Origin of the sequence: Desulfovibrio sp. An276 (assembly GCF_002159665.1) — a bacterium.
Taxonomy (GTDB): domain Bacteria; phylum Desulfobacterota; class Desulfovibrionia; order Desulfovibrionales; family Desulfovibrionaceae; genus Desulfovibrio; species Desulfovibrio faecigallinarum.
On sequence record NZ_NFJC01000008.1, the window covers coordinates 1 to 82,676 of the forward strand.

69 protein-coding genes, 3 tRNA genes, 1 rRNA gene and 1 CRISPR repeat array are annotated in these 82,676 nt (G+C 56.9%); of the genes, 34 read left to right on the forward strand and 39 right to left on the reverse strand.

Features of this window, described 5'->3' with window-relative positions:
- Positions 1 to 83: ribosomal RNA gene (rrf, locus tag B5F76_RS15565) — 5S ribosomal RNA — on the forward strand; the annotation flags it as partial.
- Positions 84 to 247: 164 nt separating this feature from the next.
- Here rrf and B5F76_RS05185 read toward each other — a convergent pair.
- The 4 genes from B5F76_RS05185 to purM all read right to left on the reverse strand — a co-directional run bounded on the left by B5F76_RS05185 (position 248) and on the right by purM (position 3,817).
- Positions 248 to 880 (reverse strand): flavodoxin family protein, encoded by a 633-nt coding sequence (locus tag B5F76_RS05185; RefSeq protein WP_087351987.1) that lies wholly within the window; start codon positions 878 to 880, stop codon positions 248 to 250.
- 301 nt (positions 881 to 1,181) lie between these two features.
- Positions 1,182 to 1,919 (reverse strand): 1-(5-phosphoribosyl)-5-[(5-phosphoribosylamino)methylideneamino]imidazole-4-carboxamide isomerase, encoded by a 738-nt coding sequence (gene hisA, locus B5F76_RS05190; RefSeq protein ID WP_087351988.1) that lies wholly within the window; start codon positions 1,917 to 1,919, stop codon positions 1,182 to 1,184.
- Between the two features lie 82 nt (positions 1,920 to 2,001).
- Positions 2,002 to 2,706 carry a hypothetical protein gene (locus B5F76_RS05195; protein WP_239406967.1) on the reverse strand — a complete coding sequence of 235 codons (705 nt, stop codon included), beginning with the start codon at positions 2,704 to 2,706 and terminating at the stop codon, positions 2,002 to 2,004.
- Positions 2,707 to 2,749: 43 nt separating this feature from the next.
- Positions 2,750 to 3,817, reverse strand: coding sequence for a phosphoribosylformylglycinamidine cyclo-ligase (gene purM / locus B5F76_RS05200; RefSeq protein ID WP_087351990.1), 1,068 nt, complete (start codon positions 3,815 to 3,817; stop codon positions 2,750 to 2,752).
- A 312-nt stretch (positions 3,818 to 4,129) separates the two neighbouring features.
- On the opposite strand from purM, the gene amrS reads away from it, so the two are divergent.
- Entirely contained in the window at positions 4,130 to 5,173 is a 1,044-nt protein-coding gene (gene amrS / locus B5F76_RS05205; protein ID WP_087351992.1) for an AmmeMemoRadiSam system radical SAM enzyme, read from the forward strand.
- A gap of 67 nt (positions 5,174 to 5,240) precedes the next feature.
- Here amrS and B5F76_RS05210 read toward each other — a convergent pair whose 3' ends face one another.
- On the reverse strand, positions 5,241 to 6,023 hold the full coding sequence (locus B5F76_RS05210; RefSeq protein ID WP_087351994.1) for a BON domain-containing protein: 783 nt from the start codon (positions 6,021 to 6,023) through the stop codon (positions 5,241 to 5,243).
- A gap of 77 nt (positions 6,024 to 6,100) precedes the next feature.
- Positions 6,101 to 7,357, reverse strand: coding sequence for a UDP-N-acetylglucosamine 1-carboxyvinyltransferase (murA, locus tag B5F76_RS05215; RefSeq protein WP_087351996.1), 1,257 nt, complete (start codon positions 7,355 to 7,357; stop codon positions 6,101 to 6,103).
- A gap of 246 nt (positions 7,358 to 7,603) precedes the next feature.
- On the opposite strand from murA, the gene B5F76_RS05220 reads away from it, so the two are divergent.
- Positions 7,604 to 7,679, forward strand: a tRNA-His gene (locus tag B5F76_RS05220).
- Between the two features lie 59 nt (positions 7,680 to 7,738).
- Positions 7,739 to 7,815 (forward strand) — tRNA-Pro (locus B5F76_RS05225).
- A 70-nt stretch (positions 7,816 to 7,885) separates the two neighbouring features.
- Here B5F76_RS05225 and amrB read toward each other — a convergent pair.
- The 3 genes from amrB to B5F76_RS05240 all read right to left on the reverse strand — a co-directional run bounded on the left by amrB (position 7,886) and on the right by B5F76_RS05240 (position 11,076).
- Positions 7,886 to 8,758 carry an AmmeMemoRadiSam system protein B gene (gene amrB / locus B5F76_RS05230; protein WP_087352000.1) on the reverse strand — a complete coding sequence of 291 codons (873 nt, stop codon included), beginning with the start codon at positions 8,756 to 8,758 and terminating at the stop codon, positions 7,886 to 7,888.
- 11 nt (positions 8,759 to 8,769) lie between these two features.
- On the reverse strand, positions 8,770 to 10,026 hold the full coding sequence (locus B5F76_RS05235) for a dihydroorotase (RefSeq protein ID WP_087352002.1): 1,257 nt from the start codon (positions 10,024 to 10,026) through the stop codon (positions 8,770 to 8,772).
- Between the two features lie 105 nt (positions 10,027 to 10,131).
- Positions 10,132 to 11,076, reverse strand: a complete 945-nt coding sequence (locus B5F76_RS05240) for an aspartate carbamoyltransferase catalytic subunit (protein WP_087352126.1) — start codon at positions 11,074 to 11,076, stop codon at positions 10,132 to 10,134.
- A gap of 460 nt (positions 11,077 to 11,536) precedes the next feature.
- Between B5F76_RS05240 and B5F76_RS05245 the strand changes: the two genes are divergently transcribed.
- The 11 genes from B5F76_RS05245 (at position 11,537) to B5F76_RS05295 (ending at position 22,463) form a co-directional block, all read left to right on the forward strand.
- Positions 11,537 to 12,334: a sulfite exporter TauE/SafE family protein gene (locus tag B5F76_RS05245; RefSeq protein ID WP_087352005.1), complete on the forward strand. Its 798-nt coding sequence runs from the start codon at positions 11,537 to 11,539 to the stop codon at positions 12,332 to 12,334.
- Positions 12,335 to 12,592: 258 nt separating this feature from the next.
- Positions 12,593 to 13,558 carry a helix-turn-helix domain-containing protein gene (locus B5F76_RS05250; RefSeq protein WP_087352007.1) on the forward strand — a complete coding sequence of 322 codons (966 nt, stop codon included), beginning with the start codon at positions 12,593 to 12,595 and terminating at the stop codon, positions 13,556 to 13,558.
- Between the two features lie 185 nt (positions 13,559 to 13,743).
- Entirely contained in the window at positions 13,744 to 14,616 is an 873-nt protein-coding gene (locus B5F76_RS05255; protein WP_087352008.1) for a YitT family protein, read from the forward strand.
- Positions 14,617 to 14,769: 153 nt separating this feature from the next.
- The gene (locus tag B5F76_RS05260) at positions 14,770 to 15,894 is read left to right on the forward strand and encodes a branched-chain amino acid ABC transporter substrate-binding protein (RefSeq protein ID WP_087352010.1); all 1,125 of its coding nucleotides are present in this window, start codon (positions 14,770 to 14,772) and stop codon (positions 15,892 to 15,894) included.
- A gap of 51 nt (positions 15,895 to 15,945) precedes the next feature.
- Positions 15,946 to 16,851 (forward strand): branched-chain amino acid ABC transporter permease, encoded by a 906-nt coding sequence (locus B5F76_RS05265; RefSeq protein WP_087352012.1) that lies wholly within the window; start codon positions 15,946 to 15,948, stop codon positions 16,849 to 16,851.
- Positions 16,848 to 17,816, forward strand: a complete 969-nt coding sequence (locus B5F76_RS05270) for a branched-chain amino acid ABC transporter permease (RefSeq protein ID WP_087352014.1) — start codon at positions 16,848 to 16,850, stop codon at positions 17,814 to 17,816. The genes B5F76_RS05265 and B5F76_RS05270 overlap by 4 nt, the downstream gene beginning before the upstream one ends.
- Complete coding sequence (locus B5F76_RS05275; RefSeq protein ID WP_087352016.1) at positions 17,813 to 18,589, forward strand: ABC transporter ATP-binding protein; 777 nt, start codon at positions 17,813 to 17,815, stop codon at positions 18,587 to 18,589. Before B5F76_RS05270 ends, B5F76_RS05275 begins: the two co-directional genes overlap by 4 nt.
- Positions 18,589 to 19,299 (forward strand): ABC transporter ATP-binding protein, encoded by a 711-nt coding sequence (locus tag B5F76_RS05280; RefSeq protein WP_087352018.1) that lies wholly within the window; start codon positions 18,589 to 18,591, stop codon positions 19,297 to 19,299. The genes B5F76_RS05275 and B5F76_RS05280 overlap by 1 nt, the downstream gene beginning before the upstream one ends.
- A gap of 101 nt (positions 19,300 to 19,400) precedes the next feature.
- Positions 19,401 to 20,183, forward strand: coding sequence for a sulfite exporter TauE/SafE family protein (locus B5F76_RS05285; protein WP_087352020.1), 783 nt, complete (start codon positions 19,401 to 19,403; stop codon positions 20,181 to 20,183).
- 292 nt (positions 20,184 to 20,475) lie between these two features.
- The gene (locus tag B5F76_RS05290; RefSeq protein ID WP_087352021.1) at positions 20,476 to 21,909 is read left to right on the forward strand and encodes an MFS transporter; all 1,434 of its coding nucleotides are present in this window, start codon (positions 20,476 to 20,478) and stop codon (positions 21,907 to 21,909) included.
- 167 nt (positions 21,910 to 22,076) lie between these two features.
- On the forward strand, positions 22,077 to 22,463 hold the full coding sequence (locus B5F76_RS05295) for a hypothetical protein (RefSeq protein ID WP_087352023.1): 387 nt from the start codon (positions 22,077 to 22,079) through the stop codon (positions 22,461 to 22,463).
- 558 nt (positions 22,464 to 23,021) lie between these two features.
- Here the strand turns inward: B5F76_RS05295 and B5F76_RS05300 are convergent.
- The 3 genes from B5F76_RS05300 to B5F76_RS05310 form a co-directional block, all read right to left on the reverse strand.
- A complete protein-coding gene (locus B5F76_RS05300) occupies positions 23,022 to 24,356 on the reverse strand; it encodes an MFS transporter (RefSeq protein WP_087352025.1) in 1,335 nt (444 codons plus the stop codon).
- A 656-nt stretch (positions 24,357 to 25,012) separates the two neighbouring features.
- Positions 25,013 to 25,684, reverse strand: coding sequence for an adenylate kinase (locus tag B5F76_RS05305; RefSeq protein ID WP_087352028.1), 672 nt, complete (start codon positions 25,682 to 25,684; stop codon positions 25,013 to 25,015).
- A gap of 130 nt (positions 25,685 to 25,814) precedes the next feature.
- Positions 25,815 to 29,813: an AsmA family protein gene (locus B5F76_RS05310; protein ID WP_162608694.1), complete on the reverse strand. Its 3,999-nt coding sequence runs from the start codon at positions 29,811 to 29,813 to the stop codon at positions 25,815 to 25,817.
- Between the two features lie 294 nt (positions 29,814 to 30,107).
- Here B5F76_RS05310 and B5F76_RS05315 point away from each other — a divergent pair, with 294 nt between their 5' ends.
- Positions 30,108 to 31,487 carry a radical SAM protein gene (locus B5F76_RS05315; RefSeq protein WP_087352032.1) on the forward strand — a complete coding sequence of 460 codons (1,380 nt, stop codon included), beginning with the start codon at positions 30,108 to 30,110 and terminating at the stop codon, positions 31,485 to 31,487.
- Between the two features lie 65 nt (positions 31,488 to 31,552).
- Positions 31,553 to 32,539, forward strand: coding sequence for a UDP-glucose 4-epimerase GalE (gene galE / locus B5F76_RS05320; RefSeq protein ID WP_087352035.1), 987 nt, complete (start codon positions 31,553 to 31,555; stop codon positions 32,537 to 32,539).
- Positions 32,540 to 32,915: 376 nt separating this feature from the next.
- Here galE and B5F76_RS05325 read toward each other — a convergent pair whose 3' ends face one another.
- Positions 32,916 to 34,238 (reverse strand): M20 family metallopeptidase, encoded by a 1,323-nt coding sequence (locus B5F76_RS05325; protein ID WP_087352037.1) that lies wholly within the window; start codon positions 34,236 to 34,238, stop codon positions 32,916 to 32,918.
- Between the two features lie 775 nt (positions 34,239 to 35,013).
- On the opposite strand from B5F76_RS05325, the gene B5F76_RS14775 reads away from it, so the two are divergent.
- The gene (locus B5F76_RS14775; RefSeq protein ID WP_162608695.1) at positions 35,014 to 35,172 is read left to right on the forward strand and encodes a hypothetical protein; all 159 of its coding nucleotides are present in this window, start codon (positions 35,014 to 35,016) and stop codon (positions 35,170 to 35,172) included.
- Between the two features lie 448 nt (positions 35,173 to 35,620).
- On the opposite strand, the gene B5F76_RS05330 is transcribed toward B5F76_RS14775, so the two are convergent.
- The 3 genes from B5F76_RS05330 to B5F76_RS05340 form a co-directional block, all read right to left on the reverse strand.
- Positions 35,621 to 37,474, reverse strand: coding sequence for an ABC transporter ATP-binding protein (locus B5F76_RS05330; RefSeq protein ID WP_087352039.1), 1,854 nt, complete (start codon positions 37,472 to 37,474; stop codon positions 35,621 to 35,623).
- A 94-nt stretch (positions 37,475 to 37,568) separates the two neighbouring features.
- Positions 37,569 to 37,655, reverse strand: a tRNA-Leu gene (locus B5F76_RS05335).
- A gap of 111 nt (positions 37,656 to 37,766) precedes the next feature.
- A complete protein-coding gene (locus tag B5F76_RS05340; protein WP_144268390.1) occupies positions 37,767 to 38,756 on the reverse strand; it encodes a BMP family lipoprotein in 990 nt (329 codons plus the stop codon).
- 345 nt (positions 38,757 to 39,101) lie between these two features.
- Between B5F76_RS05340 and B5F76_RS05345 the strand changes: the two genes are divergently transcribed.
- The 8 genes from B5F76_RS05345 to ilvC all read left to right on the forward strand — a co-directional run bounded on the left by B5F76_RS05345 (position 39,102) and on the right by ilvC (position 47,889).
- Complete coding sequence (locus B5F76_RS05345) at positions 39,102 to 42,113, forward strand: hypothetical protein (RefSeq protein WP_087352044.1); 3,012 nt, start codon at positions 39,102 to 39,104, stop codon at positions 42,111 to 42,113.
- A 115-nt stretch (positions 42,114 to 42,228) separates the two neighbouring features.
- Positions 42,229 to 43,083, forward strand: a complete 855-nt coding sequence (locus B5F76_RS05350; RefSeq protein WP_087352047.1) for a hypothetical protein — start codon at positions 42,229 to 42,231, stop codon at positions 43,081 to 43,083.
- Positions 43,073 to 43,711 carry an HAD family hydrolase gene (locus B5F76_RS05355; protein WP_087352049.1) on the forward strand — a complete coding sequence of 213 codons (639 nt, stop codon included), beginning with the start codon at positions 43,073 to 43,075 and terminating at the stop codon, positions 43,709 to 43,711. Before B5F76_RS05350 ends, B5F76_RS05355 begins: the two co-directional genes overlap by 11 nt.
- Before the next feature lie 27 nt (positions 43,712 to 43,738).
- The gene (locus B5F76_RS05360; RefSeq protein WP_204218335.1) at positions 43,739 to 44,038 is read left to right on the forward strand and encodes a YggT family protein; all 300 of its coding nucleotides are present in this window, start codon (positions 43,739 to 43,741) and stop codon (positions 44,036 to 44,038) included.
- Positions 44,039 to 44,139: 101 nt separating this feature from the next.
- Positions 44,140 to 44,367, forward strand: coding sequence for a DUF465 domain-containing protein (locus tag B5F76_RS05365; RefSeq protein WP_087352051.1), 228 nt, complete (start codon positions 44,140 to 44,142; stop codon positions 44,365 to 44,367).
- 122 nt (positions 44,368 to 44,489) lie between these two features.
- Positions 44,490 to 46,187, forward strand: a complete 1,698-nt coding sequence (gene ilvB, locus B5F76_RS05370) for a biosynthetic-type acetolactate synthase large subunit (protein ID WP_087352053.1) — start codon at positions 44,490 to 44,492, stop codon at positions 46,185 to 46,187.
- Positions 46,188 to 46,201: 14 nt separating this feature from the next.
- The gene (gene ilvN / locus B5F76_RS05375) at positions 46,202 to 46,705 is read left to right on the forward strand and encodes an acetolactate synthase small subunit (RefSeq protein WP_239406968.1); all 504 of its coding nucleotides are present in this window, start codon (positions 46,202 to 46,204) and stop codon (positions 46,703 to 46,705) included.
- Positions 46,706 to 46,881: 176 nt separating this feature from the next.
- A complete protein-coding gene (gene ilvC / locus B5F76_RS05380; protein WP_087352055.1) occupies positions 46,882 to 47,889 on the forward strand; it encodes a ketol-acid reductoisomerase in 1,008 nt (335 codons plus the stop codon).
- A gap of 592 nt (positions 47,890 to 48,481) precedes the next feature.
- On the opposite strand, the gene B5F76_RS05385 is transcribed toward ilvC, so the two are convergent.
- A complete protein-coding gene (locus B5F76_RS05385; RefSeq protein WP_087352057.1) occupies positions 48,482 to 48,958 on the reverse strand; it encodes an MIT C-terminal domain-containing protein in 477 nt (158 codons plus the stop codon).
- 5 nt (positions 48,959 to 48,963) lie between these two features.
- Between B5F76_RS05385 and B5F76_RS05390 the strand changes: the two genes are divergently transcribed.
- On the forward strand, positions 48,964 to 49,236 hold the full coding sequence (locus tag B5F76_RS05390) for a hypothetical protein (protein WP_087352059.1): 273 nt from the start codon (positions 48,964 to 48,966) through the stop codon (positions 49,234 to 49,236).
- Here B5F76_RS05390 and B5F76_RS05395 read toward each other — a convergent pair.
- Together B5F76_RS05395 and B5F76_RS05400 are read right to left on the reverse strand one after the other, a co-directional pair.
- On the reverse strand, positions 49,204 to 49,914 hold the full coding sequence (locus B5F76_RS05395; RefSeq protein WP_087352067.1) for a hypothetical protein: 711 nt from the start codon (positions 49,912 to 49,914) through the stop codon (positions 49,204 to 49,206). The genes B5F76_RS05390 and B5F76_RS05395 overlap by 33 nt on opposite strands.
- 74 nt (positions 49,915 to 49,988) lie before the next feature.
- The gene (locus tag B5F76_RS05400) at positions 49,989 to 50,546 is read right to left on the reverse strand and encodes a hypothetical protein (RefSeq protein WP_087352069.1); all 558 of its coding nucleotides are present in this window, start codon (positions 50,544 to 50,546) and stop codon (positions 49,989 to 49,991) included.
- Positions 50,547 to 50,679: 133 nt separating this feature from the next.
- Here B5F76_RS05400 and B5F76_RS05405 point away from each other — a divergent pair, with 133 nt between their 5' ends.
- Positions 50,680 to 51,528 carry an aldo/keto reductase gene (locus B5F76_RS05405; protein WP_087352071.1) on the forward strand — a complete coding sequence of 283 codons (849 nt, stop codon included), beginning with the start codon at positions 50,680 to 50,682 and terminating at the stop codon, positions 51,526 to 51,528.
- Between the two features lie 51 nt (positions 51,529 to 51,579).
- On the opposite strand, the gene B5F76_RS05410 is transcribed toward B5F76_RS05405, so the two are convergent.
- From B5F76_RS05410 to B5F76_RS05435, 6 genes are all read right to left on the reverse strand, one after another.
- Positions 51,580 to 55,038: a S8 family serine peptidase gene (locus B5F76_RS05410; protein ID WP_162608696.1), complete on the reverse strand. Its 3,459-nt coding sequence runs from the start codon at positions 55,036 to 55,038 to the stop codon at positions 51,580 to 51,582.
- Positions 55,039 to 55,272: 234 nt separating this feature from the next.
- Entirely contained in the window at positions 55,273 to 55,791 is a 519-nt protein-coding gene (locus B5F76_RS05415) for a hypothetical protein (RefSeq protein ID WP_087352075.1), read from the reverse strand.
- Between the two features lie 23 nt (positions 55,792 to 55,814).
- Positions 55,815 to 56,798, reverse strand: a complete 984-nt coding sequence (gene glpX, locus B5F76_RS05420; protein ID WP_087352077.1) for a class II fructose-bisphosphatase — start codon at positions 56,796 to 56,798, stop codon at positions 55,815 to 55,817.
- Between the two features lie 94 nt (positions 56,799 to 56,892).
- Complete coding sequence (gene nadE / locus B5F76_RS05425) at positions 56,893 to 58,509, reverse strand: NAD(+) synthase (RefSeq protein ID WP_087352079.1); 1,617 nt, start codon at positions 58,507 to 58,509, stop codon at positions 56,893 to 56,895.
- Between the two features lie 53 nt (positions 58,510 to 58,562).
- Positions 58,563 to 59,105 carry an NUDIX domain-containing protein gene (locus B5F76_RS05430; RefSeq protein WP_087352132.1) on the reverse strand — a complete coding sequence of 181 codons (543 nt, stop codon included), beginning with the start codon at positions 59,103 to 59,105 and terminating at the stop codon, positions 58,563 to 58,565.
- Positions 59,106 to 59,425: 320 nt separating this feature from the next.
- A complete protein-coding gene (locus B5F76_RS05435; protein WP_162608697.1) occupies positions 59,426 to 60,073 on the reverse strand; it encodes an L-threonylcarbamoyladenylate synthase in 648 nt (215 codons plus the stop codon).
- Here B5F76_RS05435 and B5F76_RS05440 point away from each other — a divergent pair.
- Positions 60,072 to 60,542, forward strand: coding sequence for a 23S rRNA (pseudouridine(1915)-N(3))-methyltransferase RlmH (locus B5F76_RS05440; RefSeq protein ID WP_087352084.1), 471 nt, complete (start codon positions 60,072 to 60,074; stop codon positions 60,540 to 60,542). The two genes, B5F76_RS05435 and B5F76_RS05440, sit on opposite strands and share 2 nt — an antisense overlap.
- 22 nt (positions 60,543 to 60,564) lie before the next feature.
- Here the strand turns inward: B5F76_RS05440 and B5F76_RS05445 are convergent, their stop codons facing one another.
- From B5F76_RS05445 to B5F76_RS05505, 14 genes are all read right to left on the reverse strand, one after another.
- Positions 60,565 to 62,829: an STT3 domain-containing protein gene (locus tag B5F76_RS05445; protein WP_239406970.1), complete on the reverse strand. Its 2,265-nt coding sequence runs from the start codon at positions 62,827 to 62,829 to the stop codon at positions 60,565 to 60,567.
- Positions 62,830 to 62,984: 155 nt separating this feature from the next.
- Complete coding sequence (locus tag B5F76_RS05450; RefSeq protein WP_087352086.1) at positions 62,985 to 64,274, reverse strand: TIGR02710 family CRISPR-associated CARF protein; 1,290 nt, start codon at positions 64,272 to 64,274, stop codon at positions 62,985 to 62,987.
- Entirely contained in the window at positions 64,259 to 65,425 is a 1,167-nt protein-coding gene (locus B5F76_RS05455) for a Card1-like endonuclease domain-containing protein (RefSeq protein WP_162608698.1), read from the reverse strand. The genes B5F76_RS05450 and B5F76_RS05455 overlap by 16 nt, the downstream gene beginning before the upstream one ends.
- A gap of 79 nt (positions 65,426 to 65,504) precedes the next feature.
- Complete coding sequence (gene cas2, locus B5F76_RS05460) at positions 65,505 to 65,789, reverse strand: CRISPR-associated endonuclease Cas2 (RefSeq protein WP_087352090.1); 285 nt, start codon at positions 65,787 to 65,789, stop codon at positions 65,505 to 65,507.
- Between the two features lies 1 nt (position 65,790).
- Positions 65,791 to 66,066, reverse strand: coding sequence for a CRISPR-associated endonuclease Cas2 (gene cas2 / locus B5F76_RS05465; RefSeq protein WP_087352092.1), 276 nt, complete (start codon positions 66,064 to 66,066; stop codon positions 65,791 to 65,793).
- Positions 66,067 to 66,070: 4 nt separating this feature from the next.
- The gene (gene cas1, locus B5F76_RS05470; protein ID WP_087352093.1) at positions 66,071 to 67,231 is read right to left on the reverse strand and encodes a CRISPR-associated endonuclease Cas1; all 1,161 of its coding nucleotides are present in this window, start codon (positions 67,229 to 67,231) and stop codon (positions 66,071 to 66,073) included.
- Positions 67,232 to 67,512: 281 nt separating this feature from the next.
- Positions 67,513 to 70,386: direct repeats of the CRISPR family, unit length 35 nt; unit sequence GTCGTAATCCCTATGAGATTCAGGTCAATACAAAG.
- 226 nt (positions 70,387 to 70,612) lie between these two features.
- On the reverse strand, positions 70,613 to 72,199 hold the full coding sequence (locus tag B5F76_RS05475) for an RAMP superfamily CRISPR-associated protein (protein WP_087352095.1): 1,587 nt from the start codon (positions 72,197 to 72,199) through the stop codon (positions 70,613 to 70,615).
- A complete protein-coding gene (gene csm4, locus B5F76_RS05480) occupies positions 72,192 to 73,178 on the reverse strand; it encodes a type III-A CRISPR-associated RAMP protein Csm4 (protein ID WP_087352097.1) in 987 nt (328 codons plus the stop codon). The genes B5F76_RS05475 and csm4 overlap by 8 nt, the downstream gene beginning before the upstream one ends.
- Positions 73,179 to 73,188: 10 nt before the next feature.
- Positions 73,189 to 73,875, reverse strand: coding sequence for a type III-A CRISPR-associated RAMP protein Csm3 (gene csm3 / locus B5F76_RS05485; protein ID WP_087352100.1), 687 nt, complete (start codon positions 73,873 to 73,875; stop codon positions 73,189 to 73,191).
- Positions 73,876 to 73,887: 12 nt separating this feature from the next.
- Positions 73,888 to 74,295, reverse strand: a complete 408-nt coding sequence (gene csm2 / locus B5F76_RS05490) for a type III-A CRISPR-associated protein Csm2 (RefSeq protein ID WP_087352102.1) — start codon at positions 74,293 to 74,295, stop codon at positions 73,888 to 73,890.
- 9 nt (positions 74,296 to 74,304) lie between these two features.
- The gene (gene cas10, locus B5F76_RS05495) at positions 74,305 to 76,737 is read right to left on the reverse strand and encodes a type III-A CRISPR-associated protein Cas10/Csm1 (RefSeq protein ID WP_087352104.1); all 2,433 of its coding nucleotides are present in this window, start codon (positions 76,735 to 76,737) and stop codon (positions 74,305 to 74,307) included.
- A gap of 96 nt (positions 76,738 to 76,833) precedes the next feature.
- On the reverse strand, positions 76,834 to 76,986 hold the full coding sequence (locus B5F76_RS14780) for a hypothetical protein (RefSeq protein ID WP_162608699.1): 153 nt from the start codon (positions 76,984 to 76,986) through the stop codon (positions 76,834 to 76,836).
- A gap of 12 nt (positions 76,987 to 76,998) precedes the next feature.
- Entirely contained in the window at positions 76,999 to 77,934 is a 936-nt protein-coding gene (gene cas6 / locus B5F76_RS05500; RefSeq protein ID WP_162608700.1) for a CRISPR system precrRNA processing endoribonuclease RAMP protein Cas6, read from the reverse strand.
- Positions 77,935 to 78,000: 66 nt separating this feature from the next.
- Positions 78,001 to 78,645, reverse strand: a complete 645-nt coding sequence (locus tag B5F76_RS05505; protein WP_087352112.1) for a 16S rRNA (guanine(527)-N(7))-methyltransferase RsmG — start codon at positions 78,643 to 78,645, stop codon at positions 78,001 to 78,003.
- Positions 78,646 to 78,900: 255 nt separating this feature from the next.
- On the opposite strand from B5F76_RS05505, the gene B5F76_RS05510 reads away from it, so the two are divergent.
- From B5F76_RS05510 to B5F76_RS05530, 5 genes are read left to right on the forward strand one after another with little or no spacing between them, the layout of a single operon-like run.
- Positions 78,901 to 79,677, forward strand: a complete 777-nt coding sequence (locus B5F76_RS05510; protein WP_087352114.1) for a DUF4198 domain-containing protein — start codon at positions 78,901 to 78,903, stop codon at positions 79,675 to 79,677.
- A gap of 33 nt (positions 79,678 to 79,710) precedes the next feature.
- Positions 79,711 to 80,337, forward strand: coding sequence for a cobalt transporter CbiM (gene cbiM / locus B5F76_RS05515; protein WP_087352116.1), 627 nt, complete (start codon positions 79,711 to 79,713; stop codon positions 80,335 to 80,337).
- Positions 80,334 to 80,999 carry a hypothetical protein gene (locus tag B5F76_RS05520; RefSeq protein ID WP_087352118.1) on the forward strand — a complete coding sequence of 222 codons (666 nt, stop codon included), beginning with the start codon at positions 80,334 to 80,336 and terminating at the stop codon, positions 80,997 to 80,999. Before cbiM ends, B5F76_RS05520 begins: the two co-directional genes overlap by 4 nt.
- A gap of 7 nt (positions 81,000 to 81,006) precedes the next feature.
- On the forward strand, positions 81,007 to 81,765 hold the full coding sequence (cbiQ, locus tag B5F76_RS05525) for a cobalt ECF transporter T component CbiQ (RefSeq protein ID WP_087352120.1): 759 nt from the start codon (positions 81,007 to 81,009) through the stop codon (positions 81,763 to 81,765).
- Positions 81,750 to 82,409 carry an energy-coupling factor ABC transporter ATP-binding protein gene (locus B5F76_RS05530; protein WP_087352122.1) on the forward strand — a complete coding sequence of 220 codons (660 nt, stop codon included), beginning with the start codon at positions 81,750 to 81,752 and terminating at the stop codon, positions 82,407 to 82,409. Before cbiQ ends, B5F76_RS05530 begins: the two co-directional genes overlap by 16 nt.
- Positions 82,410 to 82,676 lie beyond the last annotated feature (267 nt).

The window sequence follows — 82,676 nt, forward strand, 5'->3', positions numbered from 1 at the left end:
TCCCATTCCGAACTCGGAAGTTAAGCTCCTTTTCGCCGATGATACTGCATATCTTCATGTGGGAAAGTAGGTAGTTGCCAAGATTTTTCATGAAAGCCCCGTAGAGCACATTCTGCTCCGGGGCTTTTTCTTGATCTGGGGGCAGACAGCCTTCCAGGGCTTTAGCCTGCCCCAGCAAGCACAAGGAAAAAGACCTCCACATCCCCTTGGGGGAGAAGCGGAGGCCTTGAGCTGGCTGTTGGTGGCTCTAGCGGATGAAGTTTGTGAAGGTCACCTCTTCCTGCTTTGGCAGGGGGATGCCGGCCTTGTCGGCTGCTTCCCTGCACTTCAGAAAGTAGGCCATGTTGCGGGCAAGGAAGCGCATGTCCTGCATGCCTTCGAGGTCGTGCACCACGTCCTCGGCATTCAGGCCGTGCACGCCGTTCCAGTAGCGGGCGCTGATGATGGGCATCTGGCACAGGGCAAAGTACTTGTTCAGCTGATCGATGGTTGCCGTGATGCCTGCACGCCTGGCACAGACCACGACTGCTGCGGGCTTCAGGGCAAAGCGTCCGCCATTGCCGTTGAAGTCGGCAAAGAAGGCCCTGTCCATGAAGCACTTGATTTGCCCTGAAGAGGCACCCCAGTGGACAGGAGAGCCGAAGATGAAGCCGTTGTAGTCTGCGGCAATGTCCAAAAATTCGTTCACCCTGTCCTTGAAGACACACTGGTTCTTTTCTGCGCACTTGCCGCAGCCAAGACAGCCTGCCAGGGGCTTGATGCCTACCCAGAAGAGATCCGTGCCAATGCCTTCCTCTTCCAGAGTCCTGGACACTTCCATGAGCGAGGTATAGGTCGAGCCCTTTTGGTGCGGACTCCCGTTCACAAGCAAAACCTTCATGATATCCTCCTGCAGGCTTGGGGCCTACTATGATTTGCTGTTTCATGAAGGATAGGTGCTCTCCCTCATTCGGGCAATGTTCGGTTTTTCTTATCTCTTGCCTGTTTCGCTCACTGCCAGAAAAGGGACATGCTTTTGAGTAGAGAGGTCATGTCTGTACGGCCAACCAACTCTGCCCATGGTCTTTTCGAATGCCCTTGCGTATTTTGTCGCAGCACCCGATGGGCAGGCCATGGGATGCGGGTACGACATTGAAAAGGAGGGAACTTCACGGCTCCCCCCTTGCATCAGAAAGTCTTTGCTATTTGGCCTTCTGGCTGTCTATCCAGGCATTGGCCTCGGCAAGGTCCAGGGTCTTTTCGTACAGTGCCCTGCCACTGATGGCACCTTCAAGGCCAAGGCTGGTTAACGGGTAGAGTTTTTTGATATCGTCAAGGGTGGTGACGCCGCCTGCCGCAAGGACAGGCACAGGAGAAGCCTCACAGATTGCGCGCATCTCTTCCAGGTTCACACCCTGCTGCATGCCGTCGCGCTCTATGTCCGTGTAGACTATAAAGGCAGTGCCAAGCTCCACAAGCTTTTTGACCGCGTCAACGGCCTTTACGCCGCTGTCCTCGGTCCAGCCCTTGGTCTTGAGTATGCCTTTCTTCGCATCCAGGGAGACGCCAATCTTGCCAGGGTATGCCTCGCACATTCTTGCCAGAAGCTCTGGCTCGTCTATGGCCACCGTGCCTATGAGCAGGCGTGTAACACCTGCCTCCATGTAGGCTTTGGCTGTCTCCATGCTGCGGATGCCGCCACCAAGTTCCACGGGGATCTGCAGCTTCGAGCAGATGTCCCTGACAAGCGCCCTGTTGGTGGGTTCTCCCTCGAAGGCTCCGTCCAGATCGATGACGTGCAAATAGCGTGCTCCCTGGCGTTCCCAGGCCAGGGCAGCTTCTACGGGATCCTTTGCGAAGACCGTTGTTTCATTGGCCTTGCCCTGACGCAGGCGCACGCAGGCGCCGTCCTTGATGTCCACAGCTGGGAGCACAAGCATGGTATTCTCCTTTTGTGTCGGGATATGAAAAAACCTGACGCCAGTCGAAAGCGTCAGGCTTTGGGTCGAATTGGTGAAACGATTATTTTTTGCCCTGTATGGCTGGCTGCTGCGCGTAGGGGCTTAAAAGACCCATGTCCTGCAGCATGATGGTCATGCCCTCGCGGGCAAGGTCCAAGCCGGTGACCCAGGCGCCCTTGCGCTTGAAAAAGTCGCCGACTGTCAGAAGGTTGCTGGTCAGGCCTTCCTGCTTTTCCCTGAAGACCTGGTGGCTGTGCACAGTGCCTGTCTGCGTGCGGATGAGGTAGAACTCGATGTGCACGCTGGCGGACTTTGTGACACCTGCCGCAGAGCCTTCGCGCTCGTGCCAGTCCAGAACCTGGGGCACCAGGATAAAGTCCTTGCCGGTCTTTTTGGCAAACTTTGCCCAGCCGGGCAAAGCCTGGGGCTCGGAGGTCGCCCTGAAGCTTGTGCTGGTCGCAAGGAAGGGCGGCAATGTCTTCTCGAAGGAGACAGAGCGCACGCTCTCCCTGCTCGTCAGAAGGGTACGCAGCTCGTTGTCCAGCTGCATGAGCTGATTGGCCGGGATGCAGCCTTGGTTTTCGGGCAGATGCCCCATGATGAGGTTGCAGGCCTCGGTGGGCTGGGAGAAGGGCACAACGGCTATGGAGTAGCGCGGGCTCAGGACCCTGGGCACATCGGCTGTGGAGGCAGGCTTCTTCTGGCAGCCTGTCAGAAGAAGCAGGCTGCAAAGCGCAAGAAGGACAAGGTTACGGAAACGCAGCATGGTTGTTCTCCCTAATGGCTGCCAGGCGTGGGATGCCTGGAGGCTAGGCCTTGTCGCCGAAGTTGATGACAAGCTGCTCGCTTGTTTCCGAGGCGCGCCTGGCTATGGTGCCAATCTGCCAGGCCTTGTGGTTGAAGGCATTGATGCGGTTGATGGTCTCCTCGGCCTTTTCGCTCGGCACAACCAGAACGTAGCCTATGCCTGTGTTGAAGATCTGGCACATCTCTTCCCAGGAGAGGTTGCCTGTTTCCTTGAGCCAGTTGAAGACAGGGGGAATGTCCCAGGAGCCAAAGTTGATGTCCGCTTCCACAGTGGCAGGCAGCACGCGGGGAATGTTGTCGTAGAAGCCGCCGCCGGTGATGTGGGCCATGCCGTTGATGGGCAGATCGCGCCACAGGGACTTGACCGTTTCGACGTAGATGGCTGTGGGGGTGAGCAGGACTTCGGCAACAGTGCGGTTTTCCTCGCCGGGGAAGGGATCCGTACCCTTCAGGCCGGACTTTGCGAGAATCTTGCGAACCAAAGAATAGCCGTTGGAGTGTACGCCTGTGGAGGCTATGCCGATGATGGCATCGCCCACGCGGATGGCTGAGCCGTCGATCAGGCGATCGTTGCTCACGATGCCCACGCAAAAGCCTGCCAGATCGTACTCGCCGTCGCCGTACATGTCGGGCATTTCGGCTGTCTCGCCGCCGAGCAGGGCGCAGGCGGACTGCTTGCAGCCTTCGGCCACGCCGGCAATGACTGTCTGGGCTGTCTCGATGTCGAGCTTGCCTGTGGCAAAGTAGTCCAGGAAGAAGAGCGGGGTTGCGCCCTGAACCAGGATGTCGTTGACACTCATGGCAACGAGGTCGATGCCCACGGTGTCGTGCTTGTCAAAGAGGAAGGCCAGCTTGAGCTTGGTGCCCACGCCGTCCGTGGAGGAAACAAGCACAGGATCCGACATGCCGTTGATGTCCGGACGGAACAGGCCGCCGAAGCCGCCGATGTCGGAAATCACACCCTTGGTGTGGGTTTTGGCAACGATGTCCTTGATGCGGGAAACAAGGGCGTTGCCGGCCTCGATGTTGACGCCGGAAGCGGTATATGCTTTGGACCTTTCTGAAGACATAGGGGTTACTCCTTGTTGGGTAGGGCATGGTATCAAAAATTGTATTGATTTTCAAAGCAAAAAGGCGCGCGAAAAGCAATTTTTCCCACGCTGCCGGGGGCTTTGTGTAACACTGCGGTATTCCTTTTGTATCCCGAAAAAAGGATTTTGCTGTCCTGTTCCCTTGTGCATTTGGGGGGCTGGGCATACGGGCGCAAAGGCTGTAGAAAAGGGACAGAACATGCATAGGGCGCGGTACAATTGTCTGTACCGCAATTTGGCTTGCGGGATAAGGACGCCTGCTGCAAGGGATGACGGCATGAGGAGGAAGGCATGAGAGAAGCACTCTTCTGGGAAAGGGCCAATACAGCCGATGGAGCCAGCGTGGATGCAGCCCAGGGTCGCGCAGTGCGCTGTACGCTGTGCTTCCACAGATGCCTTGTGAAGGAGGGAGCTGCAGGCTTTTGCGGTGTTCGCGTGAACAGGGAGGGCACACTCTTCACCCTTGTGGACGATGAGGTGGCAAGCCTTGCCCTGGATCCTGTGGAAAAAAAGCCGCTCTTTCACTTTCTGCCAGGCACGGCCACGTTGTCTTTAGGAACACTTGGCTGCAACTTTGCCTGCAAGTTCTGCCAGAACTCGCGCATCTCCCGCATGCCCGCAGACACAGGGCGCTTTGCAAGGGGAACCCGCGTGACGCCAAAGGCCCTTGCGGACCTTGCCGTGCGCGAAGGAGCGCCAAGCATTTCCTGCACCTACAACGAGCCTACAGTTTTCTACGAGCTTGTGAAAGGCATAGGGGAGAGTGCAGCCGAAAAGGGGCTCAAGGTAATTCTTGTGACCAACGGGGCCATGGCAAGGGAGCCTCTTTTGTGCTTGAAGGGCCTTGTGCACGCAGCCAACGTGGACCTGAAGTCCTTCAATCCCGCCTTCTACCGCGACGTGTGTGCTGGCAGCCTCAAGACAGTTCTGGACAATCTGGTTCTCATGAAGGAGATGGGGCTGTGGCTGGAGGTAACAACCCTGGTCATCCCCGGCCTCAACGATAGCGACGAAGAACTTCGCGAGATTGCGGCCTTCATCCGTGACAACCTTGGAGCCTCGACACCCTGGCACGTGTCCGCCTTCTTCCCCTGCTATCAAATGCAGGACAGGCCTCGTACGCCTCCGTCCACCATCCACAGGGCCTGCGAGATCGGCCGAGCAGAAGGCCTCCATTACGTGTATGGAGGAAATGTGGCAAACAGGGAGGACGAGGCCACCTATTGTCCCCATTGCCACGCCCTGTGCATGGAGCGCTCGGGCTTTCGGGTGCTCACGCCCTGCACGGGCATATGTCCTTTTTGCGGAACAGCCCTTGCCGGGGTCTGGGCCTAGCAAGAAAGACAAGACAGGGAAAAGGGGCCGGCCGGATATGTCCGGTCGGCCCCTTTGGGACTACGGGCTAGACATTGTCTATGTCGCCATAGGGCGTGTCGTCTGGAGTGGCAAAGGGCGTGTCGCCTTCAGGACTTGTGTCCGGTGCCGTGTCAGGCAGATTCTGGCCTTGCGGGGCGCTCTTGGCGGGCTTTGCCTTTTGCGGCTTTGCCTGCGTCTTTCCTGCGTTCCTTGGTGCCTTCGGCTGGGACTTGGGCTGATGGAAGCCCTGGTAGGTAATGCCTGTGGGCCTGAAGTTCGAGCCAGGCTTCATGGGCAGCATGATGTAGCTTGTGACAGTCAAAACGCCATTGACCTCTCTGGCAGCCCTGACAGCGGTCTTGCGCTCGTTGCTGTCGTTGGCAACGCCCAAAAGGACCACACGATCGGAGTTCACCTCGGTCTCGATGCGGGTGGAGTTGAGGTTGCCTGTGCCTATGAGTGCAGAGCGCAGCTTGGTGGCCATCACGAAGTTGTTGGTCTCTGCCACCCTTGGCGAGAACCAGTGCGTTGTGACAGAGCGCACCCTCTTGTCCCTCTTGGCAATCTTCACTGCCTTTGCGCGCATCTCCTTCGGGCATTCCCCCACAAGGAAGACGTGGCCGTAGAAGCAGTGCACGCTGATGTTCCAGCCGTCGGCAAAGCGTTCGGCCATGAGGTCCTTCTTGATCAGTCCGGAAATGGCGTTGTCTGAGCCCATGGTGTCTACCAGACGCTCGTCCGAGGCAGTGCTGTACACGGCACAGCCCTGTATGAGGCAGACGAGGGCCAGGCAGGCAAGAAGAAGCGAAAGTTGGCAAAGCTTTTTCATACAATACCGACGCCCCTGTCCGGGGCGCCGCCTCCTTGTTTTTTCCGGAAAACGTTTTCCTTGCGCAGGCTTGAGGCCTAGTCGTCCTCGTGCTCGCGGCGTATCTTCGCACCCACTGCGCTCAGCTTGTCCTCGATGTGCTCGTAGCCCCTGTCGAGGTGGTAGATGCGGCGGATCTGTGTTTCGCCTCTGGCTGCAAGGCCTGCCAGGACCAGGGAGGCAGAGGCGCGCAGATCCGAGGCCATGACAGGTGCTCCTGTCAGGTGATCCACGCCGCGCACAAGGGCCGTGTGGCCGTTGATCTGAATGTCTGCGCCCATGCGCACAAGCTCAAGCGCATGCATGAAGCGGTTTTCGAAGATGCGCTCGTCCACTATGCTCACGCCTTGCGCAAGGCACATGAGGGCCATGACCTGGGCCTGCATGTCCGTGGGGAACCCGGGGTAGGGCTGGGTGCGTATTTCCGTGGCCTTCAGGGGACCCGACATGGACGCCGCAAAGCCCTCGTCGCAGTGCTCGAAGCGCATGCCCATGGACTCAAGAACGCTTATCACGGACTCGAGCGCGTCCACTGGGCAGTGGGTGAGCACGATCCTTCCGCCTGTCATGCCAACGCAGGCCAAAAAGGTTGCCGCCTCTATGCGGTCCGGCATGATGGCATAGGTGGAACCCTTCAGGCTTGTAACACCCTCGATCTCGATGGTGGAGGTACCCTGGCCGCTGATTTTTGCCCCGCAGCTGTTGAGGAAGTTTGCGAGATCCGTGATTTCCGGCTCGCGGGCCGCGTTGTTGAGCTGGGTTGTGCCGTCTGCCAGCACTGCAGCCATGATGAGGTTTTCCGTACCGCCCACAGTGGGCATGTCGAAGGTTATCTGGGCGCCGCGCAAATGATCGCAGCGACCTATGATGTTGCCACCCTCAAGGGTAAAGGTGGCGCCCATCTTCTCAAGGCCCTTCAGATGCTGATCTACGGGCCTTGCACCAATGGCGCAGCCTCCGGGCAGGGCCACTGTGGCCTTGCCGAGGCGGGCGATGAGGGGGCCCAGGCACAGGACAGAAGCGCGCATGGTGCGCACAAGATCGTAGGGGGCCTCGGGGGTCAGGGTGCCCGGCTCCATGTGCACGCGCTTGCCCTCCTGGGTGCAGCTGCAGCCGACCAGGTTCAGAAGCTTCAGGGTCGTGCGGATGTCACGCAGGTTGGGAACATTGAAAAAATCCTGCGGCCCCTCTAGAAGGATGGAGGAAAGCAGGATGGGGAGAGCAGCGTTCTTTGAGCCGTTGACGTCGATGACGCCGCTCAAGGGGCGCCCGCCTTCTATGATCAGCTTGTCCATATGCAAGTATCCGGTGTTTCGTTCTCTGCCTGTACGGCAGTTTGGGTGCGACAAAAATTGGGGCTGCCCAAAGCGCAGCCAGCCAGCAGACTATAGACGGAAAATCTGCAAAATTCCACATTTTTGCCAGCCCTGTCCCAGGGCTGACCTGGGCCCCTTGCATCACGAAAATGAAATTTTTTTGACAAAAGGGCAAAAAAACACTTGCCAAGGAAGGGGGCTTTGTATACATTGCCTTTCTGCGTGGCGGAAGTAGCTCAGTTGGTAGAGCATCTGATTGTGGCTCAGAGGGCCGAGAGTTCAAGCCTCTTCTTTCGCCCCACTTTTGCCTAAAATCCCCGCGGCCTCAACGTTGCGGGGTTTTTCATTGGGGAAACCCATCGGGATGTGGCGCAGCCTGGTAGCGCATCTGGTTTGGGACCAGAGGGCCGCCCGTTCAAATCGGGCCATCCCGACCACAAATTCGAAGGCGTCCTGTCGCACTGCGGCAGGACGCCTTGTCTGTTTTCCGGGCTTTGGTGTTTCGGGCTAGAGGTAGAAGCGCACGCCAGCGTAGCCTACGACCTTTTCGAAGTCGCCTGCCACCCTGCCGGATGTTTCGTGGGCCACAAGCCAGGCCTTGCGTGTGGGGACAAGGCGTATGGCGCGCAGGGCGTGGAGCGCCAGGGCCATGGGACCTGCGCCGCACATGGTAATGCAGTTTTGGGCGCAGGTTTCGAGCAAGCCCCGTGCGTCCTCTGCCAGGACCTTTTCAAGGGCCAGATTGTCCTTGGCCATGGTCGTCTTTTCGTCCTCGTAGTGATTCATGTCCGAACTCACCACGATCCCCACCTCGCCTTTCACTATGGCGTCACCTGCCACCTCGGCCAGAGCAAGCCCTGCTGCCTTGAGGTCCGCGTTTGTCTGGCTTGCAATGCACACCGGCACAATATCGAAGTCCGTTCCCTGCTTCGTTGCCATGGCCTGCAAAAGGGGGAGCTCGACCTCTATGGAGTGCTCCTTCATATGGCAGAGCGTGTCTGCCGCAAAAGGCTTCTTCGCAGCAAGCTTCTGGGCAAGGTCTGCGTTTACCGGCACCAAGCCTAGGGGCGTTTCCCAGGCTCCGTCCGACCACACCCCGAAGCGCGATCTGCCGTAGCCCGTGTGGTTTGGGCAAAGCAGGATCACTGTCTTCGGAAGCCTTGTGCCAAGAAGGGCAGCGCAGGCCACAGGAGCGCTGAAGATGTAACCCGCGTGGGGCAGCATAAGCATGCAGGGGGTATCCAGGGCATCCTTTTTCGGCTGGGCATCGGGCCCGAAAAAGGTGGAGGCCCCGGAAAGGCACATGGCGATCATGCCCTGCAGATCCTTTGCGGTGCCCGGGTAGAAGCGCCCGGCAACCACGCTCTTGCGCACATTCATGATACGCCTCCCTAGAAAAGCTGCCAGCCGTCCTGCCAGTGGTGCTTTACGCGTCCCTTGAGTGTCTTGCCGATGTAGGGGGTGTTGCAGCTTTTCGAGCAGAGGTTTTCCTTTGCGACCACCCACTCCTCGTCCGGGTCAAAGAGGATGAAGTCCGCAGGGTCTCCGGGGTTGAAGCGGTTGCAGGGAAGGTTGAAGATTTCGTTGGGCCGCACTGCCATAAGGCGCACGACGTCCGCCTCGTTCAGGATGCCTTCGCGCACAAGCTCCCAGACCAGGGGCAGGGAGAGTTCAAGGCCGATAAAGCCGTTGGGCGCCTGATCCAGGGTGGTGTTCTTCTCGTACTCTGCGTGGGGCGCATGGTCTGTGACAATGATGTCTATGACGCCGTCCTTCACAGCCTTGCGCATGGCTTCCCTGTCCCTTGCAGTGCGCAGGGGAGGGTTCACCTTTGCCAGGGTGTTGTAGCCGGCAAGCTCGGTTTCGTCGAGCATGAGGTAGTGGGTGCAGGTCTCGGCTGTCACCTTCACACCCCGCTCCTTTGCGCGGCGTATGACGTCCACTGCCATGGCGCAGGAAACGTGGGCAATGTGCACAGGGATGTCCAGATACTCCGAGAGCATGATGTCACGCGCAACCTGTATGGCCTCGCCTACCACGGGCTGGCCCATGACACCGAGTTTTGCGCTCATCTCGCCCTCGTTCATGAGATAGCCAGGGGCAAGCTGATCGTCCTCGCAGTGGTCCGTGAACTTCAAGCCCAGATCCCAGGCGTACTCCATGGCCCGGCGCATGAGTTCCGTGTTGGTCATGGGGCGACCGTCATTGGTGACGCACACGCAGCCTGCCTCCTTGAGCTCAGCCAGGGGAGAGAGCCCCTCGCACTTGAGGCCGGGGGTGGCAGCAGCTGCGGGAAAGAGCCTCGGTCCATGGGGATGGGTCTTTTCGGCCTTTTCCAGCATGTAGCGCGTGACTGCCGCGCTGTCGTTCACGGGTTTGGTGTTGGGCATGCAGATGACGGAGCCAAAGCCACCGTGTGCCGCAGCCTCAAGCCCGGAGTTTATATCTTCCTTGTACTCGAAGCCGGGATCGCGAAAATGCACATGGCAGTCCGTGAGGGCAGGCAAGAGCACAAGCCCCTTTGCGTCCACCTGTTCGACATCCTGCGGGCCCTTGCCCTGGGGAACCATGGTGACAATGCGGCCGTCCTCGACAAGAACGTCGACCTTCGATCCAAGATACAATGCGTTGGTCAGGCAAAATTTCATATATCTTTTAAGGAAGGGCCAAGGCCTCTTCCTGCCTCCTTGAAAGTTCGTGTCCGAAAAATGCAGAAGATTGTGTGAAACCGGGGCTATGCCCCTAGTGTGGCCCTAGTTGTTGCGCGTGCCGAGCAGGTAGAGCACGGCCATGCGCACGGCAACGCCTGCAGAGACCTGATCCAGGACCAGGCACTGCTCGCTGTCCGCCACGTCGCTGGCTATTTCCCAGCCTCTGTTCATGGGACCGGGGTGAAGCACGACTGCGCCCTTGTTGGCCTTCATGAGCCTGTCGGATGTGAGGCAGTAGCGCTTCGAGTACTCGGAGAGCATGGGGAGAAGGCCAGCCTCCTGGCGCTCGAGCTGCAGGCGCAGGCACATGATGGCGTCCACTCCTTCCACAGCCTTGTCGAGGTCCGAGCAGACCTCGCAGCCCCAGAAGTCCGTCTGGCGGGGGATCAGGGTGCGGGGGCCGCACAGGCGCACCTTGGCGCCCAATAGCTGCAAAAGGAAGATGTTTGAGCGCGCGACCCTGCTGTGCTCAATGTCGCCCAGGATGAGCAGGGTCTTGCCGGAAAAGTCCGATCCCCAGACCGAGCGCAGGGCGTAGGCGTCGAGCAGGGACTGGGTAGGATGGGCGTGCCAGCCGTCGCCGCCGTTGACAATGCTGCAGGGCAGAAGGTTTGCGATATACTCGGCAGCGCCTGAGCTCGAATGGCGGATGACAATGATGTCCGGGCTCATGGCCTGCAGGGTCAGGGCCGTGTCCTTGAGGCTTTCGCCCTTGTTCAGGCTCGATCCGGATTTGGCTAGGGAGAAGGTATCCGCGGACAGGCGTTTTGCGGCCACATCGAAGCTTGTCTTGGTGCGGGTGGAATTTTCCACAAAGAAAAGAATGACTGTCTTGCCCTTGAGAGTGGGCACCTTTTTCACCGGCCGGGAGTTGATCTCCTGAAAGCTCTGCGCAAGATCAAGCAGGTGCAGGACATCTTCCTGGCTCAAGGCAGAGACGTCGAGCAAATCCTTGTGGTTCCAGAGGTAGCGGTTGTCGGTATTCACTTTGGACACACTCCTGGCTTTTTTGAGGTTGATATGGATGGGGGATTTTTTGGGCACAAAAAAACCGCCTTGGTTACCCCTTGAAAGGGGAGGCGGAAAAAAGGGAAACAGGAAAAGCGCTGGCGCAATGCCTTGTGGTGGTACCGTCGTGCGGACCCATGGTCGAACAAGGTTTCCATGCTCTCTCCCTGCGTCTCGAATTTGTCATATCAGAAAGATATCCTGACAAGATACCATGATATGGGGCACTTTTGCCCTGCAGGACAAAATGACAGATACGGGCGCAAAAGGCAAGAGCGGATCCGGTCCTGCAAAAGGCAGGGGAGAGCTTTGCTCTTTTTTTCGTCGTCCCTTTCCCGAAGCCTGCTTTTGGTGTAGAGGGTTCCCCGTCCCCCGATATTTTTTGGGGAAAACTTTCCCAGGGGCATTTCGCCATGGGGTTCCCTTTCCGAGGCTTGTCATGATCCTGTCCATTCTCATCTTCATGTTCTGCGGCGCCATTGCCGGCGTTCTGGCCGGCCTGCTTGGCGTGGGCGGAGGCATTGTCATCGTGCCCATGCTCGACTTTGTGTTCACGAAGTTCGGCTACAATCCCGCTGTGGTCCATCAGCTGGCCCTCGGCACCTCCCTGGCAACGATTATAGTCACCTCCATCTCCAGCTCCCGCGCCCACCACAAGCGTGGGGCCGTGCACTTCGACATCCTGAAGAACATCACCCCGGGCATCTTGGTCGGCACCTTTCTGGGCGGCCTTGTGGCAACCCATCTGCCGGTCTTTTTCCTGCGCGCCTTCTTCGTGGTCTTCCTCTTTGCCGTGTCCGCGCAGATGCTCTCGGGCTACAGGCCCGCTGCCTCCCGCGAGATGCCCGGCTTTGTGGGCACAGCCTCGGTAGGCGGGCTCATTGGCCTGATCTCCAGCTTTGTTGGCATTGGTGGCGGAACCCTTTCCGTGCCCTTCATGACATTCTGCAACGTGCCCATTCATCACGCGGTGGGCACCTCGGCAGCCATTGGCTTCCCCATAGCCGTGGCAGGCGCCCTGGGCTACGTTGTGGGAGGCTGGGGTGCCCCCGATCTCCCCTCTGGCTGCCTTGGCTACGTGAATCTGATGGCCTTTGCCGGCATAGCAGCCGTGAGCTTCTTCACTGCCCCCATCGGCGCCCGCATTTCCCATTCGCTGCCCACAAGCAAGCTGAAGAAGGGCTTTGCCATCTTCCTTATCTTTGTTGCCCTGCGCATGCTCTGGAACCTCTTCTAGGGAGAGGTCCTGGTCGGAATAAAAAGTTATTGCGGGCAAATGGCAGGAAACCCTGCGTGCTGCCCGTGATTTTTGGGGCAGAGAGCTCGTCCTTTGGGACGGGCTCTCTGCGTCTAAGTGCTGCGCTCCTTCTATCCTGTTTGGACAGGTGTTTACTTTTTTGGAAAAAAGTCCATACAATCAACAAGAGGCTCTGTCGCCGGTCTGTTGTCCTGATCTTTTTTGTGCGGAGCAGTCTGAACCCGGAGAGTAGGCAAAATGTTCAGCAAGAATCTCAGATATTATCGCCTCAGGGAGGGGATAAGCAAAAAGGAGCTTGCGCATCGCGCTGGTCTTTCGCCTCAGGCGATCTCCAACTATGAGAATGACAAAAGACGCCCAGACATTGCGATCATCAGGAAAATAGCCCAGGCGCTCAACAGATCGATTGCCGATTTTCTCTACGAGAGGGATCAGAGTCTTCTCTTCCAGCATGGAAGCTTCAGAAGGAACAGTTTCCTCACAAAGGCACAGCAGGACCTTGTGCGCGAGGCTGTAGAGGAATACTTCTCCCGATTTTTCAGTATTGTGGAAGTACTTGGCGGGGAAGTGCTTCCCCCGACTCCTGTCTGCCATACCCTGGAGTTTTCCTTGTCGGATGAAGAAAACGCCCGTCACTTGAGGCAATGTCTTCGCCTGTCAGAGGAAGGACCAGTTGGCAATCTGATACAACTATTGGAAAACAAAGGAATTCTTGTCTATTTGCATGATGGAGACAGGCAATTTTCCTGTTTGGGCGGAACGATCAATGGGCGTCCCTATGTAGTGCTCAACAAGAACATGCATGCCGAACGCATGCGCTCCACTCTCGTGCAGAAGCTGGTAGATCTCATGTTTGTCTGGCCTTCCGACATGCCCGACAAGGAACAGGAACGTAGGGCAACTGCCATCAGCGGAGCCTTTCTTTTCCCGAAAGATGATGTCAGGCGCGAACTTGGCCTGCACAGAAAAGGTATCAGCAAGGATATGGAAGCAGTTTGCCAGGAATATGGTATCTCCAAGCTGCTGCTTGCCAGGCGCGCCCGCACTTGTGGCGTGATCAGCGTGTCCGCTGAAAGGGCTTTTTGCACACATGCCAGTTCCTGGGGGTGGAAGACGAACGAGCCCGAGCGCATGAGCGAGAAGAAGCTACGCTTTTTCGTCAGCTTGTTTTCCGCGCTGTCAGCGAGGACGAGATTTCTGTGAGCAAGGGTGCAGAGCTTCTGAGGATACCTGTCAGCGTACTCATTCGGTCCTGCCATTTTCCTTCGTGAAGTGAGTCATGTGACAAGCGTCATGGACTCTCGGTCGTATATCTGCAAAGTTTTTTTTTCCATAAACATCAACACAAGGAGGATCTGTTCTCTGCAACAGATCACTATAGTGAATCCATGCTGAAGAAAACATACAATCGCAAGCTTGCGGAATCCATACCCTGGAATCTCTTTCTGCTCACAGTGGGCGGTTCCTTGCAGGCACTTTGCCTGCAGTGCATAAGCCCGCAGCACGACTTTTTGTCCACAGGCCTCATGGGCCTCTCTTTGCTTGCGCACTTTCTGGACCAGGAAACAAGCGTTTCGATCTGGTATTTCCTCTTTTCCATGCCCTTCTACGTCCTGGGCTGGTTTGTCGTGAGCAGGCGCTTTTTGTGCTACACCCTCTACGGCACCTTTGTGACTACCCTGGCCGGCATGTTCTACAACCACATGGGCTACGTCATCCCTGTCACCAACGAGCTCTACGCAGCTGTCCTTGGCGGCATGCTGCTCGGAACCGGCGGCGGCATCATGCTCAGATCCCTGGGATCAGGCGGAGCACTCGATATCGTGTCCGTTTTCCTGCGCAACAAGTGGAACATACAGATAGGGCAGTTCATGCTCTGCTTCAACTGCGTGGTCTTTGCCCTGGGCTTTATGCTGGGCTACGATCTGGATCACGTGATGGCTTCCATCATCATGATCTTCATCAGCGCCAACCTGCTCGATTATGTGCTTGGCATGTTCAACCACCGCAAGATGGTGCTCATCATCTCCGGCCGCGGCGAGGAGATGGCAGAGGTCATCATGGCAAGCGAGCCCTTTGGCATAACACTTTTGCGCGGAAAGGGTGCCTATTCCGGGCAGAACAGGGAAATACTGCTCACAGTGACCAACAACATGGCCCTGAAGCGCCTGGAAACCATTGTCTTTGGCGTGGATCCGCATGCCCTCTTCATAGTGGAAAACACCTTTTACGTGGCAGGTGGCCAGTTCCGCAGGGGATAGACAGGAAAAGCAAACACTGACGGCCCTTTCCCGTGGACAACGCGGAAAAGGGCCTTTTTTTTTGCAAGTTTTTTCGCTATACTTCCGATTTCCCGCCTGCCCATGCTCTCACGGAGCAGGGAATACGACAATGCAACTTCTTTAGGAGGCGTTATGAGGAAATTTGCAAAGGCTGCCCTGGCGCTTGCGCTGATGCTGGCCATGTGCGGCACTTCCCTTGCCGCTGATTTCAAGCTGGGACTCATGTGCCCCCAGACCGGCAAGTGGGCTTCCGAAGGCATGGACATGAAGAATGTGGTCATGCTGCTTGTGGACAAGGTCAACAAGCAGGGTGGCATCAATGGCCAGAAGATCGAGCTCATTATCGAGGACGACGCGGGTGATCCCCGCTCCGCAGCCCTTGCAGCCCAGAAGCTGGCCTCCTCTGAAGTGACTGCCGTCATTGGCACCTACGGTTCCGCTGTGACCGAGGCCAGCCAGAACATCTACGACGAAAGCGAAATCGTGCAGATCGCCACAGGCTCCACCAGCATCCGCCTCACGGAAAAGGGCCTTGGCTACTTCTTCCGTACCTGTCCCCGCGATGACGCCCAGGGCCTTGCCGCTGCCGATGTCATCAAGAAGAAGGGCTTCAAGAACATAGCCCTTGTGCACGACAATTCCTCCTACGCCAAGGGCCTGGCCGAAGAGACCAGGGACGCTCTCAAGGGCAGTGGCGTCAACATCGTCTTCTACGATGCCCTCACCCCCGGCGAGCGCGACTACACTGCCTCCCTCACCAAGATGAAGGCAGCCAACCCCGATTTCATCTTCTTCACCGGCTACTATCCGGAAACCGGCATGCTTTTGCGCCAGAAGAAGGAGATGGGCTGGGAAGTGCCCATGATGGGCGGTGACGCAGCCAACCACGCAGACCTTGTGAAGATCGCAGGTCCTGCTGCAGCTGCAGGCTACTTCTTCTTGAGCCCGCCGCTTCCCCAGGACATGGACACCGATGCAGCCAAGGCCTTCCTCGCCGACTTCAAGGCCGAGTACAAGAGCCTGCCCGTCTCCGTGTGGGGCGTCATGGCCGGCGATGCCTTCGTGGCCATCGAGGCTGCGCTGAAGGCCGGCAAGACCACCTCGCAGGACATCGCGGATTTCCTGCACAATGCCAAGGACCTGCCCGCCATTACCGGCACCATGGGCTTTGACAAGAAGGGTGACCGCGTGGGCGATTTCTACCGCGTCTACGTCGTGGACGAGACCGGCGCCTTCAGGATCGAGCCCAAGAACTAGACTTCAAGGACGGGAAGGGCCTCTTGCGAGGCCCTTCCCCTGTCACAAGCCATGGAATTTTTTGTACAGCAGCTTTTGAACGGCCTTGCCGTAGGTGGTATCTACGCCCTGGTAGCCCTGGGCTATACCATGGTCTACGGCGTGCTCAAGCTCATCAACTTTGCCCACGGCGACCTCTTTGCCGTGGGTGCCTACCTGGGCCTCACCCTGCTTGTGAGCTGCCACTTGGGCCAGACGCTTCCGCCCTTTTTCGCGGTGCTTCTGGTCTTCGTGCTTGTTGCGCTCATGGTGGCCCTTGTGGGCTATCTTCTGGAGCGCGTGGCCTACAGGCCACTGCGCAGCGCAGGGCGCCTATCGGCAGTGGTGAGCGCGCTTGGCGCCTCCATATTCTTCGAAAATGCGCTCATGCTCATCTACGGAGCGCGCGTTTTCGTCTATCCCGATTTTCTGCGCCCGGACTTCACTGTGAGCCTGTTCGGCTACCAGATTCCGGGCATGCGCCTTCTGGTCATTGCCGTGAGCGTGGTGCTCATGATTGCCCTGCAGGTCTTCATGCTGCGCACCAAGGTGGGTGCAGCCATGCGGGCTGTTGCCATTGACCAGGGGGCTGCCCGCCTCATGGGCATCAACGTGAACCGCATCATCTCCCTGGTCTTTCTCATAGGCCCGGGTCTTGGCGGTGCTGCAGGCATCCTTGTTGGCATCTACTACGGGCAGATAGACTTTCTCATGGGCTGGTCCTACGGCCTCAAGGCCTTTACCGCTGCCATTCTGGGCGGCATTGGCAACATCCCTGGCGCCATGGTGGGCGGTCTGCTTTTGGGTGTTGTGGAAGCCATGGCCTCTGCCTACTTTGCCGTGGCCTGGAAGGACGCAGTGGCCTTCTTCGTGCTCATCCTCATTCTCATCGTGCGACCCACGGGTCTTCTGGGCGAAAGGACGGCGGACAAGCTATGAACGCAAGAAAGGTTCGCTTTATCACCGGCCTCGCCCTGGGCATTGTGCTCGCGGTCCTGCCCTTCTTTGTGAACAACTACTGGACGGACGTGTGCGTGAGCATAGGCCTCTACGCGCTCCTGGCCCTCTCCCTCAACGTCATCCTGGGCCAGGCCGGCATCTTCCACATGGGGCATGCCGCCTTCTACGCAGTGGGTGCCTACACAACGGCCATCCTGAACACCATGTTCCAGTGGCCCATCTTCTGGACCATGCCCCTGGCAGGTCTTGCCGCAGGCCTTGTGGCCCTGGTTGTTGCACGGCCCATCATTCACCTGCGCGGCGACTATCTGCTCATCGTGACCATCGGCATTGTGGAGATCGTGCGCATTGCCCTTGTCAACGACATCTTTGGCATCACAGGCGGCTCCAACGGCCTTTTCGGCATTTCCCGTCCCCAGGCCTTCGGCTTTCGCATAGTCAAGAGCATACACTTCTACTACCTTGTCTGGGGCATGTGCGGCATAAGCCTTCTGCTCTTCCATTTCCTGTGGAATTCGCGCTTTGGCCGCGCCCTGAACTACATCAAGCACGATGACATCGCGGCAGAGGGGTGCGGCGTTGACGTGAGCCACTACAAGCTCATGGCCTTTGTACTTGGAGCCTTCTGGGCTGGCATGGCCGGCACGCTCTATTCGGCCAAGATGCTCACCATTGCCCCTGCCTCCTTCAACTTCATGGAGAGCGTGATCATCTTTGCCGTGGTCATTCTCTCTGGCGGAAGCCAGCTCGGCGTGCTCGTGAGCGCCTTCCTCTTCATTGGCCTGCCAGAGCTCATGCGCGGGCTCACGGAATCGCGCATGCTTTTCTTCGGCCTTGCCATGATGCTCATGATGGTCTGGAGGCCCCAGGGCATTTTGCCGCCCTTGCCCCGCATCTACAAAAAGGCTCTAGCCAGGGCCCAAGCCAGGGAGAAGTCAGAGTGAGCCTTCTTGAAGTTGCATCCATCACCAAGATCTTTGGTGGACTCGTGGCCCTGAACGAAGTGGCCTTTACCGTGGACAAGGGCTCCATTGTGGGCCTCATCGGTCCCAACGGTGCAGGCAAGACCACGGTCTTCAACTGCATCACCGGAAACTACGTGCCAGAGCGGGGGGACATTCTCTTCCGCGGCCATTCCATAAAGGGAAAAAAGCCCCACAAGGTGGTCGAGATGGGGATAGCAAGGACCTTCCAGTCCATTCGCCTCTTCGGCAAGCTGAGTGTACTGGAAAACGTTCTGGCTGGCCGCCACTGCCGATTGAAGTCCGGACTCTTTTCCTCCCTTTTTCACATGCCTTCCCAAAGGCGCGAGGAGGAGGAAGCCATCGAGCGCTGCCTTGAAGAGCTCAAGTTTGTGGGCCTCGAGGACCACTGGGAAGACGAGGCAGGTTCCCTTGCCTACGGAAGCCAGCGTCTTTTGGAGGTGGCACGAGCCCTTGCAGCGGATCCCGAGCTCATCATCCTGGACGAGCCTGCCGGCGGCATGAACGATCAGGAAACTGCGAGCCTTGTGGACGTCATTTCCGCCATACGCGCGCGGGGCATAACGGTTTTGCTCATAGAGCACGACATGCGCCTGGTCATGAAGATATGCGAGAAATTGGTCGTTCTTGAGCACGGCAATCTCATAGCCCAGGGCGATCCGGAGACTGTGCGCAGCAATCCGGACGTCATCGAGGCCTATCTTGGCACGGACGAAGGGGACGAGGATTTCTGATGGCTCTGCTTGAAATAGACAATCTGCACGTATCCTATGGCCGGGTGGAAGTTTTGCACGGCATCTCCCTCTATGTGGACGAGGGAGAGATAGTCACCCTGCTTGGCGCCAATGGCGCAGGCAAGAGCACAACCCTTTTGTCCATAAGCCGCCTTGTGACGCCTGACAGCGGCAGGGTGGTCTTTGACGGCATGGACCTTTCCCGCTACCAGAGCCACGAGGTGGTTGGTCTTGGCATAGCCCAGTCTCCAGAAGGCCGCAGGGTCTTCGGCACCATGACTGTGGAAGAAAACCTGAAGCTCGGGGCCTTTCTGGTGGAGGACAGGGAGAAGAAGGAGCGCACCCTGGCCTGGATCTACGAGCTCTTCCCCCGCCTTCTGGAGCGCAGGGAACAGCTTGCAGGAACCCTTTCCGGCGGCGAGCAACAGATGCTTGCCATAGGCAGGGCTCTCATGGCGCAGCCGCGCCTGCTTCTTCTCGACGAGCCTTCCCTGGGCCTTGCTCCACTGCTTGTGAAGAGCATCTTCCAGACCATACGCCGCATTGCGGACAATGGGGTCACGGTCCTTCTGGTGGAACAAAACGCCAGGGCTGCCTTGAGGCTTGCAAGCCGCGGCTATGTGCTCGAAGTGGGCAATGTTGTCATGCAGGACACGGCCAGGGGACTTTTGTCCAACCCGAGCGTGCGCGAAGCCTATCTGGGTGGGTAGCATTCTTGCGAACAGGACTTTGAGAACAGGGAGAAGTGGACAAGGCTTCTCCCTCTTTTTTTGAGCATGCTGGCTGAGGGCCGGGAGCCCGGAGCAGTGGAATGGAAACAGAGCTCATCGTCACCTTTCTTGCCTGGTTTTTGGGCGGATTCGTCAATATCATCACGGGCATTGGCGGAAATCTCGTGGCCTTGCCGGTCATGCTCCTGGCCCTTGATTTCACTGTGGCAGCTGTTGTCTCCTGTGTCATAGGAGCCTTGCTTGGTGTCATGCTTGTCTTGCGCTTCTACCGCTATGCCGATGCACGCAGTGTTGTCCTCTTGAGTCTTGGCGCACTGCCAGGACTTGTGGCAGGCGTCCTTTGCCTCAAGTATCTGCCCATCTTCTGGCTTGAGATCTTCCTTGGCTGCGTGCTCATTGCCTTTGTGGTCTGGGAATACTTTCTGGAGCGCAAGGGCGAGTCGCAGCCCGCATCTGCTCCTGCGCCAGAAAAGACAAGGGGCAGGGCGAAAGGCGCGACTTTCATGTTTCTTGGCTGGGGCAGCATCTCGGGCCTTTTTTCCGGTGTGGTGGGCCTTGGCGGCATTCCCCTGGCTGTCTGCGTCTACCTGAACCGCTGGGACAAGAACGTGGCCCGGGGGATCCTTGGCGCCTTCTTTGTTTTCAGCGTGGGCCTTGCCACAGGGCTTGATGTGCTGGCAGGCCTTGTGACCGAAAGTGTTGTGCACCACTCCCTGGCAGGCATTCCGGGCATGCTTCTTGGAACCCTGGCCGGTCTGCCCGTGGCAGGGCGCATACCCCAGCGTCTCTTCCAGCGCTGCCTCCTTGTCATGGTACTCCTTGGGGCCTTCTCCCTGCTTGCCAGGGCCTTTTTGCAATCCTGAACGCCCAATATGAGCCAGGAATACGGTATTTTCGAACAGACAGTGCATTTGTTCGAGGCCTGTTTTTTCTCTTGCCTGCTTGCCAAAAGCCCGTGCCTGTGCTTATTGAAAGGGACGGATGTTACGGGATGCGCCGCTTTGGCCTGTGGGCGGCGTTTTTCGCTACACTCTGGGGTCTGAAGGAGACACATATCCCGGGAACTTTGCAAGACGCATGGCGTTTTGAGGGAATCGCGGGAGAGCGTGTGTTTGCCGCAAGACTCTTCCCCCAACCTCAGCATCGGTTTGACCTATGGCAGCGCAAAAGAAATCCCGCACTTCACTGGCCACCCTTTCCCCGGAAGAAAAGAGAACACTCAAGGGCCTTGTGGCAGCAGTCATCTGCATGCAGCTCATAACGCCCTTTCTGCAGACAGGAACGGCAGTCATCCTGCCTGCCATGGGCGAGCATTTTCGCTGCTCTGCCACCGATCTTGGACTTGTGTCCACTGTCTATTGCATGGCCCTTGCCATCTTCAACCTTGCCATGGGCAGGGCAGGGGACAAGTGGGGCAGGCACAAGACGTGCATGTTCAGCATGGTGATGCTGGCGCCAACCTCGGTGTTCATCACCCTTGTGCCCAATATCGATTCGGTCATAGCCATGCGCTTTTTCCAGGGCATGGGTACGGCAGCCTTTTCCACCTCCTCGCTTGCCATGCTCATGGCCGTGACCCCGCCGGACGTAAAGGGGCGCATCCTTGGCACCACTTCCACTGCTGTCTATGTGGGCCTTGCCGCAGGGCCTCTCTTGAGCGGCTGGATCAATGCCCTCCTGGGCTGGAAATACTTTTTCTACGTCATTTCCCTGTGGTCTGTGGTCTGCTTTGCCATCATGTTTGTTTTGGTTAAGCAGGAATGGTACGAGAGCAGGGAAAAGCCCTACGACTGGATGGGCCTTTTGCTCTTTGCTGCGGGCATGGTTTTCTCCGTGCAGGGCTTTGTTGGTCCCATGGACGATGCCTACAGGATCTGGCCCATACTTGCGGGTCTTTTGGTGGGAATGCTCTTTTGCGTCTACGAATACAGGCTGAAGAAAACCATACCCCTTCTCGATCTGCGCGTCCTCATCCACAACCGCATCTTTGTCCTGAGCAACCTTGCCTCCTTTTCCCTCTATGCCTCCCTCTTCAGCCTGACCTTTTTCTTAAGCCTCTATCTGCAGTACGTGAAGGGACTGGACTCGGCAGCTGCAGGCACGGTAGTCTTTCTCCAGCCTGTTGCGCAAATCCTTCTGACCTGGCCGAGCGGCTGGCTTACGGACCGCTTTGGTTCGGCGCCAGTGGCCCTGGTTGGCAATGTCCTGGCTGTAGTGAGCGTTGTCATGGCCATATTCCTTGGCGCGGACACATCCATGTGGACCATCTCCCTCATCCTCATCCTGAACGGCCTTGGCAATGCGGTCTTTGTTACCCCCAACACCGTGATGATTATGACAAGCGTGGATCCTGCCCACCTTTCCCAGGCCTCGGGCCTTGTGGGGACAGTTCGCACTGGCGGCATGGTCGTCAGCATGGTGACGGCAACCCTAACCCTGCGCCTTTTCATGGGCGAGGCACCCATGTCCGCTGAACGGGTTCCGCAACTCATAGAGGCCATGCAGGCAAGCTTTGTCATCTTCACTGTCATCTGCGTGGCAAGCCTCGTGTGTTCCATAGTGCGCTACCGCGATCTGCGCAAGATATAGAAGAATTCGGAGAGTTGAAGCTCCCCCGTTTTACAACGGGGGATTCTCCCTGACCAGAAAATCGCTTTCTGCCGGATTGCCCCGACAGCTGTCACCATTCCAACAGAAGGAAAGAGCCAAATGTCGGCAGATGCCTTTGCTCAAGGAGGGAGAATATCGTCCGCCTGTTGTACAGAAGCATCCGCCGGTATCTGCTACTTTCCCAAAGAGTTCGCGACAGACCTCTTCCCCGTTCCCGGGATTCTGGCTTTAGCCTTGGCCTTGCCGTGACTGGCCTTGTTCTGGGCTATTGTTCAGGAAACTCGGCCCTTGCGGTCTCGCAAAAGGCCCTGCAGTACTGCCTTGTGATCCACTTTGCCTGCGCAGGGCTTATGGCAATCTTCTTGCCTGTCCACATCTACATGGCAGCCCTTGCGCCTGGCGAGGGACCAGCCCTGTGCTCCATGCTGACCGGCCTTGTGCCCCTGAAACATGTCTGCGAACACAATCCTCTCTGGTACGCCGAGCTTAAGCAAAGCGGCAAGATGGTGCAAACGGACACAAATACCCGGTAGCACTCTGAGCCTGGCAGTTTGCAGCTGCGGTTTCATGTGAAGTAGCAAAAAAACAAAGGCCACGTTTCCCCAATCCGGAGAGCGTGGCCCTTGCAGTATGCCGGACGCAAAAATGCCGGACAACTGATAGATATTTGTTTCAATCCACAGTCGCCCCATCCGCAGACTGACTCCGCAAGCGGAGGATAGGGGTCGTGCGGATGCCCCCTCTCTATTCTCTCTATAGTGAGGAGCTCCAATGGAGGATTTCATTGGTTCCATCCTCTTGTCAACTACTCTTTTCCCCCGGAAGGATGCTCAAGGGACAAAGGTACTTTTGCTGAAGCCCCTGGTTGTCAGGCCCGAAAAGGCGTCAGCAAGGCCATTGGGGAGCAGGTTTTTTTTTGATGGCGTCGACGCAGTCCTGGACGTCGGGCTCGATGTTCCTCGCCATCGCAGCCAGCTTCTTGCGATTTTGCGCAAAACAAAAAAAGCCAAAAGCCACGATCCCCGGATTTGGGAGCGTGGCCTTCGTGTTATTGCCGGAACACCCGGCATATTGTGTACGGCTTTGGCTTGCTATGCTTTCTTGCTTGCGAGCTCTTCAGCCTCGGGCAGGCTCTCCTTGCCGTGGATGCGGACAATACAGATGGTGCTTACGGAGCTTATGAGGGCAGCGATGAGCAGGTAGGTGCATAGATACCAGGGCTGACCGCCGTTGGCGCTCACCAGCATGGTGGCAATCATGGGGGTGATACCGGAAGCGAAGATGCCCGAGAACTGGTAAATAAATGACACTGCGGAGTAGCGCACAGTGGGCTCGAAGCTGCCGGAGAAAAGGCTGGACATGGTGGCGTAGGCTGCGCCGTAGATGATGCCGAAGGGCAGGGAGATGGCCAGGAAGACCAAAAGGATGTTGTTGGGGAAGTTGTGCATGACCCAGAAGGCGGGGAAGGCCGTGAGTCCTAGGAGAATGGCTGCGCAGCCGAAGATGCGGGCGCGGCCAAGGCTGTCAGCCTTCATGCCCCAGAAGGGAATGGCAAAGGCCATGACAAGGGCTGCACCCACGATGATGAAGATGCTGACGGTCTTGTCCATGCCGCAGGTATTGGTGAGGTAGGTCAGGGAGAACACGCCAAAGACGTTGAAGGCTATGCCTTCCACAAAGCGGGCGCCAATGCAGGCCAGAAGGGTTCTGGGGTAGTGCTTGAAGGCAGCCATGATGGGGAAGCGGACCTCGTCGGTCTTCTTCTTGGCCTTGGCAAAGTCCTGGGTCTCGGTGACGGTCAGACGAATGTAGGCGCCAACTGCCACAAGGGCTGCGGAGAGCAGGAAGGCAACGCGCCAGCCCCAGGCAAGGAAGTCTTCCTCGGAAAGAGCCCAGGAGAGAATGCCGATGACGGCGGAGGCAAGCATCAGGCCAAGGGCCAGGCCCACCTGGGGGAGGCTGCCGTAGAAGGCGCGCTTTTTCTCGGGTGCGGACTCGAAGGCCATGAGCACGGCACCACCCCATTCACCGCCAATGCCTATGCCCTGGGCCAGGCGGCAGATGACAAGCAGGATGGGTGCAGCGATGCCAATGGTCTCGTAGGAGGGCACAAGGCCGATGCCAACTGTGGCAACACCCATGATTTCCAGAGTGAGAACAAGCATCTTCTTGCGGCCGAGCTTGTCGCCAAAGTGCCCGAAGATGATGCCGCCCACAGGACGGGCCACAAAGCCCACGGCAAAGGTGGCAAAGGCCAGGATGGTGCCGACAGTGGCGTCAAAATCCGGGAAAAAGATCTTGTTGAAGACTATGCCTGCGACCACGCCGTAGAGGAAGAAGTCGTACCATTCGATAACGGCTCCGACGAGGGACGAGACAACGACGCGACGCAGGTTTTTCTGCTGATCAGGGGTGGTGTTTTCCATTGGTTCTCCAAAGACCTGTATGTGTGATGAGCAGACCCGTCCCGACGAGCGGGGAAGAGGTCTGAGTAGTGGCACCATTGAAGGGAAGGCCTTGGCCGGGCCCTGGCGCTGCGGCCCCTGCAAGGATTGTGCCACAATTTTCACATGCAGCAGAAAAGAAAAGGGTTTGCGCCGACTTGTACAGGCAATGTGCAAGAGAATCACAAGCAGGGCACAATGCAGACCTGCATTGTTATTTGTACTTGTGATCAAGAGCTTGCGCTTATAGTTGCAGATATGCTACTCATGCCTGCAACTCTCCCAAAAGGCATTTTTTGAGCGAAACTGGCAAAAGAGAAGAAAATATCATAGTATTGCGTTCGCATTTGTGCCTTGCGACCTTTTCGCGTCATGTCGGGGATATTGGATACAAGTCGCCATAATAAAAGATAAAATTTATAATTTTACTCTTTTCTTTATTAAGATGCAATTTTGCAATATTTGTGCCAAATTTCGCAAATATTGGTTGCAATTTTACAATATTCAATAAAGTTTTTTCCAGTGTGTCCAGAAGCCAGGGACCGGGCTTGGCACAAAAAAAGGGCGACCCGTACCCCAAAGGGGACGGATCGCCCGAAAGTCCCAGGGCCCTCGTTCCGGGCTCTGGCGTTCAATGCTTAGGCCAGCTTGGAGAGCAGGTCTTCCTTGATGGCGTCGATGGTGCCCTGACCGTCGAGTTCGATGTACTTGGTCTGGCCGTCTGCAGCCAGTTTCTTGAAGTAGTAGGCTGCGGCGAGGGTGCCGTTTTCGGTGTTGTAGTAGATGTCGTGGCGCTTGTTGATGGCGGCCTCGTCCTGGTCGTCGGCCCTGGTGCTCAGATCACCGCCACAGACGCGGCACTTGTCACCGTTGGGCTTGATGGCGTCGATGAAGATGTTGTTGGGGTGGTTGTTGTTGTTCTGGCAGAGCCTGCGGCCCATTATGCGGTTGCGGGCAATTTCCCTGGGAAGCAGGATTTCGATGACGTAGTCCAGCTTGATGCCGGCCTTCTGCAGGGCGTCCCACAGCATTTCGGCCTGAACCATGTTGCGCGGGAAGCCGTCGAGCAGCCAGCCGTTCTCGCCCTTGGTCTTCAGGGTGTCGAGCACCATGGGGATGGTGATGGAATCGGGCACGAGGTCGCCTCTGTCAATGTAGGCCTTGGCCTGCTTGCCAAGCTCGGTGCCGCCCTTGATGTTTTCGCGGAAGATGGCGCCGGATTCGATGTGGGCCAGGTTGTATTTCTGTTTGACGAGTTCGCCCTGAGTACCCTTGCCGCTGCCGTTGGGACCAAAAATCAGAATATTCATATCCCTTCCTCTCCGTGTTTTGTTTTCGCCGCAAAGGGCGTGTGAAAAAATAGACAAGCGTCCTTTACCTACGCCAGCAGCCTTTTTGTGTCAAGACGGGAAAAGAGTTTTTGCACACACGTTTCCCCGACTAGCTGAATATGCCAATGATGCCGCCGAGCATGTCCCCGAGGAAGCCGAATATGCCTGTGAAGATGCCGCCTATGGCGTTCAGGATGACCATACCGCCCTTGATGTCCGTTTCCGGGTGTTCGAAGGTGCCGTGCAGGCGCAAGGGGATGTTGGGCAGATTGTTCATGTCCGCCACGAAGTTCATGTCCAGGGTCTCCCTTGCGAGGTCGATCCAGCCACTGCCTGTAAGACGCAGCTCCGGTCCCATGAGGGCAAAGTCGTTGGTGCGCAGGATACCCCCGGAAATCTGTCCCGTGCAGCCGGCCCGGTTGAATACCGTTGGCTTGCCCTTGGGGCGCAGGTTCTTGTCCACACTCTGGTAGCTGCCCTGGCCAGTCTGGAAGGAGAGGCGACCGTTCAGGTTGCGGGCAAGTTCCCCTGGCCCCTGCATGGAGGAGGCGAGGGTGGCAGCAAAGTCCGTCCTGCCCCTGAAGATGCCCTTGATCTCGCGATCCTTCAAAAGCGCGCCAAGGTCCAGTTGCGTGACCTTGAGGGTGGAGGAGAAGGCAACGCCCCGCTCGAAGCTCACCCTGCCCTTGCCCGTGAACTCGCCTCCGTAGATGATTCCTGTCACTCTTGGCACGTCAAGCTGCCCGTTTGCGAGTGTCATGGGCAGCTGCACATTGGTGATGGTGACCTTCTTGACGCGCAGACTGTCCAGTTTGAGGGTGCCCTGGGCGCTGAACTCCCTGAGAGCCGGAAAATCCCATCTTTTGTGCTGGGGATTTTGTGCCTGGTTCTGGGCCTGGCCCTTCTTTTTTTCGCCTATGTAGGTGTCGAGATTGAGGCTTCCGGTGTGCAGATTGAAGATGACGTGTGGCTTTTCCTTCGCAAAGTTCAGGGCAAGCTTTCCCCGGACCGGGATGCCGTCCACATGGGTGGCAAAGTGCTCGAGTGTCACGTCGTGATCCGTGAGCTTTACGCGAACACTTGCGAGAGTGAGGTGCTCCAGGAATTTGGGGTACGAGACGGTCTTTTCCCTGATGAGGGGTGTAGCCCTTGGCAGATCCACCCTTGCCTTGACAAACGAGCCCTCAAGGGTTGGAGATCTTCCGATGGTTGCCTCCACGTTGCCGTCGAAGACAGCTCCCGGCAGCTCGTAGTGGCCCTGGCTCATGCGCACACTATTTTTGCTTATGTCGAGGCTGGTTTTGCCCTGCAGGTCCATGGTCACATTGTCCTGCTTGAAGGCCGGCACAAGCTTTTCCGTATTGCGCACGTTGAGCTTGCCTGCAAGGTTGTCCATGCGAACACCTGACCTGCCCCCAAACCACACCATGCCAGGCAGGTATATGTCCGCAGACCATCCCTTGCTGCCGTTGACCCGAACGTCCCAGGTGCCGCTCAGGCCCAGGGCCGAATTCTGGAAGGCCGCAGTGCCAAGACGCAAGTCGCAAGCAAGGCGCATGGGCGAGAAGCGCTCTGCCTTTTCCATGACCGTATTCTGGCCCGTGACCTGCACGCGGCCGCGCAGATTGGCAAGGAAGCGATTGATTTCCGAGCCCTTGCTTGTCACCTGCACCCGGCAGCTGCCGGATCCTGCGGTAAAGGGAATGAAATCCATGGCCTTGTGCAGCTTTTTCAGGCTCGATCCTGCAACCTCGATGGCAAACTCGTACTCCGTTTCCTTCTCGCCGCTGAAATGGGCATAGCCAGTGCACTTTCCGTCGAAAAGGCCTGCGCGCATGTCGAGCCTTGCGCTGTCCTCACCCTTGCTGTTGGTGCCAGGGCGGATGATGACACCGCCCTCGACTATATCCGCGTAGCCGTAGTGGATCTTTGCTGCCCCTAAGCGAATGTCGTAGCTCAAGAGCCTTTTTTTCGCGGGCACGCCTTTGGGCTGCGCTCCTTCTGCAAGCCCGGCTTTTTGCTGATCCTTATTCTGATTCCTATTCTGGTCCTTTTGCTTGTGCCCGTCCTTTTCTTGCGCAAGTGTCTCCCCGGCCCTGCTCGCTCTGGTGTCCGTATCCTTTGCCCGAGCAAAGATGTCGGCTCCGCTCATTTCGGTCAGGGGTCTGTGGGCATATTTGGGGGGCTCCTTCATGCGGCCCACGGATTCGGGTATGGCCTGTCCTAAGTCCACAAAGTCGCTCTTCATATCCAGGAAGATCACAATGTCCTTCCAGTCCGCTATGCCGCCGTGTCCTGTGAAGGTTGCGCCTGCAGCGCAGGCCTTGATGTTCGGTGCGCGCAAATGGTGTGTATCGATATAGAAGTCGATAAAGCCGTCCGTGATTTTGTCCAGGGAGATCTGCAACCCTGGGGAGAGGTGGCGTGCGAAGGTGAGCCAGCGGGTGAGGCTCACACGCTCTATGCCAAGTCTGCCTGCCACTGCGAGATTTTTGGGAAAAAGCAGTGCGTCCAGGTTCAGGACAGTGTCCCCGAGCGCAAAGGTGTCGAGGGCCACGTGCAAGGGAAGGCCCTTTTCCGCAGCCGGAGGCTCGTTCTGCAGGAGTGCCGCGTATTTGTTCGGGCTTGATCCCGGCTCGACAGAGCCGGCAAATTCGTAGGGAATGACCACCCCGTCAAAGGTGAAGTTCCCCCTGATCACGCCCTTGCCGCCGATCCCATGCCTGCTTCCTTCAAGCTGCACATGGGTGGCAAGTCCAAGGGAGAGCGGGGAGATGGCAGTCCTTGCCTGCACCTCAAGACTCATGTCGTGCAAGGGATCTGCAAGGCCTGCCTTGCCGAAGATGCGCACATCGGCTGCAGCTGCAGCAAACTCCCTTGTCTGCAGGCTGGCACTGGCAAGTTCCACTGTGCCGTCGAGGCCGTTCAGGGGATTTGCCATGGGCAGATTGGTGAGGGTTATGTCTGCGGAAAAGCCTTCTGCCCGCAGGAGATTGCCAGCCTTGTCCCAGAGCGTTGCGTGGGCGTTTTTGATGGCAAGCGAGCAGTGCAGGGGCAGAATGTCCTGCAAATTGGTCTTGCCGCTGCCGCTCCCTCCCTTTGCGAGATCCGCAAAGGCAATGGGAAGCGCACCCACAATCCTTGGCTCCACAAGGCCAATGGTCTCAGGCTCGAACCTGCCGGAGAGAAGGGTGAGAAAATTTGGTGCAAAGTAGAGCGTGCGCGCGGAAAGACTCAAGGCTCTGGTAGCGGCCCCTGCTCCTGCCTGAGTCTCTGCCTGATCCCCTGTCTTGTTTCCTGCCTGGCCTTTCCCCGGCAGGACAAGGTGCACGTTGTCCAGGCGTATGGCAGGCAGGGGGATGAGGCGCATGGTCACACCCGAAAACCCGATACTGCAGCCCGTGCGCGCGGAGATCTCCTGCAGCGCAAGGGTGGTTATCTTGTCCATGTTGAGCTGCACCGCAAGCAAGAGCCCCAAAAAGAGCACAAGGACGCTCAAGACAAAGATACATAACCCCTTCAGGGCACGCGTGGCGGCCTTCGGGAGCTTGCATCTTTTGGCAGGGCTTTCTGCTTCTTCGCTGGGTGTGTCGCCAGAGGGCTGCTTTTCCTCGCAAGCCTCATCCTTGCAAACCTGAGCCTCGCAACCCCGGGGCGCTTCTTCCTGCGCTGCAGGTTTTTCAGCCTGTTCTCCCGGAGCAGGGGGCACAGACTCTATCTGCTTTGGAGATGTGTCCTCTATGCAAATCCCGAAATCTGCCGGTTTTGCGGCAGTCTCCACGGGGACTGTGATGATTTGGGCAACTTCAGGGGGAGCATCGTCCCTGGCATCTTCCGTGGAAGGAGAGTCGGGCTTTCCCGTATTGGTCGCGTCCCTGTGGGCGCAGTGGTCCTCTTCCCAGGGCCAGTCCGTGGGAGCTGGTTTCTGTTTTGGTGTCTCCTTCGCCTGCTCCCCTTTTGGGGCAGAGGGCAGGGGGCCCAGATCCAGGCGAAAATCGTCGTCCGCAGGGCTTGCGACGTGACATGCATCCGCATTTGCCCTGCCTTTCAGCCGGACGGCCTTTTGCAGCTGATCGTGCGCATCGCGCTTGCTTGGAGTCTGGGACATGGGCTTTTGTCTTTTGAGAGGGAAGGGTATTTGTTGTGACCTTTTGGAGACGTTTTGCAGGGCTTTTTTGGGGGCATCCTGCCTTGGGAAATATAGCCAAGTCCCCCTGTACAGGCAAGGAACGTTTTGGTGTCGCAGGCGGGATATGTGCAGCTTGCGCCCTTCACGCGGGCCTTGCAAAGGGGCTCTCTTTTGAGGCATAAGGATGCCGCCGAAAATGCAGGCTTAAGGCGCTGCTTTGTGCCCGGTTGGGGCACGATGGACGCGCCAGAAACTACAAAAACAGGTGGGGCCATGAGCTCAAAGAACAAAAACAGGGATTTGAATCCCTGTCTGGTGGTTGCGGACGAATCCGGCAATATCTACGACGAGCCCGAGCTCCTCATGCTTGTGCGCAGGGGAGAGCAGTGGGGCCTGCCAAGGCCCGACGAGCTCGTACCCCTGCCAAGGGAGAGCGAACTCTTCCTTTTGCCTGGCAGAAAGGCAGTCGGCTACAACGCAGAGACAGGGGAGGCCGAGGAAGTGGACGGTCTTGCCGTGGCAGCCTTCGCCGCTCCGGGCTACACCCTCTCCGGGCATCCCGTGTACGAGACAGGGCCCGACGCGCAGATGCTGCCCCTCTTTGCCTACGGGGCCGTGGGCTTTGCCGAGGACCGCTTCTGGATCTGCGCCCGCCGCGTGGACATGGATCCGCGCCAGCAGTTTGCCCACATACGCAAAGGCCTAATCGAAAAAAACGTGCGCATGCTTTTGGCAAAGTATCCCAAGAACCGTCTTGTGGAGCACATCCTCACCAACTGCGTCATGCGCTACGACTGCCCTGCAGCCAGAAACTTTGCCCTTGGCCGCTACGAAGCACCCCTTCCGTCCTCGCGCACCTGCAACGCGCGCTGCATAGGCTGCATCTCGAAGCAGGAGGAGGAAAGCCCCATCGAGGTGACGCCACAGTGCCGCCTGACCTTCACGCCCACTCCGGAGGAGCTGGTGGAGGTCATGGAGATACACGCAGCCCGCGAGCTCAAAAAGCCCATCTTCTCCTTTGGCCAGGGCTGCGAGGGCGATCCCCTCATGAACTACGAGCTTTTGAAAGATGCAGTCAGCCTCTACCGCGAGCGCGGCGGCAAGGGAACCGTCAACTGCAACACCAATGCCTCCCGTCCGGAAGCTGTCGAAGCTCTTGCCAAGGCAGGGCTTTCCGCCATGCGTGTGAGTCTCAACTCTGCCAGGGAAGAGCTCTACAACCGCTACTACAGGCCCTTGGGCTACACTTTCGCGGATGTGAAAAAATCCATTGCCGTGGGCAGGGGAAACGGGCTTTACATCTGCCTGAACCTGCTCTACTTCCCGGGCATCACGGACACGGAAGACGAGCTTTTGGCCTTGTCCGAGCTTGTGGGGCGCCACGGTGTGAGCATGATACAGTGGCGCAATCTCAACATCGACCCCGAGTACTACCTTGAACTCATGAAGGGCTATGCCCAGGGACCCTCCATGGGCCTGCGCTCCTTCATGAAGAGGCTCAAGAAAGCCTGTCCCTGGCTTGAGTACGGCTACTTCAACCCCTATGTGGGCGAGAAGGCCAGCCTCACTGCTCCCATGCCGGGCACGTGGTGTCCCCCGGATGTGGCAAAGGGCCTGGAAGACGAGCCCGACACGGATGAGGTGGAGCAGTAGGCCTTGGGACTTTTTGGAAACAACACAGCCTTGAGAACAACTATAGGCAAATACGCGAGAGAATAATGAGCATACTGGTTATAGGCGGAGCCGGCTACATCGGCTCCCACAATGTCAGGGCCCTGCTTGCGCGGGGCGAGGACGTTGTCGTTTTGGACAACCTTTCGACCGGGCACAGAGAGGCTGTGCCGGACAATGTGGCCTTTTACAGGGGCGATCTGCGCAATTCCGAGGATCTGGAAAAGGTCTTTTCCGCGCACAAGATAGAGGTCGTGCTGCACTTTGCCGCCTTCATCGAGGTTGGCGAGAGCATGAAAAAGCCCCTCAAGTACTTCGACAACAATGTCGTTGGCATGATCGTCCTGCTCGAGGCCATGGAGCGCCACGGTGTGGACAAGCTCGTCTTCTCCTCCACCGCAGCGGTCTACGGCGAACCCAAACGCGTGCCCATCGAGGAGGGCGATGCAAAGGCCCCGACCAACCCCTATGGCGAGAGCAAGCTCATGATGGAGCACATCATGGAGTGGACGCACAGGGCAGTTGGCATCCGCTCCGTTACCTTGCGCTACTTCAACGTGGGCGGGGCCTTCAAGGACGCGAGCATTGGCGAGGATCACAGGCCGGAAAGCCACCTCATCCCCCTCATCCTGCAGGTACCCTTGGGCAAGCGCGAGCACATCAGTGTCTTTGGCAACGACTACGACACCGAGGACGGATCCTGCGTGCGCGACTATCTGCACGTCATGGATCTTGCCGATGCCCACATGAAGGCCATAGACTATCTGCGTGCAGGCAACGACAGTCTGGTCTGCAACCTTGGCAACGGTCAGGGCTTCTCGGTGCTTGAGATGATCGAGGCTGCCCGCCGCGTCACCGGCCACCCCGTGCCGGCAGTGATTGCTGCCCGCCGTCCCGGGGATCCGGCAAGGCTTGTGGCATCTTCTCAAAGGGCCCGCGAGGTCCTTGGCTGGGTGCCAAGGTTCGGCATAGAAGAGATCATCCGCTCTGCCTGGAAGTGGCATCAGAGCCACCCTCAAGGGTACGGAGACTAGGGTAAAGTGGAGGAAAGCCGCTGATTTTCACATGGATGTGTGGAAACCAGCGGCTTTTTTGCAAGCAGGGAAGATGGTGGGGGCTTCACATGGAAAGCCGCCTTGCTGTGACAGGTCTCAAACTGCAGGGCAGAGGCAGGCCACTGTGCCGTAGCTATGCCATGACCGGGAAACTTGCGTGGGGCCGAGCGTGTTCATGCAGGGATTGCCTGTGCCGAGGCCACAGGGAAAATGTCTGCCTCAAAGAGGGAGGTGCAGTGTCTTTCGTGTCCGTTGCCTGACAACTTTTGTAGCGCAGAGGCGGCCCCTCACCTATGGCTGCCTGTCCCTTGCGCATTTGAGGGAAAGCCTTTGATGGAAGTTCTGCGCTTCCTGATTAGACAGAGGTCTTCAGAGCTCCTTTTTTCCCGTACCAATCCCTGATGATATTGCAGTACATCTGTTCCATGAACACAATCTGTTCCGTGGGGCAGGCCTCGTTGGCCCTGTGTGCCTGGCTGCCATCGCCAGGCCCGAAGATGAGTACAGGCACATCAGGCAGGATGGCGCGCAGCGCGGCCGCGTCCGTATAATACTGCACTGCGCCGATGGGGGCTGGATGATCCGTGATCCTGGCATAGGAAGAGAGCACCTGCTGTATCCAGGGATTGGTGGGATCTGTCCAGACAGGCTGGATGTCCAGATTTTTCGTGATGGAGATGGCTGGTCCCGCAAGGGTTGCTATGTCCTTGCAGATGCTTTTGTGATCAAGGCCTGGCACTGTGCGTATGTCCAGGGTGAGTATGGCGCTGTCCGGCACAGAGCTGCTGTTTTGGCCAGCATGCAGGGAGGAGAGAACACAGGTGCCTCTGCCAAGGTACGGGTGCTCGCCCCCCGGCTTGTAGTTCAGCAGTCGATAGGCTGCGGGCAGCATGGTAGTGAGGGCGCTTGCGCCCATTTCCGGCATGGAGGCGTGGGCTTCCTTTCCTTTGGCTGCCAGGGTTAGCCAGATGGCACCCTTGTGGCCGACCAGGGGTATGGCCCCGGTGGGTTCGCCCACGACTATTGCCTGCACGTTGTTCAGAAAAGGTCTTCGTCTGGCAAGATGGAAGGAGCCAAGGCAGCCGCGCTCTTCACCGCCGTAGATCTGCACAACCAACTCTCCCTTGATGTGCGGGGCCATGTTGATGGCAGCACAGACCATGGCCGCAAGACCGCTTTTCATGTCGCAGGCTCCCCTGCCGTAGAGGACGCCGTTTTGGACGCTGCCAGAGAAGGGATCCTGTTGCCACTCTTCCTCTCCCAGTGGCAATGTGTCCATGTGGCCGGCAAAGCACAGGGCAGGTCCACTGGCTTCGGGATTGAGGCGGGCGCACAGGCTCCAGCCGTTTTTTTCATATTTGTCAAAAGTGACGGAGAAGGATGCCTCGCCAAGCAGTCCTGCCAGAAAGTCCAGCAGTGGACGTTCTCCGTTGCCTATGGTGTTGAACTGGACAAGGCGCTGGGCCAGTTCGATGCTGTTGCAAGGTACGGTCATGATGATCACCCAAAATATGCTTTTTGTACTTCTGCGCTGCCGCTGGCAACGACTCTGCCCCGGGTATGTCAGAAGCTGGTGAACCATTTCCCTGTAGACACCCATGAGCAGGTTTTCACCGCGTTTAAGCGTGGAAAGATCCGTCTGCCTTCTTCCAAGGATGCAGCTGATACCAGGTTCCACAACCCTGTGGAGTAGAAAGCGCGTGCGCCCTGCATTTTTTATGCCAGTCTTGGATAACTATATTTCTTTATTGTATAAAATTATTCATTGAACAATCAATCAACGTTTGAATGGCAAACTGGGCTATAAAAAAATTACTTTTTTGTAGAAAATTTGACTCGGTAGAGCTGCATGTGAGGATAGTTTGGTCCAGAGACAAGCTAGGGAGGTGGAGAGGTAGAGTCAGATGTCTTGAAATGTTTATTAGTAATATCAGTGTATTACTTGGCTTTTCCCTTCAACACCTGGTGCCTTTCTCGGAAAAATGTGGGTGTTAGGCGAAAAACTTCGAAAATGTATATTTGCATGCGGAAGGGTATGCCATAAGTACATTTGGGTGAGAAAGGCGCGAGAATAGAATAGTCCGGGAAGAAAGTCACGATTGCAGGCCCTTGCCGTTGGGACCTGTCGCGTTGCACGCCAGGCTTTAGGCTGCCAGACTAATCCTGCACCATGGGGCTCTTGCGTGGTTTCAGAAAGGGCAGCCGTTTTCGTCGGTTTCGAGTGCCCACATGAAGGCCATCGACTATCTGCGTGCAGGCAACGACAGCCTTGTCTGCAACCTTGGCAACGGCCAGGGCTTCTCCGTGCTTGAGATACTCAAGGCTGCCCGCCGTGTCACCGACCACTAGTGTCTAGTTGCAAAAATCCGCCATACTACTTCGGTAATGAAATTCAATGATTTCATCTAGATATAAGTTTGCGGACTTTTCAATTTAGACACTAGGTGCCGGCAGTGATTGCAGCCAGCCGCCCAGGGGATCCGGCAAGGCTTGTGGCCTCTTCCCAGAGGGTCCTCGAGGTCCTCGGCTGGGTGTCACAGTATGGTATAGAGGAAATCATCCGCTCTGCCTGGAAGTGGCATCAGAGCCAGCCTCAAGGGTACGGGGACTAAGGACTTGCGAAGAGATAACGCTGCCCTTGTTGGTAACACAATTACAAAATTTCAAATAGTTATCGTTGTAATTAGTTAGCGTTATATGCGCGCGAGTCCTAACAACACACCAGGACAAATTCGGGAAACACAAAAAGACTCTCTCCATGGCATCATTGGAACGCCGCGGGGAGAGTCTTTTTTGTGAGGTTTCAATCCACGCACCCGCGAGGGGTGCGACAGTCCTGATGATTTATCAGGGAAAATCAAATAGTTATTTGGGTGCTTTCGAGAACTGGCCCAAAAGGTCATATCTCAAAATCCATTCCAGATGGGATATGCACAAAAAAAAGAAATTGCAATTAGTTATACCGTTCGAGAACCTCCCGGGGAATAATAGCCCGACTCGGGTTGTCGATCCTGCCTGGACGGTCATGTTTCAGTTGCTAATACAAGTCGTGCCAGAGGGTCAACATGTTGTACCCTGCCTGTTTTCCTGCTGTTGTGCAAATTCCTTCGAGATCAGCGATGCCGTGTACTCCGGCAGGAGTTCTGCTGGAGTACCAATCTTGTGCAGATGTCCTTCCTCGACCCAGAAGAGCCTGTCGCAGCGCTCGACAGTGCTCAGCCTGTGGGCAATGATAATGATGGTGAGATGCCCCTTGAGTTTCTGTATGGTCTCCATGATGGCCTGTTCCGTGCCTATATCCAGGGCCGAGGTGGATTCGTCGAGAATGAGCACGTCCGGCCTTGCGTACAGGGCCCTTGCTATGGAGACGCGCTGAGCCTGGCCTCCGGAAAGTCCTGCGCCGTTGTCGCCAATGGGGTAGAGTATGCCCTTGCTGTCCTTTTCCACTATGTCCAGGGCAGCCATGTGACAGGCTTCCTTCACGCGTTCCTCGTCGTAGGGTTTGCCCCACTGGCTGAAGGCCACGTTTTCGGCAACGGTTCCGTTGAAGATGTAGGGAGACTGGGAGACATAGCCCACGCGCTGGATGTAGGCAGCCCTGCGGCTGTCCGTAAGGGGCTCGCCGTCTACCAGCATGCGGCCCTCGCGCATGTTCATGAGGCCGCAGAGAATGCCAGCCAAAGTGGTCTTGCCAGAGCCCGAGGCACCGATAAAGCCTATCTGTTCGCCGTGGGAAATAGAGAGGCTTATGTGGGAGAGGCTGTCCCGTTCTGCGCCCGGGTAACGGAAGGACACGTTGTCAAGGGCAAGGGTTTTGTCAAAATGGAAATTTGGATCCGGCTCAGCCGGCTCTGGCAGATGCAGGCGCTGTATTTCTTCGAGCTTGTCGAGGCAGGTCATGGCCATGGGGCGCACGACCCTCAGATGCACAAGACAGCCCAAGGACTTGTTCAGAATGGGGAGAACACGCCAGGCAACGAGCATAATCATGGTAACCACTGCGGTGATGGCCACCATGTCCGCTCCCTGCTGAATGAGCAGGAAGATGGTTGTGGGGATGCTCAAAAAACCGAAGGTTTCCAATATCCAGGTCGGAATGGGGGGCGCTATGCGCAAGAAGGCTTGGGGGCGTCTCCCGTTTTCACAGGACTTTGCAAACTTGTTGAAAAAGGTTTCCTGCTGGCGGTAGAGGATGACCTCGCGTATGCCCTTCATGGCCATCATGGTCGTGCGGTTCTGGTCTGCACTTGTTTGCGAGGCAGTCTGGGCGTTCTTGTCTATGGAGGTCTTCATGCTGCGGTAGACCACGTAGACAATGGCGCAGATGACGGCAAGCGTTGTCAAAATGGCGCCAGGGGTTGCCGAGAGGACTGTCACAAGCAGGGCCACGGCCGTAAAGGCGTAGGTGTAGGTGGACATGATGTTCACAAGGAACGTGCCCAGGTGCGTTCGCCAGTTCAGGGCCTGGAACATGGCCGTACTGTCCCCTGCCATGTGGGCCATGTAGTCGCTTTTCAGGAAGTGATCCATGATGGTGCAGCCCGCGTACTTCGAGATGTCCTCGCCAAGGACTGCGGAGCGCCAGTTGGTCAGGGCCGTGAATGCGTTCTTGAGTATAATGAAGGCCACCACGAGCACGCCGGTTGTGAAGGAAAAGTAGCGCGTGTCCGCAAACAGAACCCTAAGGAAGGGGAACCACCCGTAGATGAGCTGCATCTTGGGATGGTTCAATATATTCTCTGGCGTGGCAACGCTCATGGCCATGAGGGAAATGGAGAAGATGGAGGCCACCTCCACCAGAGCCAGGATGAGCATGAGCACCAAGAGGCCTGCCACACGCAGGCGCGTCTTTGCCGGCAGCACCTGCAAAAGGCGCTTAAGGTCACGGATGAGGAGTTTGCGCTGTATGTCCACTCAAGGCCGTCCCTGTTGCTGTCCAAAGGCCCACGCTTTGGGCCCGTATACAAAAAAGGCCACTTCCGTGGCCTGTTGTTTCCTAAAGGAAAAATGGTGCCGGAGGTGAGACTCGAACTCACATGAGGTCGCCCCCGGAGGATTTTGAGTCCTCTGCGTCTACCAATTCCACCACTCCGGCACAAAAGGAACCATTATACCCTTGAAGGGCTATCGTCAAGGCAAAATTTGCGTGTCCGCGCGTCATTGCTGGGCGCGTGTCCCCAAAAATAGTAAGGGATACTCCGCACCCTTAGTCCAGGCAGTTGCACAGGGTGGGTGTCCTCTTGTCTTCAAGGACAATGTTGCCTGCTTCAAGCTCGCGGGAAAGCTCCTGCAGACGGCGCTGGACATTTGCGGGAAGCCTTGCGTCCCTGGCCTGCACGAGCGCGACTCCCTTGTTCTCAAGATTGTAGACAAGGGTCTCCCTGCCCTTGAAGGTGCCGTTTGCCCTTGCCAGCACAAGCTCCTCCACAGCCCTGTCGAAGCGCTTCACAAGGGAGAAGGGGATCTTTTTTGGGGCAAGAGGGGACTGGTCCATGTCGAGGCCAACACCCCACAAAGGCTGGTCCGCAAGGGCTGCCAGACTTTCCCTTGTGAGCGGGCCCGTTGCCAGAAAGACCATGGCTGCCCCTTCGGTCCGCATCTCGGAAAGCAATGCATCCATGTTCCTGCCCCTGGCCTCACGGCGCACTATGCGCATGTCCGGCCTTGATATCTGTGCGCCGGCAATGAAGCCTTCGAGCATGGTTCTTGACTGGGGGCTTTCCTCATCTTCAAGCCAGCCGAGCTTTTGTCCTGCACCAACCATGAGCGCAGAGGCAGCCCCTGCCAGAAAGGCAGGCTCCGCGTCCGCGAAGGTCACGGACATGATGTTTTTCGAGCGCAGACCAAGGATGCTTGTGTCAAGGCAGCCAAAGGATGTCCTTGGGAAATTTCCGGCCTGGGAGCGCAGGATCTCGTGCAGCCTTGGGGAGGCCAGAAGGACAAGGTCGTGCTCTTTCGCAGCCTTCGCAAAGACTGCCCCAAGATCCCCTTTTGCTTCAAGGACGCTTGCCTGCACGGGGAATTTTTTTGCGGTATTGGCAAGGCCCTGGCACATGAGGCTGTTTTTGGCGTGATCGTCCCTTTGTCCCTCAAGCAGAAGGGCCACGCGCAGGGGCTGGGCCTGAATCTGTGGTGCTGCAAGGCACAGAAGAGAGAGCAGGGTGGCTGTCAGAAGGAAGAGAGCGTGTCGTATCATATTACTGGCGTTTGTTGTGTGAAATTTGGACAGGAACAGGACAGCAATAGCCTCAAAATACTTCACGGACAAGCCTTGCCCTTGCCGTGCAAGATGGATACCCTTGTCAAGTCCCGAACCTTTTCCTGAAGCTGGCCATTTGCAAAAAACATCTGTCAGTTCGCAATCTTATCGCACGCATTTGACCTTTGTGACAAAATCGTTACAATTTTTCCAAACTCGTGAACACTGGCGGGTCCAATAGGGCAACCCGCCAGGATTCCTTTTTTATATGGGCTTTCGCGCAGCGTCATTGGGCCGCGCGCCCCTGATTTTTTTGTTTTGGGGGGCAGAACCTTGCCACGCATGTATTTTGATCGCAGTGACAACGATATCCTGCAGCTTGTCAATCGCGTTCTTCGAGCCAGCTCGACCGCTGACCTGCTTGCCAATCCCGACCTGCATCCGCACGGCATCAAGGAGCTGGTGGACACTCCGGCCGCGCGCATGGCCTATGCTGTTGTCAACCTTCTGCACAATCTCGAAACGACCAGATCCCAGGCCAAGGACAGGCTCCTGGGCCTGCGCGTGCTCTACGACGAGGTGATCAACTCCGCGCACACCACCCTGCGCCGCAACACGGCCCGCGTGCTCATGCAAATCATGAAGGGCATGGTGCGTGCCTACGGCAACGAGGAGCAGCAGCTCAAGCTCGCCCACGACTTCCGCGCCGCTGCCCAGGGAACCCCACGCGTGATCAGGCGCCTCCTTCGCCGCTACCATCTGCCCGAAATGCCCGAGGAGTGGAACCAGATGGCCTTTGACGATCATGTTTACGACATGAGCACCAAGGGCCGCAAAAGTCCCACCCACCTTATCATGGACGCCTGGATCAAGGGTTTGCGCCACCTCACTGTCGTCTACGACAACTGCGTGGATCTGGAGGCCGTGAGCGAGGTGCTCGCAGCAGGCGCCATCGTGGGCATCACTGTTCGCATAGGCATAGAGTTTCGCGTCCCCTTCAGGAACCGCTTTGTCACCTTTGTCTGGATTCCCAGAGGCTTTCTCTCGGACAGGGATTTTCTGGACTTTTTGTCCTCCTCAAAGATGGCAAAGATCACTGCCGAAGGCCGCAATGTGGTCTCCTTTACGCGCGACCAGGTCCTGAAGGATCTGCACATCTGGAACGAGACCCTGCGCCCGGACTACGCCCGCTGCTACGGCCTTGTCATTCCGCCTGTGGGCGAGGACGATTTTCTGAACTACTTGGGCAGGGGCCATGCCAACAAGGAGCGCCTTGCCGAATACCTCAATACCCTCCTTTCCCCCCAGGTGGAGGAAAGACTTGAGGAGCTTTCCTTAAAAAGCCCAAGGACTGAGGAGGAAGACCAGCAGCTTGCACTGCTCAAGAAGGTCTGCTCCGACACCATCCAGACGGAGTGGCTTTCCTGCGCCATGCACGAGGAGCTGCCGCGCATAGAGCTTCCCCGCGATCTGAAGCGCCTGCCAAAGCTCATGACCCTGAGCCCCAGGGAGCTTGTGCGGGAGCTGCACACCATCTCCTCCTGCCGTATTGTCCTTTGCACAAGCGGGCTCAGCGTGGAAGATGTGCTTGAGCTTTTGTGGGACTGCAAGGGCGCCATAACCCACCTTGAGCTTTTCAGCATGCGCGCCTTTGTGAGCGGCAAGCAGGACAACGTGCACGAGATAGGCGAGCTGCGCTTTGCCCTGAACTCCGGCCAGGCCCCGCGCCTAAAGCAGATGATACGCCAGATGATACGCTCCATGCGCGAAGCAGGTGACGAGCGCAGGGCCGAGAAGTTCGAAAAAATCCTCATCGGTGTCCCTGTTCTTTGGGAGCGCTACCGCAACCTGCCTTTGAAGTCGCGCATAGGAACAGGATCCGGCAACCGTTCCAGGGCCTTTGGCATGGGCTTTGTGGTCACGGACACCTTGCCAAGGCGCAGCGCACGTTATCTGGAAGAAATCGAGGCCGGCAAGCCCCGTGTGCCCATACGCGCGGAAGTGGAAAAGCACACCATCTTTCGCGAGCCAGAGAACCTGGGGCCCATGGATGTGCTCTTGCAGAGCATGCATGGGCTTCCCCTGTGCGCAAATCTCGGGCTTGAGCGCACCGATATCTGGGCAAGTCCCGTGGGTACCATGCGCGAGAGCCGTGCGGGCAATATCGTGAATCTGCTTGGTCCCATCACGCCCTCGCCCCTGGAGGAAAAAAAGGAAGAGGGAACCTCTCCCGGACGCTTCTACCTGAACAACGGCCTTGTAAACATCATGAAGGTACTGGTGGGCTTCATCCCGGCCTTCTGGTCCTTCATGTACACACAGGAATGGTGGTTCCTCGCCTGCTTTGGCGCCTTTATCTGGTTTGGCATCACTGGCGTGCGCAATGTGGTACAGATGGTGCTCGCTGCCAAGGGCCTTTCGCGCAACAACCTCTTGCACTGGCGCGATCATGTAAGCTTAAACCGCCTGTGCGATTCGCTCATGTACACAGGCATAAGCGTCTTTTTGCTCGAATTTCTCATGCGAGACCTTCTCTTCGAGCGAACGCTTGGGATAAGCGTCATGGACAATCCCATGCTGATCTTTGCTGCCTTAAACGTTGTCAACGGTTTCTACATCTTTGCCCACAACATCTACCGGGGCTTTCCCAGGGCTGCGGCTGTGGGCAATCTCTTTCGGGCCATCCTGGCCATTCCCGTGGCAGCCCTCTACAACTCCGTCTTTGCCCAGATACTTATCCTGTGCGGGGTGACGGACATAGCCTTCTATCTCGCACCCTTGGCAAGCGTCATCTCCAAGTGCGCCTCGGACTCCGTGGCAGCCCTCATCGAAGGCCTTGCGGACAGCAGGGTCAACATCCGCATGCGCAGGACGGACTACGCGAACAAGCTGCGCTCTGTCTTTGATACCTACACCATGTTGGAGCTGCTCTTCCCGAAGGAAGACGTGTTCTTCAGTCTGGCGAGACCCGGCGGCCTCAAGGGCAGAGGCGGGACAGAGGCGCGCAGGCTTGAGCTGACCTTTATCGTCAACGCCCTGGACATGATGTACATCTGGTACTACCAGCCCCGCGCCCAGGAAGCGTTGCGGATGACCATACGCAGTCTCACGGGTGCGGATCGCATGGTCGTGCTCTTGTCCCAGCTTGTGCTCTTGCGCGAGCGCGAGGTGAGTCAGCTCATGGTGGACGGCCTTGTGGGCAGGGACTTTGCCCGCCCCCTGGCGTTTTACTTGAGCAAGCGCAAGGCATATCTGCGCGACATGGTACAGCTGTGCAGGCCAGCCAAAGTGACGGATCCGGAGACTGCAGCGAGTGTCGCTGAGGTGGAAAGCCTCTTGCAGCAGGAAAACTAGCAAAAAGACGCGCAGATCCTCTTGCAAGAAAGGGGCCGTGCGGGCAAAATACCACCTTCCCTTTTCCACATGCCCGGGATGCGGCGCAAGCCCCCCGGAAACTGCGAGGTGTACGATGGACGCACAGGCTCACTGCGGGGAGAACCAGGCCCCGGAAGGGCAGATTTTTGTCTGGCTGCCCGATTTGTACGGCACAGGAAGAACCCTTGCCTGCGAGAAGGCCTACCCCCTTGTGGCAAGGCTTGATCCGGGCCTGCCCGCGCGCATGGTGAAGGAAAGCGAAGCACGCGCCTTTGTTCCCCCAAATCTCCCCTTTGGCAAGGAGGACATGGCAGCCTATGTGCGTGAGCTCGAGCGCTTTGCCGCAGAATCAGTCAGTGGATCCGATGTCCTGTGCGAGACCATGATGCAAGGCGTGCGGGACGAGGAGGAACGCAGGGCGCGCGAGGAGCGCGCGGCCGTCGAAGCCCTTTTGCAGGGAGGCTGTGACAGCGAGGCCAGGGAAAGGGAGATGCTTGCCCTGCGCCAGAAGTCCCAGCGTCTGCTCGCCTGGCTGTGGCTGCAGCAAAAAGACGACGCGGACATGGCGGACATCGTGGAGCGCATAAACAGGGACGTGGCCTCCATGAAGGCAAGCTTTGCGGCAGAGCACGTGGACGATTTCGGGGACCTTGCCCAAATCGCGGATTTTGCTGTGGCAGGCGAGCGCAAAAGCAGCAATCTGCGCGTCCTGCTCAAAGCTGCCTGCGTCCTTTGTCCAGAGGATACGATCTTTGTTCTGACAGAGCCCTTCGGGGAATTCGAGGACGTGGCAAGAAAGGCTGCTCCTTGCGAGTTTGCGGCAGGTCTTGGGGAAAATGTTCCCGGCGTGCGGATAGCCCTTGAAAAGCTCGTCTCTTCTGTCGAGGCCCCCTTGCGCGGAAAAATGGTCAGCCTTGCCTTTGTGTCTGGAGAAAGCCATGGCGCTTAAGGGGCTCATCTTCGACTGCGACGGGGTCATGATCGATTCCACGGACGCCAACAGGCAGTTCTACAATCTCATCCTCGAGCACTACGGCCTTCCGCCCATGCGCAAGGATCAGGAGCGCTACTGCTTCATGGCTACCTCTGCCCAGGCGCTTGAAAGCCTTCTGCCAAAGGAGCTGCACCCCGAGATTGCCCACATGGGCAGGGATGTGGTGAACTACAGGCAGAAAATCATGCCTCTGGTGAAAATATACCCCGGTTTCCTTGATTTTGTTCAGGTTTTGCATAATCATGGTATCAGAATGGCTGTCCTGACCAACAGGACCGAAGGCGGCATGCAGGCCGTTCTGGACATTTTCTCCCTGCCGCCGTACTTTGATCCTGTAGTGACCGCCTCGAAGGCGCGTCCAAAGCCCGCTCCCGATGGAGCCCTCTCCATCCTCAGGGCCTGGAACTGCACTGCGCAGGACGTCCTCTATGTAGGGGACAGCGCAACGGACCAGGAAACGGCCAGGGCTGCAGGCATTCCCTTTGTGGCCTTTCACCCTGCGATCCCGCTTAACGCGGACATGACCGTCTTTTCCTGGGCAGAGCTGCAGGAAAGATTGCAGCCCCAATTTCTCCGACAATAGCCAAAATCTCCCTGCACGGAGTGACCCTTGTTCATAGTTTCCAATGTTTTCAACGCGATAGCAGTCGTCTTGCACATGCTCATTTCCGCCTACATCTTCGTGGTGCTGGCAGCGTGCGTGATCTCCTGGTTTCGCGTTTCCCCCTACCACCCGGCCGTGCGCGCTCTCAATCAGCTCACGGAGCCGGTTTTCTTCTTCATTCGCCGCAAACTGCCCTTCAGCAGACTCGGGCAGGTGGACCTCTCGCCCCTCATTCTCATCATTGCCCTGGAGCTTTTTGACCTCATTGTGGTCCGCTCCCTGCAGCAGGTGGCCATGGGGCTGTAAGTCAGCGCATATATAGTTTCTATCCTTAATACTCAGGGGCACCCCCCCCTTTTTCCACAGCGCATGCTGTGGCAACCCTCTATTTGTACAGGAGACTCGTTATGGACCAGCAAGATCGTGATTTCATCCAGGAAAATGCCGAAAAGGATCCTGAACTGAAGTCGCTATGGGAAGACCATATCCTCTTGAGCAAGCAGGTAGAAAAGCTTGAGTCCAAGCCCTTCCGCAGCCCTGCAGAAGAGCAGAGCCTCAAACAGTTGAAGAAGCAGAAGCTGGACGCCAAGACACGCCTTGCAGACAGAATCGACGCGTTGAAGGCTGCCAGATAATCCGGGAACCGTTGACAACAGTCTCATATTCTGTCCCCCGGTTTTGCTCAGGGCCTGGTCCTGGCAAAACCGGGGGGAATATGGTTTTTTGACGATACGGTCCCCATGTATGGAGTAGAGCAATGGAATTGACAGGAGCACAAATCCTTCTTGAGTCTCTCAAAAAAGAAGGTGTGGACGTGATGTTCGGCTATCCGGGCGGTGCCATTATCGATATTTACGATACCATCACAAGGTATCCCGAGATAAAGCACGTCCTGGTACGCCACGAACAGGGCGCTGTCCACGCAGCTGACGGCTATGCGCGTGCCACAGGCAAGGTCGGCGTAGCCTTGGTGACCTCTGGCCCCGGTGCCACAAATACGGTAACGGGCATTGCCACGGCCTACTGCGATTCCATTCCTCTAGTGATTATCAGCGGTCAGGTTGGCACAGGCCTCATCGGCAACGACGCCTTCCAGGAAGTGGACACCGTGGGCATCACCCGTCCCTGCACAAAGTACAACTACCTTGTGAAGGACGTGACCCAGCTGAGCAGGATCATCCGCGAAGCCTTCTACATCGCGCGCACAGGCCGTCCCGGCCCCGTGCTCATCGATCTGCCCAAGGACGTTCAGGTGAGCAAGGCCGAGTTCACGTGGAGCAACGAGGATGTGACCATGCGCTCCTACAACCCGAACTACAGGCCGAACCACAACCAGCTGCGCAAGGCCATGGAGGTTCTGAAGGAGAGCACAAGTCCCGTCATCCTCGCAGGCGGCGGCGTCATCCTCTCCAACGCATCCCAGGAGCTCACGGAGTTTGCCAATCAGGTCCGCTGCCCAGTGACCTGTACCCTCATGGGTCTTGGCAGCTTCCCCAGCCATTCCGATCTGTGGCTTGGCATGGTGGGCATGCACGGCACCTACACAGCGAACATGTCCCTCAACAACGCTGACCTCATCGTCTGCGTTGGCGGACGCTTCGACGATCGCGTAACCGGCAAGCTCTCCACCTTTGCTCCCAAGGCCAAGATCGTGCACATCGACATCGACCCCACCACCATTCGCAAGAACGTGAAGGTGGACGTGCCGGTTGTTGCCGACTGCAGGCTTGCCCTGCAGGGCATGCTTGAGCTTGCCAAAACCAAGTACGCCGAGACGGACTGGGAAGGAAAGCACAAGAGCTGGTGCGAGACTTTGAGGAACTGGCGTACAGAGCAGCCCCTGACCTGGAACGACGAGGGCCGCTACGTAAAGCCCCAGCAGGTCATGCGCACCCTGCGCGAGATCACTGGCGGTGACGCCATCATCAGCACCGAAGTGGGCCAGAACCAGATGTGGGTTGCACAGTTCTATGACTTCGACAGCCCCAGGACCCTGCTCACCTCCGGCGGCCTTGGCACCATGGGCTACGGCCTGCCCGCAGCAGTGGGTGCCCAGTTCGCCTACCCGGACAAGCTTGTCATCGATGTGGCCGGCGACGGCTCCATCCAGATGAACATCCAGGAAATGGCGACCATTGTCGAAAACAGGCTGCCCATCAAGATCATCATCCTGAACAATGGCTACCTTGGCATGGTGCGCCAGTGGCAGGAACTTTTCTACAAGCACAACTATTCCTTCACCTCCATGCACGGCCAGCCGGACTTCGTGAAACTGGCCGACGCGTACGGTGCCGAGGGCTATCGCATCACAGCCAGGGAGGATCTCGAACCTACCCTGCGCAAGGCCCTTGCTTCGCCCAATCCCGCCATCGTGGACGTGGTCATTGAGCCCGAGGAAGACGTGTATCCCATGGTGCCGGCAGGCGCGTCCCTGGACGAAATGCTGCTTGTGTAGAGGAGGCCCCGACAATGATGGAAAACGAAAAAGACAGACATGTGCTTTCCGTGCTTGTGGAAAACGAGCCTGGAGTGCTTTCCCGCGTGGTGGGCCTTTTCAGCGGCAGAGGCTACAACATCCATTCCCTCAACGTGGCTCCGGCTCTTGAAGAGGGAACAAGCCACATGACCATCACAACCTACGGCGACATGCAGATCCTTGAGCAGATCATGAAGCAGCTGCACAAGATCGTCTCCGTCATCAAGGTTGTGGAATTTTCCGACATCCCCGCTGTCGAGAGGGAAATGATGTTCGTGAAGGTGCAGGCAGAAGGCGCCATGCGCGGCGAAATCCTGCGCACAGTGGACATCTTCCGCTGCAAGGTCATCGACGTGAGCCCCACCGAAATCACCATCGAGGCCACAGGCGATCATGAGAAGCTCGAGGCCATTGTGGGACTTTTGCACCGCTTCGGCATCAAGGAAATCGCCCGCACAGGCTCCGTTGTCATGCGCAGGTCCCGCCGCACCGAATAGGACTTTTTCAAGGCTCGGCAAGGCCCTCAAGGCCATGCCGAGCCGGCTTTGAAAAAAAACTGATTGGTTGATCAGTTTTTTCTTGACAAAGCTTTGCAAAAGCACAAATCTTCAATACGTCCTTCCCGCTAAGGGAAGGGCATTGAACACTTTTCTTTTTTAGAAGGCACACTCCAATGAAAATCTATTATGACGGCGATGCCGATCTCGCTCAGCTCAAGGACAAAACGGTTGCCATCCTTGGTTACGGCAGCCAGGGTCATGCTCACGCTCTCAATCTCCGCGATTCCGGTGTGAACGTTATTGTTGGTCAGCGCCCCGGCGGCCCCAACTACGAGCTCGCCAAGCAGCACGGCTTTGAGCCCATGAGCGTTGCCGAAGCCAGCGAGAAGGCTGACTTCATCATGGTCCTTCTGCCCGACGAAGTGCAGGCCGATGTGTACAAGAACGAGATTGCCCCCCATCTGAAGGCTGGCAATACCATCATGTTCGCCCACGGTTTCAACATCCACTTCCAGCAGATCGTGCCCCCGGCAGACGTTGACGTGATCATGGTTGCCCCCAAGGGCCCCGGTCACCTCGTGCGCCGCACCTTCACCGAAGGCGGCGGTGTGCCGGACCTCATTGCCGTCTACCAGAATGCCTCCGGCAAGGCCAAGGAAAACGCCCTTGCCTACGCCAAGGGCATCGGCGGCACCCGTTCCGGTGTCATCGAGACATCCTTCCGCGAAGAGACCGAAACTGACCTCTTTGGCGAGCAGTGCGTGCTGTGCGGCGGCCTTTCCGCCCTCATCAAGGCTGGCTTCGAAACGCTGGTGGAAGCCGGTTATCAGCCCGAGATGGCCTTCTTCGAATGCATGCATGAGATGAAGCTCATCACCGACCTGATCTACGAGGGTGGTCTTGCCCGCATGCGCTACTCCATCTCCAACACTGCCGAGTATGGTGACTACACCGCTGGTCCCCGTATCGTCACCGAGGACACCAAGAAGGCCATGCGTCAGCTCCTCAAGGAAATCCAGGACGGCACCTTCGCTGGCAACTTCATCGGCGAATTCAAGGCCCGTGGCAAGGCCAACTTCCTGGCCACCCGTCGCATCGAGTCCGAGCATCAGCTGCAGGAAGTGGGCGACAGGATGCGTCAGATGATGAGCTGGCTCAAGAAGGACAAGAACTCCGACTAGTCCTTTAGCCAAGCAATACAATTGCAAATAGCGCACCTCTTGTCTTTGGACAGGGGGTGCGCTTTTTGCGTATTTGGGGAAGCTTGGGAGCGAATGAATCTGTATTTGGCGAACAGTGCTAAATTGCGTAACTCCCTAAAAACAAAAAGATTTCAGATGAAAATGCCGTGATAGCATCGTCACGATTATTGCAGATTTGTGAGTATTTGGTTACCTTTGACTTATGGGGAATTGGTCACAGCATTTTGTCCAATCATGATTGGCAACAGACTGCGCCATATCCTCCTGTCGTACCCCACGCGGGTGCGTGGATTGAAACCAGTGTATCGCCTCTAGTATGCCCCGCATAGCCGGTCGCACCCCACGCGGGTGCGTGGATTAAACCAACTCTGTCTGCGCATTCTCCACTCGTAAGAGGGGGAATGCAGGCAGTGTTGTACTTGCATGATATGTCGTAAACCAAAAAGGTAACTTTTGCCTTCTATTGACAAAAGTGCTGTCCGAGCAAGTATCCTGCTCCTGCAAGGGATCCAAATGGGATCCCTTGCAGGAGCATTCTTTTCATCCCCCCATGGAGGGGCGATGCCGTAGATCAGTCCTCATACAGAGCTTGGCAACCCTGCTTCTGAAGCCGTATGTAGGTTACCTCAAATGCTCTGCAGCGCCTGAATTGCTGCATCTTGTTGGCAAAGGAGAATGCGTCATTCATGGGGTAGGGGAGAAAGATATCGAGTCCTCTGTCCAGTGAAATCTTCCAGCCTGTGTCCGTGACGATGTGTCTTGCGTGCAGACTCCCGGAATTATCAAAGGTCCACGTCACATAGACGCCCAGTTCCTGGGCAGACTCCTGAATCCTTGTCAGCTGATCAAGCTGTTGCATGGGCTTGCCTTCTTCCGCGCAGGTCACAAGGTGCACATGGATTTCCTCGCCACTTGTGCGGAATCTGAGGATGGTTTCCAAAAGTTCCATGAAGTTGCGTATCTGATGAAAGAGGCGGATGTAGGGATCGGTCACGGTGATCGTCCTTACCCATGAAAGATACTTGCCAAAGAGATCGTCGAAGGAAATTCCTTATGCTCAACATGGCCCTGGGGTGTTTGAGACTGCAGCACTTTTCCAGGATTTCCCTCACCTGCTGCATGGTCTTTGGAGAAGGCTTTTGGGCAACCATGAGCTCGGAATACAGGCAACCAGCGTCCAGATTGCCCTTGATCCAGGCCTTGAAGAGCCTCTTTTTGCCAAGCTCAAGGTTCAGGGGCAGCACCGTGGCCTGGAGGTATTCGGCGCCAAGGACATACATGGCCTCCGTCCAGTCAGCCCTGGCTGCAGCCTGCAGCCAGGGCTGACTTCAGAAATTCCTCGGTCATGACGTCTGGCGGAACGTTCGCGTAGAGCTGCAAAAGCGTGTGCAGGGCTTCCCAGCACCCATTGCGGGCAGCGTTCAGCAAACGGATGGCAAGCTCCCTGGCTTCGGCAGGCTCCAGAACAACCCAGCCCTTGAGCCAGGCCTGACTTTGGAGAACAAGAGCGCGATCGAGTCCAAGCTCCGTTCCCCTGGCAATGAGCTCAAGAATCTCTGCGCTGCACGGCGTGCGCTGTTCAGGGTTCTCTACTGTGACATCCTTGAGAAGCTGCGCAAAGGCAGCGGGAAAGCCCTCGTCACAGAGTGTGTGAAGCAGCCTCTCGCCTTCCTCTGGATCCGCTGGCAAAAAGGTACCCGAGAGCTTCCCTTGTGCCACGGCATAGGTGGCAATCCTTGAGCCCTTTTCGTGCAGGTCCCAAAGTTCTCTGGCAAGGGCTTCGATCGTTTCACCCACTTTTGTCACTTCGCCGGAGTGAAGCGTGCGCCAAAGCTCTGCAGCCCTGGTTTCCCCGGGCTCATTCCTGTGGCTTTCCTCCCACAGGTCGGTGAGATGCTCTGGGGAAGTGAAGCCCAAGTACATGATGTTTGGACACGCCTTCTTTGAAACTCTGTCGGAGGACTTGCTGGAGCGCTTTTTTTCGCTGGGGGATAGGGAAGCCATGGAAAAACCGCGCTATGGGGCCTGCATGCTCTCTCAACAGGGGGAGATTCGGAAATGGGCAGGGCACAAGACCTCTACCTGATCAGGGCTGGCTTGAGAACGGCTTTGTCCTTGTTCAGAGATTCCACGAGCCCCGTCACAGTCACTGTGTCTCCGCGTTTGAGGCTCTCGATGCGCTCCTTTTCCTTGGCATTGCGTGCCACAAGATAGACATCCAGGGCAATCTTCCCGGCATTGTCTGCGCTTGTGAGGCGGTAGGAGTTCTTCTTGTGGGATTTGATGTCGTCTACCTGGCACTCCCAGCGCACTATCTTGCCAAGGACCTCGCCCTTCTTCTTGTCCTTTTGCACCTGTGTCCAGTCGGAGTCTTGCGCAAGGCCGAAATAGAGTTCTTCGCGACTGACCTTTGTCTCGCCCTTGAAGGTTGCCAGGGCCTCGACCTGCTCGCGCTGTTTTTGCGGCTCACCCGTGATGTTGTCGAAGGTCGAGTCCAGGAAGTTGCCGAACTGTCTGCCCTTGCTTTGCATGTAGTCCACGGCAGCGTCCATGTCTGCACTCACGGGCTGGCAGGGGACAAGCCACAGGGTCAGAGCCAGGGCAGGGAGAGCAAGACGTTTGGAAAGTTGGGACATGTTGTGCTCCTTTTTGAGTGCCGCAGGACATTGCGGGGCGCTTGGGTGATGTTTTGTTCGGCAGTTTGCTGCGCTTTGCCTGTTGCAAATCTATACCTTGGCAGCGTAGCTTGTGGCAAGACAGGAGGATCCCATGAAGACATACGCTCTCATCGATGGCAACAACATCCCGGCTCTGGGCTGTGGTGTCTTTGAGGTGCCGGCAGACGGCACTACCTACAGGGCAGTGCGCATGGCCCTTGATGCCGGCTACAGGCATATCGACACTGCTGCAGCCTACAACAATGAGGCCGAGGTTGGCCGCGCCATAAAGGACAGCGGCATCCAAAGAGAGGAGCTCTTTGTGACCAGCAAGCTCTGGATCCAGGACTACGGGTATGAGAAGGCTTGCCTTGGCATCCGTGCATCCCTTGCAAGGCTGGGGCTGGACTACCTGGACCTCTATCTCCTGCACCAACCCTATTATGATGTGCGGGGAGCATGGCGGGCGCTTGAAAAGGCCAGGGACGAGGGGCTTGTCCGCTCCATTGGTGTCAGCAACTTCACACCCCGCCTCTGGCAGGAGCACATCCCCCATTTCGCAACCATACCCTGCGTCAATCAGGTGGAGTTCCATCCCTTCTGGCAGCAACGGGAATTGCGCGCCATTCTTGAGGCAGAAGGCGTTTTGCTCGCTGCCTGGTCTCCCTTGGGTCATGGCATGAAAGAACTTTTGACCCATCCCCTGATCCGCGAGATTGCCACCCGCTATCAGAGGAAGCCTGCGCAAATCATCCTGCGCTTCGAGCTGCAGGAAGGTTGCGCAGTTCTTGTCAAATCTACCAATCCCGCCCATATCGCAAGCAATCTCGCCCTGTTCGATTTTGCGCTGAGTGAAGAGGACATGAAAGTCCTGCGCGGTCTCGACACCAATCACGGCATGCGCGATCCAGAAGAGCCCGGCAGGGCAGAGTATTTGCTGGCAAAATACCGCGTGCGCTAAAAAACGCATCTTGGGAGACCCGGATGCGTTTTGGAAGGAAGTGTGAATCGGTTAGAAATCCCAGCCGAGCTGCAGCCCTACGTTCACGGCCGTATAGTCCGTGCGGAAGAACTCGCCCCCCAGATCCATCTGCACGAAGAAGTTCGAGGGATGGGTGAAGCGGACACTCGATTGCAAAAGCATGGAGTCCCTGCCAGGCAGATCGGTTGCCGTGGCAAAGTCGTAGTCGCCATATTCCCTGAAGGAGGCCCCTGTACGGAAGGTTGCATCGAGCGTTTCGTGGCGCCAGGCTGCCAGAAGGTCCAGGCCAAGGGTTGTGCCGTTTGCGAATGTCGTGTTCAGGCCCGTGTGCGCGCCAAGGGAGAGCAGGAGGGACTGATAGACAGTCTCGTCCACGTTGAGTCTTGAGGCCTGACCGGATTGTTCCTCAATATCCGGGCGATGCAGGAAACTATATTCCATCCAGGCCAGGGGGCCAGCATCGAGATGCCCGTCCCCAAGCTTCCAGCTCCAGTCCTTGCCACCACCCAAAAGGGCGCTGCCGGCAAATCCGCTCCAGCGGCTCTCGTTGTTGCGAGTGTAGCCATTGAAGGAAACCTCGCGGTCCATCTCGCCGCTCTCGATGCCAAGGCGTCCCTGGGCTGTGAGCCAGAAGCCATCCCAAGTATCGGGCGCAAACATTCCCTGCAGGCCGACAAAGGCTGATTGCGTGTCTGCCTGTGCATCGTGATTGCCTGTCACATGTGTGCGCTTTGCTGCCAGAGCCACGTGCGCGCCTATGCTAAGGCCGCTTTCGAAGTACCTGTCCGCGCCGACAATGAGGCCAATGCCTGAGCTCTTCCAGGAAGAAACGCCCCCATGGCTTCCCTGCCAGGCACCTGAGCCGTAGGGCGTTGCCCAGAACTGCCAGTTTTCTGCGTTTGGCCGATCCTCGGTTGCCCCACGTGCTGCAAGGGCACGCCTTGCGCTCTCGTTGCCAAGCATGCGCCGCAGGATGAGGAGATTGAACTCGGCCTGCTGGGCAAGGGAGGCCCTGGCGGAAGCATCGTAGGCCTCGGCACCCAGGGTGTCGAGCGCACGGCCCACCTCGTGGCCGTCGCGGGCGGACCAGTCAAGGGCGGTCAGAAGGGCTTGCATGTCCCCGGTAGCCACTGAGGCTATGCCAGGCAGATTGCGGCCAAGGTCCGCTGAACCAGAGTTTGCCGCGTAGCGGGCGTAGGCATTGGCCGGGCGCGTCAGAACTACCTCCGCAGTCATGGCATCCATGTCAGGCTCGGCAACAAGGACAGTCTCCAGCGTGGGGGAGGCGTCCTCGGCCAGGAATTTCGTGAATTGAACATTAGCGTTTTCTGACCCAGCTGGCACATGGAGAAAGTCTTTCAGTTCCACGGAGAAATTGTTTCCGTAGAACTGTCCCCTGGCTGGCGCAAAGGCAAGGTTACCCTTGATATCCACCTTATTTTTGACCTCAAGGACACTGTGCTCTTGTGTATTGTCATAGGTCACAAGCAGGGTGCCATCGGATCCTTGCTTGTAGGTGCCCACTGTCAGGGTATTGTCCCTGAAGCCGGGAGCCACAGTGCCATTGTTGATCACCGTCTGCTTAATCTCACCATCTCCAGCGAGTGTGCCGTTTTCGCAGACGACTACATCACTGACGGTCAGCTCGCCTCCAGTGTCATCAGCTCTCCTGGCAATGGCCAAAACACCTCCGTCCACTATGGTCGCGCCAGCATAGTCATTGGTGCCACTCAAAATGAGCATGCCGGCCCCGGTCTTGCGAAGGCCCACATCAAGAGCTTCTCTCTTACCCTCATCATCAATTTCAGGACACAGAGCGTCAGCGTCTGCAGTAAGCTCCTCATTCTCGCCAGTGGTCTGATACTCTTCATGGTGATACTCATTGTCCCATGGCCTTTGGTCGATATCATTGCTGAATTCGGCCACATAGCCTTGGGTGTCGAAGGTTTCAATGGCAAAAGTGTTTTTACCCTCAAGCTCGTCCTCGAGCTCCTCCACCTCCATCACATTCTCTTCTGTCATACGGTTGGCGTCGAGCAGGGCAGGGCCGCGTACAGCCTTGCCCACATCGAGTATGCCCTGACCAAAGACTTCTTCCTTTGTGAGCACCTCTATGACGAGGGTTTCTTCTTCTTCTTCTTCTTCGCTTCCTTCAGCTTCTTCGTCCCCTTCTGCTGCTTCTCCTTCTCCTTCCTCCTCTCCAGATTCTGTCTGTGCTGCGGCGTCCACGGCAGCCAAGGCAGAATCCCCCAAGTCTAGCCAGGCTTTGTTATCCAAAGCAATGTGTTTTTCTACCAGCTTCCTGATGGCCGCAATGCCGTCTTCATCAAGAGAGTTTGTGTTTGTAGGTATTACCGTGCCATCAATCGTCGCACCATCTCGCTCGATATCTTCAACAGCATCTCGGTTCTCGGCGATAATCACTAGAGTTACGGTTCCGGGATGCCCCTTTTCCGGATCCCTTGAGGTTATGTCGTAGAGAACAGTGTATTCCGGGGCGCTAAAGTCCCTATTTGCCGTGGTCAGCACAGAGTCTGCAAGCTGCTTGCCTGTCATCCATGGGTACGCCTGGGCAACCAGCGCCAGGGCACCACTGACTACGGGAGCTGCCATGCTGGTGCCCGAATCCGGCATGTAGCCGTTGTCTGCGGCATTGAGCGAGTAGATGTTGCTGCCAGGGGCCATAACCATATAAAGCTCCGAGCCCTTGGCAAGGTTCGTGAAGAAGGGGATGCTTGCCGCGTTGAGCTCAAGCGATCCGTTCTCATTTCGTATCACGCAGTTGTTGTTCGCATTGATGGCGCCCACGTTGATCCAGTTTGCCAGATCCCCCTGGCCCATGTACCTTGGCGTGGCGCTGGGAAAATTTGGGTAGGTATGTCCCTCGTTGCCGGAGGCAAAGACAAAGACAGTCTCTGGGTGCTCGTTGGCATAGTTTGTGATAAAAAAGGCGTCCGGATCCCCGGGCAAAAGCTCTTCGTAGTAGTCTCCCGGGGTTATTTCACTACCGTCTTCATTGGCATGGAGCATGTCGATAAAATCCGTACTGCCCCAGCTGTTGTTGAAGATGCGCACTTCGGGGTGACTCGCAAAATAGTCCTCAAGGTCCAGGCCATTCGGGTTGTCCAGCAATGGACCAGCCCAAATGTCTGCGTCAAAGGCCACGCCGTGCATGCCAATGCCATCGCGCCTGGCAGCTATAATGCCCGTCACATGTGATCCATGCCTGATACTTGTCCAGTCCGCTGCCACGTCTATGGTGTCCGCTTTGCCGGCAAGTTCCGGGTGCGTGACGCGCACTGGGGAGTCGAGCACGCCCACAGTCTGTCCAAGGCCCGTGTAGCCCAGGGCATAGGCTTGGGAAGCGTTGATGATGTCCAAGGCCTCGCTTGCCCAGTATTCTTCCGTTTCGAAGCTTTCCGGCGAGCCTGCCCGGACGGGCTGGAGAGACAGGGCAAGAACAAGGACGACAAGGAAGAGTATGCGCATGGGATATCCTTCGTGGGGGGGAAAGCGTGTGCAAGGAGAGGCAAGGCAAAAGCCCTGGGGGATGGGTATTTGTGTAGCAGAGAACTCCAGATTGTCAGAACATGGGACCATCTGGCAAGTGTTTTTTGAGGTGCTTTTTGCTCACAATCTCGCGTACTTTGGCAAACCCTGGCCATATGAAAAGAGGGGAGCAGACTTTTGTCTTCTCCCCTCTCAAATCTTGTAGACTGCGGCCTATTTGCCTGTCCCTTGCTCCTTGCCTGCCTCCTGCACAACGTCGTTTCCGGCCTTCAGAAGCTCTCCCATGTGCTTTTGCACAAGCTCGCACTCGGCTTTAGAAGGCTTTGGCATGTCACGGTAGAGTTTTTTTGCCTGTTCGCCCTCGGACACAAGGACCAGCGCTGCCGCAGATCTGCCCATGATACAGAAAAAGCGCCTGGGCTCCCAGCTGCGGAACGATACCCACTGGGCTGCAGCCGGCGAGTAGTGGAAGTCCGGCTTGCCCTTCTTCACCACAGGGTAGGCCTTTTCACCCTGTTGGCGCATCCAGGTGCGGAAATCCGGCAGATGGCGGATGAAGCGCATAAGCTCCTCTTCCGTGAAGTCCGGCTGGTTTTCATAGACGTTGACGTTGCTTACCCTTGGCAGGATCTGCCTTGCCCCGGGTACTGCCGAAGTTTCCGGCTGGGCTGCCAGGGCAGGCCCTGCTGCCACAAGGCCTGCCAGCAAAAGGAAAGAGACAAGTTTAGCCATTGTTTTCGACCGATTAAAAGCGTTTAGTAGCGCACAAGGCTCAGCTGGTTCAGCTTTTCCATGTCGTGGAAGGACTCGACGTAGCGGATGGTGCCGGTCTTGCCGCGCAGAACCAGGCTGTGGGTGATGGCGTAGCGCGAGGTGTAGCGCACGCCGTGGAGGAAATCGCCGCCGGAGATGCCGGTTGCCGCAAAGAAGCAGTCATCGGTGTTCACCAGCTTGTCCGTGGTGAGGATCTCGCGCAAGTCGTAGCCAGCGTTCTGGATGTTCTCCTTTTCCGGATAGGACTGGGGATCCAGGCGGGCCAGGATTTCGCCGCCCATGCCCTTGATGGCGCAGGCCGTAATGACGCCCTCAGGGGTGCCGCCAGTGCCCATCATGATGTCCACCTCGTTTCTGGGATCCGCTGCCATGAGTGCGCCAGCCACGTCGCCGTCTGTAGCAAGCTGGATGCGTGCGCCTGCCTCGCGGATTTCCTCAATGAGCCTCTGGTGCCTGGGCTTGTCCAGCACGAAGACCATGAGGTCGCGCACATTCTTGCCAAGGGCCTTGGCAACGCGCTCGAGGTTCACGTGCACAGGCGCGTCCAGATCCACCACGCCCTTGGCCCTGGCACCCACAACAAGCTTTTGCATGTAAAAGGACTGGGCCAGGTTGAACATGGATCCCCTGGGGGCAATGCCCACAACGGAAATGGCATTGGGGCGGCCGTAGGCCAGAAGGTTTGTGCCTTCCACGGGATCTACTGCCACGTCGAGCTTGGGGCCATCGCCCATGCCCACCTTCTCGCCGGAGTAGAGCATGGGAGCCTTGTCCTTTTCTCCTTCGCCAATGACTACCACGCCGTCGATGTGTATGGTGGAGAAGCTGTTGCGCATGGCTTCCACTGCGGCTCCGTCGCCTGCTTCCTTGTTGCCGCGTCCGACCCAGCGCGCGGAGGCAAGGGCTGCGGCTTCGGTGATGCGCACGATATCCATAGCAAGATTTCTTTCAGGGGCTTCAGCCATTGGGAACAACCTCCAGGTGAGATAGGGAATGTGAAAAGATATGCAAAATGGTACGGGAAGCCAGGGTTTTACCCTTGGCTTCCTTGCAAAAAAATCAGGGCAGATTGAAGTGACCGACCAGGGGAACTGTCCAGGAGCGGCCAAAGGGCTTGTCGCTCACGTACAAGGGCTGCGGCTCCTGGCGGCGCTTGAACTCCATGCCGAACACGCGCTGGCGCACGTCGCTTTGCCTTGGGTGCAGATCTGTCAGGGGGCGCCTTGGCTTGGCTGCCAGAAGGGCGTCCAGAACCTCGTCGAGCTCGCCGTAGGGCAGATCCTGCATCTGGCGCGAGCTCTTGCACGAGGGCGACTTTTTGAGCATGGATTCCGGGAAGAGGCCCTTGCGGTCCTGGTTTAGCCAGTGGGCCACTGCGTAGACCTGGCTTTTGGTGAGATCCGCGATAACGCCCAGGGATCCTACCGTGTCGCCGTACAATGTACAGTAGCCCATGGCGGCCTCGCTCTTGTTGATGGTGGAGAGCACAAGGCCTTCCGCGCGGTTTGCCAGGGTGGTCATGATGGAGCCGCGGATGCGCTCCTGCAGCTGCGGGCGGGACGCGTCGGGAACGCCCAGGGAAAAGTCTTTCATGGTCTGGGCCACTGCCCGCTCGTACTCTGCCATGAGCCCGTCAATGCGTATGACAGAGACCTTGACGCCCAGGGTGTGGGCAAGCTGCAGGGCTCCTGCCACAGCGTCCGGACTTGTCTCCGGCGAGGGCATGATGACGGCCGAGACGTTGTGCGCGCCAAGGGCTTCCACGGCAATGGCAAGCACTAACCCTGAGTCTATGCCTCCGGAAATACTTACCAGGGCCTTTTCCCTGCCGCACTTGTGGATAAAGTCCCTGGTGCCGAGCACAAGGGCTCCGAAAACGTTTTCCTGCCAGCTTCTGCCAACAGTCGCCACAGGAGCCGTGCCCGTTGCCATGTCCACGATGAGCGTGTCCTCGGCAAAGGCCTGGCCGCGCGCGTAGACTGTGCCTGTGGGGTCCAGGGCAAGGCTTTGCCCTGCAAAGACCAGGCCGTCGTTGCCACCTACGATGTTCACCGAGAGCAGGTGAATGTGGTGCCTTGCTGCCACGTGGGTGAGCATGGCCTCGTGGTCCGCGCGCTTGCCAATGACGTAGGGCGTTGCCCGCATGTGGATGATGGCGTCCACGCCGCGGGAGATGAGGTCGAGCAGGGGCATGTAGCCTGTGCCGCGCACTGTCCAGAAGGAGGAGTTGGAGTCTTCCTCGCACAAGACTATGCCGAGCCGCCAGCCTGCGAGATTGACAATGCCTAAGGAGACTCCACGGTCGAAGAATTCGGCGTCCGGGTCGCGCGAGGCCTCGGGACGGACCTTGCGGGAGATGACGTCCCACTGACCGCGGTGAATGTAGACTGCAGCGTTGCTCAAAAGAGACGGCTCGTACACGCTGACCACAGGCGCTCCGACCAGAAGGTCCGGTCCTGACACAAAGCGGGCAGCCAAAATGTCCAGGCCCTTGCGGCAGCCCTCCACAAAGTCGTTCATGGAGAGGAAGTCCCCGGGGGCAACGCCCGAGAGGGCGAGTTCCGGCGTGACACAAAGATCAACCTTGCCGGCCCGGCGCACGGCCTGGCTTATGCGCTCGATGTTGCCGGCTATGTCTCCGGTCACGGGATTGCATTGCAGGAGGGCTGTTTTCAAGGGCTTGTCCTCAAAAGATCTGGGGCTGTGGTTTGTGGGAAAACTCTTCAGGCTCAGGCCTTGGCATTCAGAAGCTCAAGGCGGGCCAGGTTTTCCCTGCCTTCGGGGGTGGCGAGCCATTCGGAGGAAAGAGCGCCTATTGGGCGCTTTCCCGCAAGATGATCCGCAAAGTCCTGCAGCATGCGGCCGTGGTCAAAGCACATGGGGGCCGGGGGCTGCGCGGGATCTGCCCAGAAGGCGGATTTGGCATCGTCGCTTGCCCTGAGGGCGCTGGGGGCAATGGCCCTGGCTGTGAAGACAGTGGTGAGAGTGTGGCAGCGGGGATCCCTGTCCGGGCGCGAGTAGACGCCAAGGATGCCTGTGAGTACGACCTCAAGGCTTGTTTCTTCCATGGCTTCGCGCAGGGCCGCGTGTTCGAGCCATTCTCCCTCGTCCACAAAGCCGCCGGGCAGGGCAAAGCCCAGAGGAGGATTTTTCCTCTCTATGATGACAACGCCAAGGGAAGGCTCGTATACGAGGATGTCCGCTGTAGGCAGGGGATTGGCGTAGACGCTGAACTGGCCCTTGCAAAGCGGGCAGGTGAGGTTCTTTTTCAAGATGGTGTCCCCGGGAAAAGTCCCCAGAAAAAAGGCTTGCGGCCGGAAGGCCTGATTCGCGGAAGTATGCTCCCAAGCAGGCAAAGAGGCAAGCACAAAGCAGGTTTCGAAAAGGTCAGCGCTGCACTGCAAGGACGACCCTTGCAAGGACAGACTTTCTGCAAAAGGCCATGCTTTCACGCATTGTGTTGCGGGATTGGCCCTGAAGTTCGCGTCCTATGGACTGCTCTTGCAAGGCCTTGGCATAATGGCATGGTTGCCACACCTCAAGTATGACTTGATGCCCGCCAAAAGTCGAGAAATATGCGGGGGCTGGCCACTCATGAAACACTGATTCCGAGATGCGCAAGCTCGCTTTTGGAGATGGCACCCTCCCTGTGGAGCAGGACTGTGCCGGGCTCTGGAAAGGAGAGGATGGTGGAAGGAAGGCCTCCTGCGGGTTTTGGGGGAAGGTCGAGTACGGGAATGCCGCGGGCAAGGTCCGGATCAAGCCTGCGCGCCTCAGTAACAGGATCACGCCCCGAGATATTGGCGGAAGTGGCCGTAATGGGGGCGCCAAGGAACTGTGCAATCTTTCGCGCCACAGGGTGGGGCGAGACGCGTATGGCAACGCAGGATCTGCTGTCCAGAAGGGGGGAGGCTATTTTTCCAAGCAGGTGTTTGTGCACAGGAAGTACAAGGGTCAGGGGTGCTGGCCACAGGGATAGGAGCTTCTCTGGCACGGGTGTTGTGTCGCACACTTCCTCCACCATGGCCGTGTCCGCGGCTATGAGAGGCAGGGGTTTGCTTGCCGAACGCATTTTGGCCTGATAGACAAGGGCGCAGCCGGCGCTGCTGAACACCGAGGCCGCAAGGCCGAAGAAGGTTTCTGTGGGAATGATGAGGCAGCGGTCGGCTTCAAGGATTTGGACCGCCGTGCGCACATCGTGCACGCTTGGGGTGTCAACGTCATTTTGGGAGATGGTCATGATTGCAAAAGCCCTGCGTCTTGTCTGTGTGGGCAGGCTGAAACTGCCCTGCTGGAAAGAAGCCTCGGACATGTACGAAAAGCGCCTTGGACGCTTTCGCAAGCTGCAGATAACCGAGGTGAAGGACGCATCCGCAGCCTCGGAAAGGGAGCGCTCCCGCATCGAGGGCGAAAGGCTGCTCGAGACCGTTCAGGCAAGGGATCTGGTAGTCGTCCTGGACGAGCGGGGCAAGGACATGAGCTCCCTGGATCTTGCGAACTTTCTCGATCGCGCGGACGCCCGTGGCCAGGGTACTACCTGCTTTCTTGTGGGCGGCCCCTTCGGGCACACGGACGAGGTGCGCAAGCGCGCGGACTTTCTCTGGCGATTGTCCGCCCTCACCCTGCCGCACGAGCTTGCCAGGGTCGTCCTCATGGAGCAGCTGTATCGGGCCGAGTGCCTGAGAAACCACGTGCCCTACCACCACTAGCCTTCATGCGAGGGACGCTGGATTAGCGTACCTCGTACACCCTTGCGAAGACATTGTCGTAGATGAGTTTGAAGTAGGGGGAAAAGCGCGGGTCCTGGGGATCCGAGAGGAGCAGCTGTGCCATGAGGGAATTGTAGAGCCTTGCGTCCATGGCGAGCTTTTCCCCTGTCACGCGGTTGAAGAAGAAGTTCACGTTGCGCCTTGTGTTCAGAAAGGCCTGCTGATCTTCCCTTGTCGCGTTGCGGTTGTTGTCAAACCACTCCTGCACGTAGTTGCGGCAGGTGAGGCCCGTTTCCTCAAAGACGTTGATGGAAGCAGGCGCAATGGATGTGGCGGATCCCTCAAGCTGCACAAGTCCCGAGTCGAGCTGGTAGGCAAGGGCCTGGGGCACAATGGAGAGAGCTCCAGCCTCTGCCGTGTTGGTCGCAAAGTTCCAGCTGCCGTAATGGCTGATCCAGAAGCCCAAACGCAGCATCTCGTAGCTCACCACCACAAACTGCCTGCCCTTGCCCTTGACAAGAGGCGTGTCCGGGGATCTGAGCCTGTCCATGAGCGCCTCTGCCTGGGCGCCGTTGAGGCCCTTGAAAACCTCGCCTGGGATATTGTTCTTTTCCGAGGTGTAGCGGATGAGCTGCCGTGCAAAGCGGGGGTTGTCCGTGGCAAAGACCGCTGCCGGCAGGTACAGGGAGGGGCCAGCGTGCTGGGCTCCGTCCGCAATGGCAGGCCTTCCGCCAAAGTGGTGTTCCGCGTAACCCCAGTCCCACCAAAGCCAGATCATGGAATCGCTTGGGGTCATGGTGCGCAGGCGAACGAGAGCTTCCGCGTGGCGGCGGTTGATCATGGGGCCCTGGCTCATGGCGGAGATAAGATCCGTGAAGGGTGCAATGAGCACGAGGGTGAGCACAATGCTCGTGAGGATTCCTGCCGTTGTCCTGAGTTGCGGGATGAGGATGCGGCGCAAGAGCCAGAACAGGGGCAGGGAGAGCCCAAGGGCCACAATGGGTGCCCCGAACATGACCATGCGGCCGCCAAGCTTGGTGCTCAAAAGGCCCAGGGCTGCCAGGGGCAGCAGGAAGAGCGCGCCGGGCCTCAAATACACCACAACGCAAAAGCCTATGAGTCCGAGCAGCGAAGCCTCCATCCAGGGATGAAAGTAGGAGAGGACTGCGCTGAAGGGGAGATCCTGCACCTCGATGATGGACTGGGCAAGCGGCGGGTAGTTCAGGGTGGCTGCGCCTGCGCCGCGGGTGTCTGCGGAAAGCTTCAGGTAGGCGTTTGCGTGGTTGATGATGGTGGTGAGGATTTCTCCCTGCACCATGAGCAAAAGGACAATGCCCCACAGGGCACAGAGAACCTTCCAGTCCGTGAGGGTCCTGCGCAGGTGGGCCTTTCTGCCCACGACCAGGATGAGCACAACGCTCATGAGAATGCCTGGCGGGCCTGCCAGGGCAGGAAGGACATAGGAGAGCGCGCCGAGCAAAAGAAGCGAGCGGCGTCCTGGCGGGGCAAGGCACAGGCACAAAAAGCCCAAAAGGGCTGCGTTGTAGCGGATGAGGTAGGGGAAGACGGAGTGCCACTCCTGTGTCCACCAGGAGATGAGGCCGGAAAGCCCAAGGATAAGCACCCACTGCCAGCGCAAGGGATTGCCCAAGCGCGGCGGCTGCACGGGATCCCCGAAAAGGGCTCTGAAGAAGGCAAATTTGGGCCAGGCCGAGAGCAGGCGCAGGATGTGCACCGGTGCCAGCATGTAGTGCATGACCCAGCACATGGGGGCCAGGGTCATGAACAGGGGGAAGAAGAGGGTGACAAGGTCCGTGTCGTAGAAGCCGAGCAGGGTGCGCGCAAGAAAGCCCGGGGCAAGGGAGGTGATGAGGCCTGCCGAAACCCCTGCCTCAAGGCTGCCCAGGGCCCAGCCCCAGGCTGCGACTATGCCTGCCACAAGACTTGCGAGAATCGGGGGGAACCAGAAGGCCACAGCCGCAGGGTAGGTCCCGAGCGCCTCGGCCATGAGGCGCAAGAGTTCCGCCATGGGGTGGCCTGCCCCGAAGCTGAAGCCCTCGGCACCGGCGACCCAGTGGTAGGCATCGTGGGTGGCCAGTAGCCACTCCTCGCCAAGGCGAAATTCCGGATCGTCCCACTGCAGCCACTCAAGCATGCGCAGGCCAAAGGCCAGAAACATGGTGACGCTGAGCCAGAAGACGCCGCGAAAGATGGCAAGGCGTCGTTCCCTGGGGCTTAAGACGGGCGTGGCCTGCGGATCGAGAATCTTGGGAACCCTGGTGGACAAGGAAACCTCTGGAAGTCTTGGGAAAAGGTGTGTGAAAAGCCGCCCTGGAGCGCTGATTGAGTTCACAGGCGCCAAGGCAGGGGCACAATAGCGCTTTTCCCAATACCTGCCAAGAAGTGCGCAGGGGCGTGATAGGAGAGCTCCTGTTCTGAGGATTAGCCGAACAGGGTCGTGTCGAGCGAGGGAAAGACTGGCAGGGACTCCCGGTCGATGTCAAGGAAGGTGAAGACCAGGGAGCGCAGCTCCTCGCAGGTGGCTGCGTCGACAGGCGCAAAGCCGTGGGCAAGAAGGGATGAGTTGCGTATCCGCAAGACCTGTTCCAGCCGATCTTTATGTTGCATGAAGGCAAGGCCCAAAGGATTGTTCAGACATGCCAGCAGAAGATAGGCCTTGAAGAGGGGGAGCTGGAGCCTTCCGTCGTGGCTCGGGACAAGCGTCGTTTCCTTGAGAAAGGAAGCGGGGAGGAGAGATGATTGCACATCACTTGTGTCTATGCCAAATCGGCTGGCAAGCTCTATCTTGGCTCCCTTTTCAAGCAGGCTGTAGTAGCGGGCAGAAGCGTCGTCGAAGCGCCCCTGCTCCTCTCTGCGCAGGGCGTTGGCCGCAAGGTCGCGCAAGGCGACCGGGCAGGGGGATTTGTTTTCCTCGAAGGTCGCAAGCTCGTCGGAAGCCGCGCAAAGCTCCGTGCAATTCTTTCTGACAAGGGCAAGAAGCGGGGGGAGGGCAGGGCAGAGGCTCTGAGCGCTCAATGCTTCCAAAGCATCCAGGGCCATTGGCAAAACCCTGTGCGCCTGGGGGTAGTCGAAGCCGTCCCACAGGGCGTAAGCCTCGCTCAGGCGAGCCAGGGCACGAAAAAGTTCGGCTCTCTCTCTTCGTTGGGCCAGTTCTTCGGCAAGACGGGTCGCCTTGGCAAAGTCGCGGAAATTGAAGGCGTCCACAAGCTGTCGAATGGGGGAAAAGCCAAGAACCTCCCAGGGATTGGCAAGGCGCATGACCTTTTCTGTCCCTTCGATCACTGTTCCCAGACCGTTTTTGCTGCGCTGCCCCCCGCCTATATAGGTGAAGTGGACGTCATACTCCGCAAGCGCCAGCACAAGGGCGGCAGACATGACCTTGGTGCCGCCTGTGAAGTCCGCCAGAAGGGGTGCGCTGCCAAGGCCAAAGGCTTCTTTTGCCGAGTTTACAGCCGCGCGCATGTCGCGGACACAGGCCAAAAGATCCTGCTCGTCACGCAAGGTGTGTGTTGCGTGGACAAGAGCGTTTGCAATCTCTTCCGGGAGGGCAGGCAGTATCTGTTCCTCGACTGCCGTGGCGGATGAGGCGGAGCAAAGAAAGAGCGCGAATTTTGGGGCGTGCTGCGTCAGGGAATAGATGATTGGAGCAGGGCTTCCCCCCACTGTGCAGACAAAAAGAGGCTGAGTATTTGTGCTCAGTTGGCTATCCATTGACAGATTTCCTTTTCCAGACCCAGGAGGCGTGCGCCGAAAACAAGCCTGAGCCTCAGTTCCTCGGCGCGTTTCTTGTCCTCTTCCCTGGGCTCGAAGACAGAGACGACCATGCCCCTGCCAAAGGAGCCTCCCAGGCTTTTCTTGAGGCTGTCCAGCTTGTAGATGGCATCGGCTGCCATGGTCGTGGCCTTGCCCTTTTTGGTCAGATCGCTGGTCTTGCACTCTATGAGATAGAGCACGCTGTTCCTGCTGAAGGCTGCATCGATCTCGTTTTCGACAGCGTCCTTCTGTGCGCCCTTGACATGGCTGCGGTACTCCAGCGTGATGTTGGCTGCATAGTCGTCAATAAGCTTTTTGCCCCGCATTCCGACAAGGACATATTTGACGTACTCTTCGAGCCAGCCGCCGTTGCACCACTGGCGGGCTTCTTCGGAGGCATAGGTGATGTTTACAGGGATGTCGCAGGTAACCTTGCCCAGCTCATTTGCGATACGCATGGCTGCCTCAAAGGCCGACGATGTACGATCAGGCCATGGAACACAAAGATTGTATGAACCCTTGGCATCCGTTGCCGTTTTATTGAAGAGTTTCAGGGCAGTCTGATTGTTCAGGAAGAGCCCAAGCAGTTTTTTCAGAAGAGCGTGTCTTTCCTGGGTCACAGCCTCCTTGTCCCTGCTGGCAATGGTGTGCCCGGAACCTGCAAAGAGGATCTCTGCAATGGAAAAATTGCAGGAGAGGGGGTAGCTTTCCATGTCTCCGGCAAGGTGCAGGATCTGGCCCTGCTGGGTGTCCACATAGAAGATGAATGTTTCAAGTTCGCTCATGTTGGCCCATTCGACCGCCATGAGGGCCATGACCTTGGTGCCACCTGTCACGTTGATGGCTACAGGCCCCTGTATGCTCTCGCCTATGGCGCACAGGCAGTTGAAGACTTCGTTGTGCCCAGCTGTGGGAATGGAGTGCTGTTCTACCTTGCAACCCTTGCGTTTCAGAGCCTGCTCCAGAATGTCGGCCTTTTCCTTCATGCGTTCCGTTACCACAAGATGTACCGTGCGCGGCATGGGAGCGGAGAAGCAGACGCCGAGATAGTTTGGCAGGGTCTGTTCGGAAACAAGGCAAATCTGGGTATCGTATCCTTCAAACGACATTGGCATCCCCCTTTGGTGATATGGTTGCAGATGGGGATAATACTACTTTTCGGACAGGATGGTGGCAAGGTTTTGGGTTTCAGAAGACGTGCCAGGCCCTGTCCGGAAGTTCCGGCTTTCCAATGCCTGCGCCCGTGCGCTTTGCCTCGCAGGCCTCGCACAGGCGAAAAATCTTGATGCCATCCTCCTCGGGATCGATGATGCCGAGCATCCTGCGCTTCATCTGCCAGAGTTCCGCGTCTTCAAGCTCTGCCTGAAAGACCGACTTTTGCATGCGCAAGCCGTAGTCTTCGGCAATCTTTGCAAGCCTGCGCAGGCGTACAGGATCCCTGATATCGTAGACAATGAGATAGGTTTGCCGCATCTCAGATCACCTGCCAGTCCGTCTGCACAAGCGAAATACCCTGTCCGAGGACAACGACTCCGCCTGCGCATCTGCGGCAGAGGGGATAGACAAGCAGGGAGTCGCTCTCGGGATCGATGTACGAGGTGAGCCTTGAGACAAGGCGGAGGATTTCGTCGGACTGAAGCTCGCACTCGAAAACCGATCTCTGGCTGTTGAACCCAAGTTCACTCAGGATACGAAAGATCTTGAGACGGTTTTCGTTGTCGCTGATGTCGTAGGCGATGACGGTGTGCATGGTGTCACCTTAAGGTCAGGGGAGCATAGCTTTCCGCAGAACCATCAATGACCCGCCTGAGTTGCCGTGCCTGATAGACAATGGCCTCGCCGTAGGTCATTTCCCTGTTTGCATGGGGATGGTGGAAAGTGGTCTCCATTTTCTGCGAGAAGGCAGAAATGACGGTCTTTATGGCATTCTTCGTGAGCAGGATGGCCCTGGATGGCTCCTGGGGAAGCTCGTTTTCTCCCTCCGGATCTCCACAATCCTCTTCCGCGACCGATTGCGTCGAACCAGACTCCGATATGGCACCCACGGGATCGGACAGAACCTTTTTGAGGTTTTCGTTCTTGCGGTCCTCTTCGGTCAGCACAGGTTCCGGCTGCACAGGCTTGGGGGACTCGAAGTCGTCCTTGTGGAGCATGCTCATGTTGAAAAGGGACAGTGTCAGGGTGTCCGCGAGCAGGGCTCGGAACTCCTCGACCAGATCCAGGGGCAGGCTCGCCCTGCCGTAGGACAGGTCATGCAATATGCCAGGCTGAGGATCAAGGCCTGCCCGGCGTATGGCAGCGTGGCAGCGATTGGTCAAAAGCGTGTAGAGGAAGGAGAGAACGCAGTTGACCGGATCTGTCGGGGGCCTGCGCACCCTTTTCCTGAAGCCCCAGTCCTTGGTGAAGCCCAGTTGCAGGTGAGGGAAGTAGATGGCAGCAGCCTTGCCTTCGATACCGCGCAGGGCGTCACAGGTGGTGGCGCGCTCAAGGCCGCGGGCAAGCTCGCGAATATTGTTTGCGGCCACAAGTGCCTGAGGCTTGTTTCTGGCTCTCTTGATGCGCGCAAGAACAGTGGCCTGGTTGAGAATCTTGGCGAGAACAACGCTGCGTCCAAGCCTGAGGCGGAAGTCCAGATCATCGCAAAGTGCAAACTGCCTTTTGCGCAATGTCGCATTGGCCGGCTCCTGCATGGCAAGCCTGCCAACATAACTGCCGTCCTTTCGGAGAAATACTGTGTCTATATCCTTCCAGAAAAGAACGTGCATGGCTGGTGCCGTGATGGAGACGTTGCCGAATAGGACAATCTGCTCAAGATGACTTGCAAAGAGTGTTTGTTTGAAATCCTTGCCGTGAACAATCAGACGGCGTCCTTCTTTTTCTATTCTAGCGCCTTGTGACGTGATATATACTACCATGGATTTCTCTCTGTAATTTTTAAGTTAAAAGACTATTTTGTGTAATACATTTGAAATTCAGGTAAATATAAAGCATACTAGATATGCTAGTTTGTGTAATATACATACTTTTAGCTCTTGATATTTCTATTTTGTCGTAATCCCTATGAGATTCAGGTCAATTCAAAGGACGGCATACACACCGAAGGTCCTGCCGAGTTCCTAGCGTCGTAATCCCAATTGTTTTAGGTCAATTCAAAGCTGATGCTCTTTGAGGTGATCAATCTGCGCTATGAAGCATGGTCGTAATCCCTATGAGTTTCAGGTCAATTCAAAGTGTGAAGAAGGACGGCACCGTGGGCAAGGCCATACGGTACATGTCGTAATCCCTATGAGTTTCAGGTCAATTCAAAGCGTGAGCGTGGAGACGATGAGGAGCGTGCCAGCCTCTGGAGCCGGTCGTAATCCCTATGAGTTTCAGGTCAATTCAAAGCTGCGTGGATACCTGGACCATGAGATTGGTCATGTGCTGTAGTCGTAATCCCTATGAGATTCAGATCAATACAAAGTCGCTATCTTGGCGACGGAGCCTATGCGCCGCAGATTGTGCAGCGTCGTAATCCCTATGAGATTCAGGTCAATACAAAGGCGGACTACGGCCACGTTCTCTTCAACACACCTATCAAGGCCGTCGTAATCCCTATGAGATTCAGGTCAATACAAAGAATTGGACAAGTTGGGCAAGGACGTCAAGGCACAAGTCCTGTCGTAATCCCTATGAGATTCAGGTCAATACAAAGTAAAAAGGAACTGTAAAATTTGTTAAAATGCCCCATAGGGGGGCAGGGGTCGTAATCCCTATGAGATTCAGGTCAATACAAAGGTTCTATTCCCGTATCTCTTCTTGTGGAGAAATTGGCAAGAAGGTCGTAATCCCTATGAGATTCAGGTCAATACAAAGACCATGGCACAGATGAAGATTATGCTCGAAAGCGAAGAGAGTCGTAATCCCTATGAGATTCAGGTCAATACAAAGCAAGAAGCGGATTCTGGATCAGCTTGCCGACTCCGGTCTGTCTGGTCGTAATCCCTATGAGATTCAGGTCAATACAAAGCATCAATTGGCGGAACACCCCCGATCCTAATTGGATTGAAGTGTCGTAATCCCTATGAGATTCAGGTCAATACAAAGTGACAAGCGACATCAGTGAACTTCTTCGTGAGGGCTACCAGGTCGTAATCCCTATGAGATTCAGGTCAATACAAAGGAGTTCACAGGATTCTGTCCGGAGTGCGGTGCCGAGATGGGTCGTAATCCCTATGAGATTCAGGTCAATACAAAGCAACCCACTATAAGGAGGAAACTATGGACGAAAGAATTAACGAGTCGTAATCCCTATGAGATTCAGGTCAATACAAAGAGCTTGCCGAGTTTCCCGTAACCCATGCCAGCCGTCTGGCGTCGTAATCCCTATGAGATTCAGGTCAATACAAAGGTGCCGATACCGTCAAGGCAGATCTTCCCATGTGAAGGCAGTCGTAATCCCTATGAGATTCAGGTCAATACAAAGAACTTGGCTGGATCGTGTCTGTGCAGTCGCCTCTACTTGGTCGTAATCCCTATGAGATTCAGGTCAATACAAAGGCTCCCAACCTTTTGCATGGAGACAGCACCCAAAGCACGTCGTAATCCCTATGAGATTCAGGTCAATACAAAGAAGTCCTTCTTTAAGGTTTCTGTCAAGACTGTAGACGGAAACAGTCGTAATCCCTATGAGATTCAGGTCAATACAAAGCTGAAACCATGGACGGGATCACATTGTGGAGCTTTGCGTCGTAATCCCTATGAGATTCAGGTCAATACAAAGAATCCGCCGCGCCGTGTCTCAAAAGGACCTCAGAATGTGGTCCGGTCGTAATCCCTATGAGATTCAGGTCAATACAAAGAAAGACTATAGAATTTTCGTTCACTCCGAACATTAAGGTCGTAATCCCTATGAGATTCAGGTCAATACAAAGTAACTTTTCCGACCTTGAAGTTCTGACTGTTGAAACTGAAAACGGTCGTAATCCCTATGAGATTCAGGTCAATACAAAGGAGGACTCCCAAAAGGACCAATACCATGACAAAGACCGCTTGTCGTAATCCCTATGAGATTCAGGTCAATACAAAGCCAAGAAGACCGTCCGCACAAAGGACGGCGTGAAGTCCATTGAAGTCGTAATCCCTATGAGATTCAGGTCAATACAAAGAAACTTTTGCCATGAACTTGAGGAGGGCAATCAATGCATCCAATGTCGTAATCCCTATGAGATTTAGGTCAATACAAAGAACGAATACACGGCATGCCTATGCACCGTGTGGCCCGTCGTAATCCCTATGAGATTCAGGTCAATACAAAGGTGCAAAGAAGTTTGTTGGTACGTTCACTGTGTGGACGTACATGTCGTAATCCCTATGAGATTCAGGTCAATACAAAGGGGATCTAGTCGTTACACAATTGATAGCACAAAGGGAACTTGGTCGTAATCCCTATGAGATTCAGGTCAATACAAAGAGTCGGTGAACTTTACATGCCCGACCTCGTGGTCCAGATATGTCGTAATCCCTATGAGATTCAGGTCAATACAAAGTTCTGTATTGCCGTTGTAGTCACAACCTCCGGAAACGCTGTGTCGTAATCCCTATGAGATTCAGGTCAATACAAAGCTTATTCCTTGCCCCGCTGCAAAGTGTACAGGTTGGGATCTGTGTCGTAATCCCTATGAGATTCAGGTCAATACAAAGACAGAGCTGCTTGATGAAATAGCAGAGGAGAACTAGACATGAGTCGTAATCCCTATGAGATTCAGGTCAATACAAAGGGACCAGTCGATCCTTGTCGTTAAGCGCCCGCGCAACGCACACGTCGTAATCCCTATGAGATTCAGGTCAATACAAAGTCGCACAAGACGGAACTTCTTACAATCCGTCTTGAAAAGGAAGTCGTAATCCCTATGAGATTCAGGTCAATACAAAGGTTGAAATCCTTATGGCACAATGTAGCAATACTGATTTACTGTCGTAATCCCTATGAGATTCAGGTCAATACAAAGTGTCAATCAGTACGGGCAAGAGATCGCCCGCATCGACCCCCAGAAGTCGTAATCCCTATGAGATTCAGGTCAATACAAAGTCTACAGTCAAATTTGCAAAAGATACTCTGAAGTTAGTAGCTTGTTTTCGCGAACCTCCTGCCAACTCATTCCAGTCCAGTGGAACAATTGATCTTCAAAATTGTAACTTGTTGTATTCATAGCAATTTTCCCTTGCGCGAACCTTTTCGAGTTTAAATTTGCAACCTATTGAAATCACAGATGATCACAAAAACGAGATTTTTCGCGAAAAGGTTCGCGCATCTGTCATCCTGGGAGCAGGGCCTTGACCTGCTTGATCTTCTCCTGCTGCTTCTTGGATTGCTTGCCATCCCATTTGCCAAGATGAGACCAGCAATTTTTGAGGGCCTCAGCTGCCTTTGCCTTCATGTCAGGCTGCCATCCCTGCATTTCTGTGTAGAGCTGCATGGAAAGAGCCTCATCCTGGCTTTCCTGAAGTTGCAAGAGCCTTGCTTCTTCGGGTGAAAGCTCGGCCATGCGACTTGCAAGTTCTGCCTTCCTCTCTTCTTCCTCCCTAGCCTTTTGTTCAGCTGCTTCCCGAGCTTTTGCGAGTTCGGTCTGTTTCTCCGCTGCCTTTTGAGCTGCTTCCATGGCCTTGTTGCGCAGTGCAAGCAGGCGCTCACTTCTGGACTGGGCTTCGCGAGCTAATGCCTCTTCGGTTCTGGCTATTCCCTTGGTGTACTCCTCCACACTACAGAAGTGTAGGAGTACCCATCCAAAGGGCAAAACTCCGTTGGCAAGCGTTCGTGTTGTTCCATAGGGCTTGGGCTTTCCGTCCTTGCCCTTGCTGGTAAAGGGCCTGTTGCTGTCCACGGTGACGCACTCCACATGGGAGTAGTGCCCTATGCGCAACAGCATGGTGTTGGCGTCCAGGTTTTCCACTGTGTCAGCCACCTTTTTCAATGCCTCACGCGTGGCAGCAAAGTGGGGCAGCTGATAGAATTTGTCCATGTCCTTCCGGAAACGCTCCAGATAGAAGCCGTTGCAAAGCTTCATCAGAGCCAAAGGTTCTATCGTACGCCCACCGGGCAGGGTGATGGCAGGCGTTTTTCCGGAGCTGTCCAGCATCATGCGTCCCCACAAGGGACCGCTGCTGGGCATGATGGCTTCGCAGGGTGTCTTGGGCGTCCCCTTTTTCTCCTTGTTGCGGCTTTGTTCCACTGCGCGGACAATGGCGCAGGCAGAATTCAGAGTCATGCAGTCGGAGAGCTTTAAAGCCTGCATGGCGTGCTCATTGATGGGACCAAACATATCGGTCAGGGCCGTGTTGATATTCCCTCGCCTGTCCTGAGCCATGACGTCGCGCAGCAGTGGTTTGCCACGCCTTTTCCGTTCCAGATCCAGGAAGTTGATGAGGGGCGTGCTGATGGCACCCTTGAGGGACGATCCAGGGATATAGGGGCAGTCATTCGCGGGATTGCGCAGTGCAAGAGCCACTTCTCCCTTCTTGTCCTTCTGGCTTTTGCTGTCCCTGGTTCTGCTGTTTCCTGGAGTTCCGCCATAGGCCTGCGAAAGTTCCCGGGCCAGAGTGTCGTCAATGGATCTGAAGTTGATTCCGAACAGGTTCGGATCCACCTTCTCGTTCAACATGCTGCGTATCTGCGCGACATCTCCACTGGCTATGGTCTTTTGCACGGATGCGTCATCGGCGTTTTGCATGAGCCAGCCCTGCAGATCGATGCAGCAAAGCCAGTTTTGGTTGCCTATCTTGCGGATGACGTAATCAAGAGGGGAGAGCTCATCATTGGAGCCTATGTAGACAGGAGTGAGCACCTCAATCCAGAAGGGAACAAAGCCCTTTTCCTGCCAGCTGCGGGGCATCTTGTCAGGCATTGCTCACCTCCTCAATATTTTCCTCGGCCAGCCTGCAGGGCAGCGTCAGGGGCTGGGTTATCTGCACTATGTCCGGGTTGGCGTTGAGCCCCTTCAGGACAAAGGGACCTTTCGGCAAACCTGTGAGCACGGCACCCTCCTGAACACATAAAAACGGACTTTTGTAGGGATTGCCGCGGCTTATGCCCTGTCCTGCCTTGCCGCTCTTCACCTCCACCGCGTACCAGCCGTCAAGATCGCGCATGTCCGGGGCGGAGAGTATGGAGACAAGAAGGCAGTGGGGCAAAGCTTCTGTCTGAGGAGCAAAGCCCGCATCTTCCTCTATGGAAAAGCCGCCCTTGCCTGTGCTCGCGTCCCTGCCAAAGCCAATCTGGCCTATGCGGCGCAGGCGCTCAAGCAGCGCGGGACTGTCCTCTGTCTGTGCGTAGAGGTGGTACAGCATGCCTTCGGCAGGCCAATAGGCGTGGGAGACAAAGAGGCCTCCATCGAGGGCAGCACTGGAGTTGCGGGAAATGGTAACATGCATTTCCTGCTGTCTTTTGGCAACTGGCGTCTCCCAGAGCCCGGGATTTTTGCAAAACTCCGCAAAGAGGTCCGCAACAGAGAGGCTTTTGCAATGCCTTTGCCAGACGGACAGGGGCAAAAAGCGCTTTTTGCGGTACTTCTTGAAGAGGCTCAGGGCCTCGAAGGCGGAGAACAGTTTGCCTTTTTCCCCGACAAATGCTCCCTTTTCCAGAAGATCTGCAAAGCGCTTGCGGGGAAGGGGCGGGAGCTTCGGGGCAAAGACCGTGTCCTTCGGCATGGCGGAGGAAAGGACAAAGGGCGGCCTGCCATCCATGAAGGCGGAAATTTCCGCCCGCAGGGCGTCTTCCCCCTCGTCCTCGGCCAGCCTGTAGAGCAGAAGGCCTGCCAGCGTGTCGCTGCGCAAAGGCGTGCCCCAGGCGGATTCGGGTTTTACAATGTAGCGATGCAGAGACATGTGACCTCCGCTAGAATGCGCGTATGCCCTCAAGATCAACGGGCTTGCCGTCCACCTGCAGGTTTTCGAAGACTACCTGGCCGCTGCCTCTGGAGCCGCCTCCGCCAAGGGCGTCGAGCTCGATCATCTTGAGTCCCTTCCAGATGTAGTTCAAGAGCTCCTCGCTGTCCCCCTCATAGACGCGGAAGGCCATGTTCAGGGTAAAGCAGGTGCCAGCAGGGACGCGCTCCAATGGCCTTGGATGCTCTGCCACACCCTTCACGCGGTGTATGATGTTTTCGGTCTTGACTTCCATGGGAAGGAGACCGTTCACAAAGAGTGTTCTGTACTCGTCCGTGAGACTTGCGTCGCGCACAAGCAGCCGGGAGGGGCCGAGATCATCCTCGCAATCCTTGGGCGCAGCGTGAGAGCCGAAGATGGTGCACGCTGGGCAGGTCCTTTTGCCGCATGCGCAGGGTTTTCCATCGACAACGGACTTTCTGGTGTCCGGATTCTTCATGAAGACGGAAGTCTCAAGCAGCGAGCGCAGCTTGCCCTTGAGCGATGAACCGGGGATATAGGGGGCACTGGTAATGGGATCCTTGATGATGGGCTGGTCCATGCCGCCGATTTCGATATTGTCCTTGCTGGCACCAATATGCAGGCCGGAACGAAGGCGGATGACACCGGTAATGTTTTTGATCGCAACAAGTCTCATGGCAACTTCCCCCTAATCCTTGAGTCCTTCACCGTAGCAAAAACCGACCACAGCCTCGAAATGCAGCAAAAAGGCCTTGAAATCGTCCGGCTTGCTTATCTGATCCACATTGTCGCCTATCCATTGCGCAAAATAGTGCGTGACAACGCCGCGGCCCTTGGCGTAGGCGACCTTGGCCTTGAGCATCTTTATCTGTGGCAGGATTCCCAGGAAGGCGGCATCGGACTTTTGCTGATTGCTCCAGGTGAGCTCGAGGCTTTTCACATCGCCGTAGAATTTGCGCAACTGCGAGCTCTTGATGCTGTTTCTCTGATCAATCCTGTCATTGTATCTGACAACAAGCTGCCTCGCCACCTTGAGCGCCTGACCGTCCACGAGCTCGGGATCAATGGTGCCCTTGTCCGTATAGTATCTGATCATACATCCTCCCTATATTGACGCACGGGTCCGATACAGAGCCCATGTGACGCTGATTTCCATGTTTTCAAAGTCCCTGGCGTGGCTTAAGGCCTGCAATTTTCCAAGCACGTCTGGCGGGAAATCCTTCTTCTGGGCGAAGTTGCGGCTTATGTCGTAGACCATGTGGGATCTGTAGAGTCCGCAGGAAATGTCCCCTGCCGCAAAGGCCCTGGCCTTTCTTGAGTATTCGAGGAGCCTGCGCACAAAGCCCTGGCTCAAGGTGCCATCAAGGCACAGGTTCTCGAGCCATTCTCCCAGGGAGAGTCGGATTTCAAACTCCTTCCAGGGGCAGGTTACCCCAAAGAGGGTCACTGCGTTTTTTGCCGGCGCGTCTGTCCTCTTGTCCTCGCCCCGTCCCTTGGAGGATTCGAGCTCTTCCTCTGCCAGATCCTTGATGACGCGCATGGGCACGCCGGGCTTGGCAAGAGCCACGCCCGCGGAAATGGTCACGTCTGGATTGCCACCGCCGAAGCGCTCAAAGGTCGCGTGCAAGAGCCTTGCAAAACAAATTACGTCGCTCCAGGGGCCGAGCACGAAGAGATCGTCGCCGCCTGCGAAGACCACGTAGATGTCGGGGAACTTCTCGGTCATGACCCTGATGAGATAGGACGAGAAGAAGTGGTGCATCATGCGTGAGAGCATGGCGAAACGGGACAGGGAGAAGTGGTTTCCCTCCCCGTGCTCAAGGCCCATGCCGAACAAAAGTCCCAGGTTGTCCACATCCGCCTTGCAGGCTGCAAGGCAGGCTATGGAGCGAAAGCCCTTTTCCTCGGAGATTTTGGCCTCGGATGCCAGCATGCCAAAGGTCTTGGGCGCGCCTTCTTCCCAGGGCTCGTCCTCGGTTTGCACGATTTGGCCGGACACTTTCCAGCGTGCCATATCGTCCCGGGAAATCCTAGGCACGTAGCCTGCCACAGGGGCTGCCGTGAAGGCCGTCCTGTCCTTCAGGGAGAGGATATCCAGGGCCTTGGCTGCGTTCTTGTCCACACTCTCCTCAAGGCGAAGGTTGAGCCTGCCAAAAAGGGGGAAGCCCGAGTTATCCCTTGTCAGAAGGGCATAGCGGGCAGTGGGAAGCCTGCGCCCTACCTGCTGAATGAGGGCAGAACAGATGTCGCAGCCAGCCTCGTCTCCGCTTTCGCCCCTGGCGGGCCTCAAGTCACAGAAGGGACAGGCGCCATACTGGGCGTACTGCGAGCTCGCAATGCCGAGCACAGGTGTAAAGCTTTCCCCAAGAAGAGGAGAGAGGGGACGCAGCTTGGCGCGCTCAAGCTTGTCGTTCAGGGTCCTGTAGACGTCGGGGAAGCTTGTGATGGCAAGGTCCCTTGCCCTGAAACCGTGCCTTGCGAAGGTGACGCGCAAAATGCCGTTGAAGGCCTTGAGCACATGGTTCAGAGCCTCTGTCTCCAGTCTGTCTGCCTCCTCGCGGACCTTTGGAGTGTCCGGGAGCAGGAGGATGAAGCGTCCCCCAGCGTCCATGATGCGGGCGACTGAGGAGAGGTTGCAGCGCTCGATGAGGGTCAGCCAGATGGAGCGGGTGAGCATTTGCAGGCTGAAGGAGCGGGCGCGCAGGAGCTTGCTGGCACCCCTGTCCCCCTGCTCTCCCTGGCCGAAGATGTAGTTCTGTATGCCGGAGAGCTCGCCGCCGAAGAGGAGAAGGCCCGTGTCCTGCAGTTTGTCGACAGGCTTTTCGCCAAGATAGAGCGCCTGGGCTATGGAAGCTGTGGTGTAGCAGTGATCGTAGAGGCTTATGTCCGCCCTTGTCTCGTAGGTCGAGGAGGGGATGCACCAGGCAAAGCGCTCGAGCACGGTCATGAGGGAGGAGAGGTAGTGGGAGGGCCCCATGTCCAGGGGAATGGCCCGCAAAGCCTGCAAAAATGCCTCGTAGAGATCGGCGTACGAGGTCTTTTGCGCGTCCTTGAGCGGCACAGGAAAGATGGGGTCATCCGCGTCATCAAGAGGTTTCAGGCCATAGCGCAGGAGTTCCACGGGCTTTTGGGCAGATTTCTCGTCGCGCAGGCGCACTCGCCCGAAGATGGACTCGAGCCTTGCTGTCTTGTACCCGCCCTCGCTGTCTCCGGGAATGCGGTCGTGTCCAGAGGCCAGCCAGTCTCCCTGTTGCAGACACTTTTCCATCCTGCTTGCCTCGTCCGGCTTGTGGTGTGCAGACGCTATGCGGGCAAGTAGGCTGCGCTTTCCTTCAAGATCCCGGGGCAGGGGAAGCTCCTTTTCCACAAAGTAGTCCGTGTAGAGGACGTGCCTATGCGTGCCTCCATGGGCAGACTGGGGACAATACGTATCCTCCATGTCTTTGCTTGATGGAGCGCCTGCCCGCTGGGCGAATTTGCCAACATCGTGCACGATGCTTGCCAGGACAAGAAGAAAGAGCGATTCCGTTTTTTCCATGGGCGAGCTCTCCTGTTGCTGTCTGTGAAGCTGTTCGTGAAAAGAAAGAGACTACTCTACAATTGCCTGTTTTTGTACGTGATTGCAAGCTTTTTTTCAGTCCACACAGGTGTGGACTCGTTTTGCCTTGTCTGAAAAAAAGCCGAGTTCCGGATATTTTTTTTCGTTTTTCAGGAAGAGATGCGCGTCTCCTTGTCCTGGGAACAAAAATGCAGCAGTGACATGCGCGCCTTTCTGCCATTGGCGCATGTCGCGATCGCGTTACAGCCCGGAGTCAAGAACGAAATGCACTTCGCCAAGGCCGAAGCTTGACTGCTTGCCTAGGTGCAGCTTCTCGGCCATGGCGAGGAAGGGGAGAAAGGGCGCTATCCTTCCTTCGTAGACAATGCTGCCCTGCAGGCCTCCGAGCTGCATGTAGGTGTTTTGGCGCGAGGAGTAGCGTGTCCAGTCCTTCCAGAAAAGTCCGGATTCTACAGTGCGCACGCTTTCTGCCAGAGCAATCATGTCCCGGAAATTTTCATAGTGCACGCTTTCCCCGTCCAGGGCCCAGAGCGAGCGCAGCCTGCGTACGACAAGTTGAAAGAGCATCCTGAAGGGAAGGTCTGCGGACAATTTGTTGCCTTCCTTGAAACGACAGGGGGTCACGAGATGGACGCGTACGCGCTGCGTACCCCCTGCGTTCTCGTCAAGGGCAGGGAGAACAAGATTTTCGGGAGCCGGCATGATGACCTTCTGGCGCTCCCTGTCGTAAATGGATGTTTCGTCGCAGACAATATCCTGGAGTTCGAATGTGCCAGGACAGACATCGGACTTTCTTCCCATGCCGTGTTTGCCGGCCAGGACAAAGGCGTGCGCGAAATAGGGGACATAGGAGGTCGCGTAGGAAAAGAGCTTCACTCCAAAGACAAAGCGTTCGCCTCCCTCGTATTCTGTCTTGCCTGTGTCGCAGGTCTCGAAACAGAAGGGCAGGGTGAGGGAGTCATATCTTCCTTCACCGCGCGCGGGCTTGCCTATGAAGAGGGATGGATAAGTGCAGACACTTTTTAGCATGCATTGAGCACAATCACGCTCACGCGTCGTGCAGCAGGTCTTTTTCAGGTGCGTTCCGAATGTGCCCCGGATCATGGACCCCTTGTAGGCGGAAAAGCTGGCCTTGGTGTTCAGCCGGCAGCAAAAGGTGAGAGAAAGGTAGTGCATGGAAGGCTCCCTGGCATGTGCCATCGCTCCGGTTTTGTTGTATGCTCTCCGCTGTTTGTGTTTTCCTTACGCCCTCTTCACAGCCCACAGGGTACGCGTACCGGAGGGACTCTGGTAGCTTGTGTCCGCAACCAGCATGAAGGGCATTTTGAGCCCCGCAAGCTCTTCTTTTGCAGGAACCATGCGGCTCATGAAGACCACAAGGCCATTCTCCGCAAGATTGCCCCCCACAAGTTCCAGCACCTTTTCCCAGGGCAAAAAGGCCCTGCTCACCACAAGGTCTGCCTTCTTTCCGCGCATGAATTTGTTGATGTCCTCGTTGTGCACACACGTCCTTGCAAGGTCTATGGTCCCCAGGACCTGGGAGAGGAAGAGGGCCCTTTTGCTGCGCACCTCTATCATGTGATAGGTCCCCTTTTTCCACACGCAGCGCAGAGGAATGCCGGGAAGGCCTGCTCCTGCCCCGGGATCCCACGAGACGGGATCGTCTGCCAGGGGCAGGGTCTCCAGAAAGTCCTTGAGGCGCAGGCAGTCCGCAATCAGATCCTCCACGGCCTCCTCCCAGGTCCTTGCGCCCACAAGGTTCATGCGGGCGTTCCAGCGCATGAGCATGTTCACATACTCAAGAAGAGAGGGGAGCGCGTCTTCGGGGCAGGGTACTCCTGCCTTGTCCAGCATCCTTGCCAATTCCTGTGAGCCTGCTTCTTCCATGGTCTCCCCCTGATGTTTTTTGCCTGGCACATCCTGCCCTTGTGGGGCGTGTGCCGCACCCCATTAGTACGACGCATGACACCTTCGGGCAAGCCCCGCACAAGCCTTGCAGGAAAATGGCCAATTCTTGCCTCAAGCACTCATTTGTCCGTTTGGGCTGGACTTTGCCCTGTGTAAGGCGTAGAAGTATTACACTTTGAAAAATCGTGTTACTTGCAAGTCCTTCTTCACCCTCAAAACGCCCAGGAGTTTGCCATGCGCAAGATATTTGCTGTAGCGCTCGTGCTTTTTGCCTTCTCCTTCCTTTCGTCCCCTGCCCTGGCCCATTTTGGCATGGTCATCCCCTCGACGCCGGTTGTAGAGGAGAAGAAGGACGCTACACTTTCCCTTGAGCTCTCCTTCTCCCATCCCATGGAAATGGTGGGCATGCCCCTGGCAAAGCCAAAGTCCTTCACAGTCCATGTCGATGGCAAGGCGCAGGATCTTGTGCCGTCGCTTGCGCCAGCAAAGATTCTGGACCACGAGGCATGGAAGGCGCAGTACACGATAAAGCGCCCAGGCGTCTATTGGTTCGCGATGGAGCCTGTACCCTACTGGGAGCCAGCCGAGGATTGCTACATCATACACTACACGAAGACCGTTGTGGCTGCCTTTGGCGAGGAGGAGGGCTGGGACAGGCCCTTGGGCTTGAAGACCGAAATTGTCCCCCTCACGCGCCCCTTCGGCAACTACGCTGGCAACGTGTTCTCGGGCCAGGTTTTGCGTGACGGCAAGCCCCTTGCTGGCGCCATGGTCGAGGTCGAGTACTACAATCGCAACCATGCCTACACTGCTCCCAACGCTCATCTTGTGACCCAGGTGGTGAAGGCGGACGCAAACGGTGTCTTTGTCTACGGGGTGCCCTTTGCCGGCTGGTGGGGCTTTGCGGCCCTCTCGACCTCGGATCAGAAGATGGACTACAAGGGTGAGGCCAAGGATGTGGAACTTGGCGCAGTCCTCTGGATGGAATTCGTGAACCCCGCAAAGAAGTAGAACAAGGGGGCGCCTCCCCAAAAGGTACAAGCCATGCACATTTCCGAAGGTGTTCTTTCGCCAGCCATCCTTGGCGCAGGCTACGCCCTGACCGCTCTTGGAACCCTTGTCGGCCTGCGCAAGGCGGACTATGGCCGCCTTGTCACTACTGCCGTGCTTGCGGCAGTCTTCTTTGTGGCCTCCCTCATCCATGTCCCCCTAGGGCCCGGCAATGTCCACCTCATCCTGAACGGCCTTCTCGGCCTTTTCCTGGGCTGGGCTGTCTTTCCGGCTCTTCTGGTAGCGCTTCTCCTGCAGGCCATACTCTTTCGCTACGGAGGCATTGCAAGCCTTGGCGTGAACGTCTTCGACATGGCCTTTCCTGCAGTGCTGTGCCACTACCTCTTCCGCTCCTGGCTTTGCAGGGGCCGCACCATGCGCCTTGCGGGATCCTTTCTGTGCGGAGCACTCTCGGTTGCCGGAGCGGCACTTTTCACAGCCCTTGCCCTGGCGCTCACGGACGAGGGCTTTTGGGCCTCGGCGAAGATCCTGCTTCTCGCCCATCTGCCTGTCATGGTTCTTGAGGGCATCATGGTGGCACTCATTGTCTCCTACATCGCGAAGACAAGGCCGAACCTGCTGCAACCTTCTGCGCCTGCTACTCTTGGGGGAAAGATATGATGCGATACATCAAGAGACACATCCTTTTGGCACTGGTTTTGTGCTGCTTCACTGCCTTCGCACCCGAGTACGTCCTGGCCCACATGGTAAATGTCTTTGCCTATGTGGAGGGGAACAGTATCCAGGTCGAGTGCAGTTTCAGCAGGAGCAACAGGGTGCGCGAAGGAAAGCTCTTCTTCCTGGACAGGGAGACGCAAAGTGTCGTGCATAAGGCAACAACAGACGAGCAGGGCTGCTACACGCTGAAAGCCGGGGACATAGCGCCCATTCTTGATGCCGGCCACGGGCTTCTCATCCGCCTTGTGGCAGGCGAGGGTCATCAGAACGAGTGGGAGATGGACGCAGAGGAACTTGCGCCCCTTGCGGGAAAGAGTGCAGCCAGGGAAGCGTCGCAGGCCCCCGGTGTTCCCGAGGCTGCGGCGCAAGCCCCTGCCGTTACTCCGGAAGTATCCTCGACTTCTTCTGAAGCAAGGCCTGTCACAAGCCTGAACGAAGCGGAGCTCGAAGCCCTGGTTTCCAGGGTGGTGGACGCGCGCCTTGCCCCCATACACAAGGCTCTGGCACGAGAGGACGAGCCAAACCTGCGCGACATTGTGGGCGGCATAGGCTGGATACTGGGCCTTTTGGGCCTTGCAACCTGTCTGCGCTACAGGCCAAGGTAGGACATCCATGCGCTTTCTTGTGTGCAACGCGGATCCTGCCGTGAGGGTCTTTCTTGCCATGGCCTTTGCCCTTGTCCTCTCGCTTTTGCAGGGGCTTTGCACAAGCCTTGCGGGCCTCGGCATATCCATTGTCCTTGCCCTTGTCCTTGCGCCAAATCTGCGCAGGCTTTGCCAAAACCTCCTTGTGGCAAATTGCTTTGTGCTCTTTGTCTGGCTCACAGTCCCCTGGACCATGCCCGGCACAGCGCTCTGGAGCCCCGGTCCTTTCTGTTTCACCTATGAAGGCGTGGAACTTTCCCTGCGCGTAACCATAAAGTGCAACGCCATCCTTTTGGCCTTTCTGACATTCATGGCGGACATGGAGCCTGCAGGCCTTGGCTGCGCCCTGGAAAGGCTGCACGTTCCTGCAAAGCTTGTCTTCCTTATCCTGCTCACCTCCCGCTACGTACACGTTATCGGGGACGAGTGGAAAAGGCTCAAAATGGCCGCTGCCTTGCGGGGCTTTGTCCCGGGCTCCAACATGCACACCTATAGAACCCTTGCCAGCATGCTGGGCCTGACCCTTGTAAACAGCATGGACAGGGCTCAGCGCGTCTACGAGGCCATGCTCCTCAGGGGCTTTGCCGGACACTTTCACATGCTCGAAGAAAGCAGACCCAGGGGAGCCGATCGCGTCCTTGTCCTTGTCTGCCTCATTGTTCTTCTTGCCCTCTTGCTCGCGGACACAGCCCGCGTTTGGGAAACAGCATCATGGCCGATCTTCTGACCCTCGAAAACGTAACCTTTGGCTACCCAGGCCGCCCAAAGCTTTTCGAAAACCTGCACTTCACCCTGCGGGATGGCGAGGCCATTGGCCTTCTTGGCCCCAACGGCAGCGGAAAGACAAGTCTCCTTCGCCTTGTCATGGGCCTTGAAAGGCCTGAGGAAGGATTGATCCTGCTTCACGGAAAAAGGGTAGAAAGTGCGGATGAGTGGCGCACTCTTCGCTGCACCATAGGCCTTGTGCTGCAAAACTCCGACGAGCAGCTCTTTTCCTCCACTGTCCTCGAGGACGTTGCCTTCGGGCCCCTGAACCTTGGCCTCTCCCGTTTTGATGCACGGCAAAGGGCCATGGAGGCCCTGCAATGCGTCGGCATGGAAGACTTTGCGCATCGCCCCATACACGAGCTCTCGGGCGGCGAGAAAAAGCTCATAGCCCTTGCAAGCGTGCTCTCCATGCGCCCGAAGGCCCTGCTTTTGGACGAGCCCACAACCTTCCTCGACGAGGCAGCAAAAAGGCGCATAGCAAACCTTTTGCCAGAGCTTGGCGCAACCAGGATAGTCGTCTCCCACGATTCCGATTTCCTTGCCAAAACTACAGGGCACATTGTGACCATCGAGGACGGCCAAATCCGTCCCCTGCGCTCCTGATCCCCTATACCGGCCCTGGCGCTCGCCACCACTGCACACGACTGGCTGGTGAAGCCTCCCCGCGCTTACGCACGGGGCTTCCTCCCTTGGGACTCGGGAGGACTACCCTGCTTTCGATACGGGATGCGTCAGCACTGATCCGAAGACCAGACGCTCAAGGTGCTCTTTAGGAGCCCAGGGCCGCCCGCAGCCTAATTAACGAATCCAGGGTGCACGTGCTTCTGTGAGAGCATTCTGGAACTTTTGCCAGAATGTCCCGCCGTTGAT

Coding starts and splice junctions, on each gene's coding strand:
- B5F76_RS05365 (WP_087352051.1), top strand. CDS start 44,140: ATGGACCAGCAAGATCGTGATTTCATCCAGGAAAATGCCGAAAAGGAT.
- amrB (WP_087352000.1), bottom strand. CDS start 8,758: ATGAATGTGCGCAAGAGCGTGGTTGCCGGGCGCTTCTACCCGGGCACC.
- B5F76_RS05315 (WP_087352032.1), top strand. CDS start 30,108: ATGAGCTCAAAGAACAAAAACAGGGATTTGAATCCCTGTCTGGTGGTT.
- B5F76_RS05410 (WP_162608696.1), bottom strand. CDS start 55,038: ATGCGCATACTCTTCCTTGTCGTCCTTGTTCTTGCCCTGTCTCTCCAG.
- B5F76_RS05285 (WP_087352020.1), top strand. CDS start 19,401: ATGGAAACAGAGCTCATCGTCACCTTTCTTGCCTGGTTTTTGGGCGGA.
- B5F76_RS05280 (WP_087352018.1), top strand. CDS start 18,589: ATGGCTCTGCTTGAAATAGACAATCTGCACGTATCCTATGGCCGGGTG.
- B5F76_RS05505 (WP_087352112.1), bottom strand. CDS start 78,645: ATGGAAGAAGCAGGCTCACAGGAATTGGCAAGGATGCTGGACAAGGCA.
- B5F76_RS05475 (WP_087352095.1), bottom strand. CDS start 72,199: ATGCCTGACAAGATGCCCCGCAGCTGGCAGGAAAAGGGCTTTGTTCCC.
- B5F76_RS05530 (WP_087352122.1), top strand. CDS start 81,750: ATGGCCGATCTTCTGACCCTCGAAAACGTAACCTTTGGCTACCCAGGC.
- amrS (WP_087351992.1), top strand. CDS start 4,130: ATGAGAGAAGCACTCTTCTGGGAAAGGGCCAATACAGCCGATGGAGCC.
- glpX (WP_087352077.1), bottom strand. CDS start 56,798: ATGGCTGAAGCCCCTGAAAGAAATCTTGCTATGGATATCGTGCGCATC.
- B5F76_RS05435 (WP_162608697.1), bottom strand. CDS start 60,073: ATGACCATCTCCCAAAATGACGTTGACACCCCAAGCGTGCACGATGTG.
- B5F76_RS05350 (WP_087352047.1), top strand. CDS start 42,229: ATGGACGCACAGGCTCACTGCGGGGAGAACCAGGCCCCGGAAGGGCAG.
- B5F76_RS05255 (WP_087352008.1), top strand. CDS start 13,744: ATGCTGAAGAAAACATACAATCGCAAGCTTGCGGAATCCATACCCTGG.
- ilvB (WP_087352053.1), top strand. CDS start 44,490: ATGGAATTGACAGGAGCACAAATCCTTCTTGAGTCTCTCAAAAAAGAA.
- B5F76_RS05450 (WP_087352086.1), bottom strand. CDS start 64,274: ATGGATAGCCAACTGAGCACAAATACTCAGCCTCTTTTTGTCTGCACA.
- ilvC (WP_087352055.1), top strand. CDS start 46,882: ATGAAAATCTATTATGACGGCGATGCCGATCTCGCTCAGCTCAAGGAC.
- B5F76_RS05345 (WP_087352044.1), top strand. CDS start 39,102: ATGTATTTTGATCGCAGTGACAACGATATCCTGCAGCTTGTCAATCGC.
- cbiM (WP_087352116.1), top strand. CDS start 79,711: ATGCACATTTCCGAAGGTGTTCTTTCGCCAGCCATCCTTGGCGCAGGC.
- B5F76_RS05355 (WP_087352049.1), top strand. CDS start 43,073: ATGGCGCTTAAGGGGCTCATCTTCGACTGCGACGGGGTCATGATCGAT.
- B5F76_RS05510 (WP_087352114.1), top strand. CDS start 78,901: ATGCGCAAGATATTTGCTGTAGCGCTCGTGCTTTTTGCCTTCTCCTTC.
- csm4 (WP_087352097.1), bottom strand. CDS start 73,178: ATGTCTCTGCATCGCTACATTGTAAAACCCGAATCCGCCTGGGGCACG.
- B5F76_RS05265 (WP_087352012.1), top strand. CDS start 15,946: ATGGAATTTTTTGTACAGCAGCTTTTGAACGGCCTTGCCGTAGGTGGT.
- cas10 (WP_087352104.1), bottom strand. CDS start 76,737: ATGGAAAAAACGGAATCGCTCTTTCTTCTTGTCCTGGCAAGCATCGTG.
- B5F76_RS05440 (WP_087352084.1), top strand. CDS start 60,072: ATGATTGCAAAAGCCCTGCGTCTTGTCTGTGTGGGCAGGCTGAAACTG.
- B5F76_RS05310 (WP_162608694.1), bottom strand. CDS start 29,813: ATGTCCCAGACTCCAAGCAAGCGCGATGCGCACGATCAGCTGCAAAAG.
- B5F76_RS05390 (WP_087352059.1), top strand. CDS start 48,964: ATGCTCAACATGGCCCTGGGGTGTTTGAGACTGCAGCACTTTTCCAGG.
- B5F76_RS05235 (WP_087352002.1), bottom strand. CDS start 10,026: ATGAAATTTTGCCTGACCAACGCATTGTATCTTGGATCGAAGGTCGAC.
- B5F76_RS05195 (WP_239406967.1), bottom strand. CDS start 2,706: ATGCTGCGTTTCCGTAACCTTGTCCTTCTTGCGCTTTGCAGCCTGCTT.
- purM (WP_087351990.1), bottom strand. CDS start 3,817: ATGTCTTCAGAAAGGTCCAAAGCATATACCGCTTCCGGCGTCAACATC.
- cbiQ (WP_087352120.1), top strand. CDS start 81,007: ATGCGCTTTCTTGTGTGCAACGCGGATCCTGCCGTGAGGGTCTTTCTT.
- cas2 (WP_087352090.1), bottom strand. CDS start 65,789: ATGCGGCAAACCTATCTCATTGTCTACGATATCAGGGATCCTGTACGC.
- B5F76_RS05405 (WP_087352071.1), top strand. CDS start 50,680: ATGAAGACATACGCTCTCATCGATGGCAACAACATCCCGGCTCTGGGC.
- B5F76_RS05415 (WP_087352075.1), bottom strand. CDS start 55,791: ATGGCTAAACTTGTCTCTTTCCTTTTGCTGGCAGGCCTTGTGGCAGCA.
- hisA (WP_087351988.1), bottom strand. CDS start 1,919: ATGCTTGTGCTCCCAGCTGTGGACATCAAGGACGGCGCCTGCGTGCGC.
- B5F76_RS05250 (WP_087352007.1), top strand. CDS start 12,593: ATGTTCAGCAAGAATCTCAGATATTATCGCCTCAGGGAGGGGATAAGC.
- galE (WP_087352035.1), top strand. CDS start 31,553: ATGAGCATACTGGTTATAGGCGGAGCCGGCTACATCGGCTCCCACAAT.
- B5F76_RS14780 (WP_162608699.1), bottom strand. CDS start 76,986: ATGCGCCAATGGCAGAAAGGCGCGCATGTCACTGCTGCATTTTTGTTC.
- B5F76_RS05270 (WP_087352014.1), top strand. CDS start 16,848: ATGAACGCAAGAAAGGTTCGCTTTATCACCGGCCTCGCCCTGGGCATT.
- B5F76_RS05185 (WP_087351987.1), bottom strand. CDS start 880: ATGAAGGTTTTGCTTGTGAACGGGAGTCCGCACCAAAAGGGCTCGACC.
- B5F76_RS05455 (WP_162608698.1), bottom strand. CDS start 65,425: ATGTCGTTTGAAGGATACGATACCCAGATTTGCCTTGTTTCCGAACAG.
- murA (WP_087351996.1), bottom strand. CDS start 7,357: ATGGACAAGCTGATCATAGAAGGCGGGCGCCCCTTGAGCGGCGTCATC.
- B5F76_RS05340 (WP_144268390.1), bottom strand. CDS start 38,756: ATGATACGACACGCTCTCTTCCTTCTGACAGCCACCCTGCTCTCTCTT.
- ilvN (WP_239406968.1), top strand. CDS start 46,202: ATGATGGAAAACGAAAAAGACAGACATGTGCTTTCCGTGCTTGTGGAA.
- B5F76_RS05520 (WP_087352118.1), top strand. CDS start 80,334: ATGATGCGATACATCAAGAGACACATCCTTTTGGCACTGGTTTTGTGC.
- cas1 (WP_087352093.1), bottom strand. CDS start 67,231: ATGGTAGTATATATCACGTCACAAGGCGCTAGAATAGAAAAAGAAGGA.
- B5F76_RS05395 (WP_087352067.1), bottom strand. CDS start 49,914: ATGGCTTCCCTATCCCCCAGCGAAAAAAAGCGCTCCAGCAAGTCCTCC.
- csm2 (WP_087352102.1), bottom strand. CDS start 74,295: ATGATCAGATACTATACGGACAAGGGCACCATTGATCCCGAGCTCGTG.
- csm3 (WP_087352100.1), bottom strand. CDS start 73,875: ATGAGACTTGTTGCGATCAAAAACATTACCGGTGTCATCCGCCTTCGT.
- B5F76_RS05290 (WP_087352021.1), top strand. CDS start 20,476: ATGGCAGCGCAAAAGAAATCCCGCACTTCACTGGCCACCCTTTCCCCG.
- B5F76_RS05305 (WP_087352028.1), bottom strand. CDS start 25,684: ATGAATATTCTGATTTTTGGTCCCAACGGCAGCGGCAAGGGTACTCAG.
- B5F76_RS05300 (WP_087352025.1), bottom strand. CDS start 24,356: ATGGAAAACACCACCCCTGATCAGCAGAAAAACCTGCGTCGCGTCGTT.
- B5F76_RS05210 (WP_087351994.1), bottom strand. CDS start 6,023: ATGAAAAAGCTTTGCCAACTTTCGCTTCTTCTTGCCTGCCTGGCCCTC.
- B5F76_RS05400 (WP_087352069.1), bottom strand. CDS start 50,546: ATGTCCCAACTTTCCAAACGTCTTGCTCTCCCTGCCCTGGCTCTGACC.
- B5F76_RS05260 (WP_087352010.1), top strand. CDS start 14,770: ATGAGGAAATTTGCAAAGGCTGCCCTGGCGCTTGCGCTGATGCTGGCC.
- B5F76_RS05245 (WP_087352005.1), top strand. CDS start 11,537: ATGATCCTGTCCATTCTCATCTTCATGTTCTGCGGCGCCATTGCCGGC.
- cas2 (WP_087352092.1), bottom strand. CDS start 66,066: ATGCACACCGTCATCGCCTACGACATCAGCGACAACGAAAACCGTCTC.
- cas6 (WP_162608700.1), bottom strand. CDS start 77,934: ATGCACTACCTTTCTCTCACCTTTTGCTGCCGGCTGAACACCAAGGCC.